Source organism: Marinomonas sp. KMM3893 (assembly GCF_004352855.1).
GTDB lineage: Bacteria > Pseudomonadota > Gammaproteobacteria > Pseudomonadales > Marinomonadaceae > Marinomonas > Marinomonas arenicola.
The window spans coordinates 1-115343 of record NZ_SJSC01000007.1; the positions used below are offsets into that span (position 1 = coordinate 1).

Here is a 115343-nt window from a genome sequence, read left to right on the forward strand (position 1 = left end):
ACTCTCGTAAGACTTCAATTTTTTTGATCAACTACCTTCCGGTAAACCGAACGGCGATGATCTTCTGAAGACTCCAGCGAGCGCCCACACAAATTATCTGATTATCTATTTTAAAGAGCGTCTGACGTGTCGGTCGACTTACTTAGCAAGCTAAGTGGCAAACTCTTGTTTGCGTCGTTGTCCGTGTCAGTGGGTGCGTATAATACATTCTGAAAAAATTAGCGCAAGCACTTTTTAACACTTTCTTAAATTAATTAAAAAGGCGCCGAAGCGCCTTTGTATCCAACAACCCATTTGTCACCTTACAGAACGAACAGGTGATGCTTCTTCTTACCTAATTTCACTAGGAAGTACTTGTTGTAGTAACCGTCTTCAGCAGCAAAAATACTAGCCGCGTCCATATTGTTATCTAAGCCCTGGGCCTTGCCATTTACCACAACAGAATTACGTTGCAATGCGTCCTTTACCTGTTTACCACTTGCCGCCAATCCCGCATCAGCCAATAAAGAGGTTAATGGCGTGGCAGCTAGGTCAATACCTTGCAATGAACTGCTCGGTAAACCATCTAACTGAATTTGCTCTAGGTCTTGCTCACTTAGATCATCTGCTTGGCCACTAAACAAGGCTTTTGTAATACGCTCTGCCGCTTGCAACCCTTCTTCACCATGAACCAATTTAGTCGCTTCACGAGCCAAAATAGACTGAGCTTCAGGCTTGCCGGTACTTTCTTGGTCTGCTTTTTCAATCGCATCAATTTCTTCAAGACTTAAGAAAGTGAAAAATTTCAAAAATTTATAAACATCAGCGTCAGCCGTATTCATCCAGAATTGATAAAAAGCATATTGACTGGTTTTAGCAGGGTCTAACCAAACCGCACCAGACTCTGTTTTTCCGAATTTCGTGCCATCCGATTTTGTTACCAGGGGAACGGTTAAACCAAAGGCTTGAGACTGGTTTTGACGACGAGATAAATCAATACCTCCGACTATATTACCCCACTGATCACTGCCCCCCACTTGGATGGTGCAATCATAAGTGCGGTTAAGCTCAGCGAAGTCCATACCTTGTAATAAAGCATATGAGAATTCAGTGAATGAAATACCAGAACCTTCTCTATTAAGACGCTGTTGTACCGACTCTTTGTTGATCATGGCATTAACAGAAAAATGTTTGCCAATGTCTCGCAAGAAATCCAACATGCTCATTTCGCCTGCCCAGTCGAGGTTATTAACAACCTTCGCAGGGTTTGGCACATCATCAAATTTTACAAATTGACTTACTTGGCCACGAATCTTCTCTGCCCAATCGGCGACAACATCAGAAGTATTCAACTGGCGCTCTGCTGCTTTAAAGCTTGGATCACCAATCAACCCTGTTGCACCACCAACCAAGGCAATCGGATTGTGGCCAGCATCTTGAAAGCGCTTCAAAACAAGCAACGGAACAAGATGACCTAGATGTAGGCTATCCGCGGTTGGATCAAAACCACAATAAAGCGTACGACTGCCACTAGCCAGATGAGATTTAAGCTCTTCTTCTGCCGTCATTTGGGCGATAAGCCCACGAGCTTGCAAGTCGTTTAAAAGGTCGTTACTGCTTACGGTCATTTGTTAGATCCATTTCCTGAAAGTTAGTTTTATTAAAGCATTCAATTATAAAAGTAATGTTGGTACGATTATAAGGCTTTAATAAAGAATTTTGGGTACTCATTTTGGCTAAACTTATACCAGCGAAGCATCTTTTACTGATCGGCATTGTCTGCGCCTTTCTTGCAATTGTATTTTTTGCTTTTCCAACAGGCGCATCAAAAGACACACAAAACATTTCTTTAACCATAACGCCGCAAGTTATTAAAGAATCTGAGCTGTCATTATTTGAAAGTGGATCCTCCTCATTAAATAACGTTAAGACTCAAGTGATTAGCAATCAAGCCACTCACAATAGCCTGCCTTATCTTATTGATAAAGGAGGAGAAAATGAGCAGTCAAATAATTCAAACGCAAAACCGTCAGCCTCCTCTCTCACTGCCAATCCTAGACCCAAGTTCACTATTGAAAAGCACTCAGTACAAATAAAAGAAGGCGACTCATTGTCCAAGGTATTGTCCAGCTACCAGGTATCTGCGAACGATATTTACAAAGTCTCCAGCGCTGACAAGAAGCAAAAAAGCTTATTGCGCATGAGACCCGGACAACACCTGGAATTTGCAATTGAACAGCCATCTGGTTCACTCAAACACATTAAGCTGGTGCTAAATCGACTACAAAGCATCGATTTCGAACGTAAAAATGATCAGTTCGAACGCGGTGAAACCAACAGAACCCCAGACATATCTCAAACCTACAAAGAAGCGGTTATTAATAACTCATTATTCGTAGACGGAATGAACGCGAACATCGACCAACCGCTACTCATTGAGCTGGCGAATATTTTTGGCTGGGACATTGATTTTGCCCTCGACATTCGAAAAGGCGATCGTTTTAGCCTGCTATATGAAGAGAAGTTTTTAGACGGCGAAAAAATTGCTAATGGCAACATTCTGGCCGCGCAGTTCATCAATAACGGACGCACCTTTCAAGCCATTCGCTATGAGACAAATAAAGGGGCAAGCTATTACACGCCCGACGGGTTAGCGATGCGCAAAGCCTTTATCCGAACGCCCGTTGACTTCACTCGAATTTCATCCAAGTTCAATCCAAACCGACTGCACCCAATCTTCAAGACCAGCCGCCCTCACCGCGGGGTAGATTATGCTGCCGCCAGTGGCACCCCAGTCAAGGCAGCTGGAGACGGAAAAGTGTCTTTTGCAGGCAAGCAAAAAGGCTATGGCAATGTCGTCATCATCAATCATGGAAAAGGTTACCAGACACTGTACGCTCATCTACGAGGCTTTGCCCGTGGCATGCGCAAAGGTAAAAAAGTAAAGCAAGGGAACATCATCGCTTATGTCGGCCAAACAGGCTGGGCAACAGGGCCACATCTACATTACGAATTCAGGGTGAATGGTGTCCACAAAAACCCAGTGACCGTAAAACTGCCTAATGACGATCCCATGCCTAAAGCAGATTTAAAGAAATATTTACCGTACGCACAAGGTGTGGTTGCCGCTCTAACCAACTCCAATTCTGCCGAGTTTTCACAAAGGTTGGCACTGCTTAAAGACTGAGCATCTCTAAAGAAAAGACATTGCCCGTTAAAAACAACAGGCATAAAAAAAGCAGCCATCCGGCTGCTTTTTTAGATAAACAGAACAACTAGTATTAGATAGCGCCGTTTACGAATTCAACCAATTGAGACTTAGAAACTGCGCCTACTTTAGTAGCAACCACTTCACCGCCCTTCACAACCAATAAAGTTGGAATACCACGAACATTGTACTTAGGTGCTGTTTCAGTGTTTTCGTCAACGTTCAACTTAACCACTTTCACTCTGCCTGCAAATTCAGCAGCAACATCTTCCAACACTGGCGCAATCATTTTACAAGGACCACACCAAGGAGCCCAGAAATCAACAATAACAGGCACATCAGAATTCAGTACTTCTTCTGAGAATTGAGCGTCGGTAATGTGAACAGTATTATCACCCATAAAATTTTCCTTAAAATCAGTTTTAACTAATGAATGAGCCTAGTGTAACACTAAACTATTTGGGTAAAAATGAGTTCCACCTACTAAGGTAATAGAAAAACACTATGGAAGCAGTAAACGGACCGCTTCCGGCAACTCCAATATAGAATGCACCTCTATATCAGAGCGCAAAGACCACTGATCGTCCCAGCGTCGAGCCCCATGTCGGTTAAACCAAATACTTTTGATGCCCGCTCTAGCCGCTCCTGCAACATCATCAATAGGATGGTCACCGATATGCACAATACGCTCTACTGAAACGCCAGCTTTGTCTGCGGCCAGTTCAAACAACTTGCTGTCTGGCTTGGCAACGCCCACTTGATCGGCACGAATCGCAAAATCAAAATAATGCCCAATACCAACATAAGGATGAAATACATCGGCATTGCCGTTAGTAATCGCGATCAATGAGTAATCAGACTGGAGACCTTCTAACACTTCTTTTACGTGCGGGTATAAATCGACTTTTTGGCGCCACTCAGAAAAATACGATAGAGCAGCTTGCGCCACAGAATCTGCCTCTTCCGTTGGCAAACCAAATTGCTTTAATGCCGCCTTATAAACTTCATAGCGAGCCGCTGAAATATTCGCCAGCAAAGAAGGTTGCTCGACAATTAACGCTTTGCGTATTTCTTGTCGCACCGCAAAAGGGTAACGCGCATCAAAGCCAGGAAAACGCTCCTCAAACCAAGACTCCATTGCATACTCTGCTCTCACAATAACAGGATCGACATCCCACAATGTGTTATCCAGATCAAACGCGACGACTTTTTTCATGAGGAAAGCCTTTGAATTAAGACATTTAATAACTCGGCTATGTGCTCTAGAAACAAGTTTTCTTTCTTTTTAGCAAAGGTATTTTTGGACGAGGCTCCAAGCACCAAAACGCCAATCGCGTGCTTTTTCCCCTTATCAATAGACATAATCGGCATTACAGCATGAGACTGAATGTCAGAAGCGTCTTCTTGAAATAAATAGGCAAGCTCTTTTTTAGACAAGACCCCACAAGCGGACTGCTTCATTTTTGGGATGGTCGCAAGATGAGTAACGACCTCTTCAGCAGAGCAACAACGTATCGCGGAATCTTGAGCATCGCCAAACAACACAAATGCATGCCGAGACGCCGCAAAGTCATCTCGCACCATGTCATCGATGACGACCGCAAACTCATCCAATGTGTGGCATTCTAGTCCAGCCAAAATGAAACGACGTGTCTTCTGCATGATGGCTTCATTTTCACGAGCCACATCAATCAGGCGATCAAATTCACGACGATAATCCGCCGTGGATTTTCTTAATAAATCGACCTGATATTCAAGCAAAGAAACAACACGCCCATGAACGGGGTGCGGAAGCGTTAAGCTTTCCAACAACTCGGGATTCTTAACAAAAAAATCCGGTTTATCTGATAGATACTGAATAACTTCCGCTTCGTTCATAACACCTCTATAGGTAGATCTGTCCTTCAAAGACTTTTTCTGCAGGACCTGTCATAAGAATAGGGTGGCCTTCACCTTGCCATTCAATATGTAAGTCTCCACCGCGTAAATGCGCGGTCACTTTAGGCCCTAACCAACCTTGCTTAATACCTGCAACGACCGCGGCGCAAGCACCTGTGCCACACGCTTGTGTTTCACCAGCACCACGCTCATAAACACGAAGATTAATTTCCTCTTCATTTAGCACCTGCATAAAGCCAACATTGACCTTCTGTGGGAAACGTTCATGACACTCTATCAGGGCACCAACTGTTGAGACTTCTTCGTCACGCAAAGCGTCAACACGTAAAACAGCGTGCGGGTTGCCAACCGATACCGGCGTGATCTCATAATCTTGGCCACCAGCCTCAAGCGTATACAATGACTCAGAGGACTCTGCGATAAAGGGCAATGTCTTAGGCTCGAAGCTTGGCATTCCCATGTCGACCGTTACTAAGCCACCATCAACAACACGAAGCTGGATTTGGCCACCTTTCGTTTCCACGTTGATAATGTGCTTATTGGTTAACTCTCGGTCCAATACAAATTTAGCAAAGCAGCGCGCACCGTTACCACAGTGCTCAACTTCAGAGCCGTCCGCATTGTAAATACGGTAGCGAAAATCCATGTCTGGATTTGTCGGCGGCTCAACCATCAATAATTGATCAAAGCCGATACCAAAGTTGCGATCACTTAAACGCTGAATTTGTTTTTGATTAAAAAACACTTTGCGTGACACCGCATCGACAACAATAAAATCGTTACCCAAACCGTGCATTTTAGTAAATTTCAATAACACAATAGACTCCTTAGTCGGGCAATACTTGCTCGCCGGCTAATTGATGCTCTATTGTTTCACGAGCGCGTATAAGATACGTTTTATCACCATCCACCATGACTTCAGCCGCTCTATTTCGGCTATTGTAGTTAGAAGACATAGTAAAGCCGTAAGCGCCCGCGGAACGAACTGCCAATAAATCCCCTGCCTGAATGTCTAATTCGCGATCTTTACCCAGGAAATCTCCTGTTTCACAAATAGGCCCCACCAAGTCATAACTGCGGCTACCTTCTGGCGTTGGCGCCAATGACACTGGCACAATATCCATCCAAGCACTGTACAAAGACGGGCGAATCAAATCGTTCATGGCACCGTCAATGATGGCAAAGTTTTTGTGTGCCGTGCACTTTAGAAACTCAACTTGAGTTACTAATAGGCCAGCATTAGCGGCAATTGAGCGGCCAGGTTCAAATGCCAGCGTCACATTGCGACCTTTCACTTTTTCCAACACAAGTTGAGCGTATTCAGCAGGTTCTGGCGGCACTTCATCACGGTAACGAACCCCTAAACCACCTCCTAAATCAAGGTGCTTGATTTCGATGCCAACAGCAGAAAGCTCGTCTACCAAACCAATCAAACGATCGAAGGTATCTAGGAAAGGCTTTAGCTCTGTCAATTGAGAGCCGATATGGCAATCCACACCCATCACATTTAGATTTGGCAGCTTGTGCGCTATTTGGTAAATGCGAACGGCGTCTTTGATATCAATGCCAAACTTGTTTTCTTTCAAGCCTGTCGAAATATACGGGTGTGTTTTTGCGTCCACGTCTGGGTTTACACGTAACGACACAGGGGCAATTTCCCCCATCTCGCCAGCCACTTGATCAAGTCGGTACAATTCCGCTTCAGATTCTACATTGAAGCAATGTATTCCCACTTCAAGCGCTCTACGCATCTCTACCGCTTGCTTGCCTAACCCTGAAAACATTACTTTGGCAGGGTCGCCGCCCGCTTTCAGTACGCGCTCCAATTCACCAACGGAAACAATATCGAAGCCAGACCCTAAGCGCGCAAGCACATTCAAAATCGCAATGTTTGAACAGGCTTTTACGGCATAACAAATTAATGTTGGGTGAGAAGCAAAGGCATCAGCATACGCTGAGTAATGACGCTCTAACGTCGCTCGCGAGTAAACATAACAAGGCGTGCCATATTCTTGCGCTAGGTCTGTTAAAGCAACGTTCTCTGCCTGCAAAACCTGATTTTTATAGTTAAAAAAGTCCAAAAGGGGATCCTCAGTTAGCAGACGATTCTTGTTGTGGTGCAGCCTTATCAGTTGGCAAGTAAAGAGGACCTTTGTTGCCACAGGCCGTTAGGAACACAACCAAAATAAGTACTGAAAACCATTTAAACATCGTCTTAATCTCTTCAATTTTTGATGCTTACAGTATACTTGTAGGCTAGGTGTTTCCCAACCCTAGAGCGGCATTTAAAATAATATTCTTTACCAATAAAAGAATCCCTCCCACCTTGAATTTTCGATAATCACATCAAGGTAGATAGGTAATGATTTAAATAAACCTCATTATTTAAAGGGTCAGCGAACTTACGCTTTGATTATGAAAAGCAAACCATACATACCACCGTGGGTGATCGCACTCGTCAGCGCCCTTGCCCTTCATATCATTATCATCACTTTGCTCAACATTTACGGAGGGTTCACCCTCTGGCAAGCTAAAGAAACGCCTGCTCAGCCGCAACTTGAAGTGACATTTGTCCACAAACCAAACCAGACAAGTGATGAGACAACACAAAAAAACACCTCTGTGAGCGATGAAACCGCCAAGGAGACAGCGCCTACCGTCCCTACCACTTCTTCAAACCCTAACGCGACTGACAAGGTGTCAGGCGAAAACCCGGCCCCGAATCGACCGCACATTAATAGCGAAGGAAATATCACCGCTCAAGTCGCCCCGTCAGCGGACGATGTCAAAACAGATCAAGACGCAGACACAGAAAAAACAGGCGACATATCGACCAAATCCTCATTACTGGATCTGTCTCATTTTTCCTTGTCCCCTGCGGCAGACTCTAACGCGACCAGAGAAATTTTTTCTGCAGAATTGCAAAAGAAAATCGCCGCCTCTAAGCAAGCTCAAAAAGACTATTTGAAAGGCACAAAGCGAGAAATAAGCTACCCAATAACAGAAGACGCTGATGGCACCCGCTATGTAAACATCAAAGGGGTTTGCTGGAGAATGCCGAAAGACCCGAGCAAAGACAGCTGGGCAATCGTGTTTGATGGCTGCGGACTCAAAGACAAATCCTTCCATTTTGAGCTCAATATTAGCCCAAGCATGCTCACCAATGAATTGCTCGGACCAGAGTCTCCTTTTACCTTAGAGAAATAAAAAAACGGCGCATTCGATGCGCCGTTTTTATTGGGTTTGTCTACTCTATCGCTTAACGCGCCGCTAACTCTTGCTTTGCTCGAGCGACCGCTTTAAGAACCTGCGCTGGCGCAGTACCACCAATGTGATCACGCGCAGCAACGGAGCCTTCTAGGGTCAACACATCAAATACGTCCGCTTTAATCATGTCGCCGAATGACTGTAACTCTTCAAGCGTCATTTCTGATAAATCCTTACCTTCTTTAACGCCATACCCCACTGCTTTACCAACAACTTCATGAGCATCACGAAACGCCACGCCTTGGCGAACCAAATAATCGGCCAAGTCTGTTGCGGTAGAAAAGCCACGACGAGCAGCTTCATACATGTGCTCTTTACGAGATTCGATCGCTGGAATCATGTCTGCAAAGGCACGCAACGAACCTTTTAAAGTATCGACCGTATCAAATAAGGGCTCTTTGTCTTCTTGGTTGTCTTTGTTGTATGCCAGACATTGAGACTTCATTAGGGTTAACAACCCCATTAGGTGCCCATAAACACGACCCGTTTTACCGCGAACTAGTTCAGGTACATCTGGGTTTTTCTTTTGCGGCATAATCGACGAACCTGTACAAAAACGATCAGGTAAGTAGATGAAGTTAAATTGCGCAGACGCCCACATCACCATTTCTTCAGCCCAGCGAGACATGTGCATCATGATAATAGAGGCAGCAGAAGTAAATTCGATGGCAAAATCACGATCACTAACAGAGTCTAAAGAATTGTAAGTTGGACGTTCAAAGCCCAGCAATTCTGCCGTCATGTTACGATCGATTGGGTACGTGGTACCAGCAAGTGCCGCAGCACCCAATGGCAGAATATTAATACGCTTACGGCAATCAACTAAACGCTCGTAATCACGTTGCATCATTTCATACCACGCCATTAGGTGGTGACCAAACGTAACTGGCTGAGCCGTTTGCAAGTGCGTAAAGCCAGGCATAATAGTCGCCGCTTCTTTTTCAGCAAGACTCAAAATGCCTTGCTGCAGGCGAGTGACTTCTTCTAGCAAGAAATCCACTTCATCGCGCATGTAAAGACGAATGTCTGTCGCCACTTGATCATTTCGAGAACGACCGGTATGAAGTTTTTTGCCGGTAATGCCAATTTTTTGAGTCAAACGCGCTTCGATGTTCATATGAACGTCTTCTAGCTCGATCGACCATTGAAACTCACCACGTGCGATTTCTTCTTCTATCTCGGTCAAACCTTGAATAATCTGATCACGCTCATCGTCTGTCAAAACCCCTACGCTTGCGAGCATGGTGCCGTGCGCGATAGAGCCTTGGATGTCTTGTTTCGCCATTCGTTGATCAAACTCAACAGACGCTGTAAAACGAGCAACAAAAGCATCTACAGGTTCGGAAAAGCGACCACCCCATTGCTGGTTCGTGGTTTTAGTAGTATCAGTCATTCAATCAGTTCCCACACAAATTCAAACAGCTGCCAAGAGTACCTTAAGCGCCGCCACTTATAAAGCGTGGAAGGATGACGACCCACCGCTTAACGAGTATGATTAAGGCCATAAATCTCAACGAAGAATGCTTTTTCTTCCGACGCCTTACTAGGAGATAATGTGAAAGATAAAATCGTGATCGCTACCCGCGAAAGCCAACTCGCTTTATGGCAAGCCAATACGGTAAAAGCTCAATTAGAATCGCTCTACCCAAACCTCAAAGTCGAATTGCTTGGCATGACAACCAAAGGCGATCAAATTTTAGATTCACCGCTCTCAAAAATTGGTGGCAAAGGACTCTTCGTTAAAGAGTTAGAAACGGCGTTATTGGATGGCCGTGCGGACATTGCTGTGCACTCCATGAAAGACGTGCCTATGGCTTTTCCAGATGGCTTAGGTCTTGCTGTTATTTGTGAACGCGAAGACCCAACCGATGCTTTTGTCTCCAACCACTTTGCCTCTGCAGCAGACTTGCCTGCTGGCAGTGTTGTCGGTACCTCCAGTTTACGACGCTCTTGCCAACTGCGTATGCACAGACCAGACATAGTCGTAAAAGACCTTAGAGGCAATGTAAACACTCGCCTAAGAAAACTAGACGCAGGCGAATACGATGCCATTATTTTGGCCACGGCAGGGCTAATACGCCTAGAGATGCAAGACCGCATCCAGCAAAGAATTCCCGACACAGTCAGCTTGCCAGCCGGTGGCCAAGGCGCTATGGGTATTGAATGTCGCTCTGACGACCAGGACACAGTGGCGTTACTCGCCCCATTGCAACATGAAGAAACCGCCATTCGAGTGACGGCTGAACGCGCCATTAACGAACGTTTAAATGGCGGATGCCAAGCCCCAATCGCTTGTTTTGCAACGCTCAATGACGATCAGTTATTTGTCCGTGGCTTGGTTGGCAGCCCTGATGGAAAAACCATGATCACCAGTGAGATCTCAGGACACAAACACGACGCTAAATCATTAGGCGTTCAACTCGCTGACGACTTGTTACAACAAGGAGCAGATCGCATTCTTGCTTCTATTTATCAATAACAACCCACACGCGATGAAAGGCAAATAACACCGGTGAGTAAATTAAACATACTAATCACTCGGCCTGAGCCAGAAAACACCCTCAGTTGTGAACGCGCAACTGAGCAAGGATTTCATGGCGTGTCTCTGCCTATGCTAGAGATTGTTCCGATAAGTGAAGCAAATAAAGTGGCGGCCATTCGCTCACAAATTTTTAACATTGATGAATTTCAGTATGTTATTTTTGTCAGCAAAAATGCAGCAAGAGCCGCCGCACAATGGCTGGATGACTGCTGGCCTATGTTACCCGTGAATACTCATTGGATAGGCATAGGAAAAGGCACAACAGAAACATTGCGAGCTGAAAACATTCCCGCGATAACCAATCCTGGGCACACTACGGAAGCGTTATTAGAATGGCTTAAACCGGTAAAAATGCGCCATCAGAAAGTACTCATAGTAAGAGGGGAAGGCGGACGACCAGAACTCGGAGAACAACTAGAGAAAAGAGGCGCTCACGTACAGTACCTTTCTCTCTATGAAAGAAAAAAGCCTGTTTACCACGCCCAAACTTTCGCCTTATTACCCGATATTCATTTAATATGGGCAACCAGTGGTGAAAGCTTGATAAACCTTAACAGCTACATTGAGCAATTCAAACCCAGCTTTAAATCACTATTACTTCTAACGCCAAGCGAACGAGTGAACGCTTTGGCGAAGACCATGGGCTGGCATAATGCTATTTGCGCAAACGGTGCAGATGACGCTAGTCTAATAACGGCGACGGAACTTCACACAGGACAACAGAATGATAGAGACTAATAAGCACACTTCAGAACACGATGTAGCTAATAGCGAAGATTCTCCAACAATGACAACGGAACCGTCAAACAATCACAACACCCAAAATCAAGCGCCCGTCACTATGCATCGAACGCTAATAGCCGCCTCTCTGGTCATTTCTATTATTGCATTAGGGACAAGCGGATGGCTGTTTTACCAGAGCCAACAAAGCAACACTCAAGCTCAGCTTGCGCTTTTAAAAAGCCAGCAAGACAAGGTAAATACAGAGTTTAAGGCTCGCAATCAAACACACAGCCAACTCGTACAATTATCCGACCAAGTCACCCAAGCAGAGCAAAACACTCGCGAACAAGCCGCCTCATTGCAAGCACAACAAACCAAGCAGCAAACGCAACTGCAGGCACTTGAGAACCGCGTACGTAAAATAAACAGCGCGAATAAAGAGGACTGGAAACTGGCTGAAGCGGAATACCTAGTACGTCTAGCCAACCAAAGAGTCCTACTAGAGGCTGACCTTACAGGGGCAGAAACACTGCTTTCCAATGCCGATGATATTCTTTCTGCACTTGAAGACCCTCTCTTTTTTAGCGCCCGTAAAGCCATTGCAAAAGACATTCAAGCGCTAAAATCCACCAGCCATTTTGACGTTGAAGGCCGCTACCTACAATTGGGCGCCTTGTACGATCAAGTTGGCCAATTGCCACAAAGAGAACCTTCTAAAAAATGGCAAGAAAGCACACAAGAAGCCCCGCAAGGCAAACTGGATCAAGCCTCTTCAAAAGTCACTAGCACACTGGCAAGCTTATGGGACTCCATCAAGTCACTGGTTGTTATTAACTACAACCACAAACCCATTAAAACCTTACTACCACCAGCCGAGTATCAAGAGTTAGTCACAGGCTTACAGTTACAAATTGACGTCGCGCAAGTGGCTTTAGTAAAAGGCGAATCGTCAATTTATCAAAAAGCCTTGTCCCGAGTCGCAGACGCCATTACCGCACACTTTGATACACGCTCTCAAAACGTCATTGCATTTATGACCAGCCTGACCTCATTGCAGCAAGTTAACCCAGCGCCTGAGCTACCACAGCCAAGAGCCTCACTGAATGCCATGAAGGAAATGATGAAAGAGTGGAATGCTCGTCCGACATCGGAACATCAAGAAGAGCAAGTTCAACCCAGTGAATCGAGCGAGGCTGCTGCGCCTTCTAATGAAACAGAACAAAACAGCACTGAAAGTCCAGTGCAAGGAGCAGGAGCATGAGAAAACTCCTCTTCGTACTGGTGATCATGATGGCCATTGGCGGCGTATTAGGTCTATTGATGCGCCAAGACAGTGGCTATGTCCTGATCGCCTATAATGGTGTGACACTCGAAACAAGTCTATGGGTTTTGGTTGTCGCCATTATCATCACCCTCTTTGTGCTTAGCTGGGTTAAGCGTATTCTCTTTGTATTATTACGCCCTAGCAATTCACTGTCTAAACTCACCGATAGCCTTGCCACAAAACGCGCCACCAAAAACACCATTCGAGGCATGCTTGAACTGGTGGGCGGAAACTGGCGAAAAGCCGAAAAACTGCTCACAAACAGCGCGAACAACGTGTCTTATCCGTTAATTAACTACATTGGTGCCGCTTACGCGGCCAGTGAGCAAGACGAACATGAGCGCTCTAAAACACTGCTAAGAACCGCTCATCAGTCAACGCCTGAAGCCGAATTTGCCATTGGCTTTGCGCAAAGCCAAATACAAATGAGACAAGGTCACTACGAAGGCGCACTCGCCTCCTTGCTTCGTTTGCAAAAGCTCAAGCCGAAACACCGACAGATTCTTAAAATGCTGGTTTCGGTTTACACCAAATTAAAAGATTGGGACGCCTTGTTCGAGCTCACTCCAACACTTAAGAAAGAAGGGATTTTTGATAACGACAACATGCTCGAAATCGAGCGTAATGCCTTTTGGGCTCTGTTAAACAAAATCAATTTCCGCAATAAGTTAGGGGAAAGCAACAAAGACTTGGTTGCAGACGTAGAAGCACTCTGGAACAAATTGGACACCTTATCTCAAGACGATCACATGCGTCAGCTTTACGCCCAAACGCTCATTAGCTTTAATGACGAAGAGAAAGCGGAGCATTTCATTCGCCACAGCCTAAACAACAAGTGGTCAGAGGCGTTGATTTATGAATACGGCAATCTACGCGAATTGGCGCCTAAGAAACTGTTAGCCAATTGTGAAGGCTGGCTGAAAAAAGAGCCCCACAGCGCCAACCTATTACTGGTGTGTGGCCGCTTGAGTCAGTCCCTTCGCCTTTGGGGAAAAGCCAAAGACTATTACGAACACGCTTTCTCCTTGGACAGCCAAAGTGAAGCCCTTGCTGAACTTAGTCGTTTACTCAAAGCCATGGGCGACATAAAAGCCAGCCAAGACATTATGATGGTTAGCCTTAACCAAGCCAGCGATAGACTAAAAGCACTGCCCTTACCACAAGAGCACTAACGCGTTCATTCAATAACGTTCACTCAATAAAAAGGCCGTTTACTCTCTCAAGTAAACGGCCTTTTTTGTCTTTAAACGCTATTTAAAACGCACCACAAGTTCATGCAATTCTAGCGAGACAACTTGCAACTCTCGGATGCTGTCACTGGACATGATTGCACCACTCACCAAAGCGCCATATTGGCGTGTGATGAATGCCAGCCAATCAAAAAAGAAACACTATAGTTTTTTGTTTAACCAGCGGGTAATCACCGGTAAAAGGGAGGTTGGCAATTGCAACGCGCCTGCCAAGGGAAGGAATGCTGGCCCTAATAGCGCGCCAGCAATACTGTAAGTTAACAAGACATTTCGGTTGCCTGATGTTATCGCTGCCGTTAAGGCGATTTCTTTTCCTGATCGCCAATAGACCAGCAAAGACACACTAAAGAACAGGGCGCATAAGCCCATCGCGACCAATAAATAGTTTAGCGCTGCCATTGGGTCCTGATCAAACAGCACTCTAAAGCTTCCGATCAAACCAAAAGGAAAAGCAAACACCAACAAAATCGTATAAGGAGAGATTTTCACCAACATTCGGTCAAGCGCTTCTCGTGGCGCAATCGCATGCACCAGAAACGAAAAGGCCATCGGACCAAAGACAAAAATAATTAATCGTAAAAAATACGCCACTAGATCAAGGTGAACACTATCGCCTTGGTAAATCAGCAAGGTCACAAAAATCACCAATGGCAGCAATAAGGTTGTTGCAATGGTCATCGCCATGGCTTCTACACTGTCAAACCCTAGCGCTCTTACAATCGCTGGCGTCGCAAACAGCGACCCCGTTGCAGCCACAGCCACCATGGCCAATTGCAATGAGGCATTTGCCGAGAACAACCAGCCGATAAGACCAATAAAAAGCATGTAAAAGATCGCATGTAAGCTGGAATACAACCAAATTTTTCTATTTCGGAGCCTAATGATTAACTCCGCTTGTTTAATACCAAGCAAGGTCAGCGTCATCAGGAAAAACAACACTAAGGGAAGAAAAGGAAACACACTAAGTGATAATGAAGGGAACACAAAACCTAAAATGGCCGCCAAAAACATACACAACAACGAGTGGCGAATAAGAAAAGCGAACATGTAAAAGACATCCTTGGCAGACAAGCGCTAAACAAAGCTTGTCACATGATTATTTTTTATTATGGGAGTAAATCTTATTTTCTTCGGGCAATTCTGCGATTTCAATCGGCCACTGTGCTCGGGCACGATCAAAAGCCTCCCTCAATTCAACAAGTTCACTGTTACAAACAGCTTCCTCTGAAGGGACGTTTATCACTCGCTTAATGTTCGGAAAAGGTATCAGATTATCATTCATAACCTATCTCTATTGCAGCATCCTCTAGATATCTATCGACACTCTATGGATAATCTTTAACAAACGCAACAATTGAGCCGATGGAAGCCTTATGAAATTCTTAATATCACCAGCAAAAACACTGGATACAACGTCCACGCCGAGCGTAAATGAATTTAGTCAACCGCGCTTCTTAGAACAGTCTCAACAACTGATTGACACGATAAAACCGTACACACCTGCGCAAATTGCATCACTAATGAAACTCAGCGACAAGTTAGCCACACTCAATGTGGAGCGTTATCACGCCTGGGAAAAATCACACTCAACACACAATAGTCGCCCTGCGATCTACACCTTCATGGGCGATGTATATACGGGTCTCGACGCTTATTCTTTAAGCGCTGACAATATCGCCTATGCACAAGGGCATTTAAGAATTTTGAGTGGCTTATATGGCCTGCTAAAACCCCTAGATCTAATGCAAGCCTACCGCTTAGAAATGGGAACCAGACTGGAAAATGCAAACGGCAGCAACTTGTATCAGTTTTGGGGAGACACCATTGTGGATTCTCTAAACAGTGAATTAAGTGAAGGCGAACTGTTGGTTAACCTAGCGTCAAATGAATACTTTAAGGCCGTAAATACCAAGCGCCTCAAGAGCACATTGATTAGCCCAAATTTCCTAGATGAAAAGAACGGTCAATTCAAAGTGATTAGTTTTTATGCTAAAAAAGCGCGTGGTTTAATGTCTCGCTACCTGATTGAGAATCGCTGCGAAACCTTAGAAGAGTTAAAACGCTTTGATTTGGCGGGCTATCGCTATGATGCTGAGCGCTCAACCAAACATGAACCTATTTTTGTTCGTCCCGAAAGCGCACAGCCACAAAAATAACACCTTCAGGTTGCGTGATGCTCTTTGCATCACGCATTTTATTCCTCGCTAACTTACCCCTTTACAGGCTTACGACCTTGAGTAACACGGTCATTAACGCCCAAATCTTGGTAGGTTTTCACGTCCGTATAACCTTGTGCTAAAAACGCAGAACGCACCGCAGCACCTTGATCATAACCATGCTCAAAAACAAGGTAACCGGCTTCGCTTAAATAGCTCGGCGCACAAGCAATAATATGCAGAATATCCGCTAACCCTTGCTGCTCCGCAACCAAGGCACTCCTTGGCTCAAAGCGGACATCACCTTGTGATAAATGCTCATCATCAGGGTCAATATAAGGCGGATTGGAGACGATCAAATCAAACTGATTAGAGGCGTCTAATTGATCAAACCAACTGCTCTGCATGAACTCAACATCCAGCTGATTTCGCTTTGCATTACGCCTAGCTAAAGCCACCGCCTCTTCATTAAAATCAATGCCTGTCACAGAGGATGAAGGACTTTCTGCAGCTAAAGCGAGCGCAATGGCGCCAGTGCCAGTCCCTAAGTCCAGCACACAATTGGCGGCCATTGGATCAATTAACGCCAAAGCCACCTCAACCAAACGCTCAGTGTCTGCACGGGGAATCAAGGTGCATTCCGCCACCTCCAGCTCCAGCGTCCAAAAAGCCTGATGGCGGATAATATAAGCGATCGGTTCACCTTGCTCACGCCTCTGGAGCAGCGCCTCAAACTCAGCAATCGATGAGTGCTCTAATATTTTATCCGGCCAGGTATAAAAATACGCCGTTGTTACTCCTAACACATGCGCCAACAAAAGCTGCGCATCCAACTGAGCCGTATCCGACACAAAAGTAAGGCGCTCGTAAGCGCCTTTTAGTAATTCGTCAATTCGCATATGCGATCATAACCCTATGATGTCAGCCATTTACACAAAATTAATTGTCTGAACTCAACGCTGCAAGTTGCTCTGCTTGGAACTCATTCACTAGAGGATTGATCAATACATCTAAATCCCCAGCAACAATTTCGTCCAGTTTGTATAAGGTCAAATTAATACGGTGGTCGGTTACACGGCCTTGCGGGTAATTATAAGTACGGATTCGCTCAGAACGATCACCACTACCCACCAATGATTTACGCGCTTCAGATTGCTCGCTAGCGGCTTTATCTTGCTCCGCTGCTAATAAGCGAGACGCAAGCAAAGACATCGCTTTCGCGCGGTTCTTATGCTGTGAACGCTCTTCCTGACACTCAACCACAACACCGGTTGGAATATGCGTCAAACGAATCGCAGAATCGGTTTTGTTTACGTGCTGACCACCCGCCCCAGAGGCACGGAAAGTATCGACTCGTAAATCGCTTTTGTTTATCGCAATATCCGCCACTTCGTCCATTTCTGGCATCACAGCGACAGTACAAGCCGAGGTATGAATGCGGCCTTGAGATTCCGTTGCAGGAACACGTTGCACGCGGTGTGCACCCGATTCAAACTTAAGCTTAGAATAAGCACCTTCACCAACAATACGTGCAATGACTTCTTTGTAACCGCCATGCTCGCCATCGCTGGCACTGACAATTTCTACTTTCCAGCGTTGAGTTTCTGCGTAACGCGAATACATGCGGAACAAATCACCAGAGAAAATAGACGCTTCATCACCGCCGGTTCCGGCTCGAACTTCTAAGAACACGTTACGTGAATCGTTAGGGTCTTTAGGCAACAATAGCTTCTGCAAAACAAGCTGCAGCGCTTCTTGTTGCTGCTGACCTGCTTTCATTTCTTCCACACCCATCTCTTTAATATCCGGGTCGGAATCCGTCATCATCAACTCGGCTTCTTCGATATTTTCAACAACTTGCTGATATTCATTGAAGCACTTAACCACTGGCTCTAATTCTGCGTACTCTTTTGAGTAAGCACGAAATAAATCCTGATCCATGATGACCTCAGCTTCACTTAACTGTGCCGCTAATTCATCATAACGATCAGACAAACTCTCTAATTTAAACTTTATCGAATCTTTCATTTTTAATTATCTTTATCTTCATTAATGCCCAATACAGTTGCGGCAATGGTTAATCCGTGTTGATCCGCATCCGCACCCGCCTCTCTGAGATAACGAGTGGGAGCGTGGATCAATTTATTCATCAGCCCATGCGCGAGTTTATTGATCACTTGCTCAGGGGATTGGCCGGACTCTAAGCTTTTCATCGCTTTCGCCAACTCAATGTCTTTTATGTCTTCTGCAGAATGTCGGTAAGTGACTATTAGGTCAGACATTTTACGGGATTCTAGGGTGCGACGATAAGAGTCGACCCCTTCTTCAATAATTAACTCTGCGGCTTTGGCGGCATCTTGCCTTGCTCGCACATTTTCTTCAATCACTGAATGCAAATCGTCAACGGTATAAAGGTAAGCGTCTTTCACTTCCTCTACTTCTGGTTCAATATCCCTAGGCACCGCGATGTCGATTAGCAACATAGGATTATGGCGGCGCTTAGAGGTTGCACGCTCAACCATTCCTTTGCCTATGATAGGTAACTGGCTCGCTGTCGATGAAATAACAATGTCTGCCTGAGCAAGATAATCGCCGATATCACCCAGCATGATGGCTTCGGCGCCTAAATCATTGGCTAAGGTTTCTGCACGCATTAAGGTTCTGTTGGCCACTATGATTCGCTTAACACCTTGCTCTTTTAAATGACGAGCAACCAATTCTATGGTTTGCCCTGCGCCAATCAACAAGGCTGTATTTTGTCGAATATCGGCAAAAATGCGTTGCGCTAAGCTCACGGCGGCAAACGCAATCGAGACAGGGTTTTCACCAATCGCGGTGTCTGTGCGGACGCGCTTGGCGATCGAGAAGGTACGCTGAAACAAGGCGCGCAATTCAGGGCCTATGCACTCGCCTTCTTGAGAAACCGCATAAGCAGACTTAACCTGCCCTAAAATTTGCGGCTCACCTAAAATAAGAGAATCCAATCCTGACGCCACACGCATCACATGACGAACACTGTCATCATTAAAGTGCGTATAACAATATTGCTTAAGATCATCGAAATCCAATTGATGATAATGCCCTAACCAGCGGATAACGTCATCCACATCGCGACCATCTTCAATTGCGCAATATAACTCAGTCCGATTGCACGTAGAGACAATTACGGCTTCATTGGCTTTTTTCTCAGACACCAAAGAAGACAGAGCCTCCACCATTTTTTCTGGGGCAAAGGCTAAGCGCTCACGAATCGATACTGGGGCTGTTTTGTGGTTGACTCCCACGGTAATTAGCGACATTAAGAAACTCTTTTCAAGGATCGGTATCTCAAGACATGGGTAAGAGGAATAAGCATTCCAGTACAGCCCTTTACATAAAGAGGACACATTATACGAGGAATTAGCTTATTTTCGCACCCCATAGGATCAATAAAAGTAATAGGATTAGTTTATAGTTATGACTGACACAACCTATCTGCTAACGATATCATAAGGCTTATATGAATTTAGCATCGAGAAAGCACATGCCATCTTATTTGCACACCTTTGCCTATGCCCACAAAAAATCGCCTACGATGAGATCGGCCGCCACACTTTTCCTTATTTTAAGCTCGGCTGCTTTATTTGGCTGCAGTTCAACACCTCAACCCGCAGACACCCCAGCCAAACCACAAAAAACAGCACCAAACATAAGCGCAACAAAGAACCCAAACGATCAAATTGAGGCTCTCTTAGAAGCAGAGTTCACACTGCAAAGAGAGGGACCAAGCAAAGCGTTTCAGCCATTTTATCAGCTCGTTAAGAAAACACGTGATGAACATCTAGCTGAGCGACTTATGCAGATTTCAGCCGCCAGTCAGAGCAATATAAACATCGAAAAAAGCACTAACTTGCTTATTTCCATTGATCCTTTTAACGAACAAGCCTATGCACTGAAATTACAGATGCTGTTGCAATCTCATCGCCCTGACGAAGCGACCGCACTACTAAGCTCAATCATTGATAAGGGCGTTTCGGTTCATTTTTTACCTCTTTATATTGATAAAAACATTCGCAACACGGATTTGATCAATACCGTCACCCGCACTTTGGCGCAATTGCCAGACAGCTACCACAATAACCTTTCAGTTAAGGCAAGCGATGCACGGGTGCAATTCAGTGCTGGCGATTACAAAACCACAATCCAGACCACCAAAGCACTATTAGCCAACAAAAAAACAACCGACACTGAGCCTTTATACCTCCTTCTTGCCTATAGCCAAGATCAATTAGGAAACCAAAAAAGCGCCATATCCACGTTGGAAAAAGGATTGTCGCACTTCCCTCGAAGCACTCGCCTACTCACACCATTATTGGAGTTTTTAGTACACTCTGGGGAAATTAAAAAGGCCGTAAAAAGTTACCAAAACACCGCTCTCACACACTCAGATCACACCCAAGCTGGCATTACCTTTAGCAACCTACTCATTGCCACTGGGCACCCAAAGACAGCCTTAACGACGTTGAGAGCATTACCGGAAAATAAATACGGTCTTGAGAACCAAGTCGGTTATTTAATCGCAACCGCCCTTTCTGATATGGGAGAAAAGCCCCAAGCCATTAAAGAAATGAAAACGGTGTCTGGCGTCCTCAACACTCACGCCACCAGCCAAATAGCCTTGTGGCTTTATGACGAGCATAGGGAAAACGAAATCAATAGCATGGTGCTCAATCGAACGCACAGAGAGCACATCCCTGAAGTCGTCACGAGCATTTGCCGCTTACACGAAGAGAAACAGCACAATGATTTATCATTAGCGCTGTTAAACGATGCGCTAACAGCGTATCCACACTCTGACGCCTTGCGTTATCGTAAAGCACTGCTTGAAGACAGCATGGGCAATTGGCAAAACACCATCGCAGATTTAAAGCATTTATTAGACAAAAAGCCGCAAGACGCTCAATACCTTAACGCTTTAGGTTATACACTATTAACGCGCACTAAAAACATCGATGAAGCGATGCACTATATCGAAGAAGCCTACCAACAAGACCCAGAAGATCCTGCTATTATTGACAGCTTAGGGTGGGGGTTATTTTTACAAGGCAAATTAACCAGCGCTTCTTTTTATCTAAAAAAAGCATGGAACACATTACAAGACGCTGAAATCGGAGCCCATTACGGCGAGGTTTTATGGCAACAAAAGGCCCATAACCAAGCCGCCTATATCTGGGAAAAAGCGCTTAAAGAAAGCCCTCAGAACAGTTTATTATTAGAAACCATAAAGAGACTTTCCCCTTCTCTTCTAGACAACACTATTAAGGACAATCAATGATGTTTTTTCGCGTTACCTTATTGGCATTGCTGACAACGCTATTGGCGGCTTGTACCAGTCAACCACAGGTACAAACACCGCCGCCTTCTAGCGTTAGCACCATCAAACAATGGGAAGCCGAAGGCCGTGTTGGGATTCGAACAGAACACGACGCCGTGTCTGGGAATTTTAACTGGCAGCACAGCCCAAACACATTTGATTTACGCATTTACGGCCCATTTGGGCAGGGCAGTACAGAATTAAGCAAAAGCAAAGACGGTAAAGTGGTATTGGCCTACGAAGACCAAAAAGCAGAAGGTTATGATGCCGAACAACTTCTTAAGCAACGCTTGGGGTGGCAATTTCCAGTCCGCCAAGTAACCTATTGGATCCGAGGATTACCCTACCCCAACACCCCAAGCACAGTAAAAAAATCACAAAACAGTGAATTGCCGGAAGAAATCACACAAGATGGCTGGACCATTTCTTATCAGAAATTTTCCAACATCCGCGGCTTGTCTTTGCCACAAAAAATGCAAGTTTCTCGCCCACCCTATCGCGTTAATTTAATAATCACCCAATGGACTATTCAGTAAATTCTATGAAACTCCCTTCACCGGCGAAATTGAACCTTTTTTTGCACATTACCGGTCAGCGTAGTGACGGCTACCATGACCTGCAAACGCTTTTTCAACTGACTGATTTTTGCGACACCTTAACCTTTGATATAAACGAACAAGATAGTGTGAGCATATCACCTGATATTCCTACTCTGCCGACATCTGATAATCTGATTTTTAAAGCGGCAGAACTGCTCAAACCTTATCGCAAATATGCTTATCATGGTGTCGATATTGTTCTAGAAAAACAATTACCTATGGGTGGAGGCATTGGCGGAGGAAGCTCCAACGCGGCCACGACTTTACTCGCCCTAAACACCTTATGGCAATGCGGCCTTTCTTTACAAACGCTAGCCAATTTAGGGCTTCAGTTAGGAGCCGATGTGCCTGTTTTTGTCATGGGTACATCGGCGTTTGCTCAAGGTGTGGGTGAGCAACTCCAACCCGTCGAGCTAGAGACCCCGTATTTTTTAATCATAAAACCCGATTGCCACGTCTCAACTGGTCAAATATTTACCGATAAACATTTGACAAGAGACACCCCTCCCATCAAAATATCGCACGCCTTAACGCTGGGCGGGCGTAATGATTGTTTAAACGTGGTAATAAAGCACAATCCTGAAGTAAATGACGCGTATTTGTGGCTTAAAAATCACGGTGACGCCAAACTGACCGGGACCGGTGCCTGCCTCTTTTTAACGTTTCATAATCGTCAAGACGCTGAGCGACTAAGAGCGTCTACACCTGAAAAATGGCAAGCTTGGGTTTGCCAAGGCTGTAACCTTTCCCCGACTCATACTGCATTAAATCAGTGGATCGAGAAAAACAAAGCGTAATTCGCATGTTATTAGCGCACTACGTCAGCCACCTATGTTCATAGTTATAAAATACAAAGGGTATACACAGTGTCCAAGTTGATGGTTTTTACCGGTAATGCAAACCCTGAACTCGCTCGCAGGGTGGTTCGCCGCTTAGGGCTACCTATTGGCAATGCAACCGTAGGTAAATTTAGCGACGGAGAAATTGCGGTCGAGATCAATGAAAATGTCCGCGGTAAAGACGTTTTTATTATCCAATCCACGTGCGCCCCTAGTAATGATAATTTAATGGAATTAATCGTGATGGCAGATGCGCTACGTCGAGCATCCGCTTCCCGAGTTACCGCGGTGATTCCATATTTCGGTTACGCTCGCCAAGACCGTCGAGTTCGTTCTGCTCGCGTACCGATTACCGCAAAAGTGGTTGCCGATATGATTTCTGCAGTGGGCATTAACCGAGTATTAACGGTTGACCTTCACGCGGATCAGATCCAAGGCTTTTTCGACATTCCAGTCGACAACGTCTATGCCACCCCACTACTACTGGATGATCTTCAGCGCCAAGGCCATGAAAACATTGCCGTGGTTTCTCCAGATGTTGGTGGTGTTGTCCGTGCTCGTGCTTTTGCGAAACTATTAGATGACGCCGATCTTGCGATCATCGACAAACGTCGTCCACGCGCTAATGAAGCGCAAATTATGCATTTGATTGGCGATGTTGCAGGCAAGACCTGCGTTCTTATCGATGATATGTGTGACACCGGAGGTACATTGTGTGCCGCGGCAAAAGCACTAAAAGAACACGGCGCGGCAAAAGTATTAGCTTATTGCACACACCCTGTTCTCTCTGGCAAAGCCATTGAAAACGTAAAAAATTCCGTGCTTGATGAGTTGGTCGTGACTGATACCATCCCATTGACACAAGAGGCGCAAAATTGCCCTCAAATACGCCAATTGTCGATGTCTGACATTATGGCGGAGGCTGTTCGTCGCGTTTGCAACGAAGAGTCTATCAGTGCCATGTTTGGGGCCTAAGCCAAACACTTTCGCTCGGAACGGGTCGCAGTTCTGGGCACCACTTATTATTAATTAGGAAAATACCATGACATTATCAATTAATGCCGTTGCACGTACTGAAGAAGGTAAAGGTGCGAGCCGCCGCCTTCGTAAAGAAGGCCTAGTGCCTGCTGTCATCTACGGTGGCGACGTTGAACCAAAATCCGTTACTCTAAAAGATAACGAAGTTCTTAAAGCTGTTTCTACACCTGGTTTCTTAACTAGTGTTGTTGAAGTATCTGTTGATGGCCAAGCTGAAAAAGTACTTGTTAAAGCACTTCAACGCCACCCAGCAACTGGTGCAGTAATGCACATGGACCTATTGCGCATCGCTGAAAACACTGTGATCACAACTCGTGTTCCTTTAAGTTTCATCAACGCTGCGAAAAGTGAAGGCGTTAAGAGCCAAGGCGGTCGTTTGACTGTTGAAGCGAAACTGGCTGAAGTTCGCTGCCTACCAGCTAACCTACCTGCTGAATTGATCGTTGATACTATCAATGGCCAACTTGGTCAGATCTTCCACCTATCTGATGCAACACTACCAGAAGGCGTTGAGTTGATTGCTTTGCTTAAAGGCGAAGATCACAACCAACCAATCGGTCGTATCGACAAATCTAAACGTTAAGATCATTGAAGGTAGCATTGTGGCAGGTTTCAAATTATTAGTCGGTCTGGGTAATCCAGGTAACGAATACGAGAACACTCGTCACAATGCAGGCGCCCAATGGGTTGAGGCATTGGCTCGTCAGAGCCAGTGCCTTTTGCGTTCTGAAAAGAAGTTCTCAGGCCAATTTGGCAAAGTTTCTATAGCTGGTGAAGAATGCTATTTGCTTATTCCCACCACCTATATGAATTTAAGCGGCAAAGCCGTTCAAGCGGTTTGTCAGTTTTACAAAATCCCTCCAGAAGAAGTTCTTGTCATCCATGACGAACTGGACATCCCTCCTGGTACTGTCAAACTTAAAAAAGGTGGCGGTCACGGTGGCCATAACGGTCTAAAAGACATCATAGCGAAGCTTGCAAACAACCGAGAGTTTGGTCGTTTGCGCATCGGTATCGGACACCCGGGACACGCCAGCCAAGTCGCAAATTATGTTCTTAAAAAAGCATCGCCAGATGACTACAGCAAAATAGAACAGACAATCGACGAATCATTACGCTACGTTGATGACATCGTACGCGGCAACCTAAACGCTGTTATGAACCAATTACACAGCTTCAAAGCATAATCATTTAATCATTCAGGAATCTCACTATGGGTTTTAATTGCGGCATCGTAGGCTTACCTAACGTTGGTAAATCCACTCTTTTTAACGCCCTTACCAAAGCTGGTATCGGCGCAGAAAACTTCCCTTTTTGCACCATCGAGCCCAATGCCGGCGTCGTTGCTATGCCCGACCCTCGCTTAGATGCGCTCGCAGCAATCGTGAAGCCTGAACGCACACTAGCAACCACGATGGAATTCGTTGATATTGCAGGTCTTGTAGAAGGCGCGTCAAAAGGCGAAGGACTGGGCAATAAATTCCTTGCCAACATTCGCGAAACAGATGCCATTGCTCATGTTGTTCGTTGCTTTGAAGACGAAAACGTCATCCATGTATCAAATAAAGTAGACCCTAAATCAGACATCGAAGTCATTAACCTAGAGCTTATCTTTGCTGATATAGAGTCCATCGAGAAACAATTATTCCGCACCGCGAAAAACGCCAAAAGCGGCAACAAAGACGCCATTGCCCACAAAGCCTTTCTTGAAAGCATTAAAGAGCACCTAGAAAACGGCTTGCCTGTGCGTGCTATGAAATTGTCTGACGATCAACAAAAAGAAGTCAGATCTTTTCACCTGTTGACAACCAAACCCACCATGTACATTGCGAACGTGGCAGAAGACGGTTTTGAAAATAACCCTCACCTAGATCAAGTGCGTGAAATCGCCGCGGCAGAAGGCGCCATGGTGGTGCCTATCTGTAATCAGCTTGAAGCAGAAATTTCTGAGCTAGACGCAGAAGAAATGCAAGAATTCCTTGATGAGATGGGCATGACAGAGCCAGGTCTTGATCGCGTCATTCGCGCAGGCTATGAGCTTCTCGGCCTTCAGACCTACTTTACAGCGGGCGTAAAAGAAGTGCGTGCATGGACAGTCAAACAAGGCGCAACCGGCCCACAGGCCGCTGGTGTGATCCACACGGACTTTGAAAAAGGCTTTATCCGCGCAGAAGTTGTTGCCTACAACGATTTCATTCAATACCAGGGTGAAAGTGGCGCAAAAGAAGCTGGGAAATGGCGTCTAGAAGGAAAAGACTACATTGTGAAAGACGGCGACGTCATGCATTTCCGTTTTAATGTTTGATTTTTTATAAAACATTAAAGAAAACACTTGACCCGTTAACGGGTTATATGAATAATATCGCGCCACAGAGACAGCAGATCGTTCTGCGATAACTGGCTCTGTGACAGTCTATTGGGGTATCGCCAAGCGGTAAGGCAACAGGTTTTGATCCTGTCATGCGTAGGTTCGAATCCTGCTACCCCAGCCAATAGACAACGGCTATGTAGCTCAGTTGGTTAGAGCACATCACTCATAATGATGGGGTCACTAGTTCGAATCTAGTCATAGCCACCAACAACTCGATAATGGGGTATCGCCAAGCGGTAAGGCAACAGGTTTTGATCCTGTCATGCGTAGGTTCGAATCCTGCTACCCCAGCCATCGTCACACGTTATAGATACAATTTAGGCTATGTAGCTCAGTTGGTTAGAGCACATCACTCATAATGATGGGGTCACTAGTTCGAATCTAGTCATAGCCACCACTCGAAAAAAATGATTCTTTGGGGTATCGCCAAGCGGTAAGGCAACAGGTTTTGATCCTGTCATGCGTAGGTTCGAATCCTGCTACCCCAGCCATCATTTTCCAGCAATATCTCACGCCACATTACATCCATTTTCCTCCTTATTTCTCTGGATTTTGTTACACGAAGACCTATAATGGAAGAAATTTGTCAATTTCTGATTTATGGATGTACGTTATGATGAAGCCAGCCCTACTTCTTACCACCGCCCTATTAGCAGGCACAGCACAAGCCGATATTTTAGGCCTGACTGCCGAGGTTGGTTCTTACTCACCCAGCGCCGATGATAGCTATATTTCAGACAGTGGCAGCAGCAAAAAATCAGCCGACCTAGACGGTAAGAGCGGCACCTATTTTGGTATTGCTTTTGAGCACCCATTACCACTGATTCCAAATGTTCGCTTTCAAACCCTTGATCTGAAAGCAAACGGCAGCTCTGATGGAAAATCAGCCAAACTCGACCTTTCCCACCAAGACTACACGCTTTACTACGAATTTCTTGATGGCTTACTTTGGATCGATCTAGACGCAGGTCTTACCATACGAAAATTTGACGGCTCAGTATCCCTTGATGGTGATAAATCCAACCTATCTGACTTCTACCCATTAGGCTATGTCGCTGGCTACGTAACCGTACCAGGCACGCGCTTATCTTTTGGTGGCGAAGTTAAAGCAGGCGGCTTTGATGGCTCCAGCATCACTGACACCACGCTTAAAGTAAAATACCAAAGTCCTTTCTTGGTTGGTCTTGAAGGCGGTTACCGCAAAATCGACCTAGACCTAGACGACATTGATGGAAAAGACATCAAAAGTGATTTCTCAGGTGTGTTTGTCGGTGCCTTTATCGACTTCTAATTCGCCATTAAGAGAACAAGAAAACAAAAAAGCCAGTATGACACATCGTCATACTGGCTTTTTTCGTTCACCCTTACAGAAAGCAATAAGCTTCCATAAAAAACTCACCGCTAGGGTGAGTTTTTTTTACGCCACAACAAGCACTGAGATCACTGGGCTTTTTTAAACACTATTTGCTCATCCTCCACCTCAGCAAGAATATTATCGCCCGACACAAAACCACCGGACAGCAACTGATTGGCCAATGGGTTTTCAATCCATTGCTGTATAGCACGTTTCAATGGGCGCGCCCCATACACAGGATCATAACCCACCTCAGCCAATTGATCCGATGCGGCCTCACTCAAGCTCAATGTCATGCCAAGCTCAGCCAAACGATCATTCAAATGCGCAAGCTGGATCTTAGCAATGCCTTTTATTTGTGACTGCATTAATGGGTGGAAGACCACGGTTTCATCAATACGGTTAATAAACTCAGGTCTAAAGTGCATACCCACCACTTCCATCACCTTAGCTTTAATGTCTTCGTATTGATCGTTCGAACGGTACTCTTGTATCACGTCAGACCCTAGGTTTGAGGTCATCACTATCACAGTGTTTCTAAAATCGACTGTGCGCCCCTGTCCGTCGGTTAAACGACCATCATCAAGCACTTGCAGCAAAATATTAAACACATCAGGGTGAGCCTTCTCTATTTCATCCAACAACAACACAGAGTAAGGACGTCGTCTAACCGCTTCCGTTAAATAACCGCCTTCTTCATAACCAACATAGCCTGGGGGCGCACCAATCAAACGCGCAACAGAGTGTTTCTCCATAAACTCAGACATGTCGATTCGCACCATCGCCTGGTCGGTATCAAACAAGAACCTAGCCAATGACTTACACAACTCAGTCTTACCGACACCTGTAGGGCCTAAGAAGAGAAATGAGCCATTAGGGCGGTTAGGATCAGCCAACCCTGAACGAGAGCGTCTTACCGCATTAGAGACCGCCTGAACCGCTTCGTCTTGACCAATAACAGACTCATGCAAGGCGTCTTCCATGCGCAACAATCGATCGCGATCCCCTTCCAGCATTTTTTCCATTGGAATGCCGGTCCAGCGAGCCACCACAGTCGCTATTTCTTCTTCGGTCACACGATTCTTTAACAGCGTCATCTGCGTTTCTTCTTCCGCTTTACCCGCTTTTTCAATCTCAGCTTCCAACATAGGAATGACCCCATATTGCAACTCTGACATTTTGGCTAAATTACCATTACGACGCGCTTCTTCCATCTCTTGCTTAACCGATTCCAGCTCTTCTTTTAACTTTTGAGCGCCTTGCAAAGCGGCTTTTTCCGCATTCCAAATTTCCTCGAAATCAGAATACTGCTTTTGCAAGTCGTCAATTTCGCTCTCTAGCTCACCCAAACGCACCTTTGATGCTCGATCTGTTTCTTTCTTAAGCGCTTCTTTTTCAATTTTGAGCTGAATTAGACGTCGCTCTAGACGGTCCATATTTTCAGGCTTAGAGTCCATCTCCATGCGAATACGACTGGCTGCCTCATCAATCAAATCAATCGCCTTATCCGGCAATTGACGATCGGTAATATAGCGCTGCGACAACTTAGCCGCGGCGATAATGGCCGAATCAGTAATATCTACCCCATGGTGGACCTCGTAGCGCTCTTTTAAACCACGTAATATGGCAATCGAATCCAACACACTAGGTTCTTCGACCAATACTTTCTGGAAGCGACGCTCTAATGCAGCGTCTTTCTCAATGTACTGACGATACTCATCTAATGTGGTTGCCCCGACACAATGAAGCTCACCACGTGCCAGCGCAGGTTTCAGCATGTTGCCCGCATCCATAGAGCCTTCAGACTTGCCCGCCCCTACCATGGTATGGATCTCATCAATAAACAGAATGATTTGCCCTTCTTGCTTAGACAATTCACTTAACACCGCCTTGAGGCGCTCTTCAAATTCACCACGATATTTAGCGCCAGCAATCAAGGAGCCCATATCAAGCGAAAGCACTCGCTTATTCTTAAGGCCCTCAGGCACTTCACCATTGATAATCCGTTGCGCTAAACCTTCTACAATGGCGGTTTTACCGACACCAGGCTCACCAATTAACACAGGGTTATTTTTACGACGACGTTGTAAAACTTGAATCGTACGGCGAATTTCATCGTCTCGACCAATCACAGGATCAAGCTTACCTTCGGCTGCCTTGGTCGTCAGATCAACCGTATATTTATCCAACGCTTGTCGATTTTCCTCGGCATTTGGATCATTAACCGACTCGCCACCACGCACACTGTCAATCACAGAAGCGATGTCCGCCTTAGTAACACCCGTCGCCTTTAGCGTCTTGGCCACATCGTCTTTGCCATCAAACATGGCCATCAGAACCAGTTCAGATGAAATAAATTGATCTTTACGCTTTTGCGCTTCTTTATCTGCAAGGTTCATTAGGCGTCCTAATTCAGGCGACATTTGAACATTACCATCATGGTCATTAACCTTAGGCAAGCGATCTAAGAGCGCGTCTAGACTGTCACGGAATTTGGCAACCTGAACCCCAGCTTGCTGTAGAATAGGACGAGTACTGCCACCTTGCTGATCCAGCAAAGCCATGAGTAAATGAAGGGACTCGATATAAGAATGATCCTGACCCAGCGCGATTGACTGCGCATCAGACAGAGCCATCTGAAGCTTACTTGTTAAACGCTCGATTCGCATTTTGACCTCCTTGAAAAAGGGAAATATCTCTTGTTACTCATTTAATAAGTCCACTTATCCCCTTTTCAATGGACGAGTGTCATTTTATTGACACCCATCAATAAAACCACAATCTACTCCCCTCCCTCCTCTTCAATTCTTTTCTCAAACCAAATAACAGAAGCCATTCTTCCCGTTTTTCCAGAGCGACGATAAGAGAAGAAATCGTCATCGTTTTGATAGGTACAAAAATCCCCACCATACACTTCCGTTACTCCGTGAGCCGCCAGTCTTTGCTTTGCCAGCAAATAAAGGTTTCCTAGCCACTTTCCATTTCCCTTCGACACAAAAGCCGCTTCTGCTTCAGCTTGCTGCTCAATGAATGCTTGTCTTACTTCGCCGCCCACTTCAAAAGCGGCCGGCCCAATAGCAGGCCCTAACCAGACTAAAACCTCATCAGAATCATTAAAGTGCGTGAGCGTTTCCTCCAACACACCAAAGCACAAGCTACGCCAGCCCGCATGGGCAACCGCCACTTGAGAGCCTTGCTTATTACAGAAAAAAACTGGCAAGCAATCCGCTGTTAATACCGCACACACCTGGTTTTCCTGCTGCGTCACTGCGCCATCTGCTTCTATGAGCGGCTGAACACTCGGCAAGGCGACCACATGAGTACCGTGCACTTGATTCAACCAAACCAAGCTATCAGGCATATCAACACGAGAAGAGAATAAGCGTCGATTCGCCAGCACATCAGCCTCACTATCGCCAACATGCGCACCTAAATTAAGCGACGCAAATTCCCCCTGGCTCACGCCGCCCTGACGCGTTGAAGTGTATGCCTTCACATTGGCCGGCGCAGGCCAAGAAGCCACAATATGGGCTGGTGTCGATGTATCCACTAACTTAACCTCCAACAATCAACAGACAATAAAAAAGCAGCTTTCGCTGCTTCTTTATTAAAAATATTCGGAATCGTCACTGCCTGACTCTACCATATCCTTTTTCAAGGCATCCAGTAGTGACTGCATGTCTTCGGGAAGGTCTATTTCCCACTCCATCCAATCACCAGTAATAGGATGCGCTAGCTCTAATCGTTTCGCGTGCAATGCTTGACGACGAAAATGTCTCAACGAATCCTGCAACTCTGGCGAGCAAGCTTTTGGCATTTTAAGGCGCCCACCGTATTGCGGGTCCCCTACCAATGGGTATTGAATAAACGACATATGAACACGAATTTGATGCGTTCGCCCAGTCTCAAGCTTAAGACGTATATGCGTGTGGTTTTTATAACGTTTCACCAAACGATAATGCGTTACCGCATCCTTACCATTAACGGGCTCAACCGCCATTTTTTGACGATTATGAGGGTGACGACCAATTGGTTCATCCACGATACCACCACCTGTCATCTCACCAATCGCAATCGCTTCGTACTCACGCCCCATGCTGCGCTCTTGCAACTGAGCCACTAAGTCTGTTTGCGCTGCCAACGTTTTTGCAACCACCATCAGGCCGGTTGTCTCTTTATCGAGACGGTGCACAATACCTGCTCTAGGGACATGGGCCGTTTCTGGTGCATGGTGCAAAATAGCATTCATCAAGGTGCCATCTCGGTTCCCCACTGCTGGGTGAACCACTAAGCCTGCTGGCTTATTCACAACAATAATATCGTCGTCTTCATAAACGATATCCAGCGGCATTTCTTGTGCCTCATGATCCGCCTGAGCTTCAAGAACCACGTTCAGAGTCACCACTTCGCCACCAAACAGCTTTTCTTTTGGCTTGGTGATTTTGCCATCAACGAGCAAGGTTCCTTCTTTGATCCATGTCTTGATTCTGGAACGGGAATAATCACTAAATAGCTCAGTAGCTACTTGGTCAAATCGGTTACCACCTAAATCAAAAGGGACCTGGGCTTCTTTTACTATGCGCTCTGCCATACAATGTACTTTAATCTGTTGTTTTCAGACCTGTGATTTTATCATAAGATCTGAATGTGAAAAAACGTGTAGCATCTTGCCTTTTACTTTGATTTCGCAATAGAACGCTACAAAATGCCGATAGAGGCTAATTTACCACTTCAAGGTTTTGATTATACATGGGATTTAATCACTCGCTGCTCCGATTCGCAGGAATCGCCAGTTTTTCTTTACTTCTCGCCGCGTGTTCAAGTTCACAGGTTCAAGAACCTGACCTTCCAGAACATGCTTATTACGAAAAAGCGCAACAAGCGTTTGCAGAAGGTTTGCCGGCTACCGCCGCAAAAAACTTACAAGATTTGGACACGCGCTACCCATTCGGTGAATTTAGCACGCGCGCTGAGCTTGACCTAATTTATGCGCAATATGAATCGGGCGATTATATTTCTGCTCACGCCACTGCAGAGCGCTTTATCAAAAACCACCCTGATCACGATGCCATCGATTATGCGTACTATATGCGAGCGCTATCTACCTACGTCGGCTCACAAAGCTTAATTCAACGCTATCTAGATATTGACCCAAGTAAAACAGACTCCAAAGAGCTACAAAAAGCCTTTAGAGAAATGAGCGATTTCTTATACCGCTACCCAACCAGCGATTATGCACCAGATGCAAAAGCCAGAATGATTTTCTTGCGTAATACCATAGCACGTCATGAATTGCAGGTTGCTCAATACTACTTGAAACGTAAAGCCCCTCTTTCCGCTTTACGCCGCAGCCAAGCGGTAATCGAACACTACCCAAGCTCAACGTCTGTTGAAGAAGCGCTTGCCATTAGCATCCAGTCTTACAATGACCTGAAGCTAACTAACTTAGCACTGCTCAACCTATCAGTATTACAGAAGACCTACCCAGACTCGCCTCATATTAACGCTCAAGGCGACTTCATTCCGCTACCATTGCCAAGCGACGCCGATCCGAGTTTTTGGTACTGGGTTAGCTTTGGGTTAATCGACTAACTTAAAAAAACCAAACACCCACAGCGTGCAAATCCATGTTGTGGGTGCTTTAGATTAACGCGGAAAATACACAACCTCTTGCCCCTCCTCCCACGCTGGGTACTTTTTCATCACTTCAGAAAAAGATTCAGACATCTGGAAGCCTGATAACCACCCCTTAACTTTTTCGTACTTACTGGCGTTAAACCAGTCTGAATCCACCGCCGCAAATTGACGTATAAAAGGAAAAAGACAAATGTCCGCCAAAGACATCTGATCACCCATTATAAAAGCCCGAGCACTAAGCCGCGCCTCTAAACGAGCTAAAAAAACCTCTCCTCGCGTTCGATAATATTGCTCTGGGAAATCAGGATGGCGATCTGCGTATTTATAACGATCCAACCAATACTTAAAAAAACGGTCGTTGTAATTCAACCAAGATACTATCTTCTGCTGAGCTGTTTTTTGTAATGGCCACAGTGAAGCCGCTAAAGAATGATTTTCAGTTTGCGCCAGCGACCAAAATATAACATCCAGGCTTTGTGGCAAACGCTCTCCATTTTGAGTGAGCAACTGGGGCACAGTGGAAGAACCACCTAAAGACAACAGAGCGTTAGGTTTTGCTTTTAACACCACTTCTCTTAGCTGCACTCGCACACCGAGAATAGCCAAACAATATCTCGCCCTTATTGCATAAGGACAACGGCGAAAAGAATATAAAATAGGGAACAAAACTTACTCTCAAATCAATAAACAAGATTAAGGTTTGAATATACAGCAAAAGACAGGCATAAAAAAACCACGCAAGAGCATGGCTTTTAAAGGTCATAAAGACCCATTTTTCACTTAAGCAATTTGCTTAGATGACGGTAACATTTTCGGCTTGAGGGCCTTTTTGACCTTGAGTCACTTCAAAAGAGACTTTTTGACCTTCTGCTAGTGTTTTACGACCAGTACCGTTAATTGCACGAAAATGAACAAAAACATCTGGGCCACCTTCACGCTCAATGAAACCAAAACCTTTTTCATCATTAAACCATTTCACAATTCCGGATACTAATTGACCTGACATACAAACCTCATTTCTTTTTATACTGCTATTCATACAGCAATCGATTAAAACACTAAAAGATCAAATTCTTTTAGTCGTCCTCTGAAGTACTCAATATATTTCCATATATATGGTTTTAAAAACATACTGACCCTTCGATAATATGTCGTAGAAAAACAAATGTGAAGCCCATCAAGAGCATCTTTGTTAAAAAACGTAAATAATATAAAATAGACTGACCAGAAGCAGAAAAGATGCCCTATTTGGACTATCTTTTATAACCAAAAAACATGTCTCCAATATAGATTGCACAAGAAGAACTGATGAAAATTTGGCTATTAACACACAGCGAAGAATTAAAAAAAGAAAGCGGCACAGGAAAACTAGTAAAGGAAATATTAACCGATCAATGTCACATAATCATATGGGCGAGAAAAGAACCTAATCAAGATTTATTAGCACTCGACCCTCTAAATACCGCCATTGTGTATTTAAAAAGCCCTACCTCATTAACCCTAGAAAAAGAAGAAGTTTGCCACCTGAAAAACATTATCATACTGGATGGAACCTGGCAGCAGGCCAGAAAAATGTACAACCAATCCCCTTACTTAGCGCGCTTCCCACACTATGAAATCCAAGGAGAAAGCTCTGCTTACACTAAACGCAGAAATCAAAAAGAAGCCGGGCTTTGCACTGCAGAAGTGGCCATTCACCTACTAAAAGAAGCGAACGACCCTCAAACTAAAAAGCTTCAAGCGCACTTTTCAAACTTTAATCTGTCACCTTAACCGTGATATTCCCCAGCGCAGGAATACTCACTAGCATTTCATCGCCAACAACAACCGGCCCAACATTCTCCGGGGTACCCGTCATAATAAGATCCCCAGGGCGCAGCTCGAAAACCTCAGACAGTTTAACGATCACCTCTTCAATAGACCAAGTCAAATTCGCAATATTACTGCTTTGCTTCACTTCCCCATTGACCAAGAGGGAAATGTCGCTGGAAGCAATATTGTTAGCTAAATCAGTGGAGTAGAGCGTAATCGGGCCTATTGGCGCTGATTGATCGAAGGATTTCCCCACCTCCCAAGGGCGGCCTTTTTTCTTTGCCTGTCCCTGCAAATCACGACGCGTCATATCCAAACCAATGGCATAACCCAACACAGCGTCTTTCGCCTGAGCAAGAGACAAGTTCGCACCGCCTTTACCAATAGCCACCACTAACTCAGCCTCATATTCAAACTGAGAAGTGGCCATAGGGTAAGCAATGGCATTATTAGCATCATAGGAAACGGGCGTTACGCACGCCGCATCTTTGCAAAAGAAGAAAGGAGGATCTCGATCAGGGTCATCGCCCATTTCTCGTGAATGGGCAGCGTAGTTACGCCCAACGCAATACACCCGACCAACAGGGAAAAACGCATCACCATCATTGATTGGCAAGGAGACAGATGGCTGCTTTTCGACAATATACTTCATTTCATTCCTCATACTGTTAACGAGTAAATACCTTTATGAGGATATGAATAGCAAGCAGATTAGTAAAGCAGATTATAAGTAATGAAAGGTGTTTTGAAAAATAGTCAGTATTAAAACAGGAAAGGCAAGAAGCAAAAATAAAGACTGACTAACCTAGAAGAAATTAAAGTGAAGAAAAGGAAACCAAGAAAGAAAAACTATTCTATAAAAAAATAAAGGCATCAGTGAACACCAATGTCTTTTTAAAATCATCCATTTCTTATTACAAAATAAGGCTCCCTGAGGAGCCTTATTAGCAATAAGATATCACCTAACTAGGTAAAAATGATCTTAGAAAACGTAAGTTACGCCAACTACAGAAGTAGTGTTAGAACCTTCGTCTTTTACAGCACTACCGGTATTACCGATTTCGAAGTAAGTGTACATAGAGCTGTTGATACTGTAAGTCACACCAGCAGCATATACGTTGTAGCTTTCATTATCAGTTTGAGAGCTATCTGGGTTCACATTAGTGTAAGAACCGTATACATCACCCATACCGTAGCCGTAACGAGCAGCAAGACCTAGGTAATCAGCAGTATCTTCTGTTGTTTCGTATTTCGCTGTAAGGGATAGGTTATCCATAGGTGTAACAGTTACTGCCATACCAGAAGTGGATTTAGCATCATCAGCTGCTGTATTTTCACGAGAATCGTAACCCAAAGCAACAGAAACTAAGTCATTTGAGTATTTCAATACCGCCATACCTGCATTGCCACTATATTCGGTATCACCAGTACTTGCATTCGTAGTAGCTTTAGTATTCGTGCCTTTGGTTTGCAGCGCCACTTGCACTTCGAAACCGCTCATAGACGGTGAGAAGTAAGTAATGGTATCACCTTGGCTAGATCCATCAGCACTATCAATACTTAGGTTTTCCATTTGGTCAACAGCGTCTTGGATGGCGTTATTGTAAATAGTATCGTGAGTACCAACTGTTACTTTACCAAAATCACCTTTCAAACCAACATAAGCCTGATCAAGGTGAGACTCATTATAACCATAGTTACCACCACGATCATCCTGCTCATCAGCTCGAAATTCCAGTTCGTACTTGAAGAAAGCCGTGATGTCGTCATTAACTTTGGACTCACCTTTCACACCAAGGGTAGAACCGTTATCTTCAAAGTTTGTACCATTTGATGTAGAGCTAGTGTATGCGTATTGAATGTTACCGTAGAAGTCTACAGACGTGTCTTCTGCAGCATAAGCAGAGACAGAGGCAAGAGCAGCGCTAGATACTGCAAGAGCGACAATTGATTTTTTCATTCTCGTTTCCCTTATAGATGATGTATTGCGTTCTTTTTATGAGCGCTTGATATGTGCAAGCAACAATCAAACAATCTAAACATTCTCACGAAATAGGCAACAACAAGTCAGCGACTTGCACAATTTATCCCTATTTCGTAATTATTATATGCATGATTAATAAAAAAACAAAAGATTTTTCTCGAATTAATACAATTGCAATAAAAATCAGCTATTTGTAATCATTTTTTGCACAATAATAGGGAGCATAACTCGACTTAACAAGGAGATCTAGCAAAAAATAAGAAAGGAGTGTGATGGCAAAAAAAGACGCTTTGTACTATGGGGCTTCCATAAATGGAGGGAAAGAGCTGTGTCTTGAGACCCGCGGTAGTGTCGAAAGGCAATGAGAGGGCGTTATAGGGCACAGACGCTGCGGCGTTCTTTACCACAAGCGTCGTGAAAAAAACTGACTACCACATAAGGTCATCAGGGATCTGAAAGTCTGCGTAAGGATCTTCTTCATCCTCCACTCTTTCAGTGCGACTATTGCAAACAAGAATAAAACTCTCATCTCTTTCAATAATCTTTAGCGCAACAGGCTCAGGGATAAGCTCATAGGCCGCTTCTAGCTTAGCAATAGCCAAGCGTCCCTTAGTCAGATCCTCGTGCATCTCCGAGCTTACATAGAGCTTCTTAACCTTTTTCTCATCGGTAAAGTGATAAGCGATGTCACCATCTTGTTTGCGCACTCTATTCTGGGAGATCATTTGGCGAATCTGCCCTTGCACCGCTTTTAACTCAAGTTCTTTCTGTTTTTCTAAATTAAGCAAACGGTCTTTTGCGATTTTCTCTTCACGCTGCGCCTTTAGCTCAGCTTGGCGTCCACTGTCATCTTCAGCAACCGCTTTGCCTTTTTTAACTTTTTGCTTGTGCTGCAACTGTTCTGCTTTTAGCTTTTTGGCTTTCTTTTTATCAACGAGCCCCGCTCCCAAAAGCTGCTCTTGCAATGATTTAGCCGCCATTAGATCACCCTCTGCTCTATCTTCAGCACTCTACTGAGCACCAGGTTAAACGAAATAATACATCACCGCTCAACATAGGCTGGCGATATTTCACTTAGTATAAAAACAAAAAAAGCGACTTAAAAGTCGCTTTTTAGCATTCGCACTGCTGAGGTTACCTCAGCAACGTTTCCTTATAAAGGAGTAACGTTTTGAGCTTCAGGGCCTTTTTTGCCTTGAGCTACTTGGAATTCAACTTTTTGGCCTTCAGCCAAAGTTTTGAAACCAGAAGTGTTGATTGCAGAGAAGTGAACAAAAACATCAGGACCTGAATCCTGAGTAATGAAACCGAAACCTTTAGTTTCGTTGAAGAACTTTACTGTACCAGTTACTACGTCAGACATGTCTGTTTTTCCTGTAGGTAAGTTAATTTACACGCAGATGTCATCATCATGCGTTGTTGTGCTAAAAAAACTCGGTATTACTTATGACTTAACAGGACCGAACATACTTGACGTAGTATTCGCAACTCTGGACATAAATATTGCCAACTCTTTTAAACGAAACTGATTGTAGACTGCTTCTTGTCGCCGGGTCAATCAAGTTTTCATAAAAATTAATTGGTAAAGCCAAGAAGAAAAATTATCTTGAGTCAAATCAACACTCTATATAAAAACAACGATCAAAATAGTTTTTTCTTCGCGGCCCATAGTATGCTTTTTGAACGACCAGAATAAACCATTGGAGCAAGAAATGATGAAAGTGGCTGTTTTTTCATGCAAACCTTATGACCAAAGAACCCTATCTAAGGCCGTTGCTGAAACCCCTTCGATTGAATTGAGCTATTTCGAAAGCCGACTCAGCTCAGAAACCATGACATTAACGCACGGCTTTGATGCAGTCTCTTGCTTCGTTAACGACAATATCGACCGACACGTAATCCAATACTTAGCGGATCACGGCATTACAGCGATCACTTTGCGTTGCGCCGGCTTTAATAACGTAGACCTGTCTGCTGCAAAAGCGGCAAACATAAAGGTCTACCACGTACCAGATTACAGCCCCACTTCCGTGGCTGAACATGCCGTCGCTCTCATCATGACTTTAAACAGAAAAACCCATCGCGCCTACCATAGAGTCAAAGAAGGGAACTTTGCTCTGGAAGGGTTACTGGGGTTTAACGTGCAAAGCAGGACGGTAGGCTGCATTGGTACAGGACGCATAGGCCAAGCTTTTTGTCGCATTATGAGGGGCTTTGGTTGTCGCGTCCTCTGCTACGACATTTCCCCTAATAACGATCTTGTTGATATTGGATGCGAATACACAGATTTAGAAACCCTGTATTCAGACAGCGACATTCTTAGCTTGCACTGCCCTCTCAACGCGTCCACCCACCACCTAATCAATAAAAACAGCCTATCTAAAATGAAAGATGGGGTGATGATCATCAACACCAGTCGCGGCGCTTTAGTCAATGCACAAGAAGCCATAGACGCTCTTTACACAGGAAAAATCGGCTATTTAGGATTAGACGTCTACGAGCAAGAAAATTCGATTTTCTTTGAAGACATGTCATCACACATTATTCAGGACAGTGTTTTTCAGCTCATGCTGACCTTCCCCAATGTGGTGGTTACAGGTCATCAGGGCTACTTTACTCAAGAGGCACTCGATCACATCGCCACCACAACATTGGACAACCTAATCGCCCATGCAGAAGAAAAACCCTGCTTACGATTATTAAATCCTTAAATGGCTACTCATTAAAATCCAAATGCGGATACAATGAGCTCATGAGAATCACCTTAAGACAATTACAAATATTTGAAGCCGTTGTTCACACTGGCTCCGTCACCGCCGCTGCCGATATGGTTGCCATTAGTCAGCCGGCGGCAAGCCAAGCGTTACGAGAATTAGAAGCCTTACTAGGCCAACCTCTTTTTCGGCGCCACGGTAAACGCTTGCAAATTACTCCCCAAGCTCGGCATTTATTGCCCCAAGCTCGCGCGGTGTTAAGCCAAATAGAACAGATAGAAAGCATGGGAAGCGATGACGAGCTTAGCGGTTCACTCCATATTGCTGCCAGCGTCAGTGTTGGCAACTATCTACTTCCTGAACAGATGTCGGTGTTTAAGCAAAAGCACCCTAATATTCGCTTCAACCTCGACATTGGCAATACCCAACACGTCATTCAGCAGCTCCTCACAGGCAAAGCAGAAGTCGGCTTTATTGAAGGCTATTGCCAGCACGCAGAGTTGATGACCAAGGTATGGCTGAAAGATGAATTAGTGGTGTTTGGCTCTACCCAAGAAAACCGACCGGAAAACTTATCCTGGGATGATCTGCAAAAGGCAGATTGGGTAATGCGAGAAGTCGGCTCAGGAACCAGAAACATACTTGAGCAAGCAATGGGAAAAAACATCACCCAACTTAACGTGGTGTTATCACTGGCCCATATGGAAGCCGTTAAACAAGCGGTCATTCATAAAATGGGGCTTGGCTGCTTATCTCGAATGGCGCTTTCTCAGGAACTAAGTTCAGGCCTAATCAGGCTTTATGAGACGCCTCTTGAGTTGACACGAAACCTTTTAATAGTGACCCCAAAGAACACCACCCTCACCAAAAATGCTCAAGGCTTCTTTGATCAATGCTATGCACTTCCCTCTTTATAGAGCAGCCAAAAAGAAAAACAATACGCTGAGTGCTTAGCCCATCTCAGCTTATTTTAATGCAGGGTACTGCAACAGATCGTCGCTGATATCGTACCAATCGGGTTTACTCGAAACAAACAAGTGATGGTCTGGCGCTAAATTCGGCTCATCATCCAGTACGCCTAACGAAATTTCAATGTGGTTAGGAAAGTCTTTATGGTAATAATAAATTGGACTGCCACAGTCTTTGCAGAATCCCCGTCTGACACGTTCAGATGACGCAAAACGGCGAACTCTTTTTTTCGTCGATATCCACTCAACATCCTTTTTCAAACAGGTGCCGTAAGCGGCGCCAGTGCCTGCGTGCGTTTTACGACACTGGGTGCAATGACAAATACTTGCACTGATAAAAGGAGAGGTCACTCTGAACACAACAGAACCACATAAGCAGGAAGCTTTCATCATTACCTCATTAAAAGCCATGTAGACACACAAGAAACTCTGGCTGAAAGGAAAAGCATCTAGCGTAAAGTAACCGCATGCATTCCTAAGGCCTTATCGAGCCGCTGTATTATGCCAGAAGCTGCCAAACCGACCAAGCGACGACCTTGGCTTTTTACTGTCATGTGAAAAAGTTCAGAGAAAAAGCAATACTCGGTTGTACTTTGTAACAAGGTCAATACAATCAATTCACTAAAGCAATAAAACAGCTGGCTACCATAACAAAGATGAATATAAACAAAATAGATCTGAATCTACTCATTTATTTAGATGTCTTGCTACGAGAATGCAATGTCACACGGTCTGCAAGCAAATTAAACATCACCCAACCAGCCATGAGCAATGGATTAAAACGGTTGAGAGATTTGCTAAACGACCCACTCCTCGTTCGAACTAGCGAAGGCATGAAACCCACTGAAAAAGCACTTCGCCTGCAACCTGTGGTAAGAAAGGTCTTGCTTGAGCTCGAAGAAGCACTGCAGCCAGAAGCCGACTTTAACGAGCGCACCAGTACACGTGTGTTTCGAATTATGGCCAGCGATTATGCCGCCTCAACGGTTATCCCAAGGCTGTTAAATCGATTGCGAGAAAATGCCCCAGGAATCACCCTAGACATAATGACACCGAGCGATGTGACTTTTCATGATGTGGAGGCAGGAAGAATTGACATGGCCATCAATCGCTTTGAAGAGCTTCCTCAATCATTCCATCAAAAAAGCATTTGGCTAGACGACTTTGTCTGCATGATGAGCTCCGACAACCCTCTCAGGCACAACTTCAATTTAGAAAGTTATTTGCAGTCGCAACATATCTGGGTGAGTAAAACAGGGTTTGGGGTTGGCGTCGGGATGGACCCAAATGACGTACAAAAACTAGGCTGGGTAGACGAAGCATTACAAAGCATTGATAAAACACGCAGCATTCGAGTGTTTACCAGAAGCTACCATACAGCAATGCACCTTGCCCTTGAGCAAGACCTGATTGCGACCTTGCCAAGAAAAGTCGCCATGATCAATCGCAACAATCCAGACCTTGCGATTATTGAGCCACCATTTGTCATCCCTAAAATAGAACTCAAAATGATCTGGAGCTCTTTGCTACACCATGACGCCAGCCATATCTGGTTCAGAAGACAAGTAATTGAGCTTGCCAATGAATTAAAAAAACAAATTTAGCATGGAAGCAACTATGTTTTCGGTTTCTCACCTTCATCACGTGGCCATCATTTGCTCCAACTACTCGGTCTCTAAACGCTTTTATCACCACATTTTAGGTTTCGAGATTCTTCGAGAAACCTATAGAGAAGAGCGCCAGTCTTTTAAATTAGATTTAAAAGTCAGTGAATTCGAACAAATAGAGCTTTTCTCATTTCCTAATCCGCCAAAGCGACCTTCTCGCCCTGAAGCTCAAGGCCTAAGACACCTCGCTTTTGCCGTTGCCGATCTAGATGCTTGTATCAATCATCTTAAGGAACACAAGATCGCGGTGGAAGAAATTCGCGTTGATCACCTCACCGGGCGACGCTTTACTTTTTTTGCCGACCCAGATGGCTTACCGCTAGAACTGTACGAAATAGAATAAGACAGGCCGAACCATAGACATAAAAAAAGCACACATCAGAAACGGATGTGTGCTTTGCGTCTAACTCAAGGCTATGGCTTACTCTTCTGTAGAGCCAACCGCCTCTTTAATCAAAGTTTGTAATTCACCATTCGACGCCATTTCTACAATGATGTCACAACCACCAACCAACTCGCCTTTTACCCATAACTGTGGGAATGTTGGCCAGTTCGCAAACTTTGGCAATTCCGCGCGAATGTCTGGATTGTCTAAGATATTAACAAACGCAAAACGCTCACCACAGCTCATCAAGGCTTGCACTGCCTGTGATGAAAAACCACATTGTGGTGCACGAGGATTACCCTTCATATATAGAAGAATGTCGTTGCTCTCAATCTGCTCTTTAATTGTATCAATTGTATTACTCATTATAAAACCTCATTCACCTTGTTTCTTCGTAACACCATCAAAAGCAGTATCACGCCAAAATACATTAACTTGTCCAAGTTTATTGGGACTCGCCTAGTGTTTACAACCCCAAGACAGTGGTTTCCTTTGTTCTTTCTAATGCGAATTGCCCTTTACTCACCTACCTGAGTGTATTAAATTGGACGATTCCCCTTTTAAAAAGACAATTAAGGAGTTTAGCGTGTCGCCAAGGCATTTTCTTACTCTCAAAGACCTTTCGTCTGCAGAGTTAAAACAGCTACTATCTCGAGCTTCAGAGCTTAAGAAAATTCATCGTGAAGGCGCACTCTACGAACCGCTTAAAAACCGCGTATTAGGGATGATTTTCGAAAAGTCCTCGACGCGAACTCGCGTATCATTTGAATCAGGTATGGCTCAGTTTGGTGGACATGCTTTGTTTCTATCCTCCAGAGACACACAACTAGGTCGCGGCGAACCCGTGGAAGACAGCGCTCGTGTTATCTCCAGCATGGTTGATGCTGTGATGATTCGTACTTTTGAGCACAGCCTTGTCGAAACCTTTGCTCAGTATTCTTCTGTGCCTGTGATAAACGCACTAACAGACGATTACCACCCTTGCCAGCTGCTTGCTGACATGCAGACTTACCAAGAGCACCGTGGCTCAATTGAAGGTAAAAAAGTTGTCTGGGTGGGCGATGGCAACAATATGTGTAACTCTTACATCAATGCCGCGTCTCTGCTGGATTTCCAATTGGTTATCGCCTGTCCTAAAGGTTACGAGCCTAATCCTGAACTGGTCGCAGAGCACCAAGATCGAGTTACCGTATTGCACGATGCAAAAGACGCAGCAAAAGGGGCAGACCTGATTGTGACGGACGTATTCGCCTCTATGGGACAAGAAGACGAACAAGAGCAAAGACTCAAAGATTTTGACGGCTTCCAAGTGAATACTGATCTTATGTCTTTAGCCAACAAAGACGCTTTATTCATGCACTGCCTTCCTGCTCACCGAGGTGAAGAAGTCTCTGCTGAAGTGTTAGATCATCCAGACTCGGTTGTGTGGGACGAAGCTGAAAACCGTCTTCATGCTCAAAAAGCCCTACTCGAATTTCTATTGTGTAATTAATCACAACACCGAAACCCATGAGACGTTTTTCGCCCATGGGTTTTTTTTCTGTTATTCACTGAATCACATTCACTTACTGTAAGTTATTATGAGTATTATTGAAGTTAGGCATTTAAAAACGCTGACAGCGTTACGGGAAACAGGCAGCTTAGTCGAAGCAGCTGAACGGGTTCATCTAACCCAATCGGCACTGTCTCACCAACTAAAGGACCTAGAAGAAAAACTTGATTGCGCGCTCTTCATTCGCAAAACTAAACCCGTTCGCTTTACCAGCGCAGGACTTCGATTACTGCAACTTGCCGACGATGTACTACTATCATTTCGCTCAGCACAAAGAGACATACAGCGCTTTGCAGAAGGCGAAAGTGGTCGCTTACACATCGCGATTGAATGCCACAGCTGCTACGAGTGGTTAATGCCAACCATTGATCATTTCAGGGAACATTGGCCAGACGTCGAGCTCGACCTGTCGACCGCGTTCAGCTTTATGCCCTTGCCAGCATTGGCACGAGGAGATCTGGACTTAGTGGTCACATCTGACCCGCAGGATCTGCCTAATATAGAATACATTCCACTTTTTCAGTATGAGGCTCAAGTCGCACTTTCAAGACATCACAGACTGGCCAAAAAAGAATTTTTAAGCCCTGAAGATTTTGCCCAAGAAACGCTCATCACTTATCCGGTTGAGCCAGAGCGCTTGGATATATTCAAGCACTTCTTAACCCCAGCGGGCGTCGCACCCGCCAAAATTCGTCACAGCGAATTAACCTTGATGATGATGCAATTAGTAGCCAGCGGACGTGGTGTTTGTTGTATTCCAAACTGGGCATTAACGGAATACTCAAACCGCCAATACGTGCTGACAAAATCATTAGGGGAAGAAGGCGTTTGGTGTAAGCTCTATCTTGCAATCAGAAAAGATCAGCGCCAAAACGCTTACATGGAAGACTTAATTAATACCGCCTCTAAGACATGTTTTAAAAATCTAAAAGGCATATTGTCGCCAGACCTATAGCAGTCCGGCGACCATTTTTCAGCATCAGGACAAGGTGTTCTGATGCTGATTACGAGACCAAATCAAACTAAACTTCGCCCCACCAAGATCACTGGCGTCCACCAGCACAGCGCCACCATGCCAAAATGCAATACGCTGAACAATGGCAAGCCCTAAACCATACCCCCCTGACGCTCGAGTCCGGCTATTATCCAATCGCTGAAAAGGAATAAAAACCTTGTCTCTGTCTTCTATAGCAATCCCAGGACCATCGTCTTCGATATCCAACTGCCAACGTTCTTCATCGTAAGAAAAGATAATGGCAATCTTGCTATTGGCGTATTTAGAAGCGTTTAAAATCAAATTCTGCAACGCCCTGTGAAGATGATGTTCATCAGCAACCACGGTATCTGGCTCTGGAATATCAATCGTTACCTGCAAGTGCTTAAGCAAAGGCTCATTGTTATCCAAGATAGAGCCTAATAATTGCTTAATGCTGGTTTCTTGGAAATTGAGCGCTAATGACCCTTCTTCCAGCTTGCCATACGTTAGTACTTCATCAACGAGCGTGTTGAGCTCTTCGACATCGTCTTCCAACGCGGTCACAGTATGAACCACAGAGTCATCCACTTCGTCTTTGACTACCTCCAGACCAAAGCGGAGTCGTGCTATAGGGGTGCGCAACTCATGAGAAATGGCATTAATCATTTCTCTTTGTACTTTAAGCAAGCGCTGAATATGAGAGGACATAGAGTCAAATGAGTAAGCAAGCTCTTTAAGCGTTCCGCTACTGTCGGGTATTTCTTTAGGTAAACCACTGCGTCCACGGGCAATTTGACGGGTAAGGTTCTCGAACGTTTTTCTCTTCAAATCCAAGTAAAACAGTTCACGCCAGATCAATGCCAACATAGCAACAATCGCAATGGCGACAATCATAACCACAATAAAAGTCAGTGAGAAAGGCGCGGCATGATCAATGGAAATAAAATATTCATCGCCCTCTACGTCTCCCTTCCATAAAAAGCCGTGCTTATTATGAACACCATACGTCAAGGTCACCCCTTCTACAGAACCGGTCATTTCAGATGAAACAGGTTCTACACTTAAACAGGAAATTGACTGCAATAAAGAGCGTTTATCCGCATAGGAAAGAGGGGAAAGAAGCAGCCCTTTAAGCAAGGCTTCGAGATGGAATCGCTTACTTTCTGACGCCGCCACACCAACAAAACTGGCGCCAGCATCAGAGCCAAAAGATAATTGGTAATCACCATTTGGCAAACGTAACCATTTTTTCTGGGCTAGCAAAGCGGTTGTGTTAGCAACACTTTGTGGTGCTTCAAGCGTTTGCCATTTGAATTGAGATTCAGGCAGAGTTCGTTTTATGCCAGTGGCGAGCAAAGCAAGACTCAGCTCTGCATCCACACATAAAAGCTGCTCATGTTTCGCTTCAGTGATGCGAAACATGGCAAACTCTACCGCGGCATAACACCCCATTAATATAATTAGACAACCAATAATAAGGTGTCGATATAACCGCCACATTTCTTTTTGCATTAGGCGGTTAAACCTCTTTTACAAAAAGGTAGCCTTTACTGCGTATTGTTTTAATACGACGAGGGTGAATCGGATCATCACCAATCTTGGAGCGAATTCGAGAAATGCGCACATCAACAGAACGATCTTGACCGTCGTATTCAATGCCACGTAACTCGCCAAAAATTTCTTCTCGACTTAGGATTCGGCCGGCATTGCTGGCCAACAACCAAAGCAAATCAAATTCTGCACTGGTCAGCTCTATTTCATCACTCGCTAACCACGCTTCGCGACGAGAGTTATCAATCACCAAAGGACCAAACGTCAAGGTTTGCTCCGCTTTAGCGCTGTTCGCAGCAGACAAATCAACATCTTGTGTACTACGACGCAATAAGGATTGAACTCGTGCTAATAAAACGCGCGGTTTAGCAGGTTTGGACACATAATCATCAGCGCCAATTTCTAGCCCTAAAATTTGGTCCACATCGTCGCTGCGTGCCGTTAACATAAGGATAGGTCCCTTATAGTCGTTGCGCACACTGCGGCAAATGGTAAAACCATCTGCTCCAGGTAACATTAGATCCAAAATAACAAGTGAAGGCTGTTCTTCTACAATACGAGTAATGGCAGCTCGACCATCTGATTCAACATTAACTAAAAAGCCATTTTTGATTAGGTATTCTTGAGTAAGTGACGCTAAACGCTCGTCATCTTCTACTATTAAAATGGTTTGGCTCTCATCCGTATTCATGGTTAATCCTCATCCTGATAAGTATTTTTCTAATAAATCGATTGATAATCGTTCGAAATCACCCTTTCAGATGAGCTTCAAGTTTTTCGATACGCTGACGATTAACATCTAAATCTGAGTAGCCTACGCGTGACCCTGAGCGCACATGAATCACGCTGTCAGCTTCTGGCAAGTAGAATTCCACATCATCGATATAGCCAAACCACGAGCTTTTTACTTCAATATGCACATAGCCTAATTGACTGGCAACAATTTGCGCGTTGCCTTGATTTAAAAAATACGACTCTATGTTCAGTTGAGTATCTTTACGGCTACCGTGGTAAATCATTGGCGCAATATAATGCACAGTATCACTTTTTTCTGCTTGGCTAGAAACGCAGTTAGGGGTAGTAGGGCACGGTTTAAATAAACCATCTGTCACCCCCAAACCTTCCGGAGGCTGATTGTTCACCTTGATATAGACAAAAAAACCTATTACTAAAACAACAACAAAAAGGCTTATCCAGCGAACCATGCTTCTACGACTCCTAACAACTGTTTCTATTATCTAAAGGTGCGTTTACCCGGCTTTTTAGGTTTAAATTCTGGCTTATCAGTGCCCTGCCAATCAAACCCTTTAGGACGGCGTGCACCACCTGTCTGCTTATTCTTAGTGCGCTTAACATCCAGCTTTTGCTGCTGAGTTTTTTGAGCAATAGCAGACACTTTCAAATCCACCATAGCGCACAGTGAATTCACATCACTTTCTTCCATTTCTACCCAACGGCCGACTTTTGCCTTTGATGGTAAGAAAATCGGGCCAAATCGAACCCGTTTCAAGCGGTTTACTTTTACCCCTTGAGATTCCCACAAACGACGCACTTCTCGGTTACGTCCTTCCATCAAACACACATAGAACCAACGGTTAATGCCTTCACCACCACCATCAACGATGTCGGTAAATTTCGCTTGTCCATCTTCTAAATTAACGCCTTTTTTAAGCGTTGCAATACTCTCTTCTGTCACTTCACCCATCACGCGAACTAAGTATTCACGATCAATTTCCGTTGAAGGATGCATCAAGCGATTGGCTAACTCACCATCGGTAGTGAATAACAGTAGACCAGAAGTATTGATGTCTAGACGACCGACCGCAATCCAACGCTCACCGCGCAGTTTAGGCAGCTTATCAAATACCGTTGGTCGACCTTCTGGGTCTTTACGAGTACAGACTTCGCCTTCTGGTTTATTGTAAATAATGACACGTCGGCCTTCGCCAGCTTCTGTCACTTTTACGGAATAACCATCCAACTCGATAGCATCGCTGACGCTTACGCGATCGCCTAACGTCGCCACAGCACCGTTGACAAGGACACGGCCTTCACGGATACGGTTTTCCATTTCACGACGTGAACCTTGACCGGCTCTGGCTAATACTTTTTGTAACTTTTCGTCCATTACGAACCTCTTAGAGGGAATGCTTCTCAGCAACCCATTTTTTTAAACATAAAATTTTGGGCATTATAGTCATACATAGCGACGCTTGACAGCGACATGTCTAACTTTTTACATAAAAGGCGCTGGATCGCCAGCCCCTACTCGCACAACCTCAACCTTGTCAGAATCCATCATCACGACCGTCGTCGGCTCTAAACCACAGAAACCGCCATCAATCACCAGATCCAATGCATGCTCTAGGGTGTCTCGAATGTCATAAGGGTCTGTCATGGGATCGGTCTCACCCGGTAAAATAAGCGACACACTCATCAAGGGTTCCGATAACTCATTCAACAAAGCAGAAACAATACGATTATCTGGAATGCGAATACCTATGGTCTTACGTTTTGGATGCATTAGGCGTCTTGGTACGACCGACGTGGCATGAAAAATAAAGGTGTAAGGCCCAGGCGTATTGTTCTTCAGCAATCGGTATAAGTGATTGTCAAAGCGCGCATAGGTGGATATCTCTGACAGATCTCGGCACACTAAAGTAAAGTTGTGTTTATCATCCAAACGACGGATCGCTTTAATTCGATCCATCGCCGCTTTATCACCCAAATAACACCCTAACGAATAACCACAATCCGTCGGATACGCCACCACACCACCGTCGCGAATAACCTGGGCGGCTTGTTTAATCAAACGCGCTTGTGGGTTTTCTGGATGAATTTGAAAAAACTGACTCAAAACGCACTCCGTTAATAACATGATGGCGATTAAAAATTCGCCATATCAATCACATACTAGACCATAAAAGCCATTAGACTCAACTCAAAGCTAAACCCAATCACGCCATACTAGATCGACTTCGCTTTCATGGATTTGAGTGAAACGGCCAACTTGTGTCCAAGGCCCAAACGGCCCATGGAAATCACTTCCAACCGAGGCATGCAAAGCAAACTCCTGAGATAAGCGCTCCATAAGGCGAACATGATCGGGACGCTCATTACCAGAGGCCACTTCCATGCCAGTCCCACCCCAGGCTTTAAAATCGGCCAGTAAGCGTTTTAATTTGGTGACGGTTAATGGGTAACGCTTCGGATGTGCCAAAATTAACGCCATGCCTTGATCCTTTAGCTGTCCCAAAACAACCTCAAGTTCTGGCCAAACATCTCTAAGACTGCCCAGTCGCTTGTTTCCCAAGTAACGATCAAACGCTTTATTCGCGTCTTTCACCAGGCCTTTTTCGATCATTAAGGTGGCAAAATGCGGGCGACCAAGCTGACTTTTTCCGGCCAGAGCCACGGCCTCATCAAACAAATCAGGCAAACCTTGTTTGATTAACAGGTCGGCAATACGGCGCGCTCTGTCGAGTCGAATCGCTTGATTCTCCTTTACCACAGCGTTTAAAGCTGCGTTATTTGGGTCAAAGTTAAGTGCCACCATATGCAGGGGAATGCCCTTCCATTGGGTCGAAAGCTCAACCCCATTTAAGAAAGACAATTGATGCGACTCCGCACGAGTGCGCGCCTCTACCAAGCCATCCAAGGTATCATGGTCGGTTAAGGAAAAAAGTGTCACGCCTTGCTCTACAGCCAAATCCACCAGTTCCGTTGGCGATAATCGACCATCCGAAAAAGTAGAATGGGTATGAAGGTCAACTTTGCGGTAACTCGCGTTTTCAGGCATAGATAGGCTGTTCTTTAAATGGAATGGTAGTTATCATTGGTTCAGCATACATAAATTGGTTTTTATATGAAAATATTATTCGACTTTCTCCCTATCTTGGTCTTTTTCGTTGTCTATAAGCTTTCAGGGAACATCATTCTCGCCACCGCGGTGCTGATTCCTGCCAGCGTTTTGCAAGTAGGTTATAACTGGATACGCTACAAAAAAGTGGAAAAGATGCACCTAGTGTCTTTGGTGTTGGTGGTTTTATTAGGTGGCGCAACAGTATTATTGGGCGACGGTGAATTCATCAAATGGAAGCCCACTATCGTCAATGGCTTATTTGCCATGGCATTTTTAGGTAGCCAGTTCATCGGCGAACGAAACATCATCGAACGCATGATGGGTGATAAAATTCAGCTTCCCTTCAAAGTTTGGCGTACCTTAAACCTTGCTTGGGTGGCCTTCTTCCTGTTATCAGGCGCCGTAAACCTTTACGTTGCCTTCAGTTTCAGTGAAGACATCTGGGTCGACTTTAAGTTGTTTGGTTTATTGGGTATGACCATTGTCTTCATTATTTTGCAAGGCATCTACCTATCTTCACACATTCAGAACAAGGAATAATCATGCTTTACTCAATCGTTGGTACTGATATAGAAAACAGCCTAGCGGGTCGCCAACAAGCTCGCCCAGCCCACTTAGCCCGCCTTCAACAGCTGTTAGATGAAGGTCGCCTTGTGTTGGCAGGCCCTAACCCTGCCATAGATTCAGATAACCCAGGCGATGCTGGTTTCACCGGCAGCGTTGTCGTCGCTGAGTTCGCTTCACTGGATGAAGCGCAAGCTTGGGCTGATGCCGATCCATATATGGAAGTGGGCGTATACAGCAGCGTCACGGTAAAACCTTTCAAACAAGTCTTTCCAAACTAACCAAGACTCAAATACAAGAAGCCGCTCTGTGTCATCCGCACCAGAGCGGCTTTTTTAATGACTCTCTTTTACATCGACCTCTTTTACATCGGAATGCCCAAGATCGCGCTCTGGGTCGATCACATCTCGCACTCTTTGCTTCAGTACTTTTGCCTCAGGAAAGCCATTTTCCGCTTTACGACACCACACCTCTTCGCCATTCACTCTGACTTTGAAAATCCCCCCTTGAGTGGGAATCAAGGTGACGCTTTTCACATCGTCATCAAAGGTGGTTAATAATTCTTGAGATAACCAGGCTGCACGCAGCATCCAACGACACAATGTACAATATTCAATTTCTATCACGGCTGTTCGCATCTTTCTCTCCACTATTACCACTAAAAACCCAAAATAACTTGGCGTGCCGCCACGCTGCCAATATTATTGGTGCACTCATTATTTAAGGAAAGCCTATTATGCGTAAAACCTTCATCATTAGCCTTATGTTTGCTGCCCTTTGCAGTCAAGCCAACGCAACAGAAGTTGATATTACCACCAACCAAGGCACCATTCGTATTGACCTAAATGATAATGCAGCGCCTAAAACAGTAAAAAACTTTCTCACCTATGTCGACGAAGGGTTTTATAACGGCACCATTTTTCACCGCGTTATTCAAGGCTTTATGGTTCAAGGCGGTGGCTTTACCGCCGACATGAATCAAAAAGCAACTCACGCCCCTGTTCCCTATGAAGGCGATAATGGGCTAGATAATAATCGTGGCACCATTGCCATGGCTCGAACACAAAACCCTAACAGCGCAACGTCTCAATTTTTCATCAATGAAAAAGACAATAGTTTCTTAAATGATGGCGCTCGTGGCGCAGCGGGTTATACAGTGTTTGGACAAGTAGTGTCAGGAATGGACGTCGTCGACACCATGTCTAAGCAACCCACACATTCTGTTGGTCCATACCAAAACGTTCCCTCTACCCCTATCGTGATCGAGAGCATCAAGCGTGTTAACTAGTTATTGTTTAGCGTCTCCCCAATTAAACTGGGGAGACGACGGCGCCCCCCATTCAACCCAATTTGACGATGTTTATTTTGATAAAGACGCAGGACTTGAAGAAACACGCTATGTGTTTCTTCAGCATAACCAACTCGATGAGCGTTGGAAAAGTTTAGACTCATCCAACAAGAGTCATTTCACAATTGCCGAAACCGGTTTCGGCACAGGGCTCAATTTCCTCTGCGCTTGGCAGGCATTTTTAGCAAGCGCTCCCTCTGATACGACCTTGCACTTTATTTCAGTCGAAAAATTCCCACTGAGTAAGAGTGCATTGACCAATGCGCTGAAAATGTGGCCTTCATTAGAGACATACAGCCAAGCACTGATTGCCCAGTATCCAGAGCTGAGCCATGGCCTACATCGCATAGAATTGGCCCAAGGTCGTATTCAATTGACGCTATGGTTTGGAGAAGCAGAAGAAGGCTTCTCTGCTTTAAACGCCGACGTAGACGCTTGGTTTCTAGATGGTTTTGCCCCTAGCAAAAATCCGGAGATGTGGTCACCGACGCTGTTTAAGCACATCCACCGACTCAGCCATCAAGGCACAAGCTTTTCGACCTTTACCGCCGCAGGTATTGTTCGCCGAGGCTTAAAAGAAGTAGGCTTTGAAGTAAGGAAGGTCAAAGGCTTTGGTCATAAACGAGAAATGGCCGTCGGTGAACTGGCAGAGCAAACGCTTTCTCTAACAGAACGCATGTCCCAAGGCGAAGCTTGGTTTAATGTTCGACAAAATCCTGCGCCTCTTCCCACAAACAACGAAAACCAAAACAAACACGTATTAGTCGTAGGCGCTGGGCTTGCAGGCGCCACCACCGCCTACGCGCTCGCCAAGCAAGGCGTTAACGTTACCGTGTGGGAGCAAGGAGAATCCGTTGCTTGTAAAGCATCCGGTAACCCACAGGGGATGCTTTACCCTAAACTTGCCAGTCAAGACACGCCTGTTAATCGCTTTTATCTCAGCGCTTACTTATACGCGAGCAAACTGTATTCACAACTCGATGATGATGCGGTTTTTTGGCAGCAGTGCGGTCTAGAGCAGCGCCCTACGAGTGAAAAGGAAAAACAGCGCTTTGCTAGCCTACTAGAAAATAAACTCTACCCAGAATCCATCGTCTGTAAACATGGCGAAGAAGGCAGTATATTTTTGCCTTTATCGGGCTGGGTGGTGCTAACGGATCTGTGCCATAAGCTGCTCGACCATCCGCTCATTGATGTCCAATTAAATACCCGTTTAGACGCCTTAACAAAAACGGGAAGCGTACCGCTGAGTTGGCAAGCCAGCACCCAAGCGCAACAACAGAGTTTCTCTCATGTGGTGATTTGTACCGCCAACGATACCCATGAACTCGACTTTTTACCCAAGACACCTGCTTATCCCATTCGTGGGCAAGTGTCGTATTTGCCATTAGAGGCGGCCAAGAAAGCCTGTTCTAACGCCAATGAAGACAGCGCAAAATTAACGACTGACCATGTCCTTTGCCAAAAAGGCTATGTGTCTCCAGCATTGCAGGACACCCTACATTTCGGATCAACATACGATGCGAAAGATCAGGATGAAACCGTCAGAACTGAAGGTCATTGTCGTAACTTACGCATTCTAGAAAGCCTCCTGCATCTGAAAGAAAATACACTTAATGAAGAAGATTGTGGCGGACGAGTGTCCTTTCGCTGTGCCATTCCCGACTACACGCCAATGATTGGGCCAATCGCATCGCCTGCAGAGTTGCATAGCCATTACGCCATACTAAGCAAAAATGCCAAATGGAAATGCCATCAGGTGGCCATTGAACAAGAAGGCTTGTTTATCAATATCGGACATGGTTCTCGGGGGTTGGTCTCAACGCCGTTGAGCGGTGTGTATCTCGCCAGCCTGATTACCAATACACCATCACCACTAGAGCAAAGCATTATCAACAAGCTTCACCCTAATCGCTTTGTGATTAGAGCATTAAAGCGTAGCAACGCTAACTAGAGCGCACCACCAAAGCAGTAACACGCCACGAATAGCTGATAACATGGCCATTCGTGGCGTTTTTTTATAGTTCAAATAACTCGCAGGCGCTTGGAATTAGCTCTAGAAAACGATTTATTGTCTTTGGTCGCAGCACAACACGACTCATGTCTGGTAGCAATGCACGCAATTCATCACGCAGTTTCAGCACACCTGGGTCTATCGATTCATAAGGATAAATATGATCTTGGACGCTCAACTTATGGAGTTCATCCAGCTCATCTTGTAACATGCTCTTCATTGCAAAAAAACGATCTTTTTGATTAATATCGTTGGTTTCCCAGTAAGCATCCGCGAAAGTAGAATTTAGCTCGTAGAATACATGCAATGCATCGGCAACGGTTTTTTTAGTCATACTGTCTCCATTATCAGTGGCAATTTTTGCCTTAACCCTTGTTTTGTTTCATGCTAACACTATTACTTACATTCTAGCTGCGAATTAAAATAGGTAAATAGCCCCTTGAGTAACACAATGTACAATGCCGTGACTTCTGGCAATTTATGGTCATCTTTACAGGCCGAAGCAAAAAAACTTGCTTTAGATGAACCCATACTCGCCAGCTACTTCAATACGACCATTCTTAGGCACGAATCGTTAAGCTCTGCGCTTAGCTTCTTACTGGCCTGCAAACTGGATAGCATTTCAATTCCTTCTATCGTATTAAGAGAGGTCTTTGAAGAAGCAATGTCCGACTCTCAATCTGGCATTGTTGAGTGCATTGAGCAAGATATTTTGTCGATAAAAGAAAGGGATGCGGCTTGCGACTGCCTCACGACCCCCCTTTTGTTTTTTAAAGGATTCCATGCCCTACAAACGTACCGAGTAGCGAATTGGCTTTGGAAAAACAACAGGAGAAGTCTGGCCCTGTACTTACAAGGCCAAATGTCGATGGTATTTAGTGTTGATATTCACCCTGCAGCAACGATTGGCTGCGGCATCATGCTAGACCACGCGACAGGCTTAGTCGTCGGCGAAACTTGCGTTATTGAAGACAACGTCTCTATCCTGCAATCCGTCACACTAGGCGGTACTGGCAAAGAACACGGCGATCGTCATCCTAAAATCCGTTCTGGTGTCCTTATTGGCGCTGGTGCGAAAATTTTGGGCAACATCGAAGTGGGCGAAGGCGCTAAAATTGGCGCAGGCAGCGTCGTGCTTGAAGCCGTTGGAGCACATACGACAGTCGCTGGCGTACCCGCTAAAATTGTAGGCCGCAATACCGGCGAAGAACCTTCTCGTGCAATGGACCATAACATCAACCATTGCGTTCGAGACGGCAACGACAGCAATCCGTCCTAACCCCTCCTAGTCTATCTCTGTAAGGACATTACGCCTTCACATAAGGTCGTAATGTCCTAGGGTATCTTTAGGCACCATCTTGATGGTTTCACTCTCAGTGTCAAATAAGAGCACCGCTTGACCGCCTTTGAGAGCCGCCACCGCCTGCTGGCGTTTCTGCTCAGCAGACAAATCATAATCGCCGTAATCCGTCCCTTCACGAGACACAATATCATCGAGAATGGTCATTAATGTCTCTGACTCTAAAGAGTCATAAGGAATCAAGGTATCCATTAAACCGCTCCGTAGCTTTGTAACAATGCAATAACACCCGCTTCATCAAGAATGGGAATATTCAAACTTTGCGCCTTAGTCAGTTTCGACCCTGCTTTTTCACCTGCGACTAAGCAATCGGTTTTAGCCGACACTGAACCGCTTACTTTCGCCCCCAAGCTTTGCAGCTTTTCCTTCACCTGATCTCGTGAAAATTGACTCAAAGACCCAGTCACTACGTACGTTTTTCCAGTCAATGGCAAATCACTGTCGTCGACAATGGCTTTCTTTTCCCATTCAATCCCTGCGGCTAACAAACCATGAATCGTCGCCACGTTCTGCTCTTGTTCAAAAAACACTCTCACGTGCTGCGCAACAATCGGCCCTACATCATCCACCGCCACCAAAGCCTCTTGATCGGCCTGCATCAAGGTGTCTAGCTCAACAAAATGACTGGTTAAAGAGCGCGCCGTTGCTTCACCAACTTCTCGAATGCCTAAGGCATAAATAAAGCGGTTGAATTGCGTTTTCTTCGCGGTCTCAATGGCCTTTAACAACTTATCAACCGACTTTTGCCCCATTCTCTCCATCGACAACAACCTGTCTTTTTTCTCGGCCAAGGTAAAGATGTCGACTGGGGTTTTTAATAGCTCCTGATCAACCAACTGCTCAATCAACTTATCGCCTAACCCATCAATGTCCATGGCTTTGCGCGAGACAAAGTGTTTTAGCGATTCTTTAAGTTGCGCGCCACACACCAAGCCACCGGTACAGCGAATCACCGCCTCGCCTTCGACTCGCTCTACATCGGAACCACAAACGGGACACGCGTCAGGGAATACCACGCTCTTTACGTCTTCATCAACGCGGCGATCTTCTAGCACTTGAACCACTTGAGGGATCACATCACCAGCACGACGAATCACCACATAGTCGTTTACTTTCACGCCCAAACGCGCAATTTCATCTTTGTTGTGCAAGGTCGCATTAGACACGGTAACACCGCCAACAAACACAGGGGCAAGACGTGCCACAGGCGTAATTGCCCCAGTACGACCAACTTGAAAATCTACCCCTAAAATACGTGTCACTTCTTCTTGAGCAGGGAATTTTCGCGCGATCGCCCAGCGAGGTGCCCGAGCGATAAAGCCCAGTTCTTCTTGAAGCTCAATCTGATCCACCTTATACACGATGCCATCTATGTCATAAGACAAATTGGGGCGCTTTTCATTGAGCATTTGATAGTAGGAAATACAGCCTGCCGCGCCTTCAACGGTTTTCATCAAATCGTTAATACGAAAACCCCATTCACCCAATTGCAGTAAGCCTTCATAATGACTATCAGGCTGAGACCAGCCCTCCACATAACCTATTGAATACGCGCACATCACCAAAGGGCGCGATGCGGTAATCTTTGGATCAAGTTGTCGAAGCGAACCAGCAGCGGCATTTCGAGGGTTTACAAATGGCTTATCGCCTCGCTCTGCGGCTTGCAAATTAAGTTTTTCAAAGCCCTCTTTAGGCATATAAATTTCACCGCGCACTTCAAGCACTGGTGGCGGAGTATCTGTTCGCAATGACAAAGGAACAGAGTAAATCGTTTTGATGTTGGAGGTAATGTCTTCCCCAGACAATCCATCGCCTCGTGTAACCCCTCTTACCAAACGCCCATGCTCATAACGCAAACTAATGGCTAAGCCATCAAGTTTTGGCTCACAGCAATAGGTAACACTGTCGGCGTCCAATAGTTTACGAATGCGTTGGTCAAAATCTTCCAAAGACACATCATCAAAGGCGTTATCAAGGGACAACATGGGAACAGTATGTGGCACATTTTCAAAGCCGCTGTCTGGCTTTTCACCCACTCGCTGGGTAGGCGAATCCGCTTGAATCCACTCCGCATGTTCCGCCTCTATGGCCTGCAACTGTCGATAACAACGGTCGTATTCTGCGTCAGGCACCAATGGATTATCTTTGACATGGTAGGCGTAGCTGTAATCATTTAATTGCTGGATCAATGCCAACATGTGTTCGTGAGTAATGTCGTTGTTTTGACTCATAAAGAAAACTCGAAATAAAACCGTACAGGAGGGAGAAACAATCAAGGCCCCTCAGGGCCTTGATAAAAAGATTAAGGTTTGTGCTTCATCAAGCGCCGACGTTCAAAGTCACGTATTCGCTGACGGCAGTGCGCAATGGTTTGCTCACTCATTGGGCTCCGACGCTCATCGCGTAATTCACCACCTAGATTACGCACTAATGCTTGCGCTGTTTCCAACATGAAATCAAACGCTTTCATGCTGTTTTTCGGCCCAGGTAATCCCATGAAGAAACTCACACCAGGGCAATCCCCTTCGCCCATAGTGTCAAGATCAAAGGTGCCTGGCTCAATGGCGTTGGCCATGCTGAATTGCACACGCCCACGGTCAAACCCTTCTTCGTGACGGTGGAAAATATCCATATCGCCAAAACGCATACCGCAATTAAGGACTAACTGCAGCAGCTCAATACCGGAAAAAGTTTTGCCTTCTGGCGCAAAAATATTAATCACAATGACTTCTTCGATTTCCGCGGCGTCATCGTTGTCTGAGTCGCTTTCATCCAAATCGTAGCCATTGCCTTGCGGCGTGATTTGGTCGACATCAACACTAGAATAATCACGTTCATAATCCGTGTCGTCCGCCGTTTCATGAACGTCGTCATGGCCGATATCTAGATCATCAAACTCATCATTACGCGCCTCTGACGGATACTCATCAAGCGGTTCGTCTGCGTAGTTTTGCTCAGTATAACGCCCTGAATCTTCTTCCCGATCCGGCACAAGTGAGGCCAGCTCATCAAGATGCAGATTCTCATCACGCTCTAATGTCGGACCAGAATCCACCTTATGAGGTAGATCGGCAAGCGGAGCATTGACTGTTTGACGGGCATTTTCAAAGGCGTTCGTAATCGGGTTTGACGTTTGACGTTTCGCCTCCCCAACAGGACGCGCGCCACCATTTGGCAGCTCTCGTCTCACCATGGCTTCACGCGCCAACTCTTCAGGATCAACGAAGTCATCGTCGTCATCATCTTGGCTGAATTGTTGGCCTTTTTTATATCGACGAAATCCATCTATTAGTATTGCCACAATAATGACAACACCAATTAAGATTAGCCACTCACGCAAGCTAAATTCCATTGCATTTTTCCGAATTAGATCAATAAAGTTAACGCTATTATCAAACGAAGCGCCTTAGGATTCAATTATAAGGTCACATTGATTGCATAAATCGCCTTAGTGTTTGAAGGTACGGCTTTTTTTATACCGATTACCTGACCTTTTGTCAGGTCTTTTGCGGTAATCTTCGATAGTTTTACAACAAGATCAACATTCCCGACGTCTTCTAACGATTGTTTTGACATTAAATTATCAAGATTCGTTAAGATCACAGGTCGATTTAAGTCTTGAGGGTAAACACGTCGTATTGCCACCGGCATGTTTGATCCTGGCGCCAGCGCATAGACCAATAAGACGTCGTCCGAATGCCATTGTATTTTGCTTTTATCCCAGATCACTCGAAGGGCAATTTGACGAGTAACTAACGCTGGGACCTGCTGATAACTAATGCCACCTGCTTGTCGCGCACTTTGAATGGCGCCTAACAAAGTCTGTCTCTCAAGGGCATTATCATTGTATCGAGCGGCATCTTGCCACGTTAACACCGCTTTCAGATAAGCCTTATGATCAAACGCCGCTACCCCTTTCAAGCCTAACGCCGTGGCATTTTTAGGCTCCAGTGCCAAAACCTTATCGACCACCTTTTCCATTTCAGGACTGCTTACATTGCCATTGTTATAAAAAATGGCTTGTGCGTATCTCACCAATACTTCCGCTTGGTCTGCGCTGCCTTCAGGAAGTTTCACCAGCGCGGCTTGGAAAGCCCCCATCGCTTGAGCGTATTCCCCTGAAGACATGAAATCATTCGCCAGATAATACCAATCTTCCGCTCGATCATAGCGCTCGCTTCGGTACTTCAAAAAATCGAGGGTCATTTTTGGCGTCGTGTTTTTGGCAGCCAGCGCCTGAGAAAAAGCCACGTCTTTGGCATAACCCAAAGACTGATAGAGAGTCACACTCCCTAAGCTGACTAAAACAAAAATGCCTAACAGGGTATATTTTGTCGAGACGAGGTTGGGCAAAAACGAACGATGACGAGGCACAAACTCATCCATTGACTGAGCGTGCTGCGTTTCGCTCTGTAAATCCTTCAACAAGGCCTCAGCTTCTTGACCAGTCAAACGTCCAACTTCTTGTTCATTGGCGATTTCTTCGCTACGAATAGCAGCAAAGCTGTCCGCCTTTTCGCCATCATCATTGGAAAGATTTTTCTGTAGAGAAACAAAAAAATACACTAGGCTTGCCGCTATCATCAATGCCATTACGAGCCACAGCAGTATCATAATGCTTTCCCCGCTCTGCGTTTCTTATTGCGATACACCACCCCTGCAAACACCACCAAACCGATAATCAAAAATGCCGCAGGCCCTACCCATAAAATAGACGTTGCCGCAGAATATTTTGGTCGATATAAAACAAAGTCACCGTAACGAGCCACCATATAATCGACAATTTCCTGGTCTGTTTTACCTTGTTCGATCATCTCATGAATTTGTATTCTCAAATCCTTGGCGATGCCTGCTTGAGAATCGGCTAAATCTTGGTTTTGGCATTTAGGACAACGCAGCTCTTTTGCCAAAGACTGAAAACGAGTCTGATTCAACTCAGAACTAAACGTCATCAAGGTGTCTGCAAACGAATAAGAAGACAGCAGAAAAGCCATCATCAGACACGCGAGTTTTATCAGTTTCATTTTAAATAGCCTTTCATTTCTTGCCACACCCTATCGTCCAATGCGCCCTGATAACGGTAAACAATAATCCCTTTGCTGTTCACCACAAATGTCTCGGGGGCGCCAGTCACTCCCATATCGACCCCGAACTTGCCCAATTCATCGGTCAGTACCCATTGATAAGGGTTGCCCCTGGTCGCGAGCCACTGCTGAGCTTTATGCTTGTCGTCTTTGTAATCGATGCCGACAATAGGAATACCTTGCTTGGCCAACGTCCTTAAATAAGCATGTTCCATTTCACAAGTCGGACACCAAGTAGCCCAAAAATTCAGCAAGTACGCTTGTTTAGGCAAGCTGGTCTGGTCTTGGACGGTATCCGTTTGCAAGGAAACGAGTTTAAAGTCAGGCACAGGCTTACCAATCAAGGCCGAAGGCATGTATTCAGGATTGGTGCCCAATTGCTTGTACAACACACTCCCTAAGCCAATGAAAACGATAAATGGGAGAAAAACGAGCAATTTACGCATTATTACCTCTCACCGTTTTACGGTAGCGTTTGTCTAAAGCAGACAACAAGCCGCCACACATCATCATCAAACCACCTAGCCAAATCCAGCGCACAAATGCTTTCACATAAAGACGAATGCCCCACGCTTCTCCTGATAATTTTTCCCCTAGGGAAACATAAAGGTCTCGGGTAAATCCGGCGTCCAATCCCGCTTCTGTCATTATCTGTCGGCTGGTCGAATAAAAACGTTTTTCAGGCTGTAGTAAGGCCACAAAATCACCGTTTTTAGACACTGATATAACGCCACGATCTGCCAGGTAATTCGGCCCTTTCAAATGAGAAATACCATCAAAATGAAAGTCGTAGCCTGCAAACGACACCGACTCCCCTGGCGACAATTTAACCGTCGACTCATGGCTGCTGGTGCTGACCAACAGAATGCCAATAAGCGTTACCACCATACCCAGATGGGCAATCATCATTCCGTAATAATTTCGAGGTAATTGTCTCGCCCTAGGGATAATACCCTTGGTTCCCGCAGACACCTTCACAAACCAATCTTTTGCGATCAGCAACGCCGACCATAGGGCGACACTTAAGGTGAGCCAAGCCATCATCCCTAAGGCATAAACATAACTCAGCAGGCCAGCCACAACGATCGCCAACACCGCCGGCAACAGAATCGCATTCAGCAACAATGATGCCTTTGTATGATGCCATTTAGAGAAGGGACCAATCGCCATAAACACAATCAGCAGCAGAGCAATAGGAGAAAAAACGGTATTAAAATACGGTGCCCCCACTGAAATTCGCCCTAACCCCAACACATCGAAAATCAGTGGGTATAAGGTGCCTAATAAAACAGTCAGCGTCAGTACAGTTAGCAAGATATTGTTGAGCAGCAACCAAGCTTCACGCCCCGTAACACCGAAGGTGGCACTGGCTCGGACTTGGCTCGCTCGCAGTCCATAAAGCAATAAGCTGCCACCAATCAAGATCACCAACAACATCAGAATATAGATGCCACGAGTTGGGTCAGCGGCAAAGGCGTGCACCGAGGTCAGCACGCCAGATCTCACCAAAAAGGTGCCCAATAAGGACAAACTAAACGTAAAAATAGCCAGTAATACGGTCCAGCTTTTAAACACCCCACGCTTTTCTGTCACCGCCAATGAATGCACAAGCGCCGTGCCCGCTAACCAAGGCATAAAGGAGGCATTTTCTACTGGGTCCCAAAACCACCAACCGCCCCAGCCAAGTTCGTAATACGCCCACCAACTGCCTAAAGTGATACCGAGCGTTAAAAACGCCCAAGATAATGAGGTCCAAGGCCTTGTCCAGCGCGCCCAAGAAGCATTGAGGTTACCAGTGATCAAGGCAGCAATAGCAAAGGCAAAGGCCACCGAAAAGCCCACATACCCCATGTAGAGCATGGGTGGGTGAATAATCAGTCCAATATCTTGCAACAAGGGGTTTAAATCGCGGCCATCCAGCGGCGCATCGGGTAACGCTCTCACAAAAGGCGAGGAGGTAAACAGCATGAAGGACAAAAAGCCCAATGACACCATTCCTAATACGCTCAATACCACGGGGCCGACATCTTTTGGCAAAGAAACACTTTTCAATGCGACCGCCGAACTCCACCCTGATAAGATCAATATCCACAGCAAAAGCGAGCCTTCATGCCCTCCCCACAGAGCACTAAACTTATACCAAATAGGCAGCTGACTGTTTGAATTTTGGCTAACGTACAACACAGAAAAATCGTCCGTCATAAACGACAGAGCCAGCACCAAAAAACTTACCAGAACAAAAAACGACATCAGGTAAGTCAGTGGGCGCGCGGTATGCAGTAGCACTCTGTTTTTTTGCCAATAGCCAATTAACGGAACAACCGACAGACAAAGCGAGAAGAACAACGCCAGTATTAATGCAAAGTGTCCAATTTCGGGAATCATAAAAGCCTAACGTTCAAGAGTAGATGAGGAAGTAGGATTGGTTTGTTGCTGCGCTTTTTCTAACGCCTCTGTCACTTCTGGTGGCATGTATTTTTCATCGTGCTTAGCCAGCACTTGGGACGCAGAAAACACACCATTACTGAGCATTTTCCCTTGGGCAACTATGCCTTGGCCTTCGCGGAATAAATCAGGGAGTATGCCTTGGTATTGGATCTGCACAGAATGCTTAAAATCGGTGACGGCAAAGGTGACGGCCAGTGTATTGGCATCGCGTTTTACGCTGCCTTTTACGACCATACCGCCTGCGCGTATCGTCGTATTTTCAGGCGCTTCGCCTAGCGCAATCTGGGTCGGTGAATAAAATAAGTTAATGTTTTGCTGAAGCGCATACAGAACCAAACCAAGAGCGGCACTGAGAATAAAAAGAATAACAGCAAGCGTAATAAGGCGCTTTTTTCGGATGGCGTGCACTAGGAATCAGACTCTCTTAAATAACGTTTCTTTAGCTGTCGAATCACCTTGCGGCGACCCTGGACAGTATTCAATATCAAGCTTGCCAAGATCAACAAAACCAAGCCGTAAGTTGACCACACAAACGCCCCATGAGTTCCCATTGTCAGGAAATCAGCCAGACTATTAAACGCCATGATTCATCACCTTTTCCTTCACCCATTGAGTACGACGCTCACGCAACAGAATCTCAGATTGCATACGCCACATCACAAGCCCAACCACTAAGCAATAAAACCCAATAACGGCGATCAGTAAGGGCAGCCACATCTCCATCGGCATCGCAGGTTTTTCGGTCAAACTAAACGACGCAGGTTGATGTAATGTGTTCCACCAGTTCACCGAGTACTTAATAATCGGCAAATTGATCAGCCCAAGCACACTGACAATCGCCGTTGCTTGGTTGGCTAAAGCCGCGTCCTCTAAGGTGTTTTGCAGGGCAATAATACCCATATATAAGAGGAACAAAACAAGAACAGAGGTCAGCCGTGCATCCCACACCCACCAAGTGCCCCATGTTGGCTTGCCCCAAATAGCCCCTGACAATAACGCAATGGCGGCCATCGCGGCACCAATCGGCGCCATCGACTTGATGAATATGGGCGCCATTTTCATTTGCCAAACCAAATACACAAAACCCGCAACCCCCAAAGAGAGGTAGCAAGACTCTGCCAACACGGCGGCCGGAACATGCAGATAAATAATTCGATAAGTGTCGCCCTGCTGGTAATCGGTCGGAGCAAAACCTAAGCCCCACCCAACACCAACCAGCATCGCCAATAAACCCATAGAAAATACGGGCAAAGCCCACTTACTAGACCATTGGTAAAACCATTTAGGCGACCCTAATTTATGAAACCAGATCCAGTTCATTAACGCACACTCGCTTTAATACACAAAGAAGTCATCACTGGCGACACCACCAACGCTAATAATGAAATAGCCCCCAACAACGCTAACAAGCCACCATAAGGTAAGCCAAGCTGCATCGCTTTAATCGCCGCTGTTGAGAAAATAATAATCGGGAAATAGAAAGGCAGTATCAGTAATACCATCAACATAGCCCCCTGCCTTAACGATACGGTCAGAGCGGCACCGATGCTGCCAATCAGAAACAACCCAGGCGTACCGAGCAACAAAGTGGCGAGTAGCATAAACAGGCTATCCGATGGCAAAAACAGCATCTGTGCAAACACTGGTGTTAGCAATAACAAGGGAAGCATCATGGCCCCCCAATAAACGCCCACCTTGATTAAGATCAGCCAAGGCAATGACAAACCACTCACAATCAGCTGAGTTAATGTGCCATCCAAGTAGCTTTCTTTGTACATACTTTCGACAGAAATCACCACAGACAAGGCGGCAGCACACCAGATAATACCACCTGCAACAGGCGATAAAAACTCAGCTGAAGGGTCAATCCCTAACGGAAACAACACCACCACCATCACAAAAAAAAGCAAGGCATTTACAACACGTTGTTTGGTGTAAAAAAGCGCTAAGCATTCGGCTTTGAAAAACGAAAAATAGGTCACGGCGACAATTCCACTTGCAAATATGGAAGGTTCGCTAAGGGTAAATGCGAGGCCAAAATAATCATGCCGCCCGATGCCACATGAGCCGCCATTTTTTCTTCCAATAAACCAATTAAAGTCTGATCCAAAGCCGTAAAGGGCTCATCCAGTAACCAAATTTGTTTTTCCGATAACCAGAGGCGAGCCAATGCGACTCGTCGTACTTGCCCCGCTGACAGGGCTTGCAACTGAGTCTCAGAAAACGCGGCTAAGGATAACCTTGTTAGCACCTGCTCGATCTTATCCTGGGTACAATCTGGCGCATACCAACGTAGGTTTTCAAGCACGCTGAGCGCGCTATTCAACCCAGCAGAGTGAGCAATATAGAGCACATTATTAAGAAAACGATGACGTCCCTGCGCCAAGGATTCACCATTAAATGTCATGCTGCCACTCAATATTGGCAGCAAACCTAAAAGCGCTTTGAAAAACGTACTTTTACCCGCACCATTTGCCCCGGTGATATGAACAAGGTCACCCGATCGAGCAGAAAAAGACAATCCATTCAGTAGATCGCTTTCTCCTCGTTCAACCCATAAATCTGATATGGTTAAAGTAGCAACAGAATGCAAAAGATATGTCCATGTGGGCCGATAAAATAGTAAGCGCCGCTTAATCGCATTGAAGCAAGCGCTAAAACGCCTTCATTATATGTGAAACGTCTTAAAATAACGAACGAGCGGAATGCAGAATGATTCCTGATATCAAAAGCACCAACCATCAAGCTCTATCAAATAAGGCGCCTTCAAGCTTAACTGCGCAGACCGGCACCATCAGCCAATTGCAAAGTGAAATCAAATTAATCAAAGAGTTAAGCCTGATACGGGTTCAAGGCAGCGAGACCTTATCCTTTCAAGGAAAACCCGCCCAACTGCTGAGTGTAACAACAAGCCAGCAACAGCCAATTACCTTGATCAATACTGGCCCAAGAATAGCCGTTGACGGTCAACAAACCGCCACACTCACACGCGCAGCGCAAAACCAAGCCAGCTTAACGTTCTCGGATAACAAACCAAATGGCGTAAACAGCACAATCAATAACCTCAGTGTTGCGTCACGCATGATCACCTTAACGACTTTAGCGGCCTCAACCAACAGCAATGGCAGTCATCTAACGCAAGTTTCTGATGGCCACAATCAGTTTCAAATCGCCAGCCAAACACCTCTGCAACCAGGCGAAAAAATTCGAGTTCTGCTCGATGCAAACAATCAGCTGCAAGTCATCCCAAGTAAACTGGCAACAACACCACCGCAAATTGATGCTTTAAAACAAAGTTTACCTCAGCAATTGTCCGCACCTGAAATGGCTCAACTGATCAAGCAGTTGCAGGCCACCCATAATGCCTCACCGGCGTCCTTATCTCCTCAATCACAACGGGCGCTTGCTCAGTTAATCCAAAGCCTGCCCGCCCTAGAGCAACTCACTCAATCTCCTGACGCTATGAAGCAAGCGATTCAAACCAGCGGCCAATTTTCTGAATCCTTATTAAAAAACACCAATGCAGCCGCTCTGAATACAGACCTTAAGATGAACCTAACTCGATTGGAGAACGCGACCAATGACTCGCTGAGCCAACGTTCTTCCAACTTCCCAACCGAACAAGTCGCCAACGCTATTGAACGAATCACCACAAACCAATTGCGGCATTTTTCAGACCTTAATCAGGTCAATGCGCAAACGTACCCCTTGTACATAGAACTGCCGATCAAGGACCACCAGAACACCAGTCTAGTGCAACTACAAATAGATCAAGAGGCACAAGATGACAACGCACAGGATCACGAACGACGCTGGTTAGTAAAACTTAACTTTGATTTTGAAGAAACAGGACGATTCGAGGCAAGGGCCGGAATTCAGGAAAATAAAGTCGGCATCTTATTTGCCGCCGAAGACGCAGCAACAATAGCGGCTATCAAACACCAAATGGCAGACTTGAAACAACAGCTTATTGAGAAGAATATTGAAGTACAAAGGCTCGACGTGTTTCAGACAACGTTGTCAGAAGATAAGCTAAAAAGCCCTACTCAAACCTCGTTAATCGATGTGAGGACCTAATGAAAAAAGCCGTCGCTCTGAAGTATGACTACAGCCTAGCCCCAACCATTGCCGCCAAAGGCTCTGGTTATTTAGCGGAACGTATCATGGCGGTTGCCAAAGAGAATGATGTGGTGCTTCACCAAAGCCCTGAGCTAGTCGAGATGTTAAGCACTCTTGAGCTCGGTGAAGAAATTCCGGAAGCATTATATCTAGCGGTCGCCGAGATTATTGCCTTTGCCCATAATATTAAAAATAACTGGCCACAAAACTAAAATCCAAAAATGGCGAGACGCGTTAATTAATGGTAATCAGAGTTATGTCGTGACTCTTTTTTCAATAGGCTGATCAACTCAGCCTCGGCTCGTATTAAGCCACATTTAGACACGAGGTCGTCGATCGTTGCGCCCATTTCTAACAGCTCCATGGCACGATTATAAGAAACGCTGCCTTCTTTCGAAAGAAGTTCGGACTGCCTTTCAACCGCCATGTTTAGTTTTTTCTCAATGGCCACCAAACGTCGTCCCATGCCAATCGAACCTGATGCCAATACCTGCACCTGTTTCTTTTGGTTCACCGTTTCATTTTGGTGCTGAATATTCATCTGTTTAATGCGCTTCGATAAACGCATCGCCCACACCGCCAATGCCAATAACATGACAAATTGCAGAATGAGCAGAAGGTTAAATAACCATTGAGATTCCATTGGGTGCTGCTACCTTCGAACTTACATTGAGCCTATTTCAGACCATTCATCTTCAGAAAGAAGCTTATCAAGGTCCACTAAAATAAGCAGGGTATCATTTTTATGGCACACACCTTGAATAAATTTCGATGCTTCATCATTACCGACATTTGGTGTCACTTCTATTTCTGACTGGCGCAAGTACACCACTTCAGAAACCGCGTCCACTAAGATCCCAACGACATGCCCTTCTACTTCTAAGATCATGATGCGAGTGGTGTCAGTGATTTCGCCTGAAGGCAAATCAAATCGCTGACAAGTGTCCATTACGGTCACCACAGTCCCACGCAAATGAATGATACCAAGAACAAAGCTCGGTGCGCCCGGTACCGGTGCAATATCGGTATAACGCAACACCTCTTTGACCTGCATAACATTGACGCCGTAGGTTTCATTTTCCAATCGAAACGTCACCCATTGCAACATTGGGTCTTCTGCTTGCTTAGACTCTTTTAGTGCTCTACCTGTTGTTGTCACACTCATTCCTCAAGATCATCAAACAATTAATACACTGTTATTTAAGCGGCTTTTTAAAGCCATTATCTGGATCATCTAACAATTCAATAAACCCTTGTACGTCCAGTATGGCACACATGTGGTCGATCACAGTGCCCGCCAACCAGGGTCTTTTGCTTCTATCACTACGCCATTTCACTTGTGATGGCTGCAAAGAAATTGCCTCTGCAACTCGCTCACACCCTAATGACCAGTCGGATCGATCGAGCTGAATCACAAATTTAAAATGCTCTTTGAGCTCGCCTTTATAATGATTCGGCATAACCCAACGGGCGGTGTCCACACAGCGTAGATTAAAATCTCCCACATTAGCAACACCCATAAACCAATCTGGCTGACCAAAAATAGACGTTAACTTCTCATCGCTGCTTTGGAAAATACCGCCAAGTTCAATCAATGGCACTGCCATTTTTAAACCGCCGACATAAAACAGTAAGCATTCAAAACGTCCGGTTGCCCAAGGCAAAGGTTCTGTTTTTGCAACGCTAGTACGCAATTCTGTCTGGCTCTGGCTCTGGCTCTGGCTCTGGCTCTGGCTCTGGCTCTGGCTCTGGCTCTGGCTCTGGCTCTGGCTCTGGCTCTGGCTCTGGCTCTGGCTCTGGCTCTGGCTCTGGCTCTGGCTCTGGCTCATTAACAGTGTCAGCGTCTTGTTCGCTCACTGGCAAGCGTTCATCCGGCATATTGGCGATGGCGGCTTCAAAATCCGCAAAGGAAGCATCTATCGAATGATCAAGATGGTCGTCTGACGGTTCCTCTTCTAATAATACGTCGTCATCAGACCCAGCCGTATTGTCTGTAGCTTGATCATTTACCTCAGCCGGCGACTCATCAATGGTCGCTTCTTGTAGTAAATCATCTAAATAGCGCTGCACCGCAAGCTGCGGAGCAATCATACTGTCTTTCGTTTTCGTCTCTTTCATAACCCTGGTCTAATCCGCCGGATTCAGTAAGGTGCTCATAAGACTCTCATAAGCTTTCACGCCCCGAGCATTCGCGTCTAATGCTGACGGAGCAACCCCTGCCGTACTCGCATCTCTTAATTTTGTGTCTACAGGAATCACAGAATGCCAGACCAATTCATCGTAGGTATCTTTCAAGCTACGTAAGCTTTTATTGGATGCCTGGGTTCTTCTATCAAACAAGGTTGGCACGATAATATACGGTACCGGACGCTTTCTCGCACGATTGATCATCGTCAGCGTACGAACCATTCGCTCTAAGCCTTTTATCGCCAGAAACTCTGTTTGTACTGGTATCACCAACTTTTGACAAGCCGCCAACGCATTGATCATCAACACACCCAGTACCGGTGGGCTATCGATCAAGACATAATCGTAATCGTCCCATAAAATGGCCAGAGTTTTAGACATCACCAAGCCCATACCACCTTGGGCTTGAGCATGACGCTCAAGCGTTGCAAGTGCCGTCGAGGATGGCAACAATGATAAATTCGGATGGCCTGTTTCTAAAATAAGCTGTCCAGGTAGGCTATTAGGGATTTTGCCATTTACCTGAAAAAGGTCATAAGCACTGTGCTCTATAGAATCTGGATCAAAGCGAAAATAACTGGTTAATGAGCCATGTGGATCCAAATCGATCATTAATACTCTGTTTCCGGCATCTGCCAATAGGCCAGCTAAGGAAACCACTGTTGTGGTTTTGCCTACCCCTCCCTTTTGATTTGCCACTGCCCAAATGTGCACTCTGAGTCCCCTGAGATCCTATGCTGTTATTTTGCTTACTATTTCATTGCAATCATATACAGTAAGTGACTACTTAAACAAGTAATCATATAGATTTGCCGCCTGCGTTTTACTAATCCTAAGTACGACGCGTCGATTTTGCTGACGCGCAGCATCACTGCTATTGCGCACCTTCGGATGCTCACTAGAGAAACCAATCGGCGCAATAAGTTTAGGGTCAACGCCTCGATAAACAAGCTCCTCTACCACCGAAGACGCTCTTAAGCTGGACAAATGCCAATTTGAGATAAGACGCTGCGATGTGACGGGAAGATTATCGGTATTACCATCCACTAAAATAGGGGCTGGGTAGCTTTTTAAAATATTACTAATGACGATCAATAACGCCACCGCTTCATTCGTCAGCTGATACTCACCTTCCCCAAATAACAGGGCGGATTTCAACTCCAAATTAACCCATTGCGGTGACTCTGTGATGGAGACTTGCCCTGACTGCTGCAACGATTGAAAGTCGCTGCTGATGACGCGATCTAATACATCGTAGATTGTTGGCTGAGGGACACCGCTCTCTGGAATTGGATCTGGGGCTTTTACTTCCATATTAGGAGGATTAGAAGGTATCGGCTGCGCATCCACGGCATCTTGATCTTTGGGATCACCAATAATCGGCTGACCAATATTGATTGGCTTAACGGACTTTTGCACCGCATCAAAGACCCCATTGAGCGTCTCTGTCAGGCGTCGATCATTGCCCTGTGTTTTTAGAGAAATTGAATATAAGGCAACGAAGAAAGCAAACAGCAAGGTGATAAAGTCAGCGTACGAAAGAATCCAGCGGTCTCTTCCTTGCGCGCCATCAGAAGCGCTGCTTCTGCGCACTCGCCGACGACGTGAGGAATGAGCCCCTTCATCACTCATAACTATTCAACTCTATGTCTAAACGTTGTGGGTGTTTGCCTGTTGCTATGCCATGCACACCATCAATAATTAACTGATGGTAAAGCAGCTCTTGATCGACATAAGAAGACAATTTTTTAGAGATAGGAAAAATAACCAGGTTAGCAAACCCTTGTCCGTATAGCGTTGACACAAACGCCACCGCAATACCATGGCCGAGCGCAGACGGGCTGTCTAAATTCGCCATTGCCTGAATCAGACCCAGTACCGATCCCATAATACCTAAGGTCGGCGCATACCCGCCGATCGATTCTAAAAAGCGGACACTTGCCATGCGTTTATCATGAATCCGGTTCGCTTCATCGTGCAAGCGATCGGCTAATAATTCAGGGTCAGTGCCATCAATTGCCATCTGCAAAGCACGGGCAGCAAAAGGGTTCGGAAAGGAGGCTATGTCAGACTCTAAGGAAAATAAAGAAGTACGGCGGGCTTTTTGCGCCAGCTCAATAAGGTAAGCTCTGGCAAACGAAAAGTCGTAAACAGGTGGAAACAGACTCCACTTAGCAAGATAAAAGGCGCGCAGAGCATCTTGAATACTACTCTGCATTAAGGTGGCGCCAACACTTCCAACAATGACAATAATAGCGGAAGGCAGGTTAAGAAGAAGAACAACTTCCCCTCCACCTAACCAATTCGCTAGAAAAACCGAGCTAAAAGCGAGTAACAGTCCTGCTAAGGTGACAAAATCCACTAAGAAACCTCACGAGCAATTCGTTCACCAATATGATTAAGGTCTATGATGTCATCCGCAAGGTTCGCCTTCTCAACCGCCATCGGCATACCATAAATAACACACGACGCTTCACTTTGAACCCAAACGGTCGACCCAGAGCTTTTCAACATTCGAGCCCCTTCTCGACCGTCTACCCCCATCCCCGTCATAATCACGGAAAGGACTTTTCCCGGATAACATTTTGAGGCAGAGCCAAATGTTACATCCACGGAGGGTTTATAATTAAGTCGCTCATCGCCTTCTAGTATTCGCACACAACCACCGTTGCGTGGGTCAACCATCATTTGCTTTCCACCTGGCGCCAGTAACGCCACACCAGGCAAAAGACGGTCGCCATCTTTTGCCTCTTTCACTGTGATCTGACAGATGTTATTGAGCCGTTCAGCAAACGCGCCGGTAAACGCGGCAGGCATATGCTGTACCACCACCAATGGCGCTGAAAAATCCTTAGGCAATTTGCTCAACACCATCTGCAAGGCCATAGGACCGCCCGTTGACGTACCAATTGCCACTAGACTTACTCGTTTGCGTGCGCGAGGAATAATCACCCCACGATCGGTCACGATCGGCTTCGGAGCCACTCTAGGTTCTAGACTACGAACCGGCGCTCTCGTGCCGGCAAGTCGAGTACGAGCAACCGCCAATACCCTTTCAACCAAAGTCCGTTTTACCACCGCAGAATCCCGAGAAATGTCCTCGAAATTCTTTGGCATAAAATCAACCGCCCCGGCTTCTAATGCATCCAATGTCACCTTCGCACCTTCGTGCGTCAATGATGAAAACATAAGAACCGGTGTCGGCTTCAACTTCATGATATTCGTCACCGCTGAAATGCCATCCAAAATCGGCATTTCATAATCCATGGTAACAACATCAGGCGACAAAGATTGCACTTTGTCTACCGCTTCACGACCATTATTGGCGGTTCCAACAACCGTCAGCCTAGGATCGGCCTCAAAAATCTCAACGAGACGACGTCGAAAAAAACCTGAATCGTCTACGACCAGAACCTTAACCGGCATAACGCGCTACCCCTAAATAAAAATCTTATCTACCTTGATGCATAGCTTTTGATCATGCTCGGCACATCGAGAATTAATGCAATACGACCATCACCTGTAATTGTCGCTCCCGCTATGCCTACCGTGCCTTGTAGCATTTTGCCCAGTGGCTTAATAACCACTTCTTCTTGGCCGACTAGCTGATCCACAACAAAGCCAACTTCACTGGTGCCAACTTGAACCACCACCACATGGGCTTCTTTTGGCTCTGTTTGCTTGCCTTCGCCTTTTATCAGCCAACTTTTCAGGTGGAAAATCGGCAGGGTTTTACCCCTAATAACCACCACTTGCTGACCGTCAACCACATTGGTTTTCTGTAGATCTAAGTGGAATATTTCATTCACACTCACCAATGGGAAAGCGAACGCTTGATCCGATAAAGTCACCATCAAGGTGGGCATAATCGCCAGCGTTAGAGGCACTTTAATGATAAAGCGTGACCCTTGCCCTAACACAGACTGAATGTGTAGGGTGCCATTCAATTGAGAAATTTTCGTTTTAACAACGTCCATTCCCACACCACGTCCTGACACATCCGTGATTTCAGTTTTTGTCGAGAAACCAGGCGCAAAAATCAGATTAAAGGCTTCGTCATCCGACAAACGCTCTGCCGCGTCCATGTCCATCAAGCCTTTTTCAACGGCTTTACGACGCAGTACATCAGGGTCCATACCCGCGCCATCATCATCGATGGACAAGAGTATATGATCGCCTTCTTGCTCTGCAGAAAGCACCACATGACCAACTCGAGGCTTACCATTGGCTTCACGAACATCCGGCACTTCGACACCATGGTCAACCGAGTTTCGGACCAAATGCACCAATGGATCAGCAAGGGCTTCTACTAGGTTTTTATCTAAATCTGTCTCTTCGCCACGCAGCTCAAGATTGACTTCTTTCTTCAAGTTTCGAGCCAGATCTCGAACCACTCGAGGGAACTTACCAAAGACTTTCTTGATCGGCTGCATTCGCGTCTTCATGACCGCGTTCTGCAAATCGCCTGTCACTACATCCAGGTTAGCCACCGCTTTGCCCATAGACTCGTCTTCGCTTTGTAGGCCTAAACGTACCAAGCGATTTCGAACTAAGACAAGCTCGCCAACCATGTTCATAATGTCATCAAGTCGCTTCGTATCTACACGAACCGTGGCTTCTTGCGTCACCGGAGAATTGCTCGATTTTTCTTTCACCGGCTCCGTGCGTTTTTTCTCAACCGCTGGCTTAGCAGCAGGTTTCGGGGCAGACGCTTTTTCCGCTTTCTTCTGAGGCGCTTCCGCTTTAGTTTCAGCGGCATTCGTCTCAGCGGTTGCCTTCGGCGCCTGGCCTTTACCGTGCAAACTGTCTAATAAAGATTCAAATTCATCTTCTGTTATCAAGTCGCCTTCGGTCGAAACAGACGCTTTTTCCTCTGCCGCTTTATCTGAAGATGGGGCTTCTTTCGCCTCTTCAACCTGCCCTGGTGCATTACTACCATGGAGTTGATCAAGCAGTTTCTCAAATTCATCTTCTGTTATTTCATCGGCACCAGACGACTCAGCAATCGGCTCAGCCGGCTTTGACTCTTCGGCAGAAATACCCGGTGCACTTGAACCATGAAGTTGATCAAGCAAGGCATCGAATTCGTCTTCGGTAATATCATCTGAACCTGTTACCTCGCCGGACGGTATGGATTCTGCATTGCTAGAATCGCCTCCCCCTAAAGCATCGAGTAAAGATTCGAACTCGTCGTCAGAAATATCATTGTGCTCAACGGCATCGCCTTGCTCTGAAGCATCACTCAACACAGAAGACTCCTCCTCTGCACTGTCGTTCACCTCAGGCGCTTCGTCTGCCGCCATTTCCGCTTCGCTTGGTGGCACAGCATACGCACTTAATGCACTGATTAAGTCAGGATCTGCACGTTCAGGTTCACCACCTGCCCGTACGGTATCAAACATTTCGTTTACAGCATCTAACGCCTGTAATACGACATCCATTAACTCTGAATCAATTTTACGCTGACCATTGCGCAAGATATCAAACACACTTTCCGCGTAATGACAGCAATCTACTAAAGCGGTTAACTGGAGAAAACCCGCGCCGCCTTTGACGGTGTGAAAACCACGAAAAATAGCATTAAGTAGCTGTTTATCATCTGGGTTTTGCTCTAGATCTACTAATTGTTCGGAAAGCTGTTCAAGCAGTTCGCCAGCTTCTACCAAAAAATCCTGCAGAATTTCTTCATCGACCTCGAAACTCATCCTCAGCTCCTTTTAGAAACCAAGACTTGATAGCAAGTCGTCTACTTCGTCTTGACTATTTAGTACTTCAGGGTTGTTTTGTTTATTAATAGCTGGGCCATGTCCACGAGTGTCATCGTGTTCTGCCTCTTTCTCTTCGTATTGAATCCCGGAGATACTATCAACGCGTCCTGCAACAGCAACAAGATGAACAAGGCGTTCTTCTACATCTCGAATTAAATCATTCACTCTAGCAATAACCTGACCCGTAAGATCTTGGTAGCCTTGCTCTAAGAGAATGGTGTTGAGGTTGGAGTGTAAAGCGGTGGCACTGTTATCCGCATATTGTAAAAAAACATCAATACGCTTGTATAACTCACGAAATTCTTGCGGCGTGAGATCACGTTGAATCAATCGGCCCCAATCCTTCCGTAATTCTTTTGCTTGAGCCTGCAATTCACTGGCAACAGGCATACTACTATCTACCATATCCATGGTTTTGTTAGCAGCAGAACTCGTTAGTTCAATGACATAATTTAGGCGATCAGACGCATCCGTGATCTTGGTTCCAGAATCACTGGCTTTATCGCCTACGACTAAATCCATTGAATCGATTTGAAAATCTCGAATAGCATCATGGAGGCTGCGTGTTAATGTGCCCACCTCTTTATAAAAGCTACTGTGCCGAGCGTCACTCAGTTCCTGTATTATCTTAATAGCGCCACTAAAATCACCTGTCTCCAAATGATTTAATAAATCAACAGCACCATCTCTAACTAAGTTTTCAAAATCTCCTAGTTCAGATCCAGATTGCTTTGACATCAACAGTCCTTATTTAGCCGCATCGATTCGTTCGAATATTTTCTCAATTTTTTCTTTGAGAGCTACCGCAGTAAAAGGCTTAACAACATAGCCATTTACACCAGCTTGTGCCGCTGCAATAATCTGGTCACGTTTCGCTTCCGCCGTTACCATAAGAACGGGGATGCTTTTTAATTTCTCATCCGCTCGAACAGCACGAAGCAACTCGATTCCAGTCATCCCTGGCATATTCCAATCGGTCACAAGAAAGTCCACTGTGCCTGCTTGAAGAATCGGCAACGCTGTTGTTCCATCATCCGCTTCAACTGTATTGGTAAACCCCAAATCCCGCAGTAAGTTTTTGATGATACGTCTCATTGTCGAGAAATCATCAACAATCAGGATCTTCATGTTTTTATCCAATGCACCCTCCACACTCTAACGTTAGTCTTTCAAAACACATAATTTAGTCCTGCCAGTCACTTAATCGAGCCTTTAACCGCATCGCGGCTTGGCTGTGTATTTGACTGACTCTAGATTCACTGACACCTAACACCGCGCCAATTTCTTTTAAATTTAACTCTTCATTGTAGTAAAGAGATAATACAAGTTTTTCTCTTTCTGGGAGTAAGTCGATCTCTTTCGCCAACTGCCCCTGAAAGCCACTCTCTTCTGTCATGGCATAGGGCGTACTATTAACGTCCGATGACATGCCATCCAAGACACCACTGTCACTTTCAATGATTTCTTCATAGCTGAATAGCTGAGTGGTCATTGATGAATGAATAATGTCATGATATTCATCAATGCTAATGGCCATGTGAGCCGCTACTTCCATATCGGTTACATCACGGCCAACTTTAGATTCTAACTCATGTATCGCTGCCGATACGGCACGACCATTTCGTCTGACGGAGCGAGGAGCCCAATCTGCTTTGCGAATCTCATCCATAATGGAACCACGAATGCGAATTCCAGCATAGGTTTCAAAACTAGCGCCTTTGTTTGATTCAAACCGTTTATAGGCTTCAATCAACCCCATCATTCCCGCTTGTGTTAAATCATTTACATCAACACTGTTTGGCAAGCGAGCCAACAGATGATACGCAATTTTTTTAACTAAATAACCATACTGGTCAACAATAGCATCAACTGACAAGGTCGCTTTTTTAGCGTATGTGTTATATCCGTTTTTGGTTTGCATAAGTTATAGCGTAAACAACCTTTAACTATTTGAATCCAATGCACATAATAACTGTACTACAGACTTTGGCTCGGGGCTTGACCTAATCAAGCGCCATATTACTAACTGCCATATCTTAATGCACCGTAAAGTTGACTATAATGCTCTGCCGTATATACCGCTCGACTAATTAAATTGTGGGCCCGTGCAGGCTCAATATCATCTGGAATGCGTTGACCGTCAGCGATATAAACAACCGGTAACCCTTCCTCTACAACCACACTAATCGCTTCGCCTAGCGAGGCAGACTCATCAAGTTTACTCAATACACAGCCATCTAACTGCACTTGAGAATACACATCGATGACGGTTTTCAATACTTGTCGTTGGCTAGTACAAGGCAATACAAGCAATTTCTTTAGTCCGACACGCGCCCGTTTCATCATTAACAACTGACGTTCTAGGTTAGAATCCCGAGGATTCATCCCTGCCGTATCAACCAGCACCAATGAATAATCTGAGTACTTTGCCAGCACTTCGTTTAAATCAGAATACTCATTAACAACTTCAACTGGGACATTGAGTATACGACCAAATGTCCGAAGTTGCTCATGAGCGGCAATTCGATAGGTATCTGTGGTTACTAAAACCACACTTCCCGAGCCGTGCTTCAATACATGTTGGGCGGCAATTTTACCAATTGACGTGGTCTTGCCCACACCCGTCGGACCCATAAAAGCAATACAGCCCTGTAATTCATTATTATTAGAACGAATAGGAATGTAATCCGCTAGATGAGCTAATAATCGATTCCAGTCGTCTTCTCGCCCTTTTAAATCAATATCGTCTAAAAGGCGCGATATCACAGTGTCAGATAACCCCAAGCGCTTTAGTTTCTCTCTCGCTTGAGCTTCAATCGGATTCACTTTCGAGTTAGCGGCGGTCTGTTGCTCCAACATATCTCGAACGTGTTGCAGCTCCAGTTCCATTTCATGAATCTGACGCGCGTTGTCTCGGTTTTTTAGCGACAGCGCCTCTTCCACTAACGGATCTTCTTGATCCTCTTGCAATGGTGGTAAATCAAAAGAAGCGGCCTGCGGTTCTGGTGCGCTAGGCTGAGCTGGCGAATACTGCTTTGCTCGCTCTATACGTTCAAAATATTCTGCACTCGGGTCTTGATTCTGCTCAGGTCGCTTCGCTTGGGCAGAACGAGGAGAAGGTGTTGACGCTTTCTTTTCGGCCATACTAGAAGGCAAAGAGCCGTCATAATCCAATGCTGCAACAATCTCTATTTCCCCTGTCGCTAGGCGTTGGTTCGACAAAATGACCGCGTCAGGGCCCACAGCATCACGGACTTTCCGTATTGCTTGGCGCATGTCGGGTGCTCGAAACCGCCTAATTTGCATGAATACTACAATCCTTCTAGTTTATTTTTCTTACAAATCCATAGCTTACCCGAAAGGTTTTGATAAATATAGATAGTAAATCATTACAATCAATACAGACTATTGACCTATCACACCGACCACAGTGATTCTTTTGTGATCAGGCACTTCCTGATAAGACAATACTGACATATTTACCATTCCATAGCGCATAAAGCGCGCCAACATAGGTCGTATTGGTGCAGAAACAATCAAGATAGGCGTATTGCCCATTGCTTCTTGCTGTTCGGCAGATTCTTTCAAAGAGCTTTGCAATTGTTCTGCCATTTTTGGCTCTAAAATCAAGGCTTCTTCATTCTTAATGCCAGATTGCTGACTCTGTTGCACCGTTTGCATGAGCATCTTCTCTAATTGAGGGTCCAACGTCAGCACCGGAATCTCTTCTACGCCATCTGCCAATGTCTGAATAATCATTCGAGAAAGCGCTGTACGCACGGCCGCCGTGAGCACCATAGGGTCCTGAGTTTTCGGCTGAACCCCCATAATGGCCTCAGCAATGGTGCGCATATCTCGCAATGGCACACCTTCGATCAATAGGTTCTGCAATACTTTTAGAAGCACACTTAAAGGAACCGTATTTGGCACCAATTCTTCCGCTAACTTAGGATTGTATTGCTTCAGCAAGCTGAGCAATTGCTGAACTTCATCATGACCAATCAATTCATACGCGTGTTTGTGCATAATTTGATTGAGATGGGTTGCCACCACAGTACTCACGTCCACCACGGTATAACCGTAAGTTTGTGCTTGGTCACGTTTTTTCGGGTCAATCCACACCGCATCCAACCCAAACGAAGGGTCTTTACCGGCAATGCCGTCAATAGAGCCAAACACCTGACCTGGGTCGATCGCCAAATCTTTATCTGGGTGCACTTCGGCTTCTGCCAAACTCACCCCCATCAAGGTCACACGATAGGCATTAGGCATCAAATCTAAATTATCGCGAATATGAACACTTGGCACCAAAAAGCCAAGGTCTTGGGACAGCTTACGACGCACCCCTTTAATTCGGGCCAGCAATTCACCGCCTTGCGACTTATCAACCAGTGGAATCAGCCGATAACCAACTTCCAGCCCCAACATATCCACTGGCGCCACATCATCCCAACTCAAGTCCTTAGATTCAGAAGAAGGTGCCACATCGGAAGAGCTCGACTTACTCGGCCCTTTCACGCCAGCCAAGGCTTTTTGTTTCTTGCGATACTCTAAATAATACGCAAACCCACCCAATGAAAAGGCCAGTGAAAGGAACGAAAAGTGCGGCATTCCAGGCACAATCCCCATGATGGTCAATACCGCCGCGGCCACATACAAAGCCTTTGGCGAACCGAACATCTGAGTGAATACTTGCGCGCCCATGTCACCCGACTCATTCACTCGAGTTACCATAATGGCCGCCGCGGTAGACAGCATCAAAGAAGGCAACTGCGCCACTAAGCCATCACCAATGGTTAACAATGAGTAGCGTTGGATTGCTTCAACAAATGTCAAATCATGCTGCGCCATACCAATCGCCAAACCACCAATAATGTTGATGCCTAAGATTAGCAGACCCGCAACCGCATCCCCTTTCACAAACTTTGAGGCACCGTCCATAGAACCGTAAAATTCGGCTTCAGAGGCAATTTCTGACCGGCGTATTTTGGCTTGATCCGCGTCAATCATGCCTGCGTTCAAATCGGCATCGATCGCCATCTGCTTACCTGGCATCGCATCCAAGGTAAAACGCGCGCTTACTTCAGAGATTCGTCCAGCACCTTTGGTCACCACCGCAAAGTTGATGATCATCAAGATGGCGAAAACCACGAAGCCCACAACATAGTTGCCACCAATAACCACTTCACCAAAGGCTTGAATAACCTTACCTGCGGCATCCGGGCCTTCGTGACCATGAAGCAAAACCACTCGAGTAGAGGCCACGTTTAGCGCCAACCTCATTAGTGTGGAAACCAGTAGTACCGTAGGGAAAACGGCAAAATCGAGAGGACGTAAAGAATAAATAGCCACAAGAAGAACAACGATGGCCAAGGCAATGTTGAACGTAAACAGCACATCCAACAGAAAAGCGGGAACCGGCAATATCATCATTGCCAAAAGAGACAGTAGTAAAATCGGGATCCCTAAATTCCCAGCGACCGCTCCTTTAAACTGCCCTGTCATTTTTTGACGGTCAAAAATCACACACACATCCCACTAAAATTAAACACTCATTTGAAACGGCTACTTGCCGTCCCATTGAAATTCGTCTGGTACTTCTAAACTCGGCATTACATCTGGGCGAGGCGCGCCACTTCGCGCATTGCGTAACTGATAAACATACGCCAATAATTGAGCAACGGCTTTAAATAACCCCTGAGGAATTTCTTCGCCGATTTCTGTATGGTGAAAAATAGCTCGAGTTAAGGTGGGCGATTGTATCACAGGGATATCATAGTGATTGCCTACTTCTCGTATTTTCAAAGCAATGAAGTCACTGCCTTTGGCCAGCATAACTGGGGCCTTACCTCCATTTTGATCATACTGTAACGCCACTGAGAAATGGGTTGGGTTAGTGATAATAACATCCGCTTGAGGCACATCTGACATCATGCGGTTCATCGCGGCCTGACGCTGCAATTGACGAATCCGCCCCCTTACTTGCGGGTCACCCTCTTGCTGTTTAAATTCGTCTTTGACTTCTTGCTTGGTCATTTTGAGCTTTTGTTTGTGTGACCATATCTGAAACGGCACATCAATAGCAGCAATAAAAACCAACGCCAACGCCACAAACACAAACGACCAAATAACCATGCTGGCGCCGTGAGCAATCGCCATTTGCACCGATTGGAACGTCAGCCCTAAGGCTTCGTCAAGAAAGTGCGTAATGACAATGGCGGCAACGCCACCCACCAAGGTCACCTTTGCAATCGACTTCAACAACTCCACCAGCGATTGCACAGAAAACATGCGTTTTAATCCCGAAATGGGATTCATCTTGCTCAACTTGGGTAACAACGGCTCCCAAGAAAAATTCAACCCACCAAGGCAAATACTGCCAACTATGCCTGCGGCGGCCAAAATCGCCATCATCACGAACATCGAATCCATCACAGACACAATGGAGCTGTAAAGATGAAAGACCATCCTGCCATACTGAAAGACATCGGCTCGCTCGATCACAAAATTAAAGCCAAACACCGACTCAAGGTCTTTTGTTAGCATGGTGCCGGTACCGTAAATCGTCACCGCGGCGACAACTAACAGCAGTGCTGCACTCAGATCTTTAGAGCGAGGTAAATTACCTTTCTTTCGAGCGTCTTCGAGTTTCTTACTACTGGCACTCTCCGTCTTTTCACTGCCGTCTTCGTTCTCAGCCATGCAAACGAATCCCCCACACGTCTTTCATCCAGCTTGTTATTTCGTGGAAAAACAAGCGATAAATATCCAAAAAGTCTTTTAGCATTATCCAGAAAAAGAACAAAGAGAACAGCATTATGATAGGAAAGCCCAACGCAAAAATATTGAGTTGAGGCGAGGCTTTCGCAACCACGCCAAAAGCAAAGTTCATCACCAGAACCGCAATCGCTAACGGCATCACTACCAACAATGCTTTTTCAAACATCCAGCCCCCCAGTAACACCAGCTGCCAATAATGTTGGCTATCGAAGCCGCCACCGATCGGCCAGTATTGAAAACTCTCAGCCAAATACTCAATCATCACCAAGTGACCATCGGTTCCCAGGAACGCCAGCGCCACCATGGACACATAGTACTGCCCCATGGTGGCAACAGATACACCATTGGCTGGGTCATTCGACATGGCAAAACCAAGGCCTGCCTTCATTGCCGCCAATTGCCCCGCAAGGGAAAACACTTGGAACAAAATGGTAATAACAAACCCTAGAGCAAAACCAATCACCAATTGCTCAGCAATTAAAACGATAAAAGCCGGAGAAATAGGATCGTAAGCGGGCACATGAATAACAGGGGTGACGATAATGGCAATCAAAAAGGCAAAGGCGACGCGCACTTTCGCATTCACCAAACGACTACCAAACAACGGCAACGCCATAAGAAATGCGCCTATGCGAAAAAAAGGCAGCAAAAAACTGATAGTAAGGTTCAATAGTTGATCAGGGTTAAGATCAAGCATCAGCCGATTATCATTGGAATATTAATAAACAGGTTGGTCGTGAAGTCCGTTAACTTGGTTAAAATCCAAGGCCCCAACTGCATGATAACCAAAATAGTAACAATGAGTCGCGGCAAGAAAGACAATGTCTGCTCGTTGATTTGTGTGGCGGCTTGAAAAATACTCACCAACAACCCGACCAACAAACTTGGCACCATGACGGCTCCTACAATCACCACTATCAAATAAAAACCCTGACCATAAAGATCTAAAACAACTTGAGGATCCATGGCTACATCCCAAAACTGGCGGCTAGGGTTCCCATAATCATAGACCAGCCATCTACCATTACAAAGAGCATGATTTTAAACGGCAAAGAGATAATAACCGGAGATAGCATCATCATCCCCATTGCCATCAAAACACTCGCCACAACCATATCCACAATCAAGAAAGGGATAAAAATCATAAAGCCAATTTGAAACGCCGTTTTCAGCTCACTGGTCACAAACGCTGGTATCAAAATAGTAAACGGTAAGGTTTCTAATGATTGAATCTTTCCCTCTTTGCCGGCCAACTTCACAAACAACGCAATATCATCTTCACGAGTTTGCGCCAGCATAAAGTCACGCATAGGCGTTGCCGCCGCTTCGACCGCTTGAATCGACGTCATCTGCTCCTTCAAGTACGGCTGAAGCGCCACTTCATTCACCTTATCTAGGGTTGGCGTCATAATAAATAAGGTCAGAAACAACGCCATACCCACCATGATTTGGTTCGATGGTGTTTGCTGCAAACCTATTGCCTGACGCAAAATAGCCAACACTACAATAATTCGGGTAAAAGCAGTCATCATCATCAATGCAGCTGGCAGCAATGTCAGCGCAGTCATGATAAAGAGAATCTGCAAGGATACTGAATAATCCTGGCTACCGTCGGCGTTGGTCACCACTTTCACCGCAGGAAGCCCGACTTCCGCCCATGACAGAGTTGGAAACAACAATAGACAGAGCAGCGCTAAACGCATCATGATACCGCTCCTTTATCTGCATCATCCAGCTGAGAACTCGATTCCGCTTCAGTCATTACCTGCGCAAATGCCTTACCGTTGGTTGAAAAGCTTTTAAGGTGATTAATGGATTGAGAGGTCACTCCCAACAAGATTTTTTCGCCTTCCACTTCAATCAAGACAATTTTTTCCTTAGCGCCTAAGGATTGGCTACTAACCACTCGAATATCAGACTGCCCAAAACGCATTTGAGTAACTTGCAACTTTTTAACAAGCCACAAACAAGCGGGAATAAACACCACAATAAAAGCCAGAGATAACACGACTTTCCAAATAGAATAAGTGGTTGGCATTTCTTGAGGAACTGCGGCATGCACATAGGAAACAGCCATGCTAAGCATGGCTGTTATTAGGGTAACGCTTGTCTTTAAACAGGTTTTCACAAGGCTTACTTCAATCGTCTGATACGCTCATTAGGACTAACAACGTCTGTTAGGCGAATACCATATTTGTCGTTTACTACCACCACCTCACCATGGGCAATCAAGGTACCATTTACCAAGACATCCAATGGTTCACCAGCGAATCGATCCAACTCTACGACAGACCCCTGCGTCAGCTGCATGAGGTTACGTATGGCGATTTCCGTGTTGCCTAATTCCATTGATAAGGTAACGGGGATGTCCATAATAAGATCAAGATCAGACCCCACATCGGCACCCGAGCTTGATGGTGTAGAAAGCTCTTCCAGCTTAACCGGCTTTACATCTTGCTCGGACATGGCGGCTGCCCACTCATCATCAAGATTGTCCTCGGCGCCAGCATCGCCTGCTTCAGACATGGCCGCCGCCCACTCATCAGCGAGATCTTCGTCCATTCCTGCTGCATCTGGATTTTGTTCTTCTGCCATGTTATTTCGTTACCTTGTTAATTTTAAAGTCTTCAACCATCTGCACAGAATAGCGTTCATTGCTCACACCAAGCTTTCCTTTAAAAGTAGGAACGCTGTTGGCGCGCACTGTGACAAATTCTGGCATTTCTATAGGAATGATATCACCAGCCTTAAACTTCATCACCTCACGCAAAGATATTTTACGATTCGCCACGTTCACTTTAAGGTTCACATCGATGTCTTTCACATCTTGCTCTAGGGACCTTCCCCAACGGTCATCTTTTTCATCAACATCACTTTGTACCCCCGCATCCAGTAGCTCTCGAACGGGCTCAATCATAGAATACGGCAAGGTAATATGCAGCTCTCCACCACCACCATCCAGCTCAATATGGAAGGTAGACACCACCACAACTTCACTTGGGCTAACAATGTTTGCCATCGCCGGGTTTACTTCAGAGCTAATGTACTCCAACTCTAATTTTAATACCGGTGCCCATGCTTCGGTCAAATCAACAAAGACTTGCTCTAACATAAGCTGCACGATGCGTATCTCGGTAGGCGTAAACTCACGGCCTTCAATTTTGGCGTGACGGCCATCACCGCCAAAGAAGTTATCTACCAACTTGAACACCAACTTGGCATCCAAAATAAATAACGCGGTGCTCCTTAATGGTCGAAACTTCACCAAGTTCAGACTTGTTGGTACGTACAAGGTATGAACGTACTCTCCAAACTTCATGATTTGAAGCCCGCCAGACGATACGTCCGCGGTTCGTCTCAGCAGATTAAACAGACTAATTCGAGTATAGCGAGCAAAACGCTCGTTGATCATCTCCAAGGTAGGCATGCGCCCACGAACAATACGCTCTTGGCTCGTAATGTCGTAAGAGGCCACCCCATTGGCGTCTCTTATATCTTCCTCTTCAGGTGTTTCATCCGCGCCATGTAAAAGAGCGTCGATTTCATCCTGAGATAATAAGTCTTGCGCTGACATAATCGCTACTGCATCACAAAGTTAGTAAACAACACGCTATCAATACCACCTTTTCCGGTTTCTTGCTGAAGAATACCATTAATGGAATCTAATGCTGCCTTCTTTAAGGCGGCTTTACCATCCATTGTTTGTAAAGCATCAAATGACTGGCTCGATAGCAGCAGAACCAAGCTGTTTCGAATTAACGGCATGTGCACTTTTACCGCATCAATTTGCACCTGATCTCTGGACTTAATGGTCATATCGAGTTGCAGATAACGCTGCTTGCCATCCACCATGAAATCCACCACAAAGGGGGCATCTAGTTTAAGATAGATAGAAGGCGCATTGACCATAGCGGCGTCTTCTGTGCTGACAGCATCACCAGAGGTTGCGTCATCAGAACCGCTGAACAAAAAGAAATACGCAGCAGCACCGCCACCACCTAACAAAACCAAGACAATAGCTAAGATGATAATGAGCTTTTTCTTACCGCCTTTTTTTTCAACCTCTGCCCCAACATCTAAACCATCTGCTTCAGCCATGATAAAACCTTTGTTATTGATTACTTGATAAAAGAAAGCGCATCACTAAGCTTCTTGCGCCAATAAGTCTCTATTCTACAAAGAATAAAAAATAGCACCATGCCTTTCCCTTAATTTAAGCATAGTAATCAACACCCGATGGCGATACATAAGAAATATTTCGAACGGACAGGTCGTCATCCCCATCGTCGCCAGTTAAAAAGCGACTGGCATTAGCCGTTGACCCGCCCTCTCTAGCATCTTGGTATTGACCGCCGCTGGTCTCTTGTTGAGACACACCCACATCTACGCTATCCAGATCCATCCCTTGCTGAGCAAGCATGTCCCTCAATCTGCCCATTTGGCTTTCTAATAAATCTCTGGCTTGAGGCGTGGCGGCCATAAAACTCACCTGGGTATTGTTATTGTCACTATCCACAGACACCTTCACCGTTAAACTGCCTAACTCAGGCGGGTCTAGCTTTATGTGTGCTGTATGCCCGCCAGATTGCGCAACAAAGGCCACTTTTTGCCCCATTTCCCCAGCCCAGCCTGGATGATTCGGAGGCACAGACATGGCTAAATTTTGCGGAGAGTTCATCGGCTGCATATTGGCTGCTGCTGGCGAAAGTCGGTTAGTTGTATTATTTGTCGCTGTGATTGAGCTATTCAGCCCTCCGGACTCAGAGTCTCTAGAGGTACCATCCCATTGACTGGCCATTTTACCAATCATCGCATCTTGCTCTTTCTTACGTAACTCTAGCGGCTCATTCGCCAACAAACTGTTTTTGTCTATTGTTGAAGCCAGATTGCCATCCGCCGTTAAACCATCCGTTTGTCCATTCGCGGCACCACCAACTGCCAAAGCGCCTGCCGCCAATGGCTGAGCGTTTTTGACCTCGTTGGCTAAAGCCACCTGATCGGCCACTTTAGTGGTTGGTGTGGGAATACCAGACACAGCGCTTTTATCGACACCGGCATCAGAGGCCGTCGTCGCAGCCGCAGTCGCCGCGGGAGCACTCCCTCCCATTTGAGAAAGCACCCAAGATAATTCTGTACCATCAGCCGCATCCGGTGCTTCGCTAGATTCAGCAGGTTCAACTTTACCGTCTTTAGCTAAGAGCATCGGAGCATCCGCTTTATCTAAAGCAGCTTTTGCGCCGTTAGCATTCACCCCCTTCGCCGCCAGACCAATGGTCGCTAGACCTGCAGCTACTTCCTTCGCTTTGCCTTCTTTAGCCTGTAATGCTCTCACTTCTGCCGGGACTTTATCGCTTATTTTTTCAGTCCCTTGTGACTTGATTGGCTGAACACCCGACGCCGCTAACGGTTGACTAGATAATAATGAATTCGTCGCTATATTCCCTGAAGCACTAAGCTCAGGGGCGGACTTGGCAGAGCCGGATAGATCGGAAGCAGATCGCTCAGAAGCAGGTTTTGCATCAGAAAGAGACTGTTCAGGCGCAAGCTCTAACTCCGAGGCCACACCTGCCTGGTTTGGATTCTGGTTATCCACATCTGAAGAAGTAGTCAGTTTATTTCCACCGACCTTCTCTACCATCCCTTGATCAGGGTTATTGGCTTGCAAACTATGAGCGGCAGCATCAGAAGTTGCCTGCGCGCCCTCAACTTGACCCGCCATATCTGAAGCGTCATTAACGCCAAGCGCCTCCCCTTTTGAGGTCATGGCAGCGTCTACTGGTGGCGTGGTACTCGGAACCGTCTTGCTTACCCCAGAGTCACTGGTTACAGCCGTCGACGTCTCGTTCTGCACATCATCAGCCCCCTCAGTTACGCTTCGCAAAACACCAGACTCCGTCTTACCGCTTTTTGCCAAAAGCTCGCTGTCTGGCGAATTTTGTCCTGTATGGTGCAAACTCTTGCCGTTATCTATCACTTTTTCTTGGGTGGCGTTTTTAGCCTGGCTGGTGAGGTCCCCATTGCTTGCCCGCGAATGACCATCTTGTAAAGAAGACTCACTGGTGCTGCGATCACTGCTTGAAGAAGACAACGTGGATTCTTTTGCGGCCCCTTCTTGGCTAGGATTTGAGCGAGTCACGTTATCTGCACCCTCATCAGTACTCACAACCGCTTCACCCTTGCTTTGTGTAGGCTGTGATTTTGCGTCGGAAGCTAACTCCCGCTTCGCTTTTTGAAGGTTTTCTGCAAATACTTGACCACGAGAATCAGCACCTGACGAATGGGTGTTGATAGTGGATTTTGATGGGGGTTGTGAAGATGACAACACCGAGTTTGTGACTGTTTGCATAATTTCCTCCGGCAATAGAAAGCAACATGCAAGACAAAGGCCAATCTAACTATTTCAGTTTAGCTGCCAACGAAAACACGCACTGACAGAGCGTCCGCCATGAGAAAACTCCAGTTTTTCACATAACTGATTTAGCAGCGCCAAGCCTCGATTATAAGGCACGTCTGTATTGTCTAAATCAAACGCTACGCTCTGATAGTCAAAACCAGGCCCACTGTCTGTGACTCTAAGTTCGAGCTCACCTGACGCAGAGTCAGAGGTCGCCTTTACTTGAATCGTCACTGAACCTTCTTCTAATGCACATAAAGCCTGCTCCCTCTCTTCATAATATGAAGCAAACCCCTCTAGGGTATTCTTCTTATCAGAAGACAGCCTTAACACACCATGTTCAAGAGCATTAGAATACAGCTCAGACAAAATCATAAACACATGACTCGCGTATTGTTTTAACCCTGGCGCCGTGGTGATAATTTGAAGTATATAAGGAAGTGGATCCGTCGAACGCAAAGAGTCAGCGTTTAACCTGTATTCAAAAGAGAAATCTGCCGGAGCTTCTTGCTTATAAGACGGTTCACTAGCGTCCGCTGAATGCACGCCAATTTGGGGGGTGAGTGAAACTTCTAAACAAGAAATATCATCATGTGGACTCTCTAAAACACCCGCTTGCGCCATCCGATCAATGAGCCAACTCAAGCCGTTATGTGACAAAACTTCACGGTTGCAAAGCGAAGCAACCATGGCTTCGTAGAAGGAGGTTCCTTGCGCTGTCTTGGCTTCAAAAAGGCCATCCGAATAAACCAGCAACGCATCGCCCGCTTGAAACGATACCGGATCAATAGCAAACTCAAAGTCAGCAGGAGACAGCACGCCTAACGGTAAATTCTTTGATATAAGTCTTTTAGGTTGTTGCTCAAACTGAGAGAAAAACAATAAATCAGGCAGCCCACCATTCCAGATTTCCATGCTTTTGTCGTTGGCTTTAATATCAATAAAAGCCGCACTGCAAAACATATCTGGTGGCAAAATTCGCTTAAGACGTGCGTTTATTTCAGGCAATATTTGCCTCATCAAAAAGCCTTTTTTCGTCCAATCAAAGAATATATCCGCCAATGGCAAAGCACCAATAGCAGCAGACAACCCCTGACCTGTAAAGTCACCCAGTAATAAGTGCATCCCTCCATTAGGCTTATAAGCCGCCAATATGACATCGCCGTTGAAGGTATGACTACCATAATGAAAAGTATGTAAAGCAGGGTCGCTTAAACAGTTCGAGTGGGTAATATTTTCGTAAACCACTTTCGCCACTTCCTGCTCATACACCAACATTTCATTATATTGGGATAAAGCTTGGTTTTGCTTCGCCAGTGTTTTTTGCATGACTAAAATTCGTGTAATTGCGTCCAGTTTAGCCGCAATTATCGTTGAGCAATAAGGCTTAGAAATGTAGTCTGTGCCGCTTATTTTCAAGCAATCTAATAGCGACACCGAGTCACGATCGCCAGATAAAAACACAATCGGGACAAACACACCATTCGCAATGCGCTGTATTTCTAGGGCAACCGATCGACTATTGCAAAAAGAGGGCGTGACGCCTAAACAAACCAGTTGAATAAGCTCAGGATCAAATAAATCAATGGCTTCGCGACCATCATTCACAACCACCACTGCATGACCAAGTTGCTCGAATATCGTTTTTAAAAGCACACGATCTGGGGTCGTTTCATCCGCAATAAGAATGGTAATGTTTGCTTCCATAAATTACTCGGACATCGTAAAAAGGCGGTTGAAATTAGCCATTTCTAACACTTGGCTAACAACGGCGGAGCAATGACTGAGAAGCACTTTGGCCCCTCGCACATCGGCGTGTTTTTTAAGCAGCAGTAACATACCCAATGCCGAACTATCTAAGTAGCTAACATTCGATAAATCAACGGTGTACGTTTTAGCTTGAGGCGTTGACACAAAAGCATTGCGAAACACACGATGGCAATAAACATCAAAACGCCCATTCACTTTAATCATCAGGTGCGCTGAACTTTCATCATAACGGTTTTCTATCACAATCCCCTCCAAACACAAGAAGGAGAGCTTAGTTAAGACTCGTCCAACCCATCTGTATTTTCTATTAAAGCGATTATTTCTTTGTTACCGCTATCATCCAATCGAGTTACCTCGAGTAATAAATTGTCAATTCGGTCTTGTATTTCATTGACCGATTGTTTGGCACGCTCCAATCGAGCAGCGCCGATACTGTGATCCGACTCTAAAAGAGACAAGGTTAGGGAAACCCCTTCCTGCATGGCAAAAATCTGCTGCTGCACACTACTAATATCGTGTTCTAAATCAATGGAAAAACGCTGGCGAATTTGCTCAGAGCTGTCTTCTGTCGCCGATAAACTAGCGAGCACTCCAGCACGAACTTCATTCAAACAGCGGTCAACATCATTCAAGAGTAAGACCTGCCCTGCGACGTCTTTTTCTACCAAAACCAAACGCTGTAGCAGCAGTTCATAGCCAACTAATATGGTGTCATCAATCTGATGAGACAAAGAAGAGACATTTCCTAACTCGCTAACAAGCGACTCTGATAAGGCGTTATTAACCGGCACAATCGACTTAATATGCTCACAATTGTCGTTTATTTTTGCCGTTAATAGCGTTTTTATTTGTTGTAGTTTAGTAATTTTAAAATCGAGTGAAGGCTGCAATTCTGAGTGTTCTGCGGCGTTTATAAGATCAATAACAGAGCGTCGTATTTCTTCCAATAGCAGTGAGAAATCTTGAAATGGGGAGTCGCTTCTAAGCACGCGTATTGGGTAATGCCAAGTACCTTGAACCATGAGTTCTAAGCTTTTTCTTAACACTTCAATTTCCGCTAACTGTGAAAGAGGTGTCAGCGATACTAAGAAGGATACATCATCACTTTCCTGATCTATTAATCGCTCTACAACAACGGAGTAGCGCCCTTCTAACAAGCTCAATTTAATATCATGGTCGCCACTTAAAATGTTATCCGGTAAACGCTCGCCAAGCGGCCCATCTATGCCTGGGTCAATGTCAAACAGAGGCTCGAATACACTTGCGTTCTGCTCCCATAAATCACTAAACCCTTTGCTCAGCCACTTAACATCTCCCTTCTCATCTGCAATCAGAAAAGCGCTGGTTAAATGAGACATACCTAATGTCATTAATTTTTGATCCAAAATAGACTCTGATAATTCGAGCTCGCGCGCGGACAATTCATTCTCAAACAGTCGGCCCAAATCCGTGAATTCATCAATGACGTTATAATTCTGATCCGATGCAAAGCTTCCTTGTTTATGCTTTTCAAGCACCACGTGCAAATGCTGAAAGCCTTTTCCTAATCGTTTCACCAAAGTGGTCGACAAAATAACAAGCAGTAAAGCAATACCACCAAAAACAACCAACAATCCCCACTCACCGTAATCAAACAAGGTCTTATTACGCGCGTTCAGTGCTAATTGCTGCTCAGCGAACTCCCTTCCTTGTTCCCCTGCTCGAGCGATAAAACGCCGAATTTTCTCTTTTTCTTGAACAAATAAACGTCGACTCTTCGCCACTCGCGACGCCTGATGCTGCTCCGTAATTTTTTTAAGAAAAGACAACTCTGGCTTCACATCCAGAAAACGAGCATTGGCATTAACCTGCTGATAGCGGGATAACAGAAGGTCGATATGGGTATAAACTTCGAGCAATTTCATTGGCAGCAGTTCGCTCTCTTTAACCTCTGAAAAAGAAACGTTAACCCCTGCTCTTTGGTCACTCAAAAGCCACTCAAACCAATAACGCTCCGCGGTGTTTGTGTGGATCATTAATGTGGCCAAACCAGCCTGCTTCTCCGCTCGCTCACCAAACTCCAAATCAACAAACTTATACAGCCCGACAGCGCCCACGACGAGCGCCAGCAAGAGGGCAAAAACCCCTTTCTGCACAGAACCAATCAACTCTTTTCGAGGCAAATTCAAAGAAGCATCTTGCTTAGTCATAGTTACTCACACTTTCTAAAGAGTGTTGCGGCCAAAGGTAATGAATAAAATCCGATATCGTATTGGTATTTATCACAAAATTATTCTCGTATGCAGCATTACATCCAAGTACGCACAAACCATCGCTGTCTGATAGCACGCTCAAATGACTCACATCCGCCATTGCCACCTCATCTGGTAGCCGAGCACACCAAGTAAAGAATGGCGCCTGAAAAGCCAAAGAACAGCCGTCGAGCAAAAGCACCATACGATTAACGACTTCGTTCTGACATAATACGATACGGTTAAAATATTCCATACCGTAAAGTAGCGCACTTTCACGCTTACCCTCTCCTGTCGAGAATGAGCCAAGAAGCGAATGAGAAGCAGCCGAGACAATATCCAGCACTAGGTTGGCCTCAATCCACAAGAGGCCGCCTTTTAGCGCAACTTGGTAATAGCCAGTTTTCTGTGCTGAGCGCTCGCCACTGGGCACCTCTTTAACCTCAGGTAAAAGGCATTCAGCCAACCAGGGCTCAATGAAGCGTCTGGATTTTGCCGTTAGCCAAATGTTTTTTATCCGCTTTCCAGCTTGATAAGAAACAGCACAAACACCTTCTTCTTGATGCAAACTCTTGATAGCAACAGCCACATAACGACCATCTTGATTGATCACAAAGAGCTCAAGACTTGTGTCATTCAAACACTGAAAAACACCATCTTCAATCAAAAAAAGGTCCGCATTAACGTGCAAGCTCGCCCCAATCCCAGTCTCAAAGTAGCACGTCCAACCAGAATCGGTTCGCTGGAAACGCGTATTTTGAAGTGCAAAACAGCCGACAAAGTCGGCCTGATCAAATGCCCAGCACTGTTCACCAACATCAACCACATAGAGCCAAGAAGAGAGCAGATCACGCCCTAAACAGACCTTGTTACTAGCAAGATCAACTTTCGATTCAGCCACACTGGTAGCGTCACTATCGGCGTCGATTTGTAAATAATGATAGCCTGCAATTCGAACAGGACGAGCCAACTGCCCAGCAGTCACAGCAATCGGTAGCATAGACAAAGAGCGAGGCACTAAACGCTCGCCATTCACCAGCTTGCCGCCACGCTCTATCGATGAGAAATAGTCAGAAAATTCAACATAATAATGTGTTCTTATCGATTCAGAAATCGACGCTAGCAAAGCACGACGCTGGCGCTGAGGAAGCGCCTCAGATAAAAAAGTCGCACCATAGCTGGATAGCAAAAACGCAGCCTTTGGCTCGTTCTCGTCCGTTGCCGAGTAACGCCAAGTAAAGTTAGCAAAGCGCGCGCTTAGCCAATCCAAAGGCTGTACAGTACACAGATGAAAATACCCCGTTCCCACACTATTCAAGTCTTCATCAAGATGAAAAGACACCTTGCCAATAGCGGACAAACAAGCCATTGCGCCTGTGATATCCAGTGGACTTGAAACAATTGGACGCCCCTCATACAAATAGCAAGGAAGCGCACGAGCCAAGGATTTTTTTTGTTCCAATAAGCGCCAACAAAAACGCTCTTCAGTAAACAAAGAAAGCGTTAATCCTACATAAGCCTCTCCAAGAGCCCAAGCCAAAGTGTATTGCTCAAGGCTGTCCGCCATTTCAGATAACGCCATGGCTAACTTACTATCGTATATAGGTTGCTTGCTAATAACATTGTCGACACTGAGCAGGCCAAGTCGTGTCCGTTCACAGACAATATCAGGGGCATGATTGGCGACTAAACAGTGAGATAAATCCGATAACGCACACTTGATATTGATCAAGCCAGACTTAGGGGAAGGTGGGTAGGCATCAATTGCCTCAGCCAACGCGGAGATAACAGAAGAGTAAGTGCTAACAACAATATCCTTTGGCACCTAATATCACCTCAATTCGATGAGCGACGCCATCCAAAGTTGATCACTTAAAAAAGGATGACTAACGTATATTATCCATAAAACGACGCATGGCAAATTCATCGTTCTGGCGCTGTTCTTTCTTATCTTCTAACTGCAGCTCTTGTTTATGATGTTTTTCTTTTAGCCAATCCATGCTTTTTGTTTTGGTTTTCGCTTCCATCCAGCCACGCATGGTCATATTCGCTTGCTGTTGAGAACGCCCTACCGCAGCTTCCTGTTGTTTGATGGCTTGTTGAACACGATCCACAAAGTGTTGATAGTTCGTGGTGAGATAAGCACTGAGGCCCAATAAATTACGCTCGGATTCATATTGCCCCGCGTATTCTTTCAACTCTTCCAGTTTATCCTGATCATGCTGCACCTTGGCTTTATCGGCCGCCAACTGCCGAGCAATAGCGTCTTCTTTGCGTTTAGCGATATCGACTAATAATTGAGCTCGTTGGGATTTTTTCATAACCATTCTCTAATGCGAACTAATTGAATACTAGACGCTTTTCCACACAAAGGTCTACTCTCCTTTTGTCATCGCCTGCACCAGCGCCTCTAAACTGCCATCGATGGTAAAACTTTCTCCAAGCCCTTGCTGAAGAAACTCACGGATATCTGGCATACGCATGATCGCTTGATCTAGGTCTGGGTCGCTGCCTCGAGAATAGGCACCAATAGCAATAAGGTCTTGATTTTGCTGGTATTTCGAATACAGCTGCTTCACTCGCATGGCACCTTGTAGATGCGCCTCGCTGACAATATTAGGCATAGCTCGGGAAATAGACGCCTCGATATCAATCGCTGGATAATGACCTTCTTCAGCCAAACGGCGCGACAACACAATATGACCATCCAAGATGGCGCGTGACGCGTCAGCAATAGGGTCTTGTTGGTCATCGCCTTCCGTCAAAACAGTATAGAAAGCAGTAATAGAGCCACTGCCACTACGGCCATTTCCGGCACGCTCGACCAATTGAGGGAGTTTGGAGAAAACCGAAGGTGGGTAACCCTTAGTCGCTGGCGGTTCACCAACCGATAAGGCGATTTCACGTTGCGCTTGGGCATAACGCGTCAGAGAATCCATTAGCAGCAGAACACTTTTCCCTTGGTCTCGATAATATTCTGCAATCCGTGTCGCCAACATGGCTGCCCGCAACCGCATTAAGGCCGAATCATCCGCAGGAGACGCAACCACCACAGAACGAGCAAGCCCTTCTTCCCCTAGCGTTTGCTCGATGAACTCTTTCACCTCACGGCCACGCTCACCGATTAAACCAACAATGGTGACCTCAGCTTCGGTAAAGCGCGTCATCATGCCGAGCAGCATACTCTTACCGACACCACTACCAGCAAACAAACCAATTCGCTGGCCTTTGCCCACCGTTAGAAGACTATTAATGGATTTAATACCCACATCAAGTGGCTCATGAATAGGTTGACGCTGGAGCGGGTTAATCGTGTCACACTGCAAGCTAACAGAATCTTTGGTTCGGATCGGACCTTTGCCATCCAATGGCTTGCCCACGCCGTTCACGACTCGACCAAGCAGCTCATCGCCTACCGGCATTTTGCTTTCTTCGACAAGCGGCCGCACTCGCGCACCAGGAGAAATACCATCAATCGCTTCAGTAGGCATTAAATAGGTTAGGTTTCCTGTGAAGCCAACCACTTCAGATTCCACCCAACGATTATTTCGCACTTGCACCAAGCAGCGATCGCCTAAGGCAACCACACAGCCAACCGCTTCCATGGTTAAGCCCACCATACGAGTGACTTTACCTTCTAATTGGGGAGGAAATGGTGCCGCTGACACATTTTTTAACTTCTGTAAGCGCTCTGCTAATGTCGACACTGGCGCCACCTTTATTCTTCAGGAGTAGATAGATGACGCAGCTCGTTACACACCGTCTCTAAGCGTTGTTCAACTCGACCATCCACATGAAATGATTTTGAATCCAACAAAAAGCCGCCTTCAATCAAACTTTCATCTTCATCCACTTGTAAGGTCAAACGGTCACGTACTGCCAACGCTTCTAGTACCGAGATATCATTGGGGTGCAGGCGTAATCTAATGCGCCCTTCATACTCACCAATCTCTTCAAATATGCGAGATAGCTGAGCTTTTAAAACCGTATGGGCTTCTTCTTTCATTTGCGAAAGACAGACATTTTCAATCAGTCGAGTCATGGTTTGGTACAGTATGGCTTCTGCTGCAGCACGACTTTCTTCCAGTGGCATTGTGATTTCACGAACCACATCGGCCAATAACTTTTCAACACTTTCCAGCTGGCTTTGAGCAATTTCTTTAGCGGCGGCTTCACCTTCTTCGCGACCTTGAATAAGACCTTCTGCATGGCCCTTTTCAAATCCTTCTGGCTCACCTTTTGCCAAACCATCTTCATAACCTTTGGCGTGGCCGTCACCCTCCCCCTGAATAAAGCCTTCGTCATAGGCAGCAGATCGAATTTCTTCAAGTTGAGACGCGGTTAATGGCTCATAAACCAAGCTGTCTTGATCCACTTCTTCTGTGGTAATCGAGGTATCTTTTTGAATGAGAATGGCAGGACCTGTGTCTTCAGTTACCTTATTATTCTCAAGATTAGGCAACTCCCAGCGCTCATAGGCCGTTAATTTGCGTTCGATTTTTTTCTCGTCTTCTTCTGACATTCTTTATTTAAACCATCTGCTCACCGCCACCACCAAGAACGATTTCTCCGTTATCGGCAAGGCGTCTGGCAACCGCCAGAATTTCTTTTTGAGCAACTTCCACTTCACTGACACGAACAGGACCTTTTGCTTCAAGGTCGTCTTTGAGCATGTCCGCGGCACGAGAAGACATATTTTTAAACACTTTTTCTTGCATATCAGGGTCCGCGCCTTTCAAGGCCAAAATCAAGGTTTCGGACTCTACTTCACGTAATATCACCTGAATACCGCGATCATCAACATCCATCAGGTTATCAAAGACAAACATCAAGTCTTGAATGGTGTTCGCCAAATCTTCATCAACGTCCCGAATAGAATCCATCAACTCGGACTCCACCGAACTGTCGATAAAGTTCATAATGTTGGCCGCGGTACGAATACCACCAATGGATGTAGATTGCGTTGACTGATTGCCAGAAAATTGTCTTTCTAGAATATCATTCAGCTCTTGCAAAGCAGCAGGCTGAACGGTATCCAGCGACGCCACACGCAACACAATGTCTAACCGCACTCGTTCATCGAAGTTAGCCAAAATATCGGCTGCCTGATCCGGATCAAGGTAGGAAATAACAATCGCTTGAATCTGCGGGTGCTCATAACGGATAACATCGGCTACCGCCCTTGGCTCCATCCACTTCAAGGTATCCAAACCTGTGGTGTTGCCGCCTAACAAGATGCGATCGATCAAGCTACTGGCTTTTTCATCGCCCAACGCTTCTTTCAACATGTTGCGAATATAGCCGTCAGCCCCTAACCCCAAACCGGTTTGATCGCCAACCAGAACCAAAAAGTCATCCAGTACTTTTTCAACCTGATGACGCTGCACGTTGGAAAGCTGAGCCATGGTTTGACCAATGCGCTGTACTTCTTTTGGCCCCATGTGCTTAAGAATTTGCGCAGCATCTGATTCGCCAAGCGACATCAATAATACGGCGGCTTTCTCAAGTGAGCTTAAATCATTTTGACCAATATCACTCATTTAACCTTCCATCACCCATTGTTTCACAACTTGAGCAACACGCTCCGGCTCTTCGGCAATCAAGCCTCGAATGGCATTAATTTGACGTTCGATTTTCTCTGGCGAACCAGGAACCATCACATCTTCAGCACTCACTAAGGAGACTTGATCGTCTGAAATCTCATCGGTTTCATCGGAGAAAATAGCCGCTTCGGTATCTTCTGCCACCGCAATTTTATTCTGCTCACTCAGCGTTTTCAGAATCGGTCGTACTACAATCAGCAGCAAGATCAGCACAAACAGACCCACTAAACTTGGTTTCAACAGATTAAGAAACCAGGCTTCTTTGTAAAATGGAACCACTTCAGCAGGCGCTTCTGGTTCAGGCAAAGCAAACGGCGAGTTAATCACACTGACACTGTCGCCACGAGAAGGGTTATAACCCACTGCGTCCCGAACCAATAATGTCAGCCGACCTAATTCTTCATCGCTCCAAGGCGTTCTCTCTACCGCGTTAGTATTCGGATTGATGCTCACCAAATCATCCACCACAACCGCCACCGACAATCGATGAATCGTACCTTGCTGGTTTTTGGTGTAACTAATGCTTCTGTCTAATTCAAAATTACGCGTGGTCTCTTCCCGAGACTGCCCATTCGACGCGTTGTTTGAGCTTGATGCGCCAATCGGTGCGCCATTTTCATCCACCGCTTCGGGGGCCGTTACCGCGCCTGGCGGCTGATTGCTTAATGCGCCTGGAATACCACCATTGGTCGCTCCAGCACCTTTTTTCTCTTTCAGCGTCTGTTCGCTCCGCAGCGCCAATAAGTCAGGGTTGTATTGCTCTGCCGTTTTTTCCACCGCCGTAAAGTCCACATCGGCAGACACTTCTGCTTTAAAGCGGCCATCGCCGACAACAGGACCTAATATGCTGTTGACTCGCTGTAACAGAACATCTTCAACACGACGGGTGTAATCAAACTGTTTACCCGCAACAGACAGCTGCGAAGAAGGGTCTTTCTCTGTTAATAAGGTGCCGCGCTGATCCACCACGGTGACATTTTTCTCGGTCAATTGAGAAATACTAGACGCCACCAGGTTCACAATCGCATCCACTTGGCTGCGATCTAAACGTCGTCCTGGGTACAATTCCAGAAAAACAGAGGCTGAAGGCTTACGTGTATCGCGCACAAACACAGATTCTTTAGGAATGGCCAAGTGCACACGTGCAGATTTAACACTCTGCAAACTGGAAATGGTTTTGCTTAACTCCCCTTCCAAACCACGTCGATAGCGCGCGCTCTCCACAAACTGAGAGGTGCCTAAGCCTTGGTCTTTATCAAGAATTTCCATCCCCACGGTCTGATCAGAAACAATGCCAGAACCGGCAAGTTTTAGACGTGCTTGTTGATAATAATCGGACTCAACAAGCAAAGCGCCTGTATTTTGGTCAATTTTAAAGGGAATATTATTGGTGTTAAGAACTTCTACGATTTGATCCGCACTGTAATTAGTAATACTACTCAATACGGGTTTGTAATCTGGCCCACTGGTCCATAAGACCGCCGCCAAAGCAATAGCAATAGAGGCAGCAAGGCCGACCATTAAAGCAAGCTGTCGAATGACAGTTAGCTTATTAAAGCCAGTCACAAGGTCTAGATAGAGCTTTTGCTCTGATTGTTCAGCTGGGACATTATCCATTAAAAAGCGCCAAGCGATATATCATGCCTAAATTGGCATATTCATGATTTTTTCATACGCATCCACAAGCTTATTACGCACCTGCGTCATAGCTTCAAATGAAATACTCGATTTTTGCAGACCTATCATGACTTGAGGCAAATCTACACCGGCGTCGCCGCGTTCGTATGACTGCGCCAAACTCTTTGCATCCTGCTGCAATGAATTCACATTGTTGACCGCGTCTTTTAGCATGTCTGCAAAATCGGCACGACCAACCGCATCCCCTTGTTCTCCACCTATTTTTGAAATACCAGGCATAGGCGAGCCAGGCGCATGAACTTGCGCCTTCATTTCCCGCATTTGGGAAAGCACTTGATTAATATCTGGTCTATCTGTGACCATGCTACTCACCTACAAAAAACACATTGATACAGCTTAGCATAAAGGTAATTAAAACAAGATACAAAAATCAATCCACATCTAAACCACTTTCGCGCATTTTGGCAATTTTGTAACGCAATGTTCGCGGGCTAATACCCAACTTGTCAGCCACAATCTTGCGTTTACCGTTTGCCTCGATCAACGCTTGGGCAATAATGCGGAATTCATGCTGCTGAACCCCTTTACCCAAAATAGAAGCCGCGCTGTCTTCTTCCTCTTCTTGAACCTCGCTTACCGCTGGCGCACTCATCATATCGAATGCCACGTGTTCTTCATGGATTTGGCCGTTAGGGCTTAAAATGAGAGCGCGCTGAATCACATTATCCAACTCTCGCACATTACCAGGCCAAGGGTGCGCCTCAAGTTTACTCAAAGCTGAGGGTTTTAAGACCGCATTTGCGACGCGCATTTTGACCGCATGTTTCTCTAAGAAACGCTGAGCAATAGGAATAATATCCCCTTTCCTTTCGCGAATCGGCAACCAGCGCAATGGAAAAACATTTAACCGGTAATACAAATCTTCTCGGAAACCACCATCGCGTACATATTCAGCCAAATCGCGGTTAGTGGTTGCGATCACTCGCACATCAAGCTGAATGGTTTTCTTACCGCCAAGGCGCTCAACTTCCTGTTCTTGAAGCACTCGAAGCAACTTAGCTTGCAAACCAATGTCTATTTCGGTGATTTCATCCAGCAGCAAAGTACCGCCATTAGCCTGCTCAAACTTACCCGCTTGAGCAGAAACCGCGCCAGTATAAGCGCCTTTTTCATAACCAAATAAAATCGCTTCCAGCATATTTTCTGGAATGGCAGCACAGTTAATAGCGACAAAAGGGGCGTTATTTCGAGCCGATTCTTGGTGAATATAGTTCGCTAATACTTCTTTACCCGTGCCACTCTCACCACAAATCAAGACCGTTGAATCGGTCACCGCAACGCGCTTCGCCAACTCCAACATAGCAATACTTGAAGGGTCTTTAGCAATAGGCTGATGACTCTGTGAGGCGGTTTTTTTCACCGTGTATTTTTCGATGGCTTCTAGCAGTTCTTTTTCTTGGAACGGCTTTAATAAATAATCCACCGCGCCGTCACGCATGGCTTCAACGGCATGCGCGATATCACCATACGCCGTCATTAACATGATGGGCAATTCGGGATAATTCTCAATGACATGATGCAGCAAACCATAGCCATCCATACCCGGTAAGTTGACATCGGAAACCACCATATCAAACGTACTTACCTTAAGCGCTAATACTGCATCTTCCGCATTGAACACCACTTTACACTGATAATTAGCCAGCATTAGTGTGTCTTCTAACGCTTCAGCCAATCCTTTATCATCTTCAACGATGAGTAACTTAACATCAGACATACTACGCCCTTACAAGAGGAAGCTGCAGACTTGCCGTCGTGCCCACTCCCTCGATACTGTCTATTTCAAACAAGCCATGATGCGCTCTTGCAATCGCTTTCACAACCATCAAACCTAATCCTGTTCCGTGCTGTTTCGTTGTCACAAAGCCTTCTTGAACATGCTCTAATTGAGCCTGCGACATGCCTTCTCCTTGGTCTTTAAAAGCAATTCGCAACACACCGTCTTCGCAGCGCCATTGCAGAATAACCAGCCCCCCTTCGGATTGAGCGTCGATGGCATTATTCAGCAGGTTTAGCAAAGCACCAATTAATGCTTCTTTATTACATTGGATCAACAGTGAGGCAATGTCTTGCTCACCATCAATCTCTAATAGGGTATTTTTTTGATCGCATATATCACGACACTCCGCGATCAGATTATCCATGAACACGCTCGCGTCTAACTTTTCATCCAGTTTAATATCACTGCGCGAAAAGATCAGCATGTCACGAATTTGCCGTTCTATATTTTCTAAACGATTAGAGAGTTTATCCGCAAAACGCTGACGCATCACTGGAGATAAGTCGCTTTTTTGTAAATGCCCTGCGTATAAGGTCGCTGACGACAACGGGGTTCGAATTTGATGTGCTAACGCGGCAACCATTTTTCCCATATTCGACAAGCGCTCATGGTGTGATAGTTTTTTCTGTAGCAAATAGGCTTCGGTTAAATCGACAAAAATCAATAATTGTCCTGGCACGTCACCAAGAGAAGCCGTTTCTACACGCACACGCCGACCAGATGTCATGCTAATCTCGTGACCATCGTCTTTTTGTGGGCGAAAGCTCAAGGGCACAATGTCGCCCCACGAACGCCCAATTAAAGGCAACTCAAACAGACGATCGGCAACAGGGTTTGCCATTACTACCAAACCTTCCGCGTTTAACAATAAAACGCCAACTGGCATGGACTCGAAAAGCTGTTGGAATTGCTGTACTAGAATACGATTTTTATCTTGCTCTTCTCGGCGATTTTGTTCAGATTTTTCTAATTGAGCGGAAAGTTGGGCGACCTGCTCCTGTAAGTCTAAATAAGACTTAGCAAGCACATCTGAAGATTCTGAAAATACTTGAAAGGCCGCCTTTAACTCGGCAATCTCTTCGTCCTTTGTCACTAAAACTCCGACTTATCAATATTGTACCGACGCATTTTTTCAATCAATGTGGTTCTTTGGATCTGCAAATTTTGCGCCGCTCGAGAAACCACTCCCTGTGCTGACACCAATGCCTGCCTGATGAGCAAGGCTTCCAAATGGCGCACATGCAAATTTAGATTCACACCAGAAGGCTGAGGCAGCAAACGTCTTTGCTGTATTTCTTTCAGCACACTCCAAAAGTCTTGGGAGCGCCAAGGCAGAGGACAATACCACACATTTTCTTCGGTTCGCTCACCATTGATAATACTCAATGATGAACGCAAAGAAATCACGGGAATCATCTCATCCAGCTGAACACACTCAACAGAGTGACCAATAACCACAAAATCAGGTAAATGGAACGCTGTGAACGACGTACTGTGCTCGACACCAATAAAGGTCAGCACACTTGAGACACTCAGTATCTCTTCGTCATCTAATCCACATAACCAAGCTCTCACTCTATTCACCCTCATTCGCAATATACAAACGCCGCCAATCCATAAGGATAGCGCTAAGCAGGAAGTAAGTCGCTCTTCCCTGATCTAATAATGCGAATTGAATTCTAGGTTTCAACCCTTCATTCAGCAACTATTGCCTGAAAGACTAGAGTTTCGACAAGATTTGATCAAACTCATCATCGCCATCCGCTGGCGATGCATGCCAGGTTAATGTTCCAAGCAAGGGAGCAGGCAGCATATTCGCTAAGCTTTGCAGGTTTTCTTCATAACAAGGCATGGAGTCCTGCCCACCATTCGCCACCCAACCCGCAATATTAAGGCCATCACGTAAAATGGCTTCGGCGCTTAACATCGCATGATTTAGACAACCCAGCTTCATGTTCACCACCAGCACCACTGGAAAATTAAGGCTCTTTGCCAACCCAGATAACAACTCACGATCATTAAGTGGCACTCGCCAACCACCGGCACCTTCGACGATAGCAAAATCATAAGGCGTCAATAATGCCCCTTTTAAAAAACCTTCAAGACGAGACACAGTAATCAGACGATTTTCTTGTGCGGCGGCAATATGCGGTGCTATAGCAGGCTCAAGCACAACCGGATTTACCTGTTCATAAGGCAATCGCACACTGCTTGCCGCTTGGATCAATAAAGCATCATCATTGCGTAGTGCTCCATCGACCCGTTCCGCCCCTGCAGCAATGGGTTTTAGTCCAAGAGAGCGGAGTCCAGCACGATGCGCGGCTTTTAATAAACCAACCGTGACATAAGTTTTTCCTGCATCGGTATCTGTTGCCGTCACAAAAAACGTTTTTTTCACTAGTAACACCCCATTAAGACACTTTATTAAGAACAGGGCTTTTGCAAAACAACAAAAGCCACTTGGTAACGCAAAGGAATTCCTCTCTTCTCTCTAAGCTGCTCATATTGCTTGATAAAGGTTTTCCACTTAGAAGGAGACATGCTGTTATTTTGCTTGTTAACCACCAAGCTAGCACCGACTTTTTTTAACGAATGAATGGCGTCTTCTGGTGCTGAAAACCACATGGGCACAGTAGCCAACTCTGAATGCTGTATTTGCCAATGACACTCTGTCACCTGTGCAAGCAATGCTTCTAACCTTGGGTATTGATTCACATGAGGCGCATTATCAATGCCTTGCCATGCCTGCTCAATTTCTGGCATTGAGCCTTCACACAAGGTAGAAAACACCAGATATCCACCAGGCGCGGTGGCCCGATAGAGCTCAGAAAAAAGCGTTTCCGGCTGCAAACACCATTGCATAGCCAAGCTTGAAAACAACAAATCAAAGGCATTATCAGAAAACGGAAGTGACTCAGCGTCCCCACAAACAAACGAAAGCGCGCCTTGCTGGCTGGGCAAATCAGTCAACAAGTGATTGCTCGTTCTGGCGGTTTCTAGCATTTGAAAAGATAAATCTAATGCCATAAATAGAGAAGGTGAAAGCGTTTGAGACAGGGTAGCAAGTGCTTGCCCAGTTCCAGTCCCTACGTCTAAAACAGCATTAGCGTGAGAACAAGGCAAATGCCTAAAGAGCCGATCCAACACCACTCGTTGAAAATCGGCATAAGCATCGTAGGTTAAAGCGGCACGATCAAATCGCTGGGCAACTTGTCGTTTATAGTGAAAAGAATCTTCACCATCATTAGCTATTGGCATCTATAAAGGTTTCGATATGCTGTACGCAAACATCTTCTGCCTCCAAGAAGGATTGATGGGCACAATCTGGCACAACAATCACCTCTTGGAGCGGATTCGCATCGGTTTGCGTTGTTAAAGTCGTTGAGGCCACTAAGGTGTCGTTCTGCCCCAATATATGTAAGTTCGGTAAATCCAACAGCGCACTCTCGCGACGAATGTCTAATGCTCTCAATAATCGCAACCCACCCACTAACGCGGTTTTATTAAGTTGCTTTGGCAGCAGTGCTTGAAGTTGCTTCATTAAAGGACGCTCTTGTTTTGCCCCTCTTACTTGCAACATCAAAAATCGCTTCATACCTTGTTCGGGGGACTCATCAACCAACTGAGAAAATTCGTCAAATAACATAGGTGCCATGCCTTCAGGCCAATTTTCTCGTTGCAAAAAGCTAGGAGAAGCCGACAAGGTAATCAAACCTTTTACACAACTAGAACGACGTGCTGCCACATAAGTAGACACCATGCCTCCCAAAGACCAACCGATCCACCAGCAGTCTTTCGGCGCAACAGCAATAAGCTGCTCCGACAAAGCGTCTATGTCGTAATTCGGTTCGATTCGCGTTTGTTCAATCCGGGCTTCATCCAGAGAAATTCCTGGTAAATTGGCCATCACCACATAGAAACGTTGGCTTAGACGCAGCGCCAAAGGCTTCATCACTTCTTTTGGCATCCCCCAACCTGGCACCATAAAAATAGCCGGACAATTTGGATCACCAAGAACTTCTGTTTCGATGCGTATGCGCATATTTCCCTCTACTGCAATGACGTTAAAACACACTCTAGTGAATCACACAGAAAAACCAAATCGTCGTCTGTATGAGACGCACTCAAAGTGATACGCAAACGAGCGCTACCGACAGGCACTGTGGGCGGACGAATAGCCGTACACCAGATACCAAGAGATTTTAACGCATCACTCACCTTGATGGCAGTGCTGCTTTCTCCAATGACAATAGGCTGAATAGCGGTGTTTGATGCCATCAGCTTAACAGGAAGTTGAGAGAGACGGTGACGAAAATACGCAATATGCTGCGCTAATTTCTCGCGCCGCGCTTGCCCTTCAGCAGATTGAATCAGCTTAAGCGCCGTGAGCGTCGCCCCAGCAATGGCCGGTGACATGGCCGTGGTATACACATAAGGACGAGCAAATTGCGTTAAATAATCGGCCATCGCATGGCTGATCGCAACAAAGGCTCCAGAAGTGCCAAAGGCTTTACCAAAAGTGCCCACTAAAATAGGCAATGACTCAGCGTCCAAATTTTCTAAAGCCAGGCTGCCGCGCCCTTGCTCACCAATACAACCTAAACCATGCGCGTCATCAACCATCAATAACCAGTCACGCCTAGCCGCCAACTTAGACAATTCGGCCAAGGGAGCCAAATCACCGTCCATACTAAAAATGCCATCCGTGACCAACAAACCCGGTGTTGCCAGCTTGCTGAGTAACTTCTCTGCACTTGCCACATCCCCATGCAAATAACGGCGTAATGGCGCTTGCGCTAAAACGGCACCATCTAGCAAGGAAGCATGGTTGAGCTTATCTTGCGCGACGGGACGATCTTTCGCAGCCAAGGCAGAAATCACCCCTAAATTCGCCATATAACCGGTGCTAAAAAGCATCACTCGCTCATAGCCCAACCAGTCAGCAAGCGCTTCTTCCAACGCTTGATGAGGCGCTAAATGACCACAAACAAGATGCGATGAGCCGCCGCCCACTCCGTACTGCTGGGCAGACTCATGAAGGCTACGGATCAACTCAGGGTGATTGGCTAGTCCAAGATAATCATTGGAGCAAAAGGCTTTATATTGATGGTTAGCAAAGGTCGCATTAGGCGTTTGCGGCCCTTCTAGGGTCACCGTTTGACGTAGTAAGGATTGTTGGCGGCGCTCATTCAGCGCCGCCTCCACCCAAGGGGGCGTATTAGGCATTGGCTTCGTAAAAGAGTTTGGACTCTTCTTGCTTAACCACTTGCGCAGCAATGGCGTCTACCACGGCAGCGTCTGAATGCTCTTCACGTTGCTCAGGTTTAATGCCCAATTTGGCAAACAACATCATATCTTTGTTCGCTTCTGGGTTACTGGTCGTAAGCAGTTTTTCGCCGTAGAAAATCGAGTTGGCACCGGCTAAGAAGCACAGGGCTTGTGTTTGCTCACTCATGCCTTGACGGCCTGCTGATAGACGAACATGAGATTTCGGCATAACAATACGCGCCACGGCAATAGAACGAATAAAGTCGAATTCATCAAGGTCATCGACGTTTTCCAATGGCGTACCAGCCACTTTGACCAGCATGTTAATTGGCACACTTTCAGGATGCGGCGTCATTAACGCTAATTGGCGAATCAAACCAACACGGTCTTTTTGCTCTTCGCCCATGCCCATGATGCCACCACAGCATAATTTAATACCAGAACCTCGCACTCGTGACAAAGTGTCTAAGCGGTCTTGATAAGTACGCGTTGTGATAATGCTGTCATAAAATTCAGCAGAGGTGTCTAGGTTATGATTGTAATAATCCAAACCTGCTTCAGACAGGCGCTTCGCTTGCTCATCGTTTAATGTGCCGAGCGTGACGCAAGACTCTAGTCCAAGCGACTTTACGCCCTTGATCATTTCTAATACGTAAGGAAAATCTTTTTCTGAAGGATGCTTCCACGCCGCGCCCATGCAAAAACGGCTAGCGCCCTTTTCTTTGGCCAATGCCGCTTCTTCCAACACCTTCTGTACTTCCATGAGCTTTTCTTTTTCTAGCTCGGTGTTGTAATGCCCACTTTGAGGACAGTATTTACAGTCTTCAGGGCAAGCACCTGTCTTAATGGAAAGAAGGGTACTAACCTGTACTTCATTGGGCGCAAAATTCTCACGGTGTACTGTCTGTGCACGGAACAGGAGATCCGTAAAAGGCAAATCAAAAAGCGCTTGAATTTCAGCATGCGTCCAATCGTAACGCGGCTCATTGGTGTTAGTAGCAGACATAGTACCCTCAAAAATAAGTGTCAAGGATGGCAATACTAATGAACCATGGAAAACTGTCAACCATAAATATTATCAAGGTTTACAACAGATTGTTTATCGAGCAATGTTATTTATGCCATGCTCCGAGCCGAAAACCTCTCTGTTCTTACTGTGAAGCTGGCTTCAATCGTAACGCGTTTGCCTGCCCATTATGCAAACGCCCAAGCCAAGGAACTTTGAGTTCTATTTGCGGCCAATGCCAAGTTTCTCCCCCGCTCTACCACAACTGCCTTGCTCCTTTGCGGTTCGAAGGCCTCACACAGCACCTCATCCACGCGATTAAATTCCAGCAACAGGCACATTATATTCGCCCCTTAATACAAGTACTCAGCGAGACACTCATCGAACACTATGACTCTGTGGATAACTGGCCTAGCCAAATCATTTTTGTGCCAAGTCATCCAACACGAATCAAAGAGCGCGGCTTTTGCCAAACCCAACTTATGGTGGCTGAATTGTACAAAATACTCCTGCTGCAATTAAAAGAGAAAACGCCAAAGCACACTAAAAAGAGCCCTATTAAAAAAGCTCTGCATACCCAAGCGCAACACACGCTAAGTAAGAAAAAACGTTCAGAAAATCAACAAGGTGTATATCAAGTAACAGGTGAAATAGAAGACCATGTCGCCCTTTTTGACGACGTCATGACCAGTGGCAACACCCTAGAAACCTGCGTGAAGCTGTTAAAAAAAGCAGGCGCGAAACAGGTCGATGTTTGGGTTATCGCCAGAACGCCAGAAAAAACCAGTAATAAAACCACGCTGGCAAGCGGAGTCACCATTGTTTAGTATGCGCGAGCTTAAACTACAAAATGGTTTCCACTATGCAAGACTCACTGACATCACAAGAGTACATCGAACTCGACAAACAACGGCTCTGGCACCCTTATACTTCGATGAGTGCCCCTACCCCACATTACCTAGTCGAACACGCTTCTGAGTGCGAAATCACGCTCGCGAGCGGAGCAACACTCATCGATGGTATGTCCTCATGGTGGAGTGTGATTCATGGATACAACCACCCAAGCATCAACCAAGCCCTTAAGTCACAAATCGATGATTTCTCTCATGTGATGTTTGGCGGCTTTACCCACAAACCCGCCATCGACTTAGCCAATAAGCTCGTCAACATGACGCCTGAGCCACTACAAAGAGTGTTCTTTTCAGATTCAGGGTCCGTTTCCGTTGAAGTCGCACTCAAAATGGCGATTCAATACTGGCACTCCCAAGGCAAGCCAACTAAGCAGTATTTTGCCACCCCCAAAAGTGGCTACCACGGTGATACTTTTGCCGCCATGTCCGTGTGTGATCCAGAAAATGGAATGCACAATCTGTTTAATGGCGCGGTCACTGAGCAGTGCTTTGTGTCGCCCCCGCCCATTGGCATCAATAATCCGGTAAAAGAAGAGTATATCGACGAAATTCGTCAATTATTCATAGAAAAGCACCAAACCATCGCAGGTTTTATTATCGAACCCGTGGTGCAAAACGCCGGCGGGATGCGGTTTTACAACCCCGAGTATTTAAACCGACTTCGCGACTTATGTGATGAGTTCGACATCTTGCTTATTTTTGATGAAATCGCCACTGGATTCGGTCGCACCGGCAAGTTGTTTGCCACGAATCACACCAATATTTGCCCAGATATCATGTGCGTTGGTAAAGCCTTAACTGGCGGCTATATCACGCTAGCCGCGACCTTAACCACAGACAAGGTCGCCCTCGGCATCAGCGATAAAGGGGGCGTATTTATGCATGGTCCTACTTTTATGGGGAACCCACTCGCTTGTGCCGCGGCTAACGCCAGCCTATCGCTGCTCGCCAGTTATGACATTGAAGCACGTATCGGTCAGATTGAACGCTGGATGACAGAAGCCCTCGCGCCCTGCGCCAGCCTTGCAAAGGTTGCTGATGTCAGATGTTTTGGCGCCATCGGCGTTGTCGAGCTAAAATCCGCCGTCGATCAACACCAAATTCAACCCAAATTCGTAGAACGAGGGGTTTGGGTGCGCCCCTTTGGCAAACTGATCTATTTGATGCCTCCCTACATAATCACGCAGTCACAAATTCAAGCCCTTGGTAACGCCATTTATGAGATTGCCAGCGAAGAGTAACCCAGTGCTCAAATCGGCTTGTTAGCCGATGAACAATGGCAAAGCAAAAAAAAGAGCGCCCTATGCTGGCGCTCTTTTTTTATTCTCTCATCGAGAAACGAGTCCTGTTGTTAAAAAATCTCACCCGGCGCTAAATTAAAGCGCTTGTCATCAAGGCTCGACTTATCCACCTCAACGGTATTGTTGTTTGCGTTACTTTTCGGCACTTGTGGACGCGCTAAATCATTTTGTTTAATCACAATTTCCACTCGGCGGTTGGTCGCCCTGTTGGCCGGACTATCATTTGGCACCAAAGGGCGCGTATCGGCAAAACCCGTTACCGCAAAACGATTCTGATTTAACTTGCCGGAAGCAAACAGCTCTTCGGCAACAGAGATAGCTCGAGCGGAAGACAGCTGCCAATTCGATTTAAAGCGTCGACTGTCAATGGGCACGTTATCCGTATGCCCTTCAACAGAAATAGAGCCTTTCACACCCACCAACAAATCCCGCACCATATCAATCACAGGAATAAAGTCATAATTTAGCTCAGCGGAGCCTGACTCAAACGTGCCTTTGTCTTTTAGACGTATGGTGATGGTTTGCTCTTGGGTTTCAACTTCGACCGTTCCTTTGGAGATTTCTTCACTCATCACCGAGGCTATTTGACGAGCATCGTCTTCGGTTTGCTGAATTTTCTTTTCGCGCTCTAAATCCGCTTTTGACTTATCCACAAAAACTTCTTGAGAAGGCTGTCCTGCGCCATCATGTTCGTTCATCTCCGCCGTCCCAGGCTTACACAACACTTCTAACGTATGATCAGGCTTGTCGTCCGCCTTTTGGCGAACTTCATTTATTGGCGTCGGTTCCGGCCGCCCCGGACTAAACTCTTGGGCAATAATAGAGGTTCCCATCGGAATACTTTCCGCTTCAATCTCTTTTTGCACACCAAAGGCTTCACGCATTGATCCGGCCAATTGCTTGAACTTTAAGACATCCATTTCTGCGAATGACAGCAGCAATACAAAGAAACACATCAGCAACGACATCAAGTCGGCAAAGGTTCCCATGTAGGCCGGCAGCCCCTCTATACATTCAGGGCAGTCTTGTTCTTCTTCATCACTCATCCAATAACCCGACTACAGCTAAAAAGTTATTCACGTTCAATCCGCTTACCTTCGGCAATATAGGTTTTCAACACACCATCTACTACACGAGGGTTTTGCCCTGCTTGAATCGCCAGTAAAGCTTCTAGAATCAATTTTTGACACATTAATTCTTCATTGGCTCGGTTCTGCAATTTTGCTTGGATCGGCAAACACACCATATTGGCTAATGCCGCACCGTACAAAGTCGTCAGCAAGGCAACCGCCATGGCAGGTCCAATGGCCTTAGGGTCATCCATGTTGGCCAACATTTGCACCAACCCCACCAAGGTCCCAATCATCCCCATGGCTGGCCCAACGTCGCCAAATGCCTTAAAGACTTTCGCACCTGCATCATGACGAGCAAACGCCATATTCATATCATTAGAAAGCTGACTTTTCACCACAGAACCGTCATGCCCGTCCACCAGCATCTGAATGCCTTTAGACAAAAACGGATGACTCACTTCTTTGCCTTCAAGAGAAAGCAATCCACCTTTACGCGCTTCATCGGCCAAACCGTAGATTTCATCGATTAACGTGTCTAACGGTGTGCTTTTGAACATGAAGGCTTTTGCGGCAACTTTACCTGCGCCAAGAAACTGCCCGAGAGGATATTGAATAAGCACAACAAAAGTGGAACCAATCAATACAATCAACACAGAGGCGGGGTCTAAAAACATCCCTGCTGAGCCGCCTAACAGAATAGCCATTAAAACAATGACAAAAGAGCCGACCAACCCAATTAACGTTGCGATATCCACACACGTCTCCTACCAAAAAAGCTATAATAAACACAGTTTAACTAATTCTAAACGAAAGAATATAAAAAGGATCAGATCTTTGATCAGTATTTTTGTAATTTCTACAGAGCTGATACTCGAAGAATTTATCATTTTCTGTTACAAATTATCGTGATACCCAAGAGAATTAATCATGCCTCGTAAAAACAGCGTCCGTCATTTCGAAGAAAACCTAAACGAGCTAGACAGCATAGTGGCTCAATTAGAATCTAATCAGTTACCACTCGAAGAAGCCTTAAAGGCCTTTGAAAAAGGGGTTAAAATTAGTCAGGATTGCCAATCCGTACTCACTCAAGCTGAGCAAAAGGTTCAAATATTGCTCGATAAGCAAGATGGCGAACACTTAGAACCCTTTGATCCGGAATCTGCTTCGTGAATTTAGACCAGTTTTCTCAATACGCTTGCCAACGCGTCGACTCTTTTCTTAAGCAGCAATTAGATATTTACCCGCCAGCGGTAAATTTGCAAGAAGCGATGTCTTATAGCTTATTTAATGGCGGAAAACGCATTAGACCCATGCTAACGTACGCGACCGCGGCCTTGTTTGCCGAGCCTAATGCGTTAACCGATGCCAGTGCGGCGGCCATTGAATCTATCCATGCCTATTCATTGATCCACGATGACTTGCCCGCGATGGACGACGACGACTTACGCCGAGGAAAACCCACCTGCCATATTCAGTTTGACGAAGCAACCGCGATCCTAGCCGGCGATGCTCTACAGACGTTCGCGTTTGAATTGCTCAGCGCACCGTCATTAAACAATGCTAAGATACAACTTCAACTGATTCGTGAATTATCTCTCGCCTCCGGTAGACATGGCATGATTACCGGCCAAATGATTGATCTTGCCAATGTTGATCAAACCATTTCCATTGAAACACTAGAACAGATGCATGCCCATAAAACCGGTGCTCTGATTCGTGCCAGTGTTCGCATGGGCGCGCTCAGTACCGAGCAAGCCAGTGCCCAGCAGTTAGCCGCACTGGATGCGTACGCCAAAGCAATCGGGTTGGCCTTTCAAGTGCAAGACGACATCATTGATATCACCAGTGATACGCAAACACTCGGAAAAACACAGTTTTCGGATGAAGAGGCCAACAAGCCAACTTACCCTAAACTGCTTGGCCTCGAAGGCGCTACCGCTTTGGCAAAACAGCTGCATGATCAAGCAATTGAGGATATTTCCTCATTTGGAGAGGCCGCGCAGCCGTTAGTTGAGCTTGCAAACTATATTATTGGTCGCAACCACTGATATACTAGCGCGTTAATTATTTCGCTTTAATTTATGAGACCTTACTGGTGCCCATGTTCGAAGAAATCCCAACCTCGCGTCCCAACACGCCACTATTAGATAAGGTGAATGCGCCGTCAGATTTGCGCGCATTGAAAAAAGAGCAACTGCCTCTTCTAGTACGCGAACTGCGCGAATTTATGCTTTTCAGCGTTGGTCAAACTGGCGGACATTTTGGTGCAGGCCTAGGCGTTGTCGAACTGACCGTCGCTCTACATTATTTATTTAACACGCCTGAAGACCGTATTGTTTGGGATGTGGGCCATCAGGCTTACCCTCACAAAATTCTCACCGGTCGCCGCGATGCGTTATTGACCATAAGACAAGAAAACGGCATTTCTGGTTTTCCAAAGCGAGAAGAAAGCGAATACGACACCTTTGGTGTCGGCCATTCAAGTACCTCTATTGGTGCCGCGCTGGGCATGTCGCTAGCCGCTCGCCAATTAAAAACAGGCCGTAAAGCCGTTGCCGTGATTGGCGATGGCGCTATGTCTGCCGGCATGGCATTCGAAGCGTTAAACCACGCAGGCGATGTAAAAGCCGATATGCTGGTAATTCTCAACGACAATGAAATGTCTATTTCAAAACCCGTTGGCGCGCTATCGAGTTATTTTGCCCGCATGTGGGCCAGTAAAACCTATGAAAACCTTCGTGAAGGCGGCCGTAAAGTTTTCTCTGGCTTGCCATCTGCGTTGGAGCTGGCACGTAAAGCAGAAGAGCACATGAAAGGTCTGGTTTCACCTGGCACCTTGTTTGAAGAGCTCGGCTTTAATTATATTGGGCCTATTGATGGTCACGATATGGACCACTTATTGACCACGATCGCAAACCTAAAAGATCGATCCGGCCCACAATTTCTTCATGTGATCACCAAAAAAGGCAAAGGCTTTGAGCCTGCCGAGGGTGACCCGATCGGCTACCATGCGATCAATAAGACAGAACCAGATAGCCCATCCACGTCCCCAAAAGTTAAATTGCCGAAGTATTGCAATGTTTTTGGTCAATGGGTGTGCGATGCGGCCGAGCAAGATAACAAGCTTGTCGCCATCACCCCTGCAATGAAAGAAGGCTCTGACCTCATTGAGTTTGCTGAGCGTTTTCCACAGCGTTATTTCGATGTGGCCATCGCGGAACAACACGCCGTTACTCTGGCGGCAGGCATGGCCTGTGATGGGGTAAAACCCGTTGTGGCGATTTATTCGACCTTTCTGCAACGCGCCTATGACCAGCTGATTCACGATGTTGCATTGCAGAATTTAGATGTGTTGTTTGCCATCGATCGGGCTGGACTCGTCGGTGAAGACGGTCCGACTCACGCCGGCGTCTATGACCTTAGCTACTTGCGGTGCATTCCAAATATGGTCGTCATGGCACCATCTGATGAAGATGAATGCCGTAAAATGCTGCAAACCGGGTATCAATATAACGGCCCTGCCGCAGTACGCTACCCTCGAGGAACCGGACGTGGCGTAACCATAGAACCTACCCTTAGCACACTAGAAATTGGCAAGGCCCGCACCTTACACAGCGGCGAATCTG

Annotated in this window: 122 protein-coding genes and 5 tRNA genes (1 of these 127 running past the window's edge); 40 read left to right on the forward strand and 87 right to left on the reverse strand. The window is 45.7% G+C overall.

Annotation, left to right across the window (positions count from 1 at the left end; all coding sequences use genetic code 11):
* Positions 1–302: 302 nt before the first annotated feature.
* Positions 303–1607: a tyrosine--tRNA ligase gene (gene tyrS, locus E0D71_RS14735; protein WP_133004080.1), complete on the reverse strand. Its 1305-nt coding sequence runs from the start codon at positions 1605–1607 to the stop codon at positions 303–305.
* Positions 1608–1711: 104 nt separating this feature from the next.
* Here tyrS and E0D71_RS14740 point away from each other — a divergent pair, with 104 nt between their 5' ends.
* Complete coding sequence (locus E0D71_RS14740) at positions 1712–3166, forward strand: peptidoglycan DD-metalloendopeptidase family protein (RefSeq protein ID WP_133004081.1); 1455 nt, start codon at positions 1712–1714, stop codon at positions 3164–3166.
* 94 nt (positions 3167–3260) lie between these two features.
* On the opposite strand, the gene trxA is transcribed toward E0D71_RS14740, so the two are convergent.
* The 6 genes from trxA to E0D71_RS14770 form a co-directional block, all read right to left on the reverse strand.
* The gene (trxA, locus tag E0D71_RS14745) at positions 3261–3587 is read right to left on the reverse strand and encodes a thioredoxin TrxA (RefSeq protein ID WP_133004082.1); all 327 of its coding nucleotides are present in this window, start codon (positions 3585–3587) and stop codon (positions 3261–3263) included.
* Between the two features lie 102 nt (positions 3588–3689).
* Positions 3690–4403 (reverse strand): HAD family hydrolase, encoded by a 714-nt coding sequence (locus E0D71_RS14750; protein ID WP_133004083.1) that lies wholly within the window; start codon positions 4401–4403, stop codon positions 3690–3692.
* Positions 4400–5065 carry a DUF484 family protein gene (locus tag E0D71_RS14755; RefSeq protein WP_133004084.1) on the reverse strand — a complete coding sequence of 222 codons (666 nt, stop codon included), beginning with the start codon at positions 5063–5065 and terminating at the stop codon, positions 4400–4402. Before E0D71_RS14755 ends, E0D71_RS14750 begins: the two co-directional genes overlap by 4 nt.
* A 7-nt stretch (positions 5066–5072) precedes the next feature.
* Positions 5073–5903 (reverse strand): diaminopimelate epimerase, encoded by an 831-nt coding sequence (gene dapF, locus E0D71_RS14760; protein WP_133004085.1) that lies wholly within the window; start codon positions 5901–5903, stop codon positions 5073–5075.
* Positions 5904–5913: 10 nt separating this feature from the next.
* On the reverse strand, positions 5914–7167 hold the full coding sequence (gene lysA / locus E0D71_RS14765) for a diaminopimelate decarboxylase (protein WP_133004086.1): 1254 nt from the start codon (positions 7165–7167) through the stop codon (positions 5914–5916).
* A gap of 10 nt (positions 7168–7177) precedes the next feature.
* Positions 7178–7297, reverse strand: a complete 120-nt coding sequence (locus E0D71_RS14770) for a lipoprotein (RefSeq protein WP_133004087.1) — start codon at positions 7295–7297, stop codon at positions 7178–7180.
* A gap of 204 nt (positions 7298–7501) precedes the next feature.
* Between E0D71_RS14770 and E0D71_RS14775 the strand changes: the two genes are divergently transcribed.
* Positions 7502–8293 carry a hypothetical protein gene (locus E0D71_RS14775; RefSeq protein ID WP_133004088.1) on the forward strand — a complete coding sequence of 264 codons (792 nt, stop codon included), beginning with the start codon at positions 7502–7504 and terminating at the stop codon, positions 8291–8293.
* 52 nt (positions 8294–8345) lie between these two features.
* On the opposite strand, the gene argH is transcribed toward E0D71_RS14775, so the two are convergent.
* A complete protein-coding gene (argH, locus tag E0D71_RS14780) occupies positions 8346–9746 on the reverse strand; it encodes an argininosuccinate lyase (protein ID WP_133004089.1) in 1401 nt (466 codons plus the stop codon).
* A 162-nt stretch (positions 9747–9908) separates the two neighbouring features.
* Between argH and hemC the strand changes: the two genes are divergently transcribed.
* From hemC to E0D71_RS14800, 4 genes are read left to right on the forward strand one after another with little or no spacing between them, the layout of a single operon-like run.
* Positions 9909–10832, forward strand: coding sequence for a hydroxymethylbilane synthase (hemC, locus tag E0D71_RS14785; RefSeq protein ID WP_133004090.1), 924 nt, complete (start codon positions 9909–9911; stop codon positions 10830–10832).
* A 33-nt stretch (positions 10833–10865) separates the two neighbouring features.
* The gene (locus tag E0D71_RS14790; protein ID WP_133004091.1) at positions 10866–11633 is read left to right on the forward strand and encodes a uroporphyrinogen-III synthase; all 768 of its coding nucleotides are present in this window, start codon (positions 10866–10868) and stop codon (positions 11631–11633) included.
* A complete protein-coding gene (locus tag E0D71_RS14795; protein WP_133004092.1) occupies positions 11620–12879 on the forward strand; it encodes a uroporphyrinogen-III C-methyltransferase in 1260 nt (419 codons plus the stop codon). The genes E0D71_RS14790 and E0D71_RS14795 overlap by 14 nt, the downstream gene beginning before the upstream one ends.
* The gene (locus E0D71_RS14800) at positions 12876–14114 is read left to right on the forward strand and encodes a heme biosynthesis HemY N-terminal domain-containing protein (RefSeq protein WP_133004093.1); all 1239 of its coding nucleotides are present in this window, start codon (positions 12876–12878) and stop codon (positions 14112–14114) included. Before E0D71_RS14795 ends, E0D71_RS14800 begins: the two co-directional genes overlap by 4 nt.
* A gap of 219 nt (positions 14115–14333) precedes the next feature.
* Here E0D71_RS14800 and E0D71_RS14805 read toward each other — a convergent pair whose 3' ends face one another.
* Entirely contained in the window at positions 14334–15239 is a 906-nt protein-coding gene (locus tag E0D71_RS14805) for a hypothetical protein (protein ID WP_133004094.1), read from the reverse strand.
* 49 nt (positions 15240–15288) lie between these two features.
* Positions 15289–15474: a hypothetical protein gene (locus tag E0D71_RS14810; protein WP_133004095.1), complete on the reverse strand. Its 186-nt coding sequence runs from the start codon at positions 15472–15474 to the stop codon at positions 15289–15291.
* A gap of 91 nt (positions 15475–15565) precedes the next feature.
* Between E0D71_RS14810 and yaaA the strand changes: the two genes are divergently transcribed.
* Complete coding sequence (gene yaaA / locus E0D71_RS14815; RefSeq protein WP_133004096.1) at positions 15566–16348, forward strand: peroxide stress protein YaaA; 783 nt, start codon at positions 15566–15568, stop codon at positions 16346–16348.
* Positions 16349–16401: 53 nt separating this feature from the next.
* Here the strand turns inward: yaaA and prmC are convergent, their stop codons facing one another.
* The 3 genes from prmC to hemA are packed head-to-tail and all read right to left on the reverse strand — an operon-like array spanning position 16402 to position 19647.
* Positions 16402–17247 carry a peptide chain release factor N(5)-glutamine methyltransferase gene (prmC, locus tag E0D71_RS14820; protein WP_133004097.1) on the reverse strand — a complete coding sequence of 282 codons (846 nt, stop codon included), beginning with the start codon at positions 17245–17247 and terminating at the stop codon, positions 16402–16404.
* Positions 17248–17287: 40 nt separating this feature from the next.
* The gene (gene prfA, locus E0D71_RS14825) at positions 17288–18376 is read right to left on the reverse strand and encodes a peptide chain release factor 1 (RefSeq protein ID WP_133004098.1); all 1089 of its coding nucleotides are present in this window, start codon (positions 18374–18376) and stop codon (positions 17288–17290) included.
* A gap of 2 nt (positions 18377–18378) precedes the next feature.
* Positions 18379–19647: a glutamyl-tRNA reductase gene (gene hemA / locus E0D71_RS14830; RefSeq protein ID WP_133004099.1), complete on the reverse strand. Its 1269-nt coding sequence runs from the start codon at positions 19645–19647 to the stop codon at positions 18379–18381.
* 224 nt (positions 19648–19871) lie between these two features.
* On the opposite strand from hemA, the gene E0D71_RS14835 reads away from it, so the two are divergent.
* The 13 genes from E0D71_RS14835 (at position 19872) to E0D71_RS14895 (ending at position 27839) form a co-directional block, all read left to right on the forward strand.
* On the forward strand, positions 19872–21662 hold the full coding sequence (locus tag E0D71_RS14835) for a tetratricopeptide repeat protein (protein WP_165943013.1): 1791 nt from the start codon (positions 19872–19874) through the stop codon (positions 21660–21662).
* Positions 21659–22237 carry a lipoprotein insertase outer membrane protein LolB gene (gene lolB / locus E0D71_RS14840; protein WP_243712041.1) on the forward strand — a complete coding sequence of 193 codons (579 nt, stop codon included), beginning with the start codon at positions 21659–21661 and terminating at the stop codon, positions 22235–22237. The genes E0D71_RS14835 and lolB overlap by 4 nt, the downstream gene beginning before the upstream one ends.
* 5 nt (positions 22238–22242) lie before the next feature.
* Positions 22243–23097, forward strand: a complete 855-nt coding sequence (ispE, locus tag E0D71_RS14845) for a 4-(cytidine 5'-diphospho)-2-C-methyl-D-erythritol kinase (protein ID WP_243712042.1) — start codon at positions 22243–22245, stop codon at positions 23095–23097.
* Positions 23098–23166: 69 nt separating this feature from the next.
* On the forward strand, positions 23167–24114 hold the full coding sequence (locus E0D71_RS14850; RefSeq protein ID WP_133004102.1) for a ribose-phosphate diphosphokinase: 948 nt from the start codon (positions 23167–23169) through the stop codon (positions 24112–24114).
* A 67-nt stretch (positions 24115–24181) separates the two neighbouring features.
* Positions 24182–24760 (forward strand): 50S ribosomal protein L25/general stress protein Ctc, encoded by a 579-nt coding sequence (locus E0D71_RS14855; protein WP_133004103.1) that lies wholly within the window; start codon positions 24182–24184, stop codon positions 24758–24760.
* Between the two features lie 19 nt (positions 24761–24779).
* On the forward strand, positions 24780–25364 hold the full coding sequence (gene pth / locus E0D71_RS14860) for an aminoacyl-tRNA hydrolase (RefSeq protein WP_133004104.1): 585 nt from the start codon (positions 24780–24782) through the stop codon (positions 25362–25364).
* 26 nt (positions 25365–25390) lie between these two features.
* Positions 25391–26482, forward strand: coding sequence for a redox-regulated ATPase YchF (ychF, locus tag E0D71_RS14865; RefSeq protein ID WP_133004105.1), 1092 nt, complete (start codon positions 25391–25393; stop codon positions 26480–26482).
* Between the two features lie 112 nt (positions 26483–26594).
* Positions 26595–26669: transfer RNA gene (locus E0D71_RS14870), tRNA-Gln, on the forward strand.
* A 9-nt stretch (positions 26670–26678) separates the two neighbouring features.
* Positions 26679–26755: transfer RNA gene (locus E0D71_RS14875), tRNA-Met, on the forward strand.
* A 12-nt stretch (positions 26756–26767) separates the two neighbouring features.
* A tRNA-Gln gene (locus E0D71_RS14880) sits at positions 26768–26842 on the forward strand.
* A gap of 26 nt (positions 26843–26868) precedes the next feature.
* Positions 26869–26945 (forward strand) — tRNA-Met (locus E0D71_RS14885).
* A gap of 19 nt (positions 26946–26964) precedes the next feature.
* A tRNA-Gln gene (locus E0D71_RS14890) sits at positions 26965–27039 on the forward strand.
* A gap of 122 nt (positions 27040–27161) precedes the next feature.
* Positions 27162–27839 (forward strand): TIGR04219 family outer membrane beta-barrel protein, encoded by a 678-nt coding sequence (locus tag E0D71_RS14895; protein WP_243712043.1) that lies wholly within the window; start codon positions 27162–27164, stop codon positions 27837–27839.
* A 149-nt stretch (positions 27840–27988) separates the two neighbouring features.
* Here the strand turns inward: E0D71_RS14895 and clpB are convergent, their stop codons facing one another.
* The 3 genes from clpB to rluD form a co-directional block, all read right to left on the reverse strand.
* Positions 27989–30571 carry an ATP-dependent chaperone ClpB gene (gene clpB / locus E0D71_RS14900; RefSeq protein WP_133004106.1) on the reverse strand — a complete coding sequence of 861 codons (2583 nt, stop codon included), beginning with the start codon at positions 30569–30571 and terminating at the stop codon, positions 27989–27991.
* 113 nt (positions 30572–30684) lie between these two features.
* Positions 30685–31452: a peptidoglycan editing factor PgeF gene (pgeF, locus tag E0D71_RS14905; RefSeq protein ID WP_207923420.1), complete on the reverse strand. Its 768-nt coding sequence runs from the start codon at positions 31450–31452 to the stop codon at positions 30685–30687.
* A gap of 57 nt (positions 31453–31509) precedes the next feature.
* Positions 31510–32493, reverse strand: coding sequence for a 23S rRNA pseudouridine(1911/1915/1917) synthase RluD (gene rluD / locus E0D71_RS14910; RefSeq protein ID WP_133004107.1), 984 nt, complete (start codon positions 32491–32493; stop codon positions 31510–31512).
* A 158-nt stretch (positions 32494–32651) separates the two neighbouring features.
* Between rluD and E0D71_RS14915 the strand changes: the two genes are divergently transcribed.
* Positions 32652–33494 carry an outer membrane protein assembly factor BamD gene (locus E0D71_RS14915; protein WP_133004108.1) on the forward strand — a complete coding sequence of 281 codons (843 nt, stop codon included), beginning with the start codon at positions 32652–32654 and terminating at the stop codon, positions 33492–33494.
* A gap of 54 nt (positions 33495–33548) precedes the next feature.
* On the opposite strand, the gene E0D71_RS14920 is transcribed toward E0D71_RS14915, so the two are convergent.
* Positions 33549–34205 carry a glutathione S-transferase gene (locus E0D71_RS14920; protein WP_133004109.1) on the reverse strand — a complete coding sequence of 219 codons (657 nt, stop codon included), beginning with the start codon at positions 34203–34205 and terminating at the stop codon, positions 33549–33551.
* Between the two features lie 127 nt (positions 34206–34332).
* Positions 34333–34545: a cold-shock protein gene (locus E0D71_RS14925; protein WP_133004110.1), complete on the reverse strand. Its 213-nt coding sequence runs from the start codon at positions 34543–34545 to the stop codon at positions 34333–34335.
* A 302-nt stretch (positions 34546–34847) separates the two neighbouring features.
* Here E0D71_RS14925 and E0D71_RS14930 point away from each other — a divergent pair, with 302 nt between their 5' ends.
* Positions 34848–35312: a tRNA-uridine aminocarboxypropyltransferase gene (locus tag E0D71_RS14930; protein ID WP_133004111.1), complete on the forward strand. Its 465-nt coding sequence runs from the start codon at positions 34848–34850 to the stop codon at positions 35310–35312.
* Here the strand turns inward: E0D71_RS14930 and E0D71_RS14935 are convergent.
* From E0D71_RS14935 to E0D71_RS14950, 4 genes are all read right to left on the reverse strand, one after another.
* Positions 35296–36003, reverse strand: coding sequence for a fumarylacetoacetate hydrolase family protein (locus E0D71_RS14935; protein WP_133004112.1), 708 nt, complete (start codon positions 36001–36003; stop codon positions 35296–35298). The genes E0D71_RS14930 and E0D71_RS14935 overlap by 17 nt on opposite strands.
* Before the next feature lie 330 nt (positions 36004–36333).
* Positions 36334–37311, reverse strand: coding sequence for a porin (locus E0D71_RS14940; RefSeq protein ID WP_133004113.1), 978 nt, complete (start codon positions 37309–37311; stop codon positions 36334–36336).
* Positions 37312–37763: 452 nt separating this feature from the next.
* A complete protein-coding gene (locus E0D71_RS14945) occupies positions 37764–38315 on the reverse strand; it encodes a DUF2058 domain-containing protein (RefSeq protein ID WP_133004114.1) in 552 nt (183 codons plus the stop codon).
* A gap of 173 nt (positions 38316–38488) precedes the next feature.
* Positions 38489–38698, reverse strand: a complete 210-nt coding sequence (locus tag E0D71_RS14950) for a cold-shock protein (RefSeq protein WP_024024079.1) — start codon at positions 38696–38698, stop codon at positions 38489–38491.
* Positions 38699–39050: 352 nt separating this feature from the next.
* Here E0D71_RS14950 and E0D71_RS14955 point away from each other — a divergent pair, with 352 nt between their 5' ends.
* Together E0D71_RS14955 and E0D71_RS14960 are read left to right on the forward strand one after the other, a co-directional pair.
* Positions 39051–40046: a 2-hydroxyacid dehydrogenase gene (locus E0D71_RS14955; protein ID WP_133004270.1), complete on the forward strand. Its 996-nt coding sequence runs from the start codon at positions 39051–39053 to the stop codon at positions 40044–40046.
* A gap of 41 nt (positions 40047–40087) precedes the next feature.
* Entirely contained in the window at positions 40088–40966 is an 879-nt protein-coding gene (locus tag E0D71_RS14960; RefSeq protein WP_133004115.1) for a LysR substrate-binding domain-containing protein, read from the forward strand.
* 48 nt (positions 40967–41014) lie between these two features.
* On the opposite strand, the gene E0D71_RS14965 is transcribed toward E0D71_RS14960, so the two are convergent.
* Entirely contained in the window at positions 41015–41407 is a 393-nt protein-coding gene (locus tag E0D71_RS14965) for a GFA family protein (RefSeq protein WP_207923421.1), read from the reverse strand.
* A 266-nt stretch (positions 41408–41673) separates the two neighbouring features.
* Between E0D71_RS14965 and E0D71_RS14970 the strand changes: the two genes are divergently transcribed.
* Together E0D71_RS14970 and E0D71_RS14975 are read left to right on the forward strand one after the other, a co-directional pair.
* Complete coding sequence (locus E0D71_RS14970) at positions 41674–42621, forward strand: LysR family transcriptional regulator (protein ID WP_133004117.1); 948 nt, start codon at positions 41674–41676, stop codon at positions 42619–42621.
* A gap of 13 nt (positions 42622–42634) precedes the next feature.
* The gene (locus tag E0D71_RS14975) at positions 42635–43027 is read left to right on the forward strand and encodes a VOC family protein (RefSeq protein WP_133004118.1); all 393 of its coding nucleotides are present in this window, start codon (positions 42635–42637) and stop codon (positions 43025–43027) included.
* A gap of 78 nt (positions 43028–43105) precedes the next feature.
* Here E0D71_RS14975 and grxD read toward each other — a convergent pair whose 3' ends face one another.
* Complete coding sequence (gene grxD / locus E0D71_RS14980) at positions 43106–43435, reverse strand: Grx4 family monothiol glutaredoxin (protein WP_133004119.1); 330 nt, start codon at positions 43433–43435, stop codon at positions 43106–43108.
* Positions 43436–43655: 220 nt separating this feature from the next.
* Here grxD and argF point away from each other — a divergent pair, with 220 nt between their 5' ends.
* Together argF and E0D71_RS14990 are read left to right on the forward strand one after the other, a co-directional pair.
* Entirely contained in the window at positions 43656–44561 is a 906-nt protein-coding gene (gene argF, locus E0D71_RS14985) for an ornithine carbamoyltransferase (RefSeq protein ID WP_133004120.1), read from the forward strand.
* Positions 44562–44649: 88 nt separating this feature from the next.
* Positions 44650–45576, forward strand: a complete 927-nt coding sequence (locus E0D71_RS14990) for a LysR family transcriptional regulator (protein WP_133004121.1) — start codon at positions 44650–44652, stop codon at positions 45574–45576.
* Between the two features lie 24 nt (positions 45577–45600).
* Here the strand turns inward: E0D71_RS14990 and E0D71_RS14995 are convergent, their stop codons facing one another.
* From E0D71_RS14995 to E0D71_RS15020, 6 genes are all read right to left on the reverse strand, one after another.
* Complete coding sequence (locus E0D71_RS14995) at positions 45601–47109, reverse strand: ATP-binding protein (protein ID WP_133004122.1); 1509 nt, start codon at positions 47107–47109, stop codon at positions 45601–45603.
* A 7-nt stretch (positions 47110–47116) separates the two neighbouring features.
* A complete protein-coding gene (locus E0D71_RS15000; protein ID WP_133004123.1) occupies positions 47117–47839 on the reverse strand; it encodes a winged helix-turn-helix domain-containing protein in 723 nt (240 codons plus the stop codon).
* A 58-nt stretch (positions 47840–47897) separates the two neighbouring features.
* Positions 47898–48353 (reverse strand): DUF1499 domain-containing protein, encoded by a 456-nt coding sequence (locus E0D71_RS15005; protein ID WP_133004124.1) that lies wholly within the window; start codon positions 48351–48353, stop codon positions 47898–47900.
* Positions 48354–48382: 29 nt separating this feature from the next.
* The gene (rluB, locus tag E0D71_RS15010) at positions 48383–49276 is read right to left on the reverse strand and encodes a 23S rRNA pseudouridine(2605) synthase RluB (protein ID WP_133004125.1); all 894 of its coding nucleotides are present in this window, start codon (positions 49274–49276) and stop codon (positions 48383–48385) included.
* Between the two features lie 108 nt (positions 49277–49384).
* Positions 49385–50005 (reverse strand): L-threonylcarbamoyladenylate synthase, encoded by a 621-nt coding sequence (locus tag E0D71_RS15015; RefSeq protein ID WP_133004126.1) that lies wholly within the window; start codon positions 50003–50005, stop codon positions 49385–49387.
* Between the two features lie 90 nt (positions 50006–50095).
* The gene (locus E0D71_RS15020) at positions 50096–50947 is read right to left on the reverse strand and encodes a PHP domain-containing protein (RefSeq protein ID WP_133004127.1); all 852 of its coding nucleotides are present in this window, start codon (positions 50945–50947) and stop codon (positions 50096–50098) included.
* Positions 50948–51013: 66 nt separating this feature from the next.
* Here E0D71_RS15020 and E0D71_RS15025 point away from each other — a divergent pair, with 66 nt between their 5' ends.
* Positions 51014–51550 (forward strand): septation protein A, encoded by a 537-nt coding sequence (locus E0D71_RS15025; protein ID WP_133004128.1) that lies wholly within the window; start codon positions 51014–51016, stop codon positions 51548–51550.
* Between the two features lie 2 nt (positions 51551–51552).
* Positions 51553–51855 (forward strand): YciI family protein, encoded by a 303-nt coding sequence (locus E0D71_RS15030; RefSeq protein WP_133004129.1) that lies wholly within the window; start codon positions 51553–51555, stop codon positions 51853–51855.
* Positions 51856–51909: 54 nt separating this feature from the next.
* Here E0D71_RS15030 and E0D71_RS15035 read toward each other — a convergent pair whose 3' ends face one another.
* The gene (locus E0D71_RS15035; RefSeq protein ID WP_133004130.1) at positions 51910–52212 is read right to left on the reverse strand and encodes a SelT/SelW/SelH family protein; all 303 of its coding nucleotides are present in this window, start codon (positions 52210–52212) and stop codon (positions 51910–51912) included.
* 95 nt (positions 52213–52307) lie between these two features.
* Here E0D71_RS15035 and E0D71_RS15040 point away from each other — a divergent pair, with 95 nt between their 5' ends.
* On the forward strand, positions 52308–52862 hold the full coding sequence (locus tag E0D71_RS15040) for a peptidylprolyl isomerase (RefSeq protein ID WP_341565197.1): 555 nt from the start codon (positions 52308–52310) through the stop codon (positions 52860–52862).
* Positions 52852–54876 (forward strand): bifunctional tRNA (5-methylaminomethyl-2-thiouridine)(34)-methyltransferase MnmD/FAD-dependent 5-carboxymethylaminomethyl-2-thiouridine(34) oxidoreductase MnmC, encoded by a 2025-nt coding sequence (gene mnmC, locus E0D71_RS15045; protein WP_133004132.1) that lies wholly within the window; start codon positions 52852–52854, stop codon positions 54874–54876. Before E0D71_RS15040 ends, mnmC begins: the two co-directional genes overlap by 11 nt.
* A gap of 64 nt (positions 54877–54940) precedes the next feature.
* On the opposite strand, the gene E0D71_RS15050 is transcribed toward mnmC, so the two are convergent.
* A complete protein-coding gene (locus E0D71_RS15050; protein WP_133004133.1) occupies positions 54941–55270 on the reverse strand; it encodes a hypothetical protein in 330 nt (109 codons plus the stop codon).
* Positions 55271–55387: 117 nt separating this feature from the next.
* On the opposite strand from E0D71_RS15050, the gene cysE reads away from it, so the two are divergent.
* On the forward strand, positions 55388–56215 hold the full coding sequence (cysE, locus tag E0D71_RS15055; protein ID WP_133004271.1) for a serine O-acetyltransferase: 828 nt from the start codon (positions 55388–55390) through the stop codon (positions 56213–56215).
* Between the two features lie 36 nt (positions 56216–56251).
* Here the strand turns inward: cysE and E0D71_RS15060 are convergent, their stop codons facing one another.
* From E0D71_RS15060 to ccmA, 12 genes are all read right to left on the reverse strand, one after another.
* Positions 56252–56488, reverse strand: coding sequence for a YheU family protein (locus E0D71_RS15060; RefSeq protein ID WP_133004134.1), 237 nt, complete (start codon positions 56486–56488; stop codon positions 56252–56254).
* Positions 56488–58527 carry an NAD-dependent DNA ligase LigA gene (ligA, locus tag E0D71_RS15065; protein ID WP_133004135.1) on the reverse strand — a complete coding sequence of 680 codons (2040 nt, stop codon included), beginning with the start codon at positions 58525–58527 and terminating at the stop codon, positions 56488–56490. The genes E0D71_RS15060 and ligA overlap by 1 nt, the downstream gene beginning before the upstream one ends.
* Before the next feature lie 71 nt (positions 58528–58598).
* Positions 58599–59648, reverse strand: a complete 1050-nt coding sequence (gene zipA, locus E0D71_RS15070) for a cell division protein ZipA (RefSeq protein ID WP_133004136.1) — start codon at positions 59646–59648, stop codon at positions 58599–58601.
* 65 nt (positions 59649–59713) lie between these two features.
* Positions 59714–60910, reverse strand: coding sequence for a hypothetical protein (locus E0D71_RS15075; RefSeq protein ID WP_133004137.1), 1197 nt, complete (start codon positions 60908–60910; stop codon positions 59714–59716).
* The gene (locus E0D71_RS15080; protein WP_133004138.1) at positions 60907–61320 is read right to left on the reverse strand and encodes a cytochrome c-type biogenesis protein; all 414 of its coding nucleotides are present in this window, start codon (positions 61318–61320) and stop codon (positions 60907–60909) included. Before E0D71_RS15080 ends, E0D71_RS15075 begins: the two co-directional genes overlap by 4 nt.
* Entirely contained in the window at positions 61317–61826 is a 510-nt protein-coding gene (locus E0D71_RS15085) for a DsbE family thiol:disulfide interchange protein (RefSeq protein WP_133004139.1), read from the reverse strand. The genes E0D71_RS15080 and E0D71_RS15085 overlap by 4 nt, the downstream gene beginning before the upstream one ends.
* On the reverse strand, positions 61819–63765 hold the full coding sequence (locus tag E0D71_RS15090) for a heme lyase CcmF/NrfE family subunit (RefSeq protein WP_133004140.1): 1947 nt from the start codon (positions 63763–63765) through the stop codon (positions 61819–61821). Before E0D71_RS15090 ends, E0D71_RS15085 begins: the two co-directional genes overlap by 8 nt.
* A gap of 6 nt (positions 63766–63771) precedes the next feature.
* On the reverse strand, positions 63772–64236 hold the full coding sequence (ccmE, locus tag E0D71_RS15095; RefSeq protein WP_133004141.1) for a cytochrome c maturation protein CcmE: 465 nt from the start codon (positions 64234–64236) through the stop codon (positions 63772–63774).
* Entirely contained in the window at positions 64236–64412 is a 177-nt protein-coding gene (ccmD, locus tag E0D71_RS15100; protein WP_133004142.1) for a heme exporter protein CcmD, read from the reverse strand. The genes ccmE and ccmD overlap by 1 nt, the downstream gene beginning before the upstream one ends.
* Positions 64402–65148, reverse strand: a complete 747-nt coding sequence (locus tag E0D71_RS15105) for a heme ABC transporter permease (protein WP_133004143.1) — start codon at positions 65146–65148, stop codon at positions 64402–64404. The genes ccmD and E0D71_RS15105 overlap by 11 nt, the downstream gene beginning before the upstream one ends.
* The gene (gene ccmB, locus E0D71_RS15110) at positions 65148–65810 is read right to left on the reverse strand and encodes a heme exporter protein CcmB (RefSeq protein WP_133004144.1); all 663 of its coding nucleotides are present in this window, start codon (positions 65808–65810) and stop codon (positions 65148–65150) included. The genes E0D71_RS15105 and ccmB overlap by 1 nt, the downstream gene beginning before the upstream one ends.
* The gene (gene ccmA, locus E0D71_RS15115) at positions 65807–66421 is read right to left on the reverse strand and encodes a cytochrome c biogenesis heme-transporting ATPase CcmA (RefSeq protein ID WP_165943015.1); all 615 of its coding nucleotides are present in this window, start codon (positions 66419–66421) and stop codon (positions 65807–65809) included. The genes ccmB and ccmA overlap by 4 nt, the downstream gene beginning before the upstream one ends.
* 119 nt (positions 66422–66540) lie before the next feature.
* Here ccmA and E0D71_RS15120 point away from each other — a divergent pair, with 119 nt between their 5' ends.
* Complete coding sequence (locus E0D71_RS15120; protein ID WP_133004146.1) at positions 66541–67905, forward strand: flagellar hook-length control protein FliK; 1365 nt, start codon at positions 66541–66543, stop codon at positions 67903–67905.
* Positions 67905–68159: an EscU/YscU/HrcU family type III secretion system export apparatus switch protein gene (locus E0D71_RS15125; protein WP_133004147.1), complete on the forward strand. Its 255-nt coding sequence runs from the start codon at positions 67905–67907 to the stop codon at positions 68157–68159. The genes E0D71_RS15120 and E0D71_RS15125 overlap by 1 nt, the downstream gene beginning before the upstream one ends.
* A gap of 26 nt (positions 68160–68185) precedes the next feature.
* On the opposite strand, the gene E0D71_RS15130 is transcribed toward E0D71_RS15125, so the two are convergent.
* The 41 genes from E0D71_RS15130 to bioB form a co-directional block, all read right to left on the reverse strand.
* Positions 68186–68590: a DUF2802 domain-containing protein gene (locus E0D71_RS15130; RefSeq protein ID WP_133004148.1), complete on the reverse strand. Its 405-nt coding sequence runs from the start codon at positions 68588–68590 to the stop codon at positions 68186–68188.
* A gap of 21 nt (positions 68591–68611) precedes the next feature.
* Complete coding sequence (locus E0D71_RS15135; RefSeq protein WP_243712054.1) at positions 68612–69055, reverse strand: chemotaxis protein CheW; 444 nt, start codon at positions 69053–69055, stop codon at positions 68612–68614.
* An 88-nt stretch (positions 69056–69143) separates the two neighbouring features.
* A complete protein-coding gene (locus tag E0D71_RS17500; protein ID WP_243712045.1) occupies positions 69144–69641 on the reverse strand; it encodes a chemotaxis protein CheW in 498 nt (165 codons plus the stop codon).
* Positions 69631–70065: a hypothetical protein gene (locus E0D71_RS17505; protein WP_243712046.1), complete on the reverse strand. Its 435-nt coding sequence runs from the start codon at positions 70063–70065 to the stop codon at positions 69631–69633. Before E0D71_RS17505 ends, E0D71_RS17500 begins: the two co-directional genes overlap by 11 nt.
* A gap of 9 nt (positions 70066–70074) precedes the next feature.
* The gene (locus E0D71_RS15145) at positions 70075–70848 is read right to left on the reverse strand and encodes a ParA family protein (protein ID WP_133004150.1); all 774 of its coding nucleotides are present in this window, start codon (positions 70846–70848) and stop codon (positions 70075–70077) included.
* Between the two features lie 69 nt (positions 70849–70917).
* The gene (locus E0D71_RS15150) at positions 70918–71766 is read right to left on the reverse strand and encodes an OmpA family protein (protein ID WP_133004151.1); all 849 of its coding nucleotides are present in this window, start codon (positions 71764–71766) and stop codon (positions 70918–70920) included.
* The gene (locus E0D71_RS15155; protein WP_133004152.1) at positions 71759–72496 is read right to left on the reverse strand and encodes a flagellar motor protein; all 738 of its coding nucleotides are present in this window, start codon (positions 72494–72496) and stop codon (positions 71759–71761) included. Before E0D71_RS15155 ends, E0D71_RS15150 begins: the two co-directional genes overlap by 8 nt.
* On the reverse strand, positions 72496–73560 hold the full coding sequence (locus E0D71_RS15160) for a chemotaxis response regulator protein-glutamate methylesterase (RefSeq protein ID WP_133004153.1): 1065 nt from the start codon (positions 73558–73560) through the stop codon (positions 72496–72498). The genes E0D71_RS15155 and E0D71_RS15160 overlap by 1 nt, the downstream gene beginning before the upstream one ends.
* A 29-nt stretch (positions 73561–73589) precedes the next feature.
* Complete coding sequence (locus tag E0D71_RS15165) at positions 73590–75839, reverse strand: chemotaxis protein CheA (RefSeq protein ID WP_133004154.1); 2250 nt, start codon at positions 75837–75839, stop codon at positions 73590–73592.
* 12 nt (positions 75840–75851) lie between these two features.
* Complete coding sequence (locus tag E0D71_RS15170; RefSeq protein ID WP_133004155.1) at positions 75852–76640, reverse strand: protein phosphatase CheZ; 789 nt, start codon at positions 76638–76640, stop codon at positions 75852–75854.
* 9 nt (positions 76641–76649) lie between these two features.
* A complete protein-coding gene (gene cheY / locus E0D71_RS15175) occupies positions 76650–77042 on the reverse strand; it encodes a chemotaxis response regulator CheY (protein ID WP_133004156.1) in 393 nt (130 codons plus the stop codon).
* A gap of 43 nt (positions 77043–77085) precedes the next feature.
* Entirely contained in the window at positions 77086–77823 is a 738-nt protein-coding gene (locus tag E0D71_RS15180; RefSeq protein ID WP_133004157.1) for an RNA polymerase sigma factor FliA, read from the reverse strand.
* A gap of 101 nt (positions 77824–77924) precedes the next feature.
* The gene (gene flhF, locus E0D71_RS15185; RefSeq protein ID WP_133004158.1) at positions 77925–79208 is read right to left on the reverse strand and encodes a flagellar biosynthesis protein FlhF; all 1284 of its coding nucleotides are present in this window, start codon (positions 79206–79208) and stop codon (positions 77925–77927) included.
* A 99-nt stretch (positions 79209–79307) separates the two neighbouring features.
* Positions 79308–81407 carry a flagellar biosynthesis protein FlhA gene (gene flhA, locus E0D71_RS15190; protein WP_133004272.1) on the reverse strand — a complete coding sequence of 700 codons (2100 nt, stop codon included), beginning with the start codon at positions 81405–81407 and terminating at the stop codon, positions 79308–79310.
* Positions 81408–81467: 60 nt separating this feature from the next.
* Positions 81468–82604: a flagellar biosynthesis protein FlhB gene (flhB, locus tag E0D71_RS15195; RefSeq protein WP_133004159.1), complete on the reverse strand. Its 1137-nt coding sequence runs from the start codon at positions 82602–82604 to the stop codon at positions 81468–81470.
* Positions 82597–83379: a flagellar biosynthetic protein FliR gene (fliR, locus tag E0D71_RS15200; protein WP_133004160.1), complete on the reverse strand. Its 783-nt coding sequence runs from the start codon at positions 83377–83379 to the stop codon at positions 82597–82599. The genes flhB and fliR overlap by 8 nt, the downstream gene beginning before the upstream one ends.
* Positions 83379–83648 carry a flagellar biosynthesis protein FliQ gene (fliQ, locus tag E0D71_RS15205; protein ID WP_133004161.1) on the reverse strand — a complete coding sequence of 90 codons (270 nt, stop codon included), beginning with the start codon at positions 83646–83648 and terminating at the stop codon, positions 83379–83381. Before fliQ ends, fliR begins: the two co-directional genes overlap by 1 nt.
* Before the next feature lie 2 nt (positions 83649–83650).
* On the reverse strand, positions 83651–84388 hold the full coding sequence (gene fliP / locus E0D71_RS15210) for a flagellar type III secretion system pore protein FliP (protein WP_133004162.1): 738 nt from the start codon (positions 84386–84388) through the stop codon (positions 83651–83653).
* Entirely contained in the window at positions 84385–84810 is a 426-nt protein-coding gene (gene fliO, locus E0D71_RS15215) for a flagellar biosynthetic protein FliO (RefSeq protein WP_243712048.1), read from the reverse strand. Before fliO ends, fliP begins: the two co-directional genes overlap by 4 nt.
* A 5-nt stretch (positions 84811–84815) precedes the next feature.
* Entirely contained in the window at positions 84816–85277 is a 462-nt protein-coding gene (gene fliN / locus E0D71_RS15220; protein WP_133004163.1) for a flagellar motor switch protein FliN, read from the reverse strand.
* A gap of 1 nt (position 85278) precedes the next feature.
* A complete protein-coding gene (gene fliM, locus E0D71_RS15225; protein ID WP_133004164.1) occupies positions 85279–86256 on the reverse strand; it encodes a flagellar motor switch protein FliM in 978 nt (325 codons plus the stop codon).
* Positions 86257–86261: 5 nt separating this feature from the next.
* Entirely contained in the window at positions 86262–86780 is a 519-nt protein-coding gene (locus E0D71_RS15230) for a flagellar basal body-associated FliL family protein (RefSeq protein WP_133004165.1), read from the reverse strand.
* Between the two features lie 115 nt (positions 86781–86895).
* Positions 86896–89028, reverse strand: coding sequence for a flagellar hook-length control protein FliK (locus tag E0D71_RS15235; RefSeq protein WP_133004166.1), 2133 nt, complete (start codon positions 89026–89028; stop codon positions 86896–86898).
* A gap of 54 nt (positions 89029–89082) precedes the next feature.
* Complete coding sequence (locus E0D71_RS15240; RefSeq protein ID WP_133004167.1) at positions 89083–90783, reverse strand: fused response regulator/phosphatase; 1701 nt, start codon at positions 90781–90783, stop codon at positions 89083–89085.
* A 3-nt stretch (positions 90784–90786) separates the two neighbouring features.
* Positions 90787–91089, reverse strand: coding sequence for an STAS domain-containing protein (locus tag E0D71_RS15245; RefSeq protein WP_243712049.1), 303 nt, complete (start codon positions 91087–91089; stop codon positions 90787–90789).
* A gap of 32 nt (positions 91090–91121) precedes the next feature.
* Positions 91122–93035: a hypothetical protein gene (locus E0D71_RS15250; RefSeq protein WP_133004168.1), complete on the reverse strand. Its 1914-nt coding sequence runs from the start codon at positions 93033–93035 to the stop codon at positions 91122–91124.
* On the reverse strand, positions 93028–94902 hold the full coding sequence (locus E0D71_RS15255; RefSeq protein ID WP_133004169.1) for a hypothetical protein: 1875 nt from the start codon (positions 94900–94902) through the stop codon (positions 93028–93030). Before E0D71_RS15255 ends, E0D71_RS15250 begins: the two co-directional genes overlap by 8 nt.
* 61 nt (positions 94903–94963) lie before the next feature.
* On the reverse strand, positions 94964–95398 hold the full coding sequence (fliJ, locus tag E0D71_RS15260) for a flagellar export protein FliJ (protein WP_133004170.1): 435 nt from the start codon (positions 95396–95398) through the stop codon (positions 94964–94966).
* A 54-nt stretch (positions 95399–95452) separates the two neighbouring features.
* A complete protein-coding gene (gene fliI / locus E0D71_RS15265; protein WP_133004171.1) occupies positions 95453–96784 on the reverse strand; it encodes a flagellar protein export ATPase FliI in 1332 nt (443 codons plus the stop codon).
* Between the two features lie 11 nt (positions 96785–96795).
* Entirely contained in the window at positions 96796–97599 is an 804-nt protein-coding gene (locus E0D71_RS15270) for a FliH/SctL family protein (RefSeq protein WP_133004172.1), read from the reverse strand.
* Between the two features lie 7 nt (positions 97600–97606).
* The gene (gene fliG / locus E0D71_RS15275) at positions 97607–98617 is read right to left on the reverse strand and encodes a flagellar motor switch protein FliG (RefSeq protein WP_133004173.1); all 1011 of its coding nucleotides are present in this window, start codon (positions 98615–98617) and stop codon (positions 97607–97609) included.
* Complete coding sequence (fliF, locus tag E0D71_RS15280) at positions 98618–100297, reverse strand: flagellar basal-body MS-ring/collar protein FliF (RefSeq protein WP_133004174.1); 1680 nt, start codon at positions 100295–100297, stop codon at positions 98618–98620.
* A 27-nt stretch (positions 100298–100324) separates the two neighbouring features.
* A complete protein-coding gene (fliE, locus tag E0D71_RS15285; RefSeq protein WP_133004175.1) occupies positions 100325–100681 on the reverse strand; it encodes a flagellar hook-basal body complex protein FliE in 357 nt (118 codons plus the stop codon).
* A 67-nt stretch (positions 100682–100748) separates the two neighbouring features.
* Positions 100749–102095, reverse strand: coding sequence for a sigma-54 dependent transcriptional regulator (locus tag E0D71_RS15290; protein ID WP_133004176.1), 1347 nt, complete (start codon positions 102093–102095; stop codon positions 100749–100751).
* Position 102096: 1 nt separating this feature from the next.
* Entirely contained in the window at positions 102097–103251 is a 1155-nt protein-coding gene (locus E0D71_RS15295; RefSeq protein ID WP_133004177.1) for an ATP-binding protein, read from the reverse strand.
* Positions 103251–103733 carry a helix-turn-helix domain-containing protein gene (locus E0D71_RS15300; RefSeq protein WP_165943016.1) on the reverse strand — a complete coding sequence of 161 codons (483 nt, stop codon included), beginning with the start codon at positions 103731–103733 and terminating at the stop codon, positions 103251–103253. Before E0D71_RS15300 ends, E0D71_RS15295 begins: the two co-directional genes overlap by 1 nt.
* Before the next feature lie 145 nt (positions 103734–103878).
* The gene (bioD, locus tag E0D71_RS15305) at positions 103879–104556 is read right to left on the reverse strand and encodes a dethiobiotin synthase (RefSeq protein WP_133004179.1); all 678 of its coding nucleotides are present in this window, start codon (positions 104554–104556) and stop codon (positions 103879–103881) included.
* 26 nt (positions 104557–104582) lie between these two features.
* Positions 104583–105416 carry a malonyl-ACP O-methyltransferase BioC gene (gene bioC / locus E0D71_RS15310; RefSeq protein ID WP_133004180.1) on the reverse strand — a complete coding sequence of 278 codons (834 nt, stop codon included), beginning with the start codon at positions 105414–105416 and terminating at the stop codon, positions 104583–104585.
* Positions 105403–106200 (reverse strand): alpha/beta fold hydrolase, encoded by a 798-nt coding sequence (locus tag E0D71_RS15315; protein ID WP_133004181.1) that lies wholly within the window; start codon positions 106198–106200, stop codon positions 105403–105405. Before E0D71_RS15315 ends, bioC begins: the two co-directional genes overlap by 14 nt.
* Before the next feature lie 8 nt (positions 106201–106208).
* Positions 106209–107384 (reverse strand): 8-amino-7-oxononanoate synthase, encoded by a 1176-nt coding sequence (bioF, locus tag E0D71_RS15320; protein WP_133004182.1) that lies wholly within the window; start codon positions 107382–107384, stop codon positions 106209–106211.
* Positions 107377–108432 (reverse strand): biotin synthase BioB, encoded by a 1056-nt coding sequence (bioB, locus tag E0D71_RS15325; RefSeq protein WP_133004183.1) that lies wholly within the window; start codon positions 108430–108432, stop codon positions 107377–107379. The genes bioF and bioB overlap by 8 nt, the downstream gene beginning before the upstream one ends.
* A 38-nt stretch (positions 108433–108470) precedes the next feature.
* On the opposite strand from bioB, the gene E0D71_RS15330 reads away from it, so the two are divergent.
* Positions 108471–109259, forward strand: a complete 789-nt coding sequence (locus E0D71_RS15330) for a ComF family protein (RefSeq protein WP_133004184.1) — start codon at positions 108471–108473, stop codon at positions 109257–109259.
* Positions 109260–109294: 35 nt separating this feature from the next.
* Positions 109295–110584, forward strand: a complete 1290-nt coding sequence (gene bioA / locus E0D71_RS15335; protein ID WP_133004185.1) for an adenosylmethionine--8-amino-7-oxononanoate transaminase — start codon at positions 109295–109297, stop codon at positions 110582–110584.
* A gap of 110 nt (positions 110585–110694) precedes the next feature.
* Here bioA and E0D71_RS15340 read toward each other — a convergent pair whose 3' ends face one another.
* Both E0D71_RS15340 and pomA read right to left on the reverse strand, forming a co-directional pair.
* Positions 110695–111690: a flagellar motor protein MotB gene (locus E0D71_RS15340; protein WP_133004186.1), complete on the reverse strand. Its 996-nt coding sequence runs from the start codon at positions 111688–111690 to the stop codon at positions 110695–110697.
* Between the two features lie 26 nt (positions 111691–111716).
* On the reverse strand, positions 111717–112472 hold the full coding sequence (gene pomA, locus E0D71_RS15345; RefSeq protein ID WP_133004187.1) for a flagellar motor protein PomA: 756 nt from the start codon (positions 112470–112472) through the stop codon (positions 111717–111719).
* A 172-nt stretch (positions 112473–112644) separates the two neighbouring features.
* On the opposite strand from pomA, the gene xseB reads away from it, so the two are divergent.
* The 3 genes in view from xseB to dxs are tightly spaced (at most 53 nt apart) and all read left to right on the forward strand, a layout consistent with a single transcriptional unit that may run on beyond the window.
* A complete protein-coding gene (xseB, locus tag E0D71_RS15350) occupies positions 112645–112887 on the forward strand; it encodes an exodeoxyribonuclease VII small subunit (RefSeq protein ID WP_133004188.1) in 243 nt (80 codons plus the stop codon).
* Entirely contained in the window at positions 112884–113765 is an 882-nt protein-coding gene (gene ispA / locus E0D71_RS15355) for a (2E,6E)-farnesyl diphosphate synthase (protein ID WP_133004189.1), read from the forward strand. Before xseB ends, ispA begins: the two co-directional genes overlap by 4 nt.
* Positions 113766–113818: 53 nt before the next feature.
* On the forward strand, positions 113819–115343 hold the 5' portion of the coding sequence (gene dxs, locus E0D71_RS15360; RefSeq protein ID WP_133004190.1) for a 1-deoxy-D-xylulose-5-phosphate synthase. Its footprint extends 362 nt past the window's final position; only the first 1525 of its 1887 coding nucleotides appear in the window; the start codon lies at positions 113819–113821; the stop codon falls past the right edge of the window.

Coding starts and splice junctions, on each gene's coding strand:
- tyrS (WP_133004080.1), bottom strand. CDS start 1,607: ATGACCGTAAGCAGTAACGACCTTTTAAACGACTTGCAAGCTCGTGGG.
- trxA (WP_133004082.1), bottom strand. CDS start 3,587: ATGGGTGATAATACTGTTCACATTACCGACGCTCAATTCTCAGAAGAA.
- E0D71_RS14750 (WP_133004083.1), bottom strand. CDS start 4,403: ATGAAAAAAGTCGTCGCGTTTGATCTGGATAACACATTGTGGGATGTC.
- E0D71_RS14755 (WP_133004084.1), bottom strand. CDS start 5,065: ATGAACGAAGCGGAAGTTATTCAGTATCTATCAGATAAACCGGATTTT.
- E0D71_RS14770 (WP_133004087.1), bottom strand. CDS start 7,297: ATGTTTAAATGGTTTTCAGTACTTATTTTGGTTGTGTTCCTAACGGCC.
- E0D71_RS14775 (WP_133004088.1), top strand. CDS start 7,502: ATGAAAAGCAAACCATACATACCACCGTGGGTGATCGCACTCGTCAGC.
- argH (WP_133004089.1), bottom strand. CDS start 9,746: ATGACTGATACTACTAAAACCACGAACCAGCAATGGGGTGGTCGCTTT.
- E0D71_RS14795 (WP_133004092.1), top strand. CDS start 11,620: ATGATAGAGACTAATAAGCACACTTCAGAACACGATGTAGCTAATAGC.
- E0D71_RS14800 (WP_133004093.1), top strand. CDS start 12,876: ATGAGAAAACTCCTCTTCGTACTGGTGATCATGATGGCCATTGGCGGC.
- E0D71_RS14805 (WP_133004094.1), bottom strand. CDS start 15,239: ATGTTCGCTTTTCTTATTCGCCACTCGTTGTTGTGTATGTTTTTGGCG.
- E0D71_RS14810 (WP_133004095.1), bottom strand. CDS start 15,474: ATGAATGATAATCTGATACCTTTTCCGAACATTAAGCGAGTGATAAAC.
- yaaA (WP_133004096.1), top strand. CDS start 15,566: ATGAAATTCTTAATATCACCAGCAAAAACACTGGATACAACGTCCACG.
- prmC (WP_133004097.1), bottom strand. CDS start 17,247: ATGCGAATTGACGAATTACTAAAAGGCGCTTACGAGCGCCTTACTTTT.
- prfA (WP_133004098.1), bottom strand. CDS start 18,376: ATGAAAGATTCGATAAAGTTTAAATTAGAGAGTTTGTCTGATCGTTAT.
- hemA (WP_133004099.1), bottom strand. CDS start 19,647: ATGTCGCTAATTACCGTGGGAGTCAACCACAAAACAGCCCCAGTATCG.
- E0D71_RS14835 (WP_165943013.1), top strand. CDS start 19,872: ATGCCATCTTATTTGCACACCTTTGCCTATGCCCACAAAAAATCGCCT.
- lolB (WP_243712041.1), top strand. CDS start 21,659: ATGATGTTTTTTCGCGTTACCTTATTGGCATTGCTGACAACGCTATTG.
- ispE (WP_243712042.1), top strand. CDS start 22,243: ATGAAACTCCCTTCACCGGCGAAATTGAACCTTTTTTTGCACATTACC.
- E0D71_RS14855 (WP_133004103.1), top strand. CDS start 24,182: ATGACATTATCAATTAATGCCGTTGCACGTACTGAAGAAGGTAAAGGT.
- ychF (WP_133004105.1), top strand. CDS start 25,391: ATGGGTTTTAATTGCGGCATCGTAGGCTTACCTAACGTTGGTAAATCC.
- E0D71_RS14895 (WP_243712043.1), top strand. CDS start 27,162: ATGATGAAGCCAGCCCTACTTCTTACCACCGCCCTATTAGCAGGCACA.
- clpB (WP_133004106.1), bottom strand. CDS start 30,571: ATGCGAATCGAGCGTTTAACAAGTAAGCTTCAGATGGCTCTGTCTGAT.
- rluD (WP_133004107.1), bottom strand. CDS start 32,493: ATGGCAGAGCGCATAGTAAAAGAAGCCCAGGTCCCTTTTGATTTAGGT.
- E0D71_RS14915 (WP_133004108.1), top strand. CDS start 32,652: ATGGGATTTAATCACTCGCTGCTCCGATTCGCAGGAATCGCCAGTTTT.
- E0D71_RS14925 (WP_133004110.1), bottom strand. CDS start 34,545: ATGTCAGGTCAATTAGTATCCGGAATTGTGAAATGGTTTAATGATGAA.
- E0D71_RS14930 (WP_133004111.1), top strand. CDS start 34,848: ATGAAAATTTGGCTATTAACACACAGCGAAGAATTAAAAAAAGAAAGC.
- E0D71_RS14935 (WP_133004112.1), bottom strand. CDS start 36,003: ATGAAGTATATTGTCGAAAAGCAGCCATCTGTCTCCTTGCCAATCAAT.
- E0D71_RS14940 (WP_133004113.1), bottom strand. CDS start 37,311: ATGAAAAAATCAATTGTCGCTCTTGCAGTATCTAGCGCTGCTCTTGCC.
- E0D71_RS14945 (WP_133004114.1), bottom strand. CDS start 38,315: ATGGCGGCTAAATCATTGCAAGAGCAGCTTTTGGGAGCGGGGCTCGTT.
- E0D71_RS14950 (WP_024024079.1), bottom strand. CDS start 38,698: ATGTCTGACGTAGTAACTGGTACAGTAAAGTTCTTCAACGAAACTAAA.
- E0D71_RS14955 (WP_133004270.1), top strand. CDS start 39,051: ATGAAAGTGGCTGTTTTTTCATGCAAACCTTATGACCAAAGAACCCTA.
- E0D71_RS14960 (WP_133004115.1), top strand. CDS start 40,088: ATGAGAATCACCTTAAGACAATTACAAATATTTGAAGCCGTTGTTCAC.
- E0D71_RS14965 (WP_207923421.1), bottom strand. CDS start 41,407: ATGAAAGCTTCCTGCTTATGTGGTTCTGTTGTGTTCAGAGTGACCTCT.
- E0D71_RS14970 (WP_133004117.1), top strand. CDS start 41,674: ATGAATATAAACAAAATAGATCTGAATCTACTCATTTATTTAGATGTC.
- E0D71_RS14975 (WP_133004118.1), top strand. CDS start 42,635: ATGTTTTCGGTTTCTCACCTTCATCACGTGGCCATCATTTGCTCCAAC.
- grxD (WP_133004119.1), bottom strand. CDS start 43,435: ATGAGTAATACAATTGATACAATTAAAGAGCAGATTGAGAGCAACGAC.
- E0D71_RS14990 (WP_133004121.1), top strand. CDS start 44,650: ATGAGTATTATTGAAGTTAGGCATTTAAAAACGCTGACAGCGTTACGG.
- E0D71_RS14995 (WP_133004122.1), bottom strand. CDS start 47,109: ATGCAAAAAGAAATGTGGCGGTTATATCGACACCTTATTATTGGTTGT.
- E0D71_RS15000 (WP_133004123.1), bottom strand. CDS start 47,839: ATGAATACGGATGAGAGCCAAACCATTTTAATAGTAGAAGATGACGAG.
- E0D71_RS15005 (WP_133004124.1), bottom strand. CDS start 48,353: ATGGTTCGCTGGATAAGCCTTTTTGTTGTTGTTTTAGTAATAGGTTTT.
- rluB (WP_133004125.1), bottom strand. CDS start 49,276: ATGGACGAAAAGTTACAAAAAGTATTAGCCAGAGCCGGTCAAGGTTCA.
- E0D71_RS15020 (WP_133004127.1), bottom strand. CDS start 50,947: ATGCCTGAAAACGCGAGTTACCGCAAAGTTGACCTTCATACCCATTCT.
- E0D71_RS15025 (WP_133004128.1), top strand. CDS start 51,014: ATGAAAATATTATTCGACTTTCTCCCTATCTTGGTCTTTTTCGTTGTC.
- E0D71_RS15030 (WP_133004129.1), top strand. CDS start 51,553: ATGCTTTACTCAATCGTTGGTACTGATATAGAAAACAGCCTAGCGGGT.
- E0D71_RS15035 (WP_133004130.1), bottom strand. CDS start 52,212: ATGCGAACAGCCGTGATAGAAATTGAATATTGTACATTGTGTCGTTGG.
- E0D71_RS15050 (WP_133004133.1), bottom strand. CDS start 55,270: ATGACTAAAAAAACCGTTGCCGATGCATTGCATGTATTCTACGAGCTA.
- cysE (WP_133004271.1), top strand. CDS start 55,388: ATGTACAATGCCGTGACTTCTGGCAATTTATGGTCATCTTTACAGGCC.
- E0D71_RS15060 (WP_133004134.1), bottom strand. CDS start 56,488: ATGGATACCTTGATTCCTTATGACTCTTTAGAGTCAGAGACATTAATG.
- ligA (WP_133004135.1), bottom strand. CDS start 58,527: ATGAGTCAAAACAACGACATTACTCACGAACACATGTTGGCATTGATC.
- zipA (WP_133004136.1), bottom strand. CDS start 59,648: ATGGAATTTAGCTTGCGTGAGTGGCTAATCTTAATTGGTGTTGTCATT.
- E0D71_RS15075 (WP_133004137.1), bottom strand. CDS start 60,910: ATGATACTGCTGTGGCTCGTAATGGCATTGATGATAGCGGCAAGCCTA.
- E0D71_RS15080 (WP_133004138.1), bottom strand. CDS start 61,320: ATGAAACTGATAAAACTCGCGTGTCTGATGATGGCTTTTCTGCTGTCT.
- E0D71_RS15085 (WP_133004139.1), bottom strand. CDS start 61,826: ATGCGTAAATTGCTCGTTTTTCTCCCATTTATCGTTTTCATTGGCTTA.
- E0D71_RS15090 (WP_133004140.1), bottom strand. CDS start 63,765: ATGATTCCCGAAATTGGACACTTTGCATTAATACTGGCGTTGTTCTTC.
- ccmD (WP_133004142.1), bottom strand. CDS start 64,412: ATGGCGTTTAATAGTCTGGCTGATTTCCTGACAATGGGAACTCATGGG.
- E0D71_RS15105 (WP_133004143.1), bottom strand. CDS start 65,148: ATGAACTGGATCTGGTTTCATAAATTAGGGTCGCCTAAATGGTTTTAC.
- E0D71_RS15120 (WP_133004146.1), top strand. CDS start 66,541: ATGATTCCTGATATCAAAAGCACCAACCATCAAGCTCTATCAAATAAG.
- E0D71_RS15125 (WP_133004147.1), top strand. CDS start 67,905: ATGAAAAAAGCCGTCGCTCTGAAGTATGACTACAGCCTAGCCCCAACC.
- E0D71_RS15130 (WP_133004148.1), bottom strand. CDS start 68,590: ATGGAATCTCAATGGTTATTTAACCTTCTGCTCATTCTGCAATTTGTC.
- E0D71_RS15135 (WP_243712054.1), bottom strand. CDS start 69,055: ATGTTGCAATGGGTGACGTTTCGATTGGAAAATGAAACCTACGGCGTC.
- E0D71_RS17505 (WP_243712046.1), bottom strand. CDS start 70,065: ATGAAAGAGACGAAAACGAAAGACAGTATGATTGCTCCGCAGCTTGCG.
- E0D71_RS15150 (WP_133004151.1), bottom strand. CDS start 71,766: ATGAGTGATGAAGGGGCTCATTCCTCACGTCGTCGGCGAGTGCGCAGA.
- E0D71_RS15160 (WP_133004153.1), bottom strand. CDS start 73,560: ATGCCGGTTAAGGTTCTGGTCGTAGACGATTCAGGTTTTTTTCGACGT.
- E0D71_RS15165 (WP_133004154.1), bottom strand. CDS start 75,839: ATGAGTTTCGAGGTCGATGAAGAAATTCTGCAGGATTTTTTGGTAGAA.
- E0D71_RS15170 (WP_133004155.1), bottom strand. CDS start 76,640: ATGTCAAAGCAATCTGGATCTGAACTAGGAGATTTTGAAAACTTAGTT.
- E0D71_RS15180 (WP_133004157.1), bottom strand. CDS start 77,823: ATGCAAACCAAAAACGGATATAACACATACGCTAAAAAAGCGACCTTG.
- flhF (WP_133004158.1), bottom strand. CDS start 79,208: ATGCAAATTAGGCGGTTTCGAGCACCCGACATGCGCCAAGCAATACGG.
- flhA (WP_133004272.1), bottom strand. CDS start 81,407: ATGACAGGGCAGTTTAAAGGAGCGGTCGCTGGGAATTTAGGGATCCCG.
- flhB (WP_133004159.1), bottom strand. CDS start 82,604: ATGGCTGAGAACGAAGACGGCAGTGAAAAGACGGAGAGTGCCAGTAGT.
- fliR (WP_133004160.1), bottom strand. CDS start 83,379: ATGCTTGATCTTAACCCTGATCAACTATTGAACCTTACTATCAGTTTT.
- fliQ (WP_133004161.1), bottom strand. CDS start 83,648: ATGGATCCTCAAGTTGTTTTAGATCTTTATGGTCAGGGTTTTTATTTG.
- fliP (WP_133004162.1), bottom strand. CDS start 84,388: ATGATGCGTTTAGCGCTGCTCTGTCTATTGTTGTTTCCAACTCTGTCA.
- fliN (WP_133004163.1), bottom strand. CDS start 85,277: ATGGCAGAAGAACAAAATCCAGATGCAGCAGGAATGGACGAAGATCTC.
- fliM (WP_133004164.1), bottom strand. CDS start 86,256: ATGTCAGCGCAAGACTTATTATCTCAGGATGAAATCGACGCTCTTTTA.
- E0D71_RS15230 (WP_133004165.1), bottom strand. CDS start 86,780: ATGGCTGAAGCAGATGGTTTAGATGTTGGGGCAGAGGTTGAAAAAAAA.
- E0D71_RS15235 (WP_133004166.1), bottom strand. CDS start 89,028: ATGCAAACAGTCACAAACTCGGTGTTGTCATCTTCACAACCCCCATCA.
- E0D71_RS15240 (WP_133004167.1), bottom strand. CDS start 90,783: ATGGAAGCAAACATTACCATTCTTATTGCGGATGAAACGACCCCAGAT.
- E0D71_RS15250 (WP_133004168.1), bottom strand. CDS start 93,035: ATGACTAAGCAAGATGCTTCTTTGAATTTGCCTCGAAAAGAGTTGATT.
- fliJ (WP_133004170.1), bottom strand. CDS start 95,398: ATGAAAAAATCCCAACGAGCTCAATTATTAGTCGATATCGCTAAACGC.
- E0D71_RS15270 (WP_133004172.1), bottom strand. CDS start 97,599: ATGTCAGAAGAAGACGAGAAAAAAATCGAACGCAAATTAACGGCCTAT.
- fliG (WP_133004173.1), bottom strand. CDS start 98,617: ATGAGTGATATTGGTCAAAATGATTTAAGCTCACTTGAGAAAGCCGCC.
- fliF (WP_133004174.1), bottom strand. CDS start 100,297: ATGGATAATGTCCCAGCTGAACAATCAGAGCAAAAGCTCTATCTAGAC.
- fliE (WP_133004175.1), bottom strand. CDS start 100,681: ATGGTCACAGATAGACCAGATATTAATCAAGTGCTTTCCCAAATGCGG.
- E0D71_RS15290 (WP_133004176.1), bottom strand. CDS start 102,095: ATGTCTGATGTTAAGTTACTCATCGTTGAAGATGATAAAGGATTGGCT.
- bioC (WP_133004180.1), bottom strand. CDS start 105,416: ATGCCAATAGCTAATGATGGTGAAGATTCTTTTCACTATAAACGACAA.
- E0D71_RS15315 (WP_133004181.1), bottom strand. CDS start 106,200: ATGCGCATACGCATCGAAACAGAAGTTCTTGGTGATCCAAATTGTCCG.
- bioF (WP_133004182.1), bottom strand. CDS start 107,384: ATGCCTAATACGCCCCCTTGGGTGGAGGCGGCGCTGAATGAGCGCCGC.
- bioB (WP_133004183.1), bottom strand. CDS start 108,432: ATGTCTGCTACTAACACCAATGAGCCGCGTTACGATTGGACGCATGCT.
- E0D71_RS15330 (WP_133004184.1), top strand. CDS start 108,471: ATGAACCATGGAAAACTGTCAACCATAAATATTATCAAGGTTTACAAC.
- bioA (WP_133004185.1), top strand. CDS start 109,295: ATGCAAGACTCACTGACATCACAAGAGTACATCGAACTCGACAAACAA.
- E0D71_RS15340 (WP_133004186.1), bottom strand. CDS start 111,690: ATGAGTGATGAAGAAGAACAAGACTGCCCTGAATGTATAGAGGGGCTG.
- xseB (WP_133004188.1), top strand. CDS start 112,645: ATGCCTCGTAAAAACAGCGTCCGTCATTTCGAAGAAAACCTAAACGAG.